Source organism: Roseinatronobacter thiooxidans (assembly GCF_001870675.1).
Classification (GTDB): domain Bacteria; phylum Pseudomonadota; class Alphaproteobacteria; order Rhodobacterales; family Rhodobacteraceae; genus Roseinatronobacter; species Roseinatronobacter thiooxidans.
The window spans coordinates 113,178-226,361 of the sequence record NZ_MEHT01000007.1; the positions used below are offsets into that span (position 1 = coordinate 113,178).

The 113,184-nt window shown below is 61.5% G+C and carries 106 protein-coding genes and 2 tRNA genes (1 of these 108 cut by a window edge); 54 read left to right on the top strand and 54 right to left on the bottom strand.

Annotation, left to right across the window (positions count from 1 at the left end):
* The 9 genes from acs to BG455_RS03755 form a co-directional block, all read left to right on the top strand.
* A protein-coding gene (acs, locus tag BG455_RS03715) for an acetate--CoA ligase (protein WP_071468621.1) crosses the window boundary here: on the top strand, window positions 1–171 show its 3' portion. The gene continues 1,776 nt to the left of window position 1, outside the view; the window shows 171 of its 1,947 coding nt (coding positions 1,777–1,947); the start codon falls outside the window, past its left edge; the stop codon is at window positions 169–171.
* A gap of 5 nt (window positions 172–176) precedes the next feature.
* Window positions 177–857, top strand: a complete 681-nt coding sequence (locus tag BG455_RS03720) for an adenylate kinase (protein ID WP_071468622.1) — start codon at window positions 177–179, stop codon at window positions 855–857.
* A gap of 165 nt (window positions 858–1,022) precedes the next feature.
* The gene (locus BG455_RS03725) at window positions 1,023–1,277 is read left to right on the top strand and encodes a DUF4212 domain-containing protein (RefSeq protein ID WP_071468623.1); all 255 of its coding nucleotides are present in this window, start codon (window positions 1,023–1,025) and stop codon (window positions 1,275–1,277) included.
* A gap of 13 nt (window positions 1,278–1,290) precedes the next feature.
* The gene (locus tag BG455_RS03730; RefSeq protein ID WP_071468624.1) at window positions 1,291–3,057 is read left to right on the top strand and encodes a sodium:solute symporter family protein; all 1,767 of its coding nucleotides are present in this window, start codon (window positions 1,291–1,293) and stop codon (window positions 3,055–3,057) included.
* A gap of 83 nt (window positions 3,058–3,140) precedes the next feature.
* Window positions 3,141–4,970 (top strand): DUF294 nucleotidyltransferase-like domain-containing protein, encoded by a 1,830-nt coding sequence (locus BG455_RS03735; protein WP_071468625.1) that lies wholly within the window; start codon window positions 3,141–3,143, stop codon window positions 4,968–4,970.
* 16 nt (window positions 4,971–4,986) lie between these two features.
* Entirely contained in the window at window positions 4,987–5,535 is a 549-nt protein-coding gene (locus tag BG455_RS03740) for a hypothetical protein (protein ID WP_071468626.1), read from the top strand.
* Entirely contained in the window at window positions 5,510–5,932 is a 423-nt protein-coding gene (locus tag BG455_RS03745; RefSeq protein ID WP_071468627.1) for a response regulator transcription factor, read from the top strand. The genes BG455_RS03740 and BG455_RS03745 overlap by 26 nt, the downstream gene beginning before the upstream one ends.
* The gene (locus BG455_RS03750) at window positions 5,925–8,021 is read left to right on the top strand and encodes a 3'-5' exonuclease (RefSeq protein ID WP_071468758.1); all 2,097 of its coding nucleotides are present in this window, start codon (window positions 5,925–5,927) and stop codon (window positions 8,019–8,021) included. Before BG455_RS03745 ends, BG455_RS03750 begins: the two co-directional genes overlap by 8 nt.
* Window positions 8,022–8,176: 155 nt before the next feature.
* Window positions 8,177–9,853: a PAS-domain containing protein gene (locus tag BG455_RS03755; RefSeq protein WP_071468628.1), complete on the top strand. Its 1,677-nt coding sequence runs from the start codon at window positions 8,177–8,179 to the stop codon at window positions 9,851–9,853.
* A gap of 35 nt (window positions 9,854–9,888) precedes the next feature.
* On the opposite strand, the gene BG455_RS03760 is transcribed toward BG455_RS03755, so the two are convergent.
* A complete protein-coding gene (locus BG455_RS03760) occupies window positions 9,889–11,334 on the bottom strand; it encodes a cobyric acid synthase (RefSeq protein WP_071468629.1) in 1,446 nt (481 codons plus the stop codon).
* 106 nt (window positions 11,335–11,440) lie between these two features.
* Window positions 11,441–11,524: transfer RNA gene (locus tag BG455_RS03765), tRNA-Leu, on the bottom strand.
* A gap of 233 nt (window positions 11,525–11,757) precedes the next feature.
* On the opposite strand from BG455_RS03765, the gene BG455_RS03770 reads away from it, so the two are divergent.
* Window positions 11,758–13,224, top strand: a complete 1,467-nt coding sequence (locus BG455_RS03770) for a DEAD/DEAH box helicase (RefSeq protein ID WP_071468630.1) — start codon at window positions 11,758–11,760, stop codon at window positions 13,222–13,224.
* A gap of 68 nt (window positions 13,225–13,292) precedes the next feature.
* On the opposite strand, the gene BG455_RS03775 is transcribed toward BG455_RS03770, so the two are convergent.
* From BG455_RS03775 to BG455_RS03795, 5 genes are all read right to left on the bottom strand, one after another.
* A complete protein-coding gene (locus BG455_RS03775) occupies window positions 13,293–14,384 on the bottom strand; it encodes an ABC transporter ATP-binding protein (protein ID WP_071468631.1) in 1,092 nt (363 codons plus the stop codon).
* 21 nt (window positions 14,385–14,405) lie between these two features.
* Entirely contained in the window at window positions 14,406–16,058 is a 1,653-nt protein-coding gene (gene bglA, locus BG455_RS03780; RefSeq protein ID WP_425438712.1) for a beta-galactosidase BglA, read from the bottom strand.
* A gap of 11 nt (window positions 16,059–16,069) precedes the next feature.
* Window positions 16,070–17,221: a carbohydrate ABC transporter permease gene (locus tag BG455_RS03785; protein WP_071468632.1), complete on the bottom strand. Its 1,152-nt coding sequence runs from the start codon at window positions 17,219–17,221 to the stop codon at window positions 16,070–16,072.
* A gap of 14 nt (window positions 17,222–17,235) precedes the next feature.
* Window positions 17,236–18,213, bottom strand: a complete 978-nt coding sequence (locus tag BG455_RS03790; RefSeq protein ID WP_071468633.1) for a carbohydrate ABC transporter permease — start codon at window positions 18,211–18,213, stop codon at window positions 17,236–17,238.
* A 129-nt stretch (window positions 18,214–18,342) separates the two neighbouring features.
* Complete coding sequence (locus BG455_RS03795) at window positions 18,343–19,695, bottom strand: ABC transporter substrate-binding protein (RefSeq protein ID WP_071468634.1); 1,353 nt, start codon at window positions 19,693–19,695, stop codon at window positions 18,343–18,345.
* Between the two features lie 270 nt (window positions 19,696–19,965).
* On the opposite strand from BG455_RS03795, the gene BG455_RS03805 reads away from it, so the two are divergent.
* The 3 genes from BG455_RS03805 to BG455_RS03815 are packed head-to-tail and all read left to right on the top strand — an operon-like array spanning window position 19,966 to window position 23,282.
* Window positions 19,966–20,997, top strand: coding sequence for a substrate-binding domain-containing protein (locus BG455_RS03805; protein WP_071468636.1), 1,032 nt, complete (start codon window positions 19,966–19,968; stop codon window positions 20,995–20,997).
* Window positions 20,994–22,319, top strand: a complete 1,326-nt coding sequence (locus BG455_RS03810; protein ID WP_071468637.1) for a GH1 family beta-glucosidase — start codon at window positions 20,994–20,996, stop codon at window positions 22,317–22,319. Before BG455_RS03805 ends, BG455_RS03810 begins: the two co-directional genes overlap by 4 nt.
* Before the next feature lie 12 nt (window positions 22,320–22,331).
* Window positions 22,332–23,282, top strand: coding sequence for a glucokinase (locus BG455_RS03815; RefSeq protein ID WP_071468638.1), 951 nt, complete (start codon window positions 22,332–22,334; stop codon window positions 23,280–23,282).
* Here BG455_RS03815 and BG455_RS03820 read toward each other — a convergent pair.
* Window positions 23,279–23,887 (bottom strand): Pr6Pr family membrane protein, encoded by a 609-nt coding sequence (locus tag BG455_RS03820; RefSeq protein ID WP_071468639.1) that lies wholly within the window; start codon window positions 23,885–23,887, stop codon window positions 23,279–23,281. The genes BG455_RS03815 and BG455_RS03820 overlap by 4 nt on opposite strands.
* 97 nt (window positions 23,888–23,984) lie before the next feature.
* Here BG455_RS03820 and recO point away from each other — a divergent pair, with 97 nt between their 5' ends.
* The gene (gene recO, locus BG455_RS03825) at window positions 23,985–24,695 is read left to right on the top strand and encodes a DNA repair protein RecO (RefSeq protein WP_071468760.1); all 711 of its coding nucleotides are present in this window, start codon (window positions 23,985–23,987) and stop codon (window positions 24,693–24,695) included.
* Window positions 24,696–25,083: 388 nt separating this feature from the next.
* On the opposite strand, the gene BG455_RS03830 is transcribed toward recO, so the two are convergent.
* From BG455_RS03830 to BG455_RS03885, 13 genes are all read right to left on the bottom strand, one after another.
* Window positions 25,084–26,328, bottom strand: coding sequence for a c-type cytochrome (locus BG455_RS03830; protein WP_071468640.1), 1,245 nt, complete (start codon window positions 26,326–26,328; stop codon window positions 25,084–25,086).
* Between the two features lie 8 nt (window positions 26,329–26,336).
* A complete protein-coding gene (locus BG455_RS17245) occupies window positions 26,337–26,492 on the bottom strand; it encodes a hypothetical protein (protein WP_170124712.1) in 156 nt (51 codons plus the stop codon).
* 14 nt (window positions 26,493–26,506) lie between these two features.
* The gene (locus tag BG455_RS03835) at window positions 26,507–27,577 is read right to left on the bottom strand and encodes an Mrp/NBP35 family ATP-binding protein (RefSeq protein ID WP_211307044.1); all 1,071 of its coding nucleotides are present in this window, start codon (window positions 27,575–27,577) and stop codon (window positions 26,507–26,509) included.
* 104 nt (window positions 27,578–27,681) lie between these two features.
* Complete coding sequence (locus tag BG455_RS03840) at window positions 27,682–28,680, bottom strand: formate dehydrogenase subunit gamma (protein WP_071468642.1); 999 nt, start codon at window positions 28,678–28,680, stop codon at window positions 27,682–27,684.
* 13 nt (window positions 28,681–28,693) lie between these two features.
* Window positions 28,694–29,290, bottom strand: a complete 597-nt coding sequence (gene fdh3B, locus BG455_RS03845) for a formate dehydrogenase FDH3 subunit beta (protein ID WP_071468643.1) — start codon at window positions 29,288–29,290, stop codon at window positions 28,694–28,696.
* Between the two features lie 15 nt (window positions 29,291–29,305).
* Window positions 29,306–32,263 (bottom strand): formate dehydrogenase subunit alpha, encoded by a 2,958-nt coding sequence (locus BG455_RS03850; RefSeq protein ID WP_425438714.1) that lies wholly within the window; start codon window positions 32,261–32,263, stop codon window positions 29,306–29,308.
* A 2-nt stretch (window positions 32,264–32,265) separates the two neighbouring features.
* Complete coding sequence (locus BG455_RS03855) at window positions 32,266–32,481, bottom strand: hypothetical protein (protein WP_071468645.1); 216 nt, start codon at window positions 32,479–32,481, stop codon at window positions 32,266–32,268.
* Window positions 32,482–32,551: 70 nt separating this feature from the next.
* Window positions 32,552–33,157: a TorD/DmsD family molecular chaperone gene (locus BG455_RS03860; RefSeq protein ID WP_211307043.1), complete on the bottom strand. Its 606-nt coding sequence runs from the start codon at window positions 33,155–33,157 to the stop codon at window positions 32,552–32,554.
* Between the two features lie 124 nt (window positions 33,158–33,281).
* Entirely contained in the window at window positions 33,282–33,926 is a 645-nt protein-coding gene (locus BG455_RS03865; RefSeq protein WP_071468646.1) for a DUF3306 domain-containing protein, read from the bottom strand.
* Window positions 33,927–33,929: 3 nt separating this feature from the next.
* Window positions 33,930–34,460: a DUF3305 domain-containing protein gene (locus BG455_RS03870; RefSeq protein ID WP_071468647.1), complete on the bottom strand. Its 531-nt coding sequence runs from the start codon at window positions 34,458–34,460 to the stop codon at window positions 33,930–33,932.
* Window positions 34,461–34,473: 13 nt separating this feature from the next.
* Window positions 34,474–35,463, bottom strand: a complete 990-nt coding sequence (locus tag BG455_RS03875; RefSeq protein WP_071468648.1) for a DUF6352 family protein — start codon at window positions 35,461–35,463, stop codon at window positions 34,474–34,476.
* A complete protein-coding gene (locus BG455_RS03880) occupies window positions 35,463–36,008 on the bottom strand; it encodes a DUF6505 family protein (RefSeq protein WP_071468649.1) in 546 nt (181 codons plus the stop codon). The genes BG455_RS03875 and BG455_RS03880 overlap by 1 nt, the downstream gene beginning before the upstream one ends.
* The gene (locus BG455_RS03885) at window positions 36,005–36,739 is read right to left on the bottom strand and encodes a biotin/lipoate--protein ligase family protein (RefSeq protein ID WP_071468650.1); all 735 of its coding nucleotides are present in this window, start codon (window positions 36,737–36,739) and stop codon (window positions 36,005–36,007) included. The genes BG455_RS03880 and BG455_RS03885 overlap by 4 nt, the downstream gene beginning before the upstream one ends.
* A gap of 102 nt (window positions 36,740–36,841) precedes the next feature.
* Here BG455_RS03885 and BG455_RS03890 point away from each other — a divergent pair, with 102 nt between their 5' ends.
* On the top strand, window positions 36,842–38,794 hold the full coding sequence (locus BG455_RS03890; protein WP_071468651.1) for a 4Fe-4S binding protein: 1,953 nt from the start codon (window positions 36,842–36,844) through the stop codon (window positions 38,792–38,794).
* A gap of 8 nt (window positions 38,795–38,802) precedes the next feature.
* Here BG455_RS03890 and BG455_RS03895 read toward each other — a convergent pair whose 3' ends face one another.
* The 12 genes from BG455_RS03895 to BG455_RS03950 form a co-directional block, all read right to left on the bottom strand.
* Entirely contained in the window at window positions 38,803–39,606 is an 804-nt protein-coding gene (locus BG455_RS03895) for an ABC transporter substrate-binding protein (RefSeq protein ID WP_071468652.1), read from the bottom strand.
* Entirely contained in the window at window positions 39,603–40,316 is a 714-nt protein-coding gene (locus BG455_RS03900) for an ATP-binding cassette domain-containing protein (RefSeq protein WP_071468653.1), read from the bottom strand. Before BG455_RS03900 ends, BG455_RS03895 begins: the two co-directional genes overlap by 4 nt.
* Before the next feature lie 2 nt (window positions 40,317–40,318).
* Window positions 40,319–41,023: an ABC transporter permease gene (locus tag BG455_RS03905; protein WP_071468654.1), complete on the bottom strand. Its 705-nt coding sequence runs from the start codon at window positions 41,021–41,023 to the stop codon at window positions 40,319–40,321.
* A 104-nt stretch (window positions 41,024–41,127) separates the two neighbouring features.
* Window positions 41,128–42,699 carry a cisplatin damage response ATP-dependent DNA ligase gene (locus BG455_RS03910; RefSeq protein WP_111361172.1) on the bottom strand — a complete coding sequence of 524 codons (1,572 nt, stop codon included), beginning with the start codon at window positions 42,697–42,699 and terminating at the stop codon, window positions 41,128–41,130.
* Entirely contained in the window at window positions 42,699–43,706 is a 1,008-nt protein-coding gene (locus tag BG455_RS03915; protein ID WP_071468656.1) for a ligase-associated DNA damage response exonuclease, read from the bottom strand. The genes BG455_RS03910 and BG455_RS03915 overlap by 1 nt, the downstream gene beginning before the upstream one ends.
* Window positions 43,707–43,928: 222 nt before the next feature.
* Window positions 43,929–44,891, bottom strand: a complete 963-nt coding sequence (gene cobD / locus BG455_RS03920) for a threonine-phosphate decarboxylase CobD (RefSeq protein ID WP_071468657.1) — start codon at window positions 44,889–44,891, stop codon at window positions 43,929–43,931.
* A 92-nt stretch (window positions 44,892–44,983) separates the two neighbouring features.
* Window positions 44,984–45,421, bottom strand: a complete 438-nt coding sequence (locus BG455_RS03925) for a YidB family protein (protein ID WP_071468658.1) — start codon at window positions 45,419–45,421, stop codon at window positions 44,984–44,986.
* 61 nt (window positions 45,422–45,482) lie between these two features.
* Complete coding sequence (locus BG455_RS03930; RefSeq protein ID WP_071468659.1) at window positions 45,483–46,355, bottom strand: dimethyl sulfoxide reductase anchor subunit family protein; 873 nt, start codon at window positions 46,353–46,355, stop codon at window positions 45,483–45,485.
* 1 nt (window position 46,356) lies between these two features.
* The gene (locus BG455_RS03935; protein WP_071468660.1) at window positions 46,357–47,118 is read right to left on the bottom strand and encodes a 4Fe-4S dicluster domain-containing protein; all 762 of its coding nucleotides are present in this window, start codon (window positions 47,116–47,118) and stop codon (window positions 46,357–46,359) included.
* Window positions 47,119–47,196: 78 nt separating this feature from the next.
* A complete protein-coding gene (locus tag BG455_RS03940; RefSeq protein WP_084386126.1) occupies window positions 47,197–50,019 on the bottom strand; it encodes a molybdopterin-dependent oxidoreductase in 2,823 nt (940 codons plus the stop codon).
* A gap of 169 nt (window positions 50,020–50,188) precedes the next feature.
* A complete protein-coding gene (locus BG455_RS03945) occupies window positions 50,189–50,863 on the bottom strand; it encodes an NUDIX hydrolase (protein WP_071468662.1) in 675 nt (224 codons plus the stop codon).
* Window positions 50,847–51,251, bottom strand: a complete 405-nt coding sequence (locus tag BG455_RS03950) for a DUF983 domain-containing protein (protein WP_071468663.1) — start codon at window positions 51,249–51,251, stop codon at window positions 50,847–50,849. The genes BG455_RS03945 and BG455_RS03950 overlap by 17 nt, the downstream gene beginning before the upstream one ends.
* Window positions 51,252–51,432: 181 nt before the next feature.
* Here BG455_RS03950 and BG455_RS03955 point away from each other — a divergent pair, with 181 nt between their 5' ends.
* The 4 genes from BG455_RS03955 to BG455_RS03970 are packed head-to-tail and all read left to right on the top strand — an operon-like array spanning window position 51,433 to window position 53,353.
* A complete protein-coding gene (locus BG455_RS03955; RefSeq protein WP_170124711.1) occupies window positions 51,433–51,852 on the top strand; it encodes an EF-hand domain-containing protein in 420 nt (139 codons plus the stop codon).
* A gap of 57 nt (window positions 51,853–51,909) precedes the next feature.
* A complete protein-coding gene (locus BG455_RS03960; RefSeq protein ID WP_071468665.1) occupies window positions 51,910–52,488 on the top strand; it encodes an RNA polymerase sigma factor in 579 nt (192 codons plus the stop codon).
* The gene (locus BG455_RS03965; RefSeq protein ID WP_143079872.1) at window positions 52,478–52,876 is read left to right on the top strand and encodes a hypothetical protein; all 399 of its coding nucleotides are present in this window, start codon (window positions 52,478–52,480) and stop codon (window positions 52,874–52,876) included. The genes BG455_RS03960 and BG455_RS03965 overlap by 11 nt, the downstream gene beginning before the upstream one ends.
* 3 nt (window positions 52,877–52,879) lie before the next feature.
* The gene (locus BG455_RS03970; protein WP_071468667.1) at window positions 52,880–53,353 is read left to right on the top strand and encodes a periplasmic heavy metal sensor; all 474 of its coding nucleotides are present in this window, start codon (window positions 52,880–52,882) and stop codon (window positions 53,351–53,353) included.
* On the opposite strand, the gene BG455_RS03975 is transcribed toward BG455_RS03970, so the two are convergent.
* Window positions 53,310–54,782, bottom strand: coding sequence for a diguanylate cyclase (locus BG455_RS03975; protein ID WP_071468668.1), 1,473 nt, complete (start codon window positions 54,780–54,782; stop codon window positions 53,310–53,312). The genes BG455_RS03970 and BG455_RS03975 overlap by 44 nt on opposite strands.
* 88 nt (window positions 54,783–54,870) lie before the next feature.
* Between BG455_RS03975 and BG455_RS03980 the strand changes: the two genes are divergently transcribed.
* Window positions 54,871–55,164, top strand: coding sequence for a DUF3572 family protein (locus BG455_RS03980; protein WP_071468669.1), 294 nt, complete (start codon window positions 54,871–54,873; stop codon window positions 55,162–55,164).
* Window positions 55,165–55,242: 78 nt separating this feature from the next.
* On the top strand, window positions 55,243–57,171 hold the full coding sequence (gene aspS / locus BG455_RS03985) for an aspartate--tRNA ligase (RefSeq protein ID WP_071468670.1): 1,929 nt from the start codon (window positions 55,243–55,245) through the stop codon (window positions 57,169–57,171).
* A gap of 421 nt (window positions 57,172–57,592) precedes the next feature.
* On the opposite strand, the gene BG455_RS03990 is transcribed toward aspS, so the two are convergent.
* Window positions 57,593–58,294 (bottom strand): response regulator, encoded by a 702-nt coding sequence (locus BG455_RS03990; RefSeq protein WP_071468671.1) that lies wholly within the window; start codon window positions 58,292–58,294, stop codon window positions 57,593–57,595.
* 166 nt (window positions 58,295–58,460) lie between these two features.
* Between BG455_RS03990 and mce the strand changes: the two genes are divergently transcribed.
* Together mce and BG455_RS04000 are read left to right on the top strand one after the other, a co-directional pair.
* Entirely contained in the window at window positions 58,461–58,865 is a 405-nt protein-coding gene (gene mce, locus BG455_RS03995) for a methylmalonyl-CoA epimerase (RefSeq protein WP_071468672.1), read from the top strand.
* Entirely contained in the window at window positions 58,865–59,131 is a 267-nt protein-coding gene (locus BG455_RS04000) for a DUF1467 family protein (RefSeq protein ID WP_071468673.1), read from the top strand. The genes mce and BG455_RS04000 overlap by 1 nt, the downstream gene beginning before the upstream one ends.
* Here the strand turns inward: BG455_RS04000 and BG455_RS04005 are convergent.
* Together BG455_RS04005 and BG455_RS04010 are read right to left on the bottom strand one after the other, a co-directional pair.
* The gene (locus BG455_RS04005; protein WP_071468674.1) at window positions 59,115–59,819 is read right to left on the bottom strand and encodes an EI24 domain-containing protein; all 705 of its coding nucleotides are present in this window, start codon (window positions 59,817–59,819) and stop codon (window positions 59,115–59,117) included. The two genes, BG455_RS04000 and BG455_RS04005, sit on opposite strands and share 17 nt — an antisense overlap.
* 85 nt (window positions 59,820–59,904) lie before the next feature.
* Window positions 59,905–60,477, bottom strand: a complete 573-nt coding sequence (locus BG455_RS04010) for a nitroreductase family protein (protein ID WP_071468675.1) — start codon at window positions 60,475–60,477, stop codon at window positions 59,905–59,907.
* A gap of 198 nt (window positions 60,478–60,675) precedes the next feature.
* On the opposite strand from BG455_RS04010, the gene BG455_RS04015 reads away from it, so the two are divergent.
* Complete coding sequence (locus tag BG455_RS04015) at window positions 60,676–62,892, top strand: response regulator (protein ID WP_170124710.1); 2,217 nt, start codon at window positions 60,676–60,678, stop codon at window positions 62,890–62,892.
* Here BG455_RS04015 and yaaA read toward each other — a convergent pair.
* Complete coding sequence (gene yaaA, locus BG455_RS04020) at window positions 62,856–63,668, bottom strand: peroxide stress protein YaaA (protein ID WP_071468676.1); 813 nt, start codon at window positions 63,666–63,668, stop codon at window positions 62,856–62,858. The two genes, BG455_RS04015 and yaaA, sit on opposite strands and share 37 nt — an antisense overlap.
* 142 nt (window positions 63,669–63,810) lie before the next feature.
* On the opposite strand from yaaA, the gene BG455_RS04025 reads away from it, so the two are divergent.
* From BG455_RS04025 to BG455_RS04040, 4 genes are all read left to right on the top strand, one after another.
* Window positions 63,811–64,098 carry a YggT family protein gene (locus BG455_RS04025; protein WP_071468763.1) on the top strand — a complete coding sequence of 96 codons (288 nt, stop codon included), beginning with the start codon at window positions 63,811–63,813 and terminating at the stop codon, window positions 64,096–64,098.
* 4 nt (window positions 64,099–64,102) lie between these two features.
* Entirely contained in the window at window positions 64,103–66,172 is a 2,070-nt protein-coding gene (recQ, locus tag BG455_RS04030) for a DNA helicase RecQ (RefSeq protein WP_071468677.1), read from the top strand.
* Window positions 66,173–66,235: 63 nt separating this feature from the next.
* The gene (locus tag BG455_RS04035; protein WP_071468678.1) at window positions 66,236–66,766 is read left to right on the top strand and encodes an acyl-CoA thioesterase; all 531 of its coding nucleotides are present in this window, start codon (window positions 66,236–66,238) and stop codon (window positions 66,764–66,766) included.
* 175 nt (window positions 66,767–66,941) lie between these two features.
* Entirely contained in the window at window positions 66,942–67,928 is a 987-nt protein-coding gene (locus tag BG455_RS04040) for a cytochrome-c peroxidase (RefSeq protein ID WP_071468679.1), read from the top strand.
* Window positions 67,929–67,979: 51 nt separating this feature from the next.
* Here BG455_RS04040 and BG455_RS04045 read toward each other — a convergent pair whose 3' ends face one another.
* The gene (locus BG455_RS04045; RefSeq protein ID WP_071468680.1) at window positions 67,980–69,173 is read right to left on the bottom strand and encodes an MFS transporter; all 1,194 of its coding nucleotides are present in this window, start codon (window positions 69,171–69,173) and stop codon (window positions 67,980–67,982) included.
* Between the two features lie 202 nt (window positions 69,174–69,375).
* Here BG455_RS04045 and BG455_RS04050 point away from each other — a divergent pair, with 202 nt between their 5' ends.
* Both BG455_RS04050 and BG455_RS04055 read left to right on the top strand, forming a co-directional pair.
* Entirely contained in the window at window positions 69,376–69,804 is a 429-nt protein-coding gene (locus BG455_RS04050) for a c-type cytochrome (protein WP_071468681.1), read from the top strand.
* Window positions 69,805–70,054: 250 nt separating this feature from the next.
* Entirely contained in the window at window positions 70,055–70,585 is a 531-nt protein-coding gene (locus tag BG455_RS04055; RefSeq protein ID WP_071468682.1) for a DUF4760 domain-containing protein, read from the top strand.
* Between the two features lie 9 nt (window positions 70,586–70,594).
* On the opposite strand, the gene BG455_RS04060 is transcribed toward BG455_RS04055, so the two are convergent.
* Genes BG455_RS04060 through BG455_RS04070 form a run of 3 tightly spaced genes read right to left on the bottom strand, consistent with a single transcriptional unit; the run spans window position 70,595 to window position 73,757 of the window.
* On the bottom strand, window positions 70,595–71,866 hold the full coding sequence (locus BG455_RS04060) for a bifunctional folylpolyglutamate synthase/dihydrofolate synthase (RefSeq protein ID WP_071468683.1): 1,272 nt from the start codon (window positions 71,864–71,866) through the stop codon (window positions 70,595–70,597).
* Window positions 71,863–72,807 (bottom strand): acetyl-CoA carboxylase, carboxyltransferase subunit beta, encoded by a 945-nt coding sequence (gene accD / locus BG455_RS04065; protein ID WP_071468764.1) that lies wholly within the window; start codon window positions 72,805–72,807, stop codon window positions 71,863–71,865. Before accD ends, BG455_RS04060 begins: the two co-directional genes overlap by 4 nt.
* 56 nt (window positions 72,808–72,863) lie before the next feature.
* A complete protein-coding gene (locus tag BG455_RS04070; RefSeq protein ID WP_071468765.1) occupies window positions 72,864–73,757 on the bottom strand; it encodes a CPBP family intramembrane glutamic endopeptidase in 894 nt (297 codons plus the stop codon).
* A 137-nt stretch (window positions 73,758–73,894) separates the two neighbouring features.
* Here BG455_RS04070 and cls point away from each other — a divergent pair, with 137 nt between their 5' ends.
* The 6 genes from cls to BG455_RS04100 all read left to right on the top strand — a co-directional run bounded on the left by cls (window position 73,895) and on the right by BG455_RS04100 (window position 80,867).
* On the top strand, window positions 73,895–75,331 hold the full coding sequence (gene cls / locus BG455_RS04075) for a cardiolipin synthase (RefSeq protein WP_071468684.1): 1,437 nt from the start codon (window positions 73,895–73,897) through the stop codon (window positions 75,329–75,331).
* An 85-nt stretch (window positions 75,332–75,416) separates the two neighbouring features.
* Window positions 75,417–76,613, top strand: a complete 1,197-nt coding sequence (locus tag BG455_RS04080; RefSeq protein ID WP_071468685.1) for an MFS transporter — start codon at window positions 75,417–75,419, stop codon at window positions 76,611–76,613.
* A 35-nt stretch (window positions 76,614–76,648) separates the two neighbouring features.
* A tRNA-Gly gene (locus tag BG455_RS04085) sits at window positions 76,649–76,722 on the top strand.
* Window positions 76,723–76,786: 64 nt separating this feature from the next.
* Window positions 76,787–77,686, top strand: coding sequence for a polyphosphate kinase 2 (gene ppk2 / locus BG455_RS04090; protein ID WP_342742037.1), 900 nt, complete (start codon window positions 76,787–76,789; stop codon window positions 77,684–77,686).
* A gap of 128 nt (window positions 77,687–77,814) precedes the next feature.
* On the top strand, window positions 77,815–78,483 hold the full coding sequence (locus tag BG455_RS04095; RefSeq protein WP_071468686.1) for an ABC transporter ATP-binding protein: 669 nt from the start codon (window positions 77,815–77,817) through the stop codon (window positions 78,481–78,483).
* Window positions 78,480–80,867: an FtsX-like permease family protein gene (locus tag BG455_RS04100; RefSeq protein ID WP_071468687.1), complete on the top strand. Its 2,388-nt coding sequence runs from the start codon at window positions 78,480–78,482 to the stop codon at window positions 80,865–80,867. The genes BG455_RS04095 and BG455_RS04100 overlap by 4 nt, the downstream gene beginning before the upstream one ends.
* A 60-nt stretch (window positions 80,868–80,927) precedes the next feature.
* Here the strand turns inward: BG455_RS04100 and BG455_RS04105 are convergent, their stop codons facing one another.
* The 3 genes from BG455_RS04105 to BG455_RS04115 all read right to left on the bottom strand — a co-directional run bounded on the left by BG455_RS04105 (window position 80,928) and on the right by BG455_RS04115 (window position 82,621).
* A complete protein-coding gene (locus BG455_RS04105; protein WP_071468688.1) occupies window positions 80,928–81,434 on the bottom strand; it encodes a DUF2383 domain-containing protein in 507 nt (168 codons plus the stop codon).
* Window positions 81,435–81,499: 65 nt separating this feature from the next.
* On the bottom strand, window positions 81,500–81,673 hold the full coding sequence (locus BG455_RS04110) for a DUF1328 domain-containing protein (protein ID WP_071468689.1): 174 nt from the start codon (window positions 81,671–81,673) through the stop codon (window positions 81,500–81,502).
* 153 nt (window positions 81,674–81,826) lie between these two features.
* Window positions 81,827–82,621, bottom strand: a complete 795-nt coding sequence (locus tag BG455_RS04115) for a response regulator (protein WP_071468767.1) — start codon at window positions 82,619–82,621, stop codon at window positions 81,827–81,829.
* Window positions 82,622–82,760: 139 nt separating this feature from the next.
* Between BG455_RS04115 and BG455_RS04120 the strand changes: the two genes are divergently transcribed.
* From BG455_RS04120 to BG455_RS04140, 5 genes are read left to right on the top strand one after another with little or no spacing between them, the layout of a single operon-like run.
* Complete coding sequence (locus BG455_RS04120) at window positions 82,761–83,015, top strand: NepR family anti-sigma factor (RefSeq protein WP_071468690.1); 255 nt, start codon at window positions 82,761–82,763, stop codon at window positions 83,013–83,015.
* Window positions 83,012–83,590 carry an RNA polymerase sigma factor gene (locus tag BG455_RS04125; RefSeq protein ID WP_071468691.1) on the top strand — a complete coding sequence of 193 codons (579 nt, stop codon included), beginning with the start codon at window positions 83,012–83,014 and terminating at the stop codon, window positions 83,588–83,590. Before BG455_RS04120 ends, BG455_RS04125 begins: the two co-directional genes overlap by 4 nt.
* Before the next feature lie 25 nt (window positions 83,591–83,615).
* Entirely contained in the window at window positions 83,616–85,343 is a 1,728-nt protein-coding gene (locus BG455_RS04130) for a sensor histidine kinase (RefSeq protein ID WP_071468692.1), read from the top strand.
* A gap of 37 nt (window positions 85,344–85,380) precedes the next feature.
* The gene (locus BG455_RS04135; protein WP_071468693.1) at window positions 85,381–85,890 is read left to right on the top strand and encodes a DUF2231 domain-containing protein; all 510 of its coding nucleotides are present in this window, start codon (window positions 85,381–85,383) and stop codon (window positions 85,888–85,890) included.
* Between the two features lie 60 nt (window positions 85,891–85,950).
* Entirely contained in the window at window positions 85,951–87,336 is a 1,386-nt protein-coding gene (locus tag BG455_RS04140) for a ferredoxin reductase family protein (protein ID WP_084386120.1), read from the top strand.
* A 178-nt stretch (window positions 87,337–87,514) separates the two neighbouring features.
* On the opposite strand, the gene BG455_RS04145 is transcribed toward BG455_RS04140, so the two are convergent.
* On the bottom strand, window positions 87,515–87,904 hold the full coding sequence (locus tag BG455_RS04145; protein ID WP_071468694.1) for a hypothetical protein: 390 nt from the start codon (window positions 87,902–87,904) through the stop codon (window positions 87,515–87,517).
* Window positions 87,904–88,305, bottom strand: coding sequence for a DUF883 family protein (locus BG455_RS04150; RefSeq protein ID WP_071468695.1), 402 nt, complete (start codon window positions 88,303–88,305; stop codon window positions 87,904–87,906). Before BG455_RS04150 ends, BG455_RS04145 begins: the two co-directional genes overlap by 1 nt.
* A 389-nt stretch (window positions 88,306–88,694) precedes the next feature.
* On the opposite strand from BG455_RS04150, the gene BG455_RS04155 reads away from it, so the two are divergent.
* Window positions 88,695–89,795: a sensor histidine kinase gene (locus tag BG455_RS04155; RefSeq protein ID WP_143079874.1), complete on the top strand. Its 1,101-nt coding sequence runs from the start codon at window positions 88,695–88,697 to the stop codon at window positions 89,793–89,795.
* Window positions 89,796–89,890: 95 nt separating this feature from the next.
* On the opposite strand, the gene mdoH is transcribed toward BG455_RS04155, so the two are convergent.
* Both mdoH and BG455_RS04165 read right to left on the bottom strand, forming a co-directional pair.
* Window positions 89,891–92,347, bottom strand: coding sequence for a glucans biosynthesis glucosyltransferase MdoH (mdoH, locus tag BG455_RS04160; RefSeq protein ID WP_071468697.1), 2,457 nt, complete (start codon window positions 92,345–92,347; stop codon window positions 89,891–89,893).
* Entirely contained in the window at window positions 92,344–92,901 is a 558-nt protein-coding gene (locus tag BG455_RS04165) for a cytochrome b (RefSeq protein WP_071468698.1), read from the bottom strand. Before BG455_RS04165 ends, mdoH begins: the two co-directional genes overlap by 4 nt.
* A 138-nt stretch (window positions 92,902–93,039) precedes the next feature.
* Here BG455_RS04165 and BG455_RS04170 point away from each other — a divergent pair, with 138 nt between their 5' ends.
* The 3 genes from BG455_RS04170 to BG455_RS04180 are packed head-to-tail and all read left to right on the top strand — an operon-like array spanning window position 93,040 to window position 96,322.
* A complete protein-coding gene (locus tag BG455_RS04170; RefSeq protein ID WP_245735464.1) occupies window positions 93,040–93,813 on the top strand; it encodes a CDP-alcohol phosphatidyltransferase family protein in 774 nt (257 codons plus the stop codon).
* A complete protein-coding gene (locus BG455_RS04175) occupies window positions 93,810–95,429 on the top strand; it encodes a sulfatase-like hydrolase/transferase (protein ID WP_071468699.1) in 1,620 nt (539 codons plus the stop codon). Before BG455_RS04170 ends, BG455_RS04175 begins: the two co-directional genes overlap by 4 nt.
* Window positions 95,426–96,322 (top strand): lysylphosphatidylglycerol synthase transmembrane domain-containing protein, encoded by an 897-nt coding sequence (locus BG455_RS04180; RefSeq protein WP_071468700.1) that lies wholly within the window; start codon window positions 95,426–95,428, stop codon window positions 96,320–96,322. Before BG455_RS04175 ends, BG455_RS04180 begins: the two co-directional genes overlap by 4 nt.
* Window positions 96,323–96,340: 18 nt before the next feature.
* Here the strand turns inward: BG455_RS04180 and BG455_RS04185 are convergent, their stop codons facing one another.
* Together BG455_RS04185 and BG455_RS04190 are read right to left on the bottom strand one after the other, a co-directional pair.
* Window positions 96,341–97,012, bottom strand: coding sequence for a DUF3047 domain-containing protein (locus BG455_RS04185; RefSeq protein ID WP_111361159.1), 672 nt, complete (start codon window positions 97,010–97,012; stop codon window positions 96,341–96,343).
* A 107-nt stretch (window positions 97,013–97,119) separates the two neighbouring features.
* Window positions 97,120–101,100 carry a PAS domain S-box protein gene (locus BG455_RS04190; RefSeq protein WP_071468701.1) on the bottom strand — a complete coding sequence of 1,327 codons (3,981 nt, stop codon included), beginning with the start codon at window positions 101,098–101,100 and terminating at the stop codon, window positions 97,120–97,122.
* Between the two features lie 752 nt (window positions 101,101–101,852).
* Here BG455_RS04190 and BG455_RS04195 point away from each other — a divergent pair.
* From BG455_RS04195 to BG455_RS04220, 6 genes are all read left to right on the top strand, one after another.
* Window positions 101,853–102,863 carry a PRC-barrel domain-containing protein gene (locus tag BG455_RS04195; RefSeq protein WP_071468702.1) on the top strand — a complete coding sequence of 337 codons (1,011 nt, stop codon included), beginning with the start codon at window positions 101,853–101,855 and terminating at the stop codon, window positions 102,861–102,863.
* A 326-nt stretch (window positions 102,864–103,189) separates the two neighbouring features.
* Window positions 103,190–103,909 carry a cytochrome c oxidase assembly protein gene (locus BG455_RS04200; protein WP_084386121.1) on the top strand — a complete coding sequence of 240 codons (720 nt, stop codon included), beginning with the start codon at window positions 103,190–103,192 and terminating at the stop codon, window positions 103,907–103,909.
* On the top strand, window positions 103,906–104,412 hold the full coding sequence (locus tag BG455_RS04205; protein WP_071468703.1) for a CopD family protein: 507 nt from the start codon (window positions 103,906–103,908) through the stop codon (window positions 104,410–104,412). Before BG455_RS04200 ends, BG455_RS04205 begins: the two co-directional genes overlap by 4 nt.
* Complete coding sequence (gene coxB, locus BG455_RS04210; RefSeq protein WP_071468704.1) at window positions 104,409–105,089, top strand: cytochrome c oxidase subunit II; 681 nt, start codon at window positions 104,409–104,411, stop codon at window positions 105,087–105,089. The genes BG455_RS04205 and coxB overlap by 4 nt, the downstream gene beginning before the upstream one ends.
* Window positions 105,090–105,133: 44 nt before the next feature.
* Complete coding sequence (gene ctaD / locus BG455_RS04215; RefSeq protein ID WP_071468772.1) at window positions 105,134–107,620, top strand: cytochrome c oxidase subunit I; 2,487 nt, start codon at window positions 105,134–105,136, stop codon at window positions 107,618–107,620.
* Window positions 107,617–107,916: a hypothetical protein gene (locus tag BG455_RS04220; protein WP_071468705.1), complete on the top strand. Its 300-nt coding sequence runs from the start codon at window positions 107,617–107,619 to the stop codon at window positions 107,914–107,916. The genes ctaD and BG455_RS04220 overlap by 4 nt, the downstream gene beginning before the upstream one ends.
* A 232-nt stretch (window positions 107,917–108,148) precedes the next feature.
* Here BG455_RS04220 and BG455_RS04225 read toward each other — a convergent pair whose 3' ends face one another.
* A complete protein-coding gene (locus BG455_RS04225; RefSeq protein ID WP_071468706.1) occupies window positions 108,149–108,433 on the bottom strand; it encodes a hypothetical protein in 285 nt (94 codons plus the stop codon).
* Window positions 108,434–108,818: 385 nt separating this feature from the next.
* Complete coding sequence (locus BG455_RS04230; RefSeq protein WP_084386122.1) at window positions 108,819–110,111, bottom strand: phospholipase D-like domain-containing protein; 1,293 nt, start codon at window positions 110,109–110,111, stop codon at window positions 108,819–108,821.
* Between the two features lie 131 nt (window positions 110,112–110,242).
* On the opposite strand from BG455_RS04230, the gene BG455_RS04235 reads away from it, so the two are divergent.
* Window positions 110,243–111,451 (top strand): AI-2E family transporter, encoded by a 1,209-nt coding sequence (locus BG455_RS04235; RefSeq protein ID WP_071468708.1) that lies wholly within the window; start codon window positions 110,243–110,245, stop codon window positions 111,449–111,451.
* Window positions 111,452–111,490: 39 nt separating this feature from the next.
* Here BG455_RS04235 and BG455_RS04240 read toward each other — a convergent pair whose 3' ends face one another.
* A complete protein-coding gene (locus BG455_RS04240; RefSeq protein ID WP_071468709.1) occupies window positions 111,491–111,688 on the bottom strand; it encodes a CsbD family protein in 198 nt (65 codons plus the stop codon).
* A 165-nt stretch (window positions 111,689–111,853) separates the two neighbouring features.
* Between BG455_RS04240 and BG455_RS04245 the strand changes: the two genes are divergently transcribed.
* Window positions 111,854–112,759 carry a DMT family transporter gene (locus BG455_RS04245; RefSeq protein ID WP_071468710.1) on the top strand — a complete coding sequence of 302 codons (906 nt, stop codon included), beginning with the start codon at window positions 111,854–111,856 and terminating at the stop codon, window positions 112,757–112,759.
* A gap of 173 nt (window positions 112,760–112,932) precedes the next feature.
* Window positions 112,933–113,139, top strand: coding sequence for a cold-shock protein (locus tag BG455_RS04250; protein ID WP_071468711.1), 207 nt, complete (start codon window positions 112,933–112,935; stop codon window positions 113,137–113,139).
* The last annotated feature ends 45 nt before the right edge of the window (window positions 113,140–113,184 follow it).

A 113,184-nucleotide genomic window follows, 5' to 3' on the forward strand; every position in this document is an offset into this window, starting at 1 on the left:
GACCTGATCCAGTGGTCACCGGGCCTGCCCAAGACGCGCTCGGGCAAGATCATGCGCCGTATTCTGCGCAAGATTGCTGAAAATGATTATGGGGCGTTGGGCGATATCTCGACACTGGCAGAACCTGCGGTGGTCGATGATCTGATCGAAAACCGCATGAATCGGGCGTAAGAAAGATGGCTGACACAATGACACAAACTGCTGTTTTGATCCTGCTTGGCCCTCCGGGGGCAGGCAAGGGCACGCAAGCCCGTATGCTGGAAGAGAAATTCGGTCTGGTGCAACTCTCGACCGGCGATTTGCTGCGGGCGGCTGTGGCTGCGGGCACGGATGCGGGCCAACAGGCCAAAGCCGTGATGGAAGCGGGCGGGCTGGTCAGCGATGAAATCGTGCTGGCAATCCTGAAAGACCGCATGGCCGAGCCGGACACCCGCAAAGGCGCAATCCTCGACGGGTTCCCGCGCACGGCCAAACAGGCCGCCGCGCTGGACGCCTTGCTGGAGGAACAGGGCATGCGCCTTGGTGCCGCCATTTCGCTGGAAGTCGATGATGAAGCGATGGTCGAGCGTGTCTCGGGGCGCTACACCTGCGCAAATTGCGGCGAAGGCTATCATGACAGCTTCAAAAAGCCTGCGGTGGCGGGTGTCTGCGACAAATGCGGCAGTACCGATTTCAAGCGCCGCGCAGATGACAATGCCGAAACTGTTGGCGCGCGGCTGGCGGCCTATCACGAACAGACAGCACCGCTGATCACCTATTACGAGGGCAAAGGCGCGCTGAAACGCGTTGATGCGATGGGCGAGATTGACCGTATCGCGGGCGATCTGGCAGCCATCGTGGCCGAGGTGACCGCGTAAATATCCGGGAAACCGGTTTGGCACCACTTTGGTGCCCCAATGCAAGCGTTTCGAGGAGCGGCGCGTTTGTAGACACTGAAGGAATGCCTGCGGGCATGGGACAGTGAATAAGAGAGGAAGCCGCCCCATGACGGGGCGGCACTGGAGGAAACTGGGAGACGTCACATGTCAGACAAATCGACGGACGACTACTGGAAGGCCAATGTGCGCATCATCACCATCTGCATGGTGATCTGGGCGCTTGTGTCCTTCGGGTTCGGCATCGTTCTACGCCCGCTTTTGGCAGGCATTCCGGTCGGTGGTACCGATCTGGGCTTTTGGTTCGCGCAGCAAGGGTCCATGCTGACCTTCATCGCGCTGGTCTTTTATTACCGCGGCTACATGAACAAACTCGATGCCGAGTTTGGCGTGGAAGAATAAGGGCAGCTACGAGATGGATCAATTTGTAATCAACCTTATCTTCGTTGGCGGCTCTTTCGCGCTATATATTGGTATTGCGATCTGGGCGCGCGCTGGCTCGACGGCGGATTTCTACGCAGCATCGCGTGGCGTCAACCCGATCGTGAACGGCGCTGCCACGGCTGCTGACTGGATGTCGGCGGCAAGCTTTATCTCGATGGCCGGTCTGATTGCGGCTGTTGGCTATGGCAACTCGACCTTCCTTATGGGCTGGACGGGCGGCTATGTGATTTTGGCCCTGCTGCTTGCACCCTATCTGCGCAAGTTTGGCCGCTTTACTGTGCCTGACTTCATCGGCGACCGCTTCTACAGCCAGACCGCGCGCCTTGTGGCCGTGATCTCGCTTCTGGTTATGTCGATCACCTATGTTATCGGCCAGATGACCGGGGCTGCGGTTGCATTCTCGCGCTTTCTGGAAGTTGACAGCACGACAGGTCTGTTCATCGCATCGGCAGTTGTTTTCTGCTACGCGGTTCTGGGCGGCATGAAGGGCATCACCTACACCCAGCTTGCACAATATGTCGTGCTGATCATCGCCTATACCATTCCGGCGGTCTTCATCTCGCTGCAGCTGACAGGCAATGCACTGCCACAGTTGGGTCTGTTCTCTACGCATACAGCGACTGGCCAGCCTTTGCTGCAAACGCTGAACGAAGTGCTGATGGAACTGGGCTTCAACGACTATACGGGCAACCACGGGTCAACCTTCAACATGGTGCTGTTCACCCTGTCGCTGATGATCGGTACTGCCGGTCTGCCCCATGTTATCATCCGCTTCTTCACAGTTCCGAAAGTGGCTGATGCGCGGACATCTGCGGGTTGGGCGCTGGTTTTCATCGCGCTGCTTTACACTGTTGCCCCCGCTGTTGGTGCAATGGCGCGTCTGAACATCATCACCACGCTGTATCCTGATGGGGTGCAGGGCGAACCGCTGGCCTTTGATAACAAGCCTGACTGGATGCTGAACTGGGAACGCACAGGTCTGTTGCGTTTTGAGGACAAAAACGGCGATGGCCTGATCCAGTACTACAACGAAGCGAACCCGCCACAGCGTGCGATCGACGAAGGTTGGGAAGGCAATGAAATGGTGTTGTTCAACAATGACATCCTCGTTCTTGCCAACCCTGAAATTGCCAACCTTCCCGGTTGGGTGATTGGCCTGATCGCGGCAGGTGGTCTGGCGGCAGCGCTGTCCACTGCGGCAGGTCTGTTGCTGGCAATCTCGTCTGCGGTAAGCCATGACTTGATCAAGTCGATGATCAATCCGGGCATTTCGGAAAAGGGCGAATTGCTTGCCGCCCGTATTTCGATGGCCTTTGCGATTGCGCTGGCAACCTATCTGGGCCTCAACCCGCCGGGCTTTGCGGCGCAGGTGGTGGCGCTGGCCTTTGGTCTGGCAGCGGCGTCGCTGTTCCCGGCCATCATGATGGGCATCTTCTCGAAGAAGATGAACTCAGCAGGGGCGATTGCAGGTATGATCGTGGGTCTTGGCTCGACGGTTCTGTATATCTTCACCTATCTGGGCTGGTTCTTCATCCCCGGCACCAACATGCTGCCGAACACACCCGATAACTGGCTGTTCGGTATCTCGCCACTCAGCTTTGGCGCTGTTGGCGCGGCGCTGAACTTCATCGCAGCCTTTATCGTGATGAAGATGTCGGCTCCGGTTCCGGCAGAGATCGAAGCGCTGGTGGAATCGATCCGCGTGCCGAAAGGGTCCGGCGCGGCCGTCGATCACTGATCTGGCGCAAAGACACTGGCCTGCCCCCATGCTATGGGGGCAGGCCGCCCAAGACCGGGACGGTGCAATCAGGACAGCATGACATGAGCGCTGCGACCCTCAAGGTTCTTGAATTTCTGCAAAGCGTACATCCGTATGATTCACTGCCGCAGGACGAGTTGGCGCGTGTCGCCAGTTGCTTCGACCGCAGTGAGGTGCCTGCCGGCACTGTCATCTATACCGAGGGCGACCCTGTCGCAGGTGTCTGGCTGGTCAAATCCGGCACGGTCGAGGTGACAGACACCAATGGCGCGCTGGTCTCGATCCTGAGCCCGCGCAATTCCTTTGGCGAACGCGGGCTGCTGCGCGAGGGCCGCGCTGTGACCACAGCCACCGCCACCACCAATGCGGTACTGCTGTGCCTGCCGGGCGGCGAATTGCGCCACCTGATCGCCAATTTCCCTGCGTTCGAGCGGTTTTTCAGCCGCGGATCGCCCAGCGGCAAGCTGGGGCGGCAAAATGATCTGGCAACGCTGAAAGTGGCCGACCTGATGGCGCGCAAGCCTTTCAGTGCCACCCCCAACACCACGGCGCAGGATGCCGCCAAAATGATGCGCGAGCATCGGATTTCCTGCGTGCCCGTGGTCGAGGGCGAAAAGCTGGTGGGCATTGTCACCACCCGCGATCTGTCGGGCCGTGTGCTGGCCGAAGGCCGCGCCACCGACACCCCTTTATCGCAGGTGATGACCCCCGACCCCTTGTCGCTGTCGCCGCAATCGCTGGGGTCCGATATTCTGCATATGATGCTGGAGCACCGCATCGGGCATTTGCCTGTGGTGCGCGATGGCAAGCTGCTGGGCATGATCACCCAGACCGACCTGACCCGCTTTCAGGCCATCAGCTCTGGCCAGTTGGTGCGCGATGCGGCGGTTTCTGACACTTATGCCGATCTGGCCCATGTGACCGAACGCATCCCGCAACTGCTGGTGCAGCTGGTGGGCGCGCATAATGCCCATGATGTGGTCACGCGCCTGATTACCGATATTGCCGATACTGTCACCCGCCGCCTGTTGAAACTGGGCGAGGAGAAGCTGGGGCCACCACCTGTGCCCTATCTGTGGGCGGCCTGCGGATCGCAAGGGCGGCAGGAACAGACCGGCGTCAGCGACCAAGACAATTGCATCATTATAGATGACAGCGTCACCCCCGATGACATGCCCTATTTTGCCGAACTGGCGCGGTTTGTGTCCGACGGGCTGGATGCGGCGGGCTATTTCTATTGCCCCGGCGACATGATGGCGACCAACCCGCGCTGGTGCCAGCCGGTCAGGGCATGGCGGCGCTATTTCCAGGGCTGGATCAAGACCCCCTCGCCCGAGGCGCAGATGCTGGCCTCTGTCATGTTCGACCTGCGCCCCATTGGCGGGCAAGTCAGCCTGTTTCGGGATTTGCAGGACGAAACCCTTGCCGCCGCTGCCAAAAACTCGATCTTTGTGGCGCATATGATCTCGAACTCTATCAAGCATGCGCCGCCTTTGGGGCTGTTGCGCGGCTTTGCGACCATCCGCTCGGGCGAGCATAAGAACCATGTCGATATGAAACTGGGCGGCGTTGTGCCTGTGACAGATCTGGGCCGCGTCTATGCCCTGCGCGGGCGGATCACGGCGGCCAATACCCGCGCGCGCCTGCTGGCGGCTGAGGAGCAAGGCATCATCTCTGTCTCGGGGGCGCGCGACCTGATCGAGGCTTATGACCTGATCGCCGATCTGCGGCTGGAGAATCAGGCCAGTCTGGTGCGCATGGGCCGCAAGCCTGACAATTTTCTTGCCCCCTCGGACCTGTCGGATTTTGAACGCAGCCATCTGCGCGACGCTTTTGTTGTTGTGCGCACCATGCAATCCGCAATCGGCCAGATGGCCGGAACTCTCGGCTGAAAGGAAAAAACAGCTAATGCTATTGGAATTTCTGGCAGTAATCGTGGCGGGGTTTGGCGGCGGCGGGACTGCCATGATCGTGAACCGATTCAGCGGTCGGCGCCTGCCGGAAGCCTTTACGCCCTTCAGCGTTGCTGCGGGCATGCTGGCTATGGTCGTGTATCTGGAATATTCTTGGGCTGACCGCTTCGAGGCAGGATTGCCCGACGAGGTTGTGATCGTCAGCAAGAACCAGCAGCAATCGTGGTTCCGGCCATGGACCTATGTGGTGCCCCTGACCAACCGCATGATTGCCGTCGATAACCGCATCCGCCAGCGCAATCGGGACAACCCCGATCTGGTGCTGACAGGGGTTATTTTGCAGGAACGCTGGGCGCTGACAATGGGTTTTAAATCCATGTTCGATTGCGCCAATGCCCGGCGCGCCGACCTGACCGAAGGCACGAGACTGGATGAAGGGGGAATTCCAGTCTCGGCAGAGTGGTACTCACTCGCGCCGGATGACCGTTTTCTGACAATCGCTTGTGGAGGAGGAGCGCATGGAGGAGTCGTCGGAGAAAGCTGATATCCTTGTTGTCGAGGATGAGGACAACATCGCCATCGCCCTGAACTATCTGCTGACGCGCGAGGGGTATAACCAGACGCGGCTGGCCACTGGCGCAGGCGCGGTCGAGATGATCCGCACGCAAAAGCCCGATCTGGTGCTGCTGGATGTCATGCTGCCCGAAGTTTCGGGCTATGAAATCTGCCAGACCGTGCGCGCGGACCCGGAATGCGCCGATGTGCGCATTCTGATGATGACCGCGCGCGGATCAGCAATGGAGCGGCGCAAGGGGCTGGCCATGGGGGCGGATGGTTTCATCTCGAAACCGTTCGAGTTGAAGGAATTGCGCGAACAGGTGCGCAAGATTCTGGCTGGTGATCTGGACACAGCGCCGCATGAAGGAATTGCGGATGCTTGAACGCCTGAGCCTGCGCATTCGCATTTTGCTGTTTTTCGTGCTGCTGGCTGTCGGGGCTGTCGCGGCGATGATGGCGGGCGGCTGGCTGGTGCTGTCGCGCAGCGAGGCGCCGGGCCTTGCGGGGCCAATGCTGCAGGCCGGCATATTGGGCGGGTTCCTGATTGTGTTTCTGGTCACCGGCATCTGGTATCTGTTCGACACCCATGTTGCGCGCGCCATTGACAGCCTTGCCAACGCCATCCGCACCCGCGCCCATACCGATGTCAGCGATGATATCGGGCGCGAGAAGGACCGCGCCAGATATCTGGGCGATCTAGCCCCTGCCGCCTCCGAGATGACACGCTCGCTGGCGCAGACCCGCTCGGCGCTGGCGGAATCGGTGGCGCGCGAAACCTCGCGCCTGTCTGCCGAGAAAGCGCGGCTGGAAAAGCTGCTGGCCGATGTGCCTGTGGCGGTGTTGCTGTGCACTGCCGATTACCAGCTGGCCTTTTACAACGGGCAGGCCGTTACCATTCTGGAAGCGGGCGGTGCCCCCGGACTGGACCGCAACCTGCTGGATTACCTGCGCGAAGGCCCTGTGCGCCACGCCTATGAACGCCTTAGCAAACTCAACGACCCCGATGCCGCATCGGACCTGATCTGCGCCACAACCGGCACGGGCCGCCTGTTGTCAGGGCGCATGCGCGTGTTGCGGCGCACTGACAATATCCAGCGTCCGGGCTTTGTGCTGACCCTGCGCGACGTGACCGCAGACCTTGCCACCCATGCCGCGCGCGAGGCGCTGCTGGACGAAGTGTTTGACCGTGTGCGCAGGCCCGCTGCAAATCTGCAAACCGTCATTGGCGTCATCTCGGAAGATGCCGGTATGGCACAGGCCCAAGACCTGATGGCCGCGCTTTTGTCAGAGGTGCAGACCCTGACCGCCGCCATCACCGATCTGGGCAAGCGCTATGACGAAGGGCGCAGCGACTGGCGGCCCATGGGCCAGACCCGTGCCCAAGACCTGATGGACGGGGTCAGCGCCCAATTTGCCGTGCTGGGGCTGGAGATTGAAACAGACGGTCCCGACCTGATGCTGACCTGTGACGGGTTTGAACTGGCCCTGTTCTTCCGCTGGCTGGGCGAGAAGCTGGCCAAAACCGGACATGGCGGCAATTTCCGCCTGTGTCTGGCCGAAGAAGACGGGCCGGGCGCTGTCTTCGATATGATGTGGCAGGGCGAGGCGCTGCCTGTGGGCGTGCTGGATGACTGGCTGGCAGAGCCGCTGGATGCCGACCTGCCCGACCTGACGCCGCGCGCGGTGCTGAATGCGCATGCCACCGAAGCCTGGACAGAAACCCGCGCCGATGGCTGGTTTGCTGTGCGCATGCCCATACCCAATGCCCGCCGCGCCACCCGCAGGCCCGCCCCGATTGACCGCGAAGTGGTCTATGATTTCGACCTGCTGTCCAAGGAACGCAACGCCGAAGTGCTGGAAAGCCGGCTTGAAGACCTGACCTATGTGGTTTTCGACACCGAAACCACGGGCCTGACCCCCTCTAGCGACGAGATCGTGCAAATCGCTGCGGTGCGTCTGGTGAACGGCAGGCGCGTGCGGCGAGAGGTGTTTGACACGCTGGTAGACCCCAAACGCGCCATCCCCCAAAGCTCGACCGAGGTGCATGGCATTACCGAAGATATGGTCAAGGGTGCGCCCACAATGGCCGAAGCGGGGAAGCGCTTTCACGAATTTGCGCGCGGTGCGGTGCTGATTGCGCATAACGCGCCCTTCGACATGGAATTTCTGCGCCGCCATGAAAAAGATATTGGGGCAAGTTTCGATCATCCGGTGCTGGATACGGTTTTGCTGTCGGCTGTCGTCTATGGGCAGTTGGAACAGCATTCCCTGGACGCGCTGACAGCACGGCTGGGCATTACCATTCCAGAGGAAGCGCGCCATACCGCCATCGGCGATACTGTCGCCACAGCCGATGCGTTCCTGAAGCTGATTCCCATGCTGAAGGCGCGCGGGCTGAACACCTTTGGCGATGTCCTGACCGAAGTGCGCCGCCATGGCCGCCTGCTCAAAGACCTCAACACCAGCTCCTAGCGCAAAGCGGCTGGGGCCATTGACCATGCGCTTTGGGCCGGGGCCACGCGCAACAGCACTGAGGTTTTTCAGGCTGCGTCAGGCCCCTTAACCGATACTTAAGAAATATCCCCTATTCTGGTCTGGCCAGTTCCGGTTCACTCAGGGGGTCAAGAATGACGCAGGCCGCATTATTGGGGATCACCATCTGCCTGACTTCGGCGCTGGTCGTGCTGGGCGCACTTGCAATTTTCACAGGGCTGTCGCGCCCCAAACGTGCTGCGGACATCCGGTTTGATGCAACCGATCACGATGTGGTTTTCATTTTCCGCGAAAGTGAACTTGTCGATGGCTCGGATGCCGCGCGCGCGCTTCTGGCCACGCTGCCTGTGCCGGAACACACCCTTGCCAAACCTTCTGATCTGGCGGTTCTGATGCAGTATCTTTGCGCGCGCTTTGCCGGTGTACAGGAAAAACTTGGCACGCTTGCGCATTCGGGCGGGTGGGATTTGCCCTCTCATACCGGCGACGGGCTGATACTCCGCGCGCGGTTTCACAAAGGACTGACACAGTTGCGCCTGACCGATACCTCGGATGACGGGGCGTTGCTGGTGATTGACCGCCTTAGCCATGATGCGCAGCAAAAAGAACTGAAAACCCTGCGCGCTGTGGTGTGCAACCTGCCAACACTGGTTTGGAAAACAGATGAATATGGCAATATCATCTGGGCAAATGCGGCCTATATCGGCGCACTTCGTGGTGTTGAAGGGGCTGATCTGGCACTGGTCTGGCCCCTGCCTGACCTGTTTTCCAACACCACCGCGCAGACCGAAGACCGCCTTGCCTTCGAGAAACAGGGCCGGACCCACTGGTTCGCGCATAGCCAGATCGAAGATGGCGGGCATGTCACCCATTTCGCAACCCCGATAGATGCCGCCGTGCAATCCGAAGCGGCACGGCGCGAAACTGTCCAGACCCTGACACGCACCTTTGCCTGCCTGCCCATCGGGCTGGCGCTGTTCGATGCAGACCGGCGCTTGCAGGTTTTCAACCCTGCGCTGGTCGATCTGACAGGGCTAGAGCCGCTGTTTCTGGCCGCGCGCCCCAGTTTCGAGCAGGTTTTATACGCCATGCGCGAAAACCGCATGCTGCCAGAGCCTAAAAACTTCAATTCATGGCGCGCTGACATTCTGGACATGGAGAAAGCGTCGGAAAATGGCAGCTACGCCGAAGAATGGTGTCTGGAAGGGGGGCGCACCTATCTTGTTACCGGACGCCCGCAACCCAACGGCGCCATTGCCCTGTTCCTTCAGGACATCACGAGTGAGGCGACACTGGCGCGCAGCTTCCGCGCCGAGATTGAAACCGCGCATAAGGTTCTGGACCGGCTGGATGAGGGAATCGCCGTTTTCAGCCTAAGCGGGCAGGCAGTGCTGGCAAATGCAACCTATGTCCGGCTGTGGCAAACAGACCCTTGCGCCGATCTGGCCGATGCGGGCCTGTCACAGGCGCTGGCCCAATGGGCAGCGCGGTGCGAGCCGACACAATTCTGGGCGCGCCTTGCAGAATTCATCTCCACGCAGACGGGTCAGGACCAGATCACCGGCACCATTGCCTTGCGCACGGGTCTGCCCCTGAATGTGACCGCCAGCCGCGTCAGCGGCGGCAGCCTGATGCTGCGCTTTCAAGATGCCAGTGCCGCCGCTGCGCATGCGCATTCTGACAGGCTGCGCCGCCCCGATCTGGCTGGCCCGCCCGCCGATGACATGGACCAAGACGCGCTACCGCCCCCGCCGCTTGCGCCCCGCAAACCCCGCAGCGCGCGCCATACCGGCACCAGATTGCGCGCCTGATGGAAAGGGTAAGGACCACAGCCGCGATTGCACCGTCAGCGCGCCGCCGCCAGCACGCCCGCCACATCGATATGCGCCTCGACATGGTCGGCCAGAGCATCCAGCGCCTGTGCGACCAGCGTGCCATGGTTCAGTCCGCCTGCGGCAATGCCCAGCCCTGCCAGATACTGCGCACGAAACCTGTCGGACGCGAACAGCCCGTGCAGATAGGTGCCGGTGATCCGCCCGTCGGGGGAAATCGCACCTTCCTGCGCGCCGCCCACATGGGCGAAGGGGCGCGCGCGGTCGGGGCCTGTGGTGCGCCCGATATGGATTTCATAGCCCGCCACCTCCAGCCCTGTGGCCGCGTGCTGCGCCTGCACCCGCGTCAGGCGCTTGTCGGGCGTCATGGTCGTCTCGACCTCCAGCAGGCCCAGTCCCGCCATGTCACCGGCTGGCCCCTCGATCCCGTCAGGGTCGCGCACAAGCTGGCCCAGCATCTGATACCCGCCGCAAATGCCCAGAACATGCCCGCCGCGCCGGATATGGGCCTGCAAGTCTATATCCCAGCCCTGAGCGCGCAAAAACGCCAGATCGCCGCGCGTCGATTTCGACCCCGGCAAAATGACCAGCCGCGCATCGCCCGGAATTGCCGCGCCCGCGCGCACGATCACCAGATCGACATTCGGCTCACTTGCAAGCGGGTCCAGATCGTCGAAATTGGCAATCCGCGAAAAGGCCAGACAGGCGACCTTGACGCCGCCGCCTGTGGGCGCAGAGGCCAGATCCTGCGCATCCTCGGCGGGCAGCAGATGGGCGCGGTCAAACCACGGCACCACACCAAAGCCGCGCCAGCCCGTGCGGGCCGCGATATAGTCATATCCGTCATCGAACAGGCGCGGATCGCCCCGAAACTTGTTGATGATGAACCCCGCAACCATGGCGGCATCATCTTGGTCGATCACGGCCTGCGTGCCCACCACCTGCGCAATCACGCCGCCCCGGTCTATGTCGCCCACCAGCACAACCGGCACATCTGCCGCGCGCGCAAAGCCCATATTGGCAATATCACCCGCCCGCAGGTTCACTTCGGCCGGGCTGCCTGCCCCTTCGACAATGACCAGATCATGGGCCGCGCGCAGCCTTTGGAAACTGTCCAGCACCGCCCCCATCAGCTGCGGCTTCAGGCGCGCGTAATCGCGCGCCATTGCGGTGGTCAGGCGCTTGCCTTGCACAACAACCTGTGCGCCACGCTCGCTTTCGGGTTTCAGCAGGACGGGGTTCATATCGGTCACCGGCTCCAGCCCGCAGGCCATGGCCTGCAACGCCTGCGCGCGCCCGATCTCGCCGCCATCGGCGGTGACAGCGGCATTGTTCGACATGTTCTGCGGCTTGAACGGGGCCACACGCAGCCCCCGCCGCACGGCCGCGCGACACAGCCCTGCGACAAGCATGGATTTCCCCACATTCGAGCCGCAACCCTGAATCATTATGGCTGTCATATCCTAACCCACCTGCACCGCTTGCGGCGAAACACTGCCTCGGCGCACCCGAAAAGAGAAGCGGCGAATCTCTCGCCTGCGCCGCGTCCTGCATATCTGGAAAAGTTGGTGCGGGTGGTCGGAGTCGAACCGACACTCCTTGCGGAAAGGGTGTTTGAGACCCTCGCGTCTACCATTCCGCCACACCCGCACAACTTGCGCGTCTTTAGCGCGGAATTTTCCCCTCTGCAACTGGTCAAACGCGGCTTGGCGCAGATTTGCGACAGGTGTCAATCGGTCAAAACCCATGAAGATTGACCTTTTCCAAGAAATAGCTTATGAGCCGTGCCTGTGCTGCCTTTGGGTGGCATATCCGCTCGCGGGGCGTAGTAGCAAAGCGTCCCTGAACCGATCGCGGCCCGATGCCGTATCAAATGGACGCATATGACCCAATTCTCTGATCTGAAGCTGGACCCGAAGGTCCTGAAAGCCATTGCCGAAGCTGGCTATACCACGCCGACCCCGATTCAGGCGCAAGCCATACCCCACGCGCTTGAAGGGCGCGATGTGCTGGGAATCGCGCAGACCGGAACAGGCAAAACTGCCTCTTTCACGCTGCCGCTGATCACGCGTCTGGGCCGTGGGCGCGCGCGCGCGCGTATGCCGCGCAGCCTTGTGCTGGCGCCCACGCGCGAGCTGGCCGCGCAGGTGGCCGAGAATTTCGACACCTATGCCAAACACACCCGCCTGACCAAGGCGCTGCTGATCGGCGGCGTGGCCTTTGGGGAACAGGACAAGCTGATTGACCGCGGTGTGGATGTGCTGATTGCCACACCGGGCCGGTTGCTGGACCATTTCGAGCGCGGCAAACTGTTGCTGACCGGCGTTGAAGTCATGGTTGTGGACGAAGCTGACCGTATGCTGGATATGGGGTTCATCCCCGATATTGAACGCATCTTTGGCCTGACGCCCTTTACCCGCCAAACATTTTTCTATTCGGCCACAATGGCCCCCGAGATCGAGCGGATCACCAACACCTTCCTGTCAAACCCCGCGCGGATCGAGATTGCGCGGCAGGCCACTGCGTCTGAAACCATAACGCAGGAACTGATCGAGCTGCCCGCCACGCGCCGCGATGGGGCCGCCAAGATCAAGCGTGAAGCCTTGCGCGCGATTATCGAAGCCGAAGGCGACAAGCTGGAAAACGCGATCATCTTTTGCAACCGCAAGGTCGAGGTGGATATTCTGGCCAAGTCGCTGACCAAGCACAAACTTGACGCGGCCCCCATTCATGGCGATCTGGACCAATCCTTGCGCACCCGCACGCTAGAGCGGTTTCGCGCAGGCGAATTGCGCCTGCTGATCGCGTCGGATGTGGCGGCGCGGGGGCTGGATGTGCCTTCGGTCAGCCATGTGTTCAATTTCGACCTGCCATCGCACCCTGAAGATTATGTGCACCGCATCGGGCGCACAGGGCGCGCAGGGCGTTCGGGCAAGGCAGTGTCGCTGATGGTGCCTGCCGACAAGAAATATCTGGATGCGATCGAGCAGCTTTTGCAGCGCGAATTGCCGCGCGGCACGGCCCCGCAGCTGGATATCGGCAAACCCGTGGCAGAGCCGGAAGCGGCGAAAGACGCCGCCCCACGGCGCGCGCATTCTGTGTCGAAAGCGAAAGCCGCCGCACCTGCGCCCACACCAGAGCCTGCAGCGGCACCAGCCGAAGTGGCGAGCGACACCAAAGAGACGCAGAACGCCAATCTGTACAATCTGGACACCGCCAAAGCCCCGCGCGGCGGGCGCGGCCAGTCGCGGCAGCGGCAAGACAATCGCGGCAACGACAACCGTGGTGCTGTGGTTGGAATGGGCGACCATGTACCCGATTTCCTGCTGCGCGAATTCCGCATCGCCTAAGCGCTACCAGATCACGCATAGCAAAAGCCGCACCTTTCGGGGTGCGGCTTTTGCATGTTGCAGGGCCGTTACCGATACAGCAGCGACACTTTGTTATGAAACAGGTGTATCTTGGACGGGTCGGCCTTCAGCTTGACCTTGCGGCCCTTGAGGTCGGTGTGAATACCCGCCAGCTTGGCCAGCACAGGGGCTGCGCCTGCGGTATCGGGCTTGAAATACAGCACCGTCAATTCGCCCAAGGCTTCCAGCAATTCCACCTCGCCTGCATAGAGGAAATCTTCCCCTTCGGTGGCGACCATATCTTCGGGGCGCGCACCGACATTGACCTTGATCCCCATATCCGCGTCGGTTGTGGGAATGTCCGCCACCGCAGTGCCACCGCCATCCAGTTGCACATGCGTTTGTGCCCCCGTCCTGACCACCTTGCCCGGCAACAGGTTCATGGCGGGCGAGCCGATGAATTGCGCGACGAATTCGCCATTGGGGCGTTCATACAATTCCAGCGGTGTGCCGACCTGCGCAATCCCGCCGCCCGCCAATACGACAATGCGGCTGGCCAGTGTCATCGCTTCGACCTGGTCATGGGTCACATAGACCATGGTCGAATTGGGCATCGATTCTTTCAGCTTCGCAATCTCGATGCGGGTGGCCACGCGCAACGCCGCGTCAAGGTTCGAGAGCGGTTCATCAAACAGATACACTTTCGGGTCGCGCACGATGGAGCGGCCAATCGCCACCCGCTGGCGCTGCCCGCCCGATAGCGCCTTGGGCAAACGGTCCAGATAGGGGCCAAGTTGCAGGATTTCCGCTGCGCGGTTCACCGCTGCGTCAATCTCGGATTTCGACTTTTTGGCGATTTTCAGCGCGAAGGACATGTTGTCGCGCACCGTCATATGCGGATACAGCGCATAAGATTGAAACACCATGGCGATCCCGCGCTGCGATGGCGGGATGTCATTGACGACCATCCCGTCAATCTGCAACTCGCCTGCCGTGATCTTTTCCAGACCGGCGATCATGCGCAAAAGTGTGGATTTGCCGCAACCCGACGGGCCGACGAACACGATCAATTCGCCCTGTTTGATATCAAGGTTGATATCGGACAAGACCTTAACCTCGCCATATGCCTTTTCGACATCGGTCAGCTTCAGATCGGCCATGATGCCTCCTCCCTTTTCGTGTTATCTTTTAACGACCAGACAGGGCTGCCAAGGCCCAAGATGCACCAGCCCGTCTTCTCCCGGGCCAGAGCTGTTCAGTTCCTGCCCGATCGTGACCCAGTTCCCCTCTGGCAAATACAGGGTGGCTGGCTCGTGGCTGAGGTTGAAGGCGCAGAACAACTCCTCTCCCGCCTCCTCGCGGAAGAAAGACAGCACCTCGCCCGAGACATGCAGGTTGCGCATACTGCCGCGCGCAAGGGCGCGATGCGCCTGACGGAACGCAATGGCGCGGCGGTAATGGTGCAGCAGCGCATCGGGGGCGCGTTCCTGCGCATCCACCGCCAGCCCCAGATGGTCGCGCGCGACAGGCAACCACGGTTTGCCGCCCGAAAAACCGCCATTCTGGTTGTCTGCTGTCCAGACCATTGGCGTGCGGCACCCGTCGCGGCCCTTGTATTCGGGCCAGAACTGAATGCCATAAGGGTCTTGCAAATCGTCAAAGTGCAACTCTGCTTCTTGCAGGCCCAACTCCTCGCCCTGATACAGGCAGACCGACCCGCGCAGGCACATCATCAGCGTGGCATAGGCGCGCGAGGCTGCCGGAGACAGGTTCCAGCGCGAAATGTGGCGCATGACATCATGGTTGGAAAATGCCCAGCACGCCCAGCCGTCAGGGGCGACATGGTCCATATGGCGCAGCACAGCCGCCACCCGTGCCGCTGAAGGGGCATCGGGGGCCAGAAATTCGAACGCGTAGCACATCTGCACCTTGTCGCCGCCAGAGGTGTATTCGCCAAGAATCTCCAGCCCGCGCTGCGCATCGCCCACTTCGCCCACGGCGGCGGCGTCATACATATCCATCACCGCGCGGAAGCGGCGCAGGAATTCCAGATTCTCGGGGCGGTTCTTGTCGTAGAGGTGTTCTTGGTGGTTATACGGGTTCACCGCAGGCGCGATCGAGGCATTACGCCGCTCTGGTGGCAGGGGCGGGTTGTCGCGCAGGTCATAGTCATGGACATAGAAATTGATCGTATCCAGACGGAAGCCATTGACCCCGCGTTCCAGCCAGAAGCGCGCGATGTTCAGCAATTCATCCTGCACGGCGGGTTCGTGAAAGTTCAGGTCCGGCTGTGACGACAGGAAGTTATGCAGGTAATATTGCAGGCGCGTCGCATCCCATGCCCAGGCCGAGCCGCCGAAAATCGACAGCCAGTTATTGGGCGGGGTGCCATCGGGTTTGGCGTCGGCCCAGACATACCAGTTCGATTTCGGGTTATCGCGGCTTGCGCGGCTTTCCTTGAACCACGGGTGCTGGTCCGAGGAATGCGACAATACCAGATCGATCAACACCTTGATGCCCAGTTTATGCGCCGTGGCCACCAGCGCGTCAAAATCCGACAAGGTGCCGAACATCGGGTCTACATCGCAGTAATCCGACACATCATAGCCAAAATCCTTCATCGGAGAGGTGAAGAAAGGGCTGATCCAGATGACATCGACACCAAGGCTGGCGATATAGGGCAAGCGCTCCATGATGCCGCGCAGATCGCCGATACCGTCGCCATTGCTGTCCTGAAAGCTGCGGGGGTAGATCTGATAGATCACCGCGCCACGCCACCAGTCGGGGTAAAGCTCCAGCCCGTGAGAGGGCTGCAACAAGGGTTGTGCAGTCACGTTATTTGTCCTTATTTGACAGAGCCAGCCAGAAGGCCGCGCACCAGATAGCGTTGCATTGTGAAGAAGACGACCAGCGGCACCGCGATAGACACAAAGGCCGCAGTCGCCAGAATGCCCCAATCCCCCCCGCGTGACCCCAGCAGGTCATCCGCGATCTTCACTGTCATGACCTGAGATTCCGCCCCAGAGGGCAAGAAGACTTTTGCCACCAGCAGGTCATTCCATGTCCAGAGGAACTGGAAAATGGCGAAAGAGGCAAGTGCCGGAAAACTGAGCGGCAGAATGATGCGCACGAAAATCTGAAAGTCGGTTGCGCCATCGACCTTGGCCGATTCGATAATGTCGCGCGGCAGCCCGACCATGTAATTTCGCAGCAAATACACCGCCAGCGGCAGGCCAAAGCCCGTATGCGCCAGCCAGATGCCAAGAAAACTCTGCCCGATGCCAATATTGGTATGCAGCGTCAGAAGCGGCACCAGCGCAAGCTGCAAGGGCACAACCAGCAGCCCCACCACAGCCGCGATCAACAGCCCACGGCCCGGAAAATCCATCCATGCCAGCGCATAGGCGGCAAAGGCTGCAATCAGGATCGGGATGATCGTGGCAGGGATGGTCACAGTCAGCGTGTTGATGAAGGCGCGGTCCATGCCATCTGCGCGCAGGACTGTATCGTAATTGGCAAGCGTGAATCGCGGCGGTGTTCGGGCCTCGAAATACAGGGTTGGGCCGCGCGTCACCTCCTCGGGCGATTCGATGCGATAGCTGCCATCGCGGTTGACGACAACAGTACCGCCGCCGCGCAGTTCTGACACCTCGCCCGCTGGAAATTCCGCAGGATCAACCGCGCGCGTGCCATAAGCGGCCACCACCCCTGTCGCATCGGGAAAACGGCCAGACAGGCTGGGGTCGGCAAAGACATTGCCTTCAAGGATGAAAGTGCCGTTTTCTTCGCGCGCACCATCCGCCGCAACGCGGGCGCGGAAATTCAGGTCGACCGCGAAAGGGGCCTGCCACCAGCCGGAATTGGAAATCTGGTCGCGGTCGCGGAAGGACGACACGAACAGCCCGATGGTGGGCAACAGCCACAGCAGCACCAGAATGATAACTGTAATATTGACCGCAAGCTTGCTGCCCTGATTTTGTCCTGCAATATTGTCCATCTCTCGTCCCTTCCTCAGCGCATTTCGTTGCGCGCTTGGCGGATGTTCCAGATCATCACCGGCAGCACCAGCAGCATGATCACGAAAGCCACAGCAGTGGCGCGCCCGTCATCGCGGAACATGTAGGTCATCATGTAGCTGGGCAGGATATGCGTGCCGAAATTGCCCCCTGTCATGGTGTAGACGATGTCGAACACCTTCAGCACCAGAATGGTGATGGTCGTCCAGACCACGACAATCGTGCCCATGATCTGCGGCACCTTGATTTTGAAAAACACCTGAAACGCATTTGCGCCATCGATAATCGCGGCCTCGATTGTTTCTTCGGGGATGCCGCGCAGCGCGGCCGACAGGATGACCATGGCAAAGCCTGTCTGAATCCAGACCAGAATGAACATGAGGAAAAAATTGTTCCAGAACCGCACTTGCAGCGGGTCCAGCACTGTCAGCCCCATGGAATCGCGGATCGAGTTGATGATGCCGATATCGGGGTTGGCGGAATAGACGAATTTCCAGATCAGCGACGCGCCGACAAAGGAAATCGCCATCGGCATGAAGATCAGCGATTTGGCGATATTGCCCCAGCTTAGCCGGTCTGTCAGTTGCGCGACCAGCAGCCCCAGAAACGTGGCCATTGCTGGCACGAACAGCACCCAGAGCAGGTTGTTCATAACAGCGGTGCGAAAAGTGCCTTCGCCAAACAGGTCGATGTAATTGCCCAAACCAATGAAATTCGCGCCCGAGCGGTCAAATAACGAGCGCCAGAATGACCCCACCACCGGATAGGCCAGATACAGCCCCAGCGCGAACATGGCGGGAAACAGAAACAGCCAAGGGCGCACCTGATTGGCGCGGTTAATGTTGCGCCCTGTATTTGGCCCTTTGGCCGGGAAGATCACCTTGTCCAGAAGCATGTTCGAGAAGTAAAAATACCCCACGCAGCCCCCGACACCGATGATGATGGTCAACATCCCCTGAAAAACTGGTGACATCTCTCCCCTCCCTTTGGGTCGATTGCACAGGCGCGGCAGCTTTGACCGCGCGTATTTGGATTGAAAGATTTGGTGCGTTCAAATGGGCAGGGCCGCAGACACGGCCCTGCCCTTTGTGACGGTGTCGCCTTAGCGCATGGCGTCCCAGCGGTCCTGGATCATATTGGCCACGCTTTCCGCATCGCCTTGGGTGGTGAAATCCACCATGCCTGTCCAGAATGCGCCCGCGCCAATTTCGCCCGGCATCAGGTCGGATGCATCAAAGCGGAAGGTTGTTGCAGCCAGCAGGATTTCATTCATCGCGCGCAGGGCGTCGGATGAGAAGACATCCAGATTGACGCCGGAATGCGGTGTCAGGAAGCCCGATTGCGCCATCCAGACTTCATGTGCGATGGGTGTCTTGAAAAACTCGATCAGGCCGCGCGCGGCAGGGCTGTCATTGGTGATGGCGAACAAAGTGCCCGCGCCCAGAACCGGATCACCCAAACCCGCCTCGCTTGATGAGGGGAAATAGAAGAAGTCGTAATCCGCGCCAAATTCAGACCCTTCAGGGAAGAAGGTGGGAATGAAGGACGCCTGCTTGTGCATGTAGCAGCTTGGCGGAATTTGGAACAGGCCAGCGGGGCTGTCGCGGAAATCGGTGGTTGCTGCCGCCTCGGGGCCGCCCTGCGCCCAACCTTCGGTGCGCACAAACTCGCCGTAAGCTTCGATCGCTTGAATCACTTCGGGCGAATTGAAGGGCAATTCATTGGTCACCCACTGGTCATAGATTTCGGGCGCATGCAGGCGCAGCATCATATCCTCGACCCAGTCGGTGGCAGGCCAGCCGGTTGCGGCCCCTGACCCCAGACCAATGCACCACGGCGTGCCGCCATCTTCGACGATCTGCGCTGACAGCGCCTTGAGGTCTTCCAGCGATTGCGGAATCTCGTAGCCCATTTCGTCAAACTGCTCTGGGCTGTACCAGATCAGCGATTTCACATCGACCTTGTAGAAAAAGCCGAACATTTCAGACTCGCCCGCAGCATTGGCGAAGCTGCCAAGGTCCACCCATGACTGGCCGGCGGCGTAGTTTTCAACCATCCAATCCGCGGTTTCCTGCCCCAATGGCGCAAGCGCGCCGCGCGCGGCCATATCTGCCGCAAGGCCCGGCTGGGGGAAAACCGCCAGATTGGGTGCGGAATTGGCCTGAATGGCGATGACGATGTCCTGCTCGAAACTGTCAGAGCCGGAATAGCGGACATCGGCCCCAGTGGCGGCCGCAAAATAGGCCAGCATATTGGTGACCATCTGCCCGTCAGCGCCGGTCCATGGGCCGGTGATGGTCAGTGTTTCGCCCGAAAAATCATGGTCCCCAGAAAATGCCTCAAAACTGTCCCAGTTGAAGCCATCGGTGCCCGGTTCAATAATCAAATCCTGCGCATGCGCCGCTGACGCAAACAGGGCAAGCGTTGCAACGCCTGCATAAAGTTTCGATTTCATGTCATCCTCCCAAGGTTGACTTGTTGTTTTGCACAATTCTTACGCTTGCGCTGATCACCATCCCAGCAGTTTGGAATCGCTTTTCCAAAGCGCTTTGGATTTCGGCACGTTGGCGGAAGCAAATCTCTCTGTCAAATGATTTTCTTGAAAACTGCTGGTATTTGTTGGCCTTTTCGCAGGTGCAGAAAATTGTTCATTCGAGATACCCCCTTTTCAGCAGATGATTTTTCCGTAGAGTGAGGGCAGGATTCAACACGGTTTGGCTAAAACATGGGCGTTACACTAAAGCAGCTTGCGGCATCGCTTGGCTTGTCGCCAACCACGGTCAGCCGCGCGCTGAATGGCTTTCCCGAGGTTAACGCCACCACGCGCGCGCGGGTGCGTGACGCGGCACTCAAGGCCAATTACCACCCCAACACCCGCGCCAAAAGTCTGGCCACAGGGCGCGCGCAGGCGATTGGCCATGTGATTCCCGTCTCGACCAGCCATGAGATTGTGAACCCGATCTTTGCCGATTTCATCGCGGGCGCGGGTGAGGTGTATTCGCGGTCCGGCTATGAGATGATCTTGCGCGTCGTGGCCGATGCCGATGAGGCCAGCGCCTATGGCAATCTGATCGCGCGCGGCGCGGTTGACGGGGTCATGGTGCATGGCCCGCGCGTGCATGACCCGCGTGTGGACCTGCTGGCGGGGCTGAAAATTCCGTTCCTGATTCACGGGCGCACCAGCAATGTGAATGCGCCCTATTCATGGTTGGATATAAACAACCACCGATCTTTCCACCGCGCGACGCAATTTCTGCTGGATTTCGGCCATCGCCGGATTGCGCTGATCAACGGGTTGGAAGACATGGATTTTGCCAGCCGCCGCCGCAACGGCTATCTGGAAGCCTTGGCCAGTGCGGGCATTGCCCCCGACCCGCTGCTGATGCGCCAAGCCGAGATGACCGAACCTTACGGCTACCGCGCGGCGCAGGAAATGATGCAACTGCCCGACCCGCCCACGGCCTATCTTGCCTCCTCCATGATCGTGGCCTACGGGCTGCGGCGCGGGTTTTCCGATCTTGGCCTGAAACTTGGGCGCGATGTGTCGGTTGTTACCCATGATGACGAATTGTCCTATCTGCCCAATGACGGAGATGTGCCCATGTTCACTGCGACGCAATCCTCGGTGCGCGAAGCGGGGCGCCGCGCGGCGAGAATGCTGCTGCAACTGGTGACAGACCCGGATTGCGGCCCTTTAAGCGAGTTGATGGAAACCTCGTTGGTGCTGGGGGCCTCGACCGGGCCAGCGGCACGATGAGCGGGTTTGACTTCTCTCGCGCCGATTTCCCTGCGGATTTCCTGTTCGGTACAGCCACCTCTTCCTACCAGATAGAGGGGCATGGCTTTGGCAATGCAGGGCGCACCCATTGGGATGATTTCGCCGCCACCCCCGGCAATGTGGTGCGCGCCGAAAACGGGGCGCGCGCTTGCGACCACTACACCCAGTGGCCGCAGGATCTGGACCTGATCGCGGATGCGGGGCTTGATATTTACCGCTTTTCCACCTCTTGGGCGCGCGTGCTGCCCGAGGGGCGCGGGGCCGTGAATACCGAAGGGCTGGATTTCTATGACCGGCTGGTGGACGGGATGCTTGCGCGCGGGCTGAAACCTGCGCTGACGCTGTATCATTGGGAACTGCCCTCGGCCCTGGCAGATCTGGGGGGCTGGCGCAACCGCGATATTGCCGGTTGGTTCGCGGATTATACGCAGGTGCTGTGCGACCGCATTGGCGACCGCATCTGGTCTGCCGCCCCGATAAACGAGCCGTGGTGCGTGGGCTGGCTGTCGCATTTTCTGGGCCAGCACGCGCCCGGCCTGCGCGACATTCGCGCCACGGCGCGCGCGATGCACCATATCGGGCTGGCGCATGGCCGTGCCATTCAGGTGATGCGCGGGTTGAACATGCCCAATCTGGGGGCCGTGTGCAATTTTGAATATGCCCTGCCCCTGACAGACAGCGCGCCGGACCGCGCCGCCGCCGCGCTTTATGATGGCATCTATAACCGCTGGTTTCTGGGCGCGATGTTCAAAGGGGAATACCCCAAGGATGTGCTGGAAGGGTTGGGGCCGCATATGCCGCAGGGCTGGCGCGATGATATGGACCTGATCCGCCAGCCGCTGGATTGGCTGGGGCTGAATTACTACACCTGCAAGCGCATCGCCCATGCGCCGGGTGCATGGCCCCACCTGTCGGAACATGTGGGCGATCTGCCGCAAACCCAGATGGGTTGGGAAATCTGCCCCGAAGGGCTGCATCATTTCCTGCGTTTCGCGCGGGACAATTACACAGGCGATCTGCCGCTCTATGTCACCGAAAATGGCATGGCCAATCCCGACACGCCCGATGCACCGGACACCGCGCGCATTGACTATCTGAACCGCCACATGGCCGAGGCACGCCGCGCCATAGCCGAAGGGGTGCCGCTGAAGGGCTACATTATCTGGTCCTTGATGGATAATTACGAATGGGCACTGGGCTATGAGAAGCGCTTTGGCCTTGTCCATGTGGATTTTGAAACCTTGCAGCGCCGTCCGAAAGCGTCGTATCACGCGCTGCGCGCCGCCTTGGCGCGGAATTGAACGAGGTTTCTGATGACAGAGCGTGACAGCCCGGTTCTGGTGGCCGATGTTGGCGGCACGAATACCCGTGTGGCACTGGCGCGGGGGCGGGCATTGGTCGCCGCCTCGACCGAGCGGTTCAGGAATGCCGAATTTTCAGGGCTGGATGCTGTGCTAGAGGCGTTTCTGGAACGCCACCGCACGCGCCCCGCGCGCGCCGCCATCGCCCTTGCAGGCCGCGTGCAGGGCACGCAGGCGGAAATGACCAATCTGGGCTGGCAGGTGGATGCAGCCAGCTTGGCGCAGGCGACAGGGATTGCGCAAATCGCGTTGTTGAATGACTTGCAAGCACAGGGCCATGCGCTGGCCCATCTGCCCCAGTCGCATTTGCGCCGCCTGCGCACGGGCATGCCCGAACAGGGGCCAAAGCTGGTGATCGGGCTGGGTACAGGGGTGAATGCAGCGCCGGTCTATGCGGCGGGCGCGGGCCATATCGTGCCCCCTGCCGAAGCGGGGCATATCCATCTGCCGCTGCGCGGGTCAGTGGATTACCGGCTGGCCGACTGGCTGGTGGCGCGGCGCGGTTTTGCCTCGGTCGAGGATGTGCTGGCAGGCTCGGGGCTGGAGCGGCTTTATGCCTTTCACGCGGCAGAGGCAAAATCCGGCCGCACCCTGAATGCCGAAGAGATTATGGCGGCACTGGCGGCGGGCGATGCGCTGGCGCAAGCCACGGGGCGGCATTATGTGCGGCTGCTGGCGCAGGTCACGGCTGATCTGGCGCTGATCACGCTGCCCTCGGGGGGGATTTATTACATCGGGGGTGTCGCGCGGGCCTTCGCCCCGTGGCTGGAACGGTTCGGGTTCGAGGCGGCCTTTACCGATATGGGCCGCTTCTCGGACCTTGTGGCGCGCTTTCCGGTTGCGATTGTCGAAGATGACTATGCCGCGCTGTCGGGCTGTGCGGCATATCTGGAGGCGCATTAATCGCGCAGCGGCATGCGCTGGCCAATCGCATTCAGCCCAAAGCCCAGCACCGCAAACCCCGCCACCAATCCGGCCATGTTCAGCGCCACAACGCCAAGCCCCAGCTGGCCGATATCCAGAAACGGATAAGGGTACCACCCTGTCACCGCGCCGCGTATCATGGCATAGACCGCATAGCCCGCAGGCCATAGCAACCACCATAGCGGCTGGCCGCCGCGCGGGGTCTGGCGCGTTGTCTCGCGCAGCCAGAACCACAGCATGATGGCCGGAAAGATCGTGTGAAACGCCTGATCTGTCCACCAGCGCAGGCCGGTGAAATGGAACAGATGTGCCAGCAGGGCATGATAGACCACGCCCACCGCGATCATGGACATGGTGACCATCGTCATCCAGCCGAAAGACAGGCGCCGCCCTGTGACGGCGATGGTCAGCATGGTGGCCGCCATCAGCGCATTGGTCAGAATCGTGAAGAACCCCGCCAAGCCCCAGAGCGTCTGGCCCAGCCCCCAGCCGCGCTGGTCAAGGTTCAGCGCCACTTGCGTCAGCAGCGCCAGCACGCCCAGGCCGCCAATCAGGCCAGCCGTTATGCGGTATTTCGGGTCCATGCCCACCCCTATGATGATTCGCTGCCGCCACCCTATTTCAGCGCGGCCCTGTGGGAAAACACTTGCCGCGATGCGGCCAACACGGCACATCACATTTATGGAATGGCGCGATGAAGGCATATTGCTGGCCATGCGGCCGCATGGCGAAGCAACCGCCATAATCGAGGTATTTTCCGCGGTGCATGGGCGGCATGCCGGTGTGGTGCATGGCGGCGCATCGCGCAAGATGGCCCCCATATTGCAGCCCGGTGCGCAGCTGGATCTGGCATGGCGCGCGCGGCTGGAAGAACATATGGGCAGTTTCACCGTGGAATTGATCCGCGCGCGGGCCGCATTGGTCCTGAGTGACAGGCTGGCGCTTGCGGGGTTAAGCGCCATTTGCGCGCTGTGCCGCTATGCGCTGCCGGAACGTCAGGCCTCTGCGACATTATACGCGGCCACGGTCGCGCTGATGGACAGGCTTGGCCAGCCCGGCTGGTTGCGCGACTATGCGCTGTGGGAATTGACCCTGCTGGAGGAAACCGGATTCGGGCTGGATTTGCAGCAATGCGCCGTGACAGGCACGAATGACGGGCTGGCCTATGTCTCGCCGCGTACAGGGCGGGCTGTGACCGCATCGGCGGCAGGAGAGTTTGCGCCGCGCCTGTTGCCCCTGCCAGCGGGGCTGGTGTCTGATGCGGTGCTGGATGCCACATCGGTGCGGCAAGCCTTGCATCTGAGCGGCTATTTCCTGCACCACTGGCTGGCAGATGCGATGGGCCGCCCCCTGCCCGAAGCCCGCGCGCGGCTGGTGTCGCAACTGGGGTAGTGTTTGGCCTTGCGGGCGGGTTCGGGCTGCGTGACGGGTTGCCCGGACGTCACAAGATGCCGCCATGTGTGAGACAGGTCAGTTTTGCGGGATTTTTCAGCCAGAGCGGCACTGGGTGCCAAGCCGCGTAGCGTCGGGCCGCGGTGCGGCGATGCGCGCTGTGGGCTATAGCACTTTATGCTGGCCAAATCCGCGAAAGATCAGAGCTTTGCGCGTAGCCAAGCCAAATCGCCGTGCCGTGGGTGCGGCCCTTTGAGGCGCGGCGGGCCTGCGGCCCTCGATTCCGCGCTTGGTATGCCCTCGAAGCTGTCATAACGGAGCTTTTCTCGCGTGGCGCATATGAGATTGACAGCGATATGTGGCCTGTTTGTGCGCATCAAAGCTGCCGTTATTGCGCCGCGCGGTCCAGAAATTCGACCAGCGCCTGCCGGTCAGCGGAATCGCCAATGCGCTGTTCGGGCATGCGGGATCCGGGCGTATAGGCTTCAGGCCCATATTCAAACAATTCCGCCACTGTGCGCTTGGTCCAGACAATGTCCAAGTCGCGCAGGGCGGACGAATAGTCATAGCCGGTTTGTGACGCAATGGGCGTGCCGAATATGCCATGCAGGCTGGGGCCTGCGCGCCTGTGGTCGTCAGGGCTTAGCGAATGGCACACAGCGCAGGATTGCCAGATTTCGGCACCGCGACTGTCATCGGTATATTCCTGTGCCACTTCGGCAGGCGCGCCCCCGAGCGCGCGGCCATCGGCCAGCGACCAGCGCCGGATTGCGCCGTCATTTCCCGAAGTGAAGACCTGCTGCCCATCCAGCGCCAGCGCCCAGACAGGCCCCTGTGCCGCGGCGAACATCTGGCGCTGCGACAGGTCTGCCCCTGTCAGCAGCCAGACTGTTCCATCTATCGCCCCTGCGGCGACATCGGCATTTGTGGCGGCCAAGGCGACAAGCGGGCGGTCGGTCAGGAAGCGTTCCGGCAGCAAGTCACCCATATCCGAGAACAGACGCAGCGCCCCGTCGGCAAAGATAACCGCAATCCGCCCCTGGGTGATGGCCAGCCCGTTGGGCAGATCAGGCAGGTCGATGCGGGCTTGCAATTCCATGTTGCGGCCCCAGCGCGCAAGGCGCAGATCGCCCCCCACTGTGACCAGATCGCCAGAGGGCAAAAAGCCCAGCCCTGTCACGCGGTCGCTATGGGCGGTCTGCTCTGTCAGCTCAGCGCGGCCAAGCTCCAACACCTGAACACGCCCGTCCCAGAACCCTGCCGCGATGAAGGCCCCATCATCCGACACAGCGAGCGAGGCAACCGCAGAGATGCCTGCATCCGTGGCAAAGACAGGCGCGCGGCCCTCTTCGTTCCAGATGGCGATGCGCCCGTCCTGCCCTGCGGTGGCGAATTGCCCCTGCTCCAGCAGGGCAACTGCGGTGACATTGCCCTCATGAAAGCGGGTGATGTTGCGGGCGGTGGCGTTGTCCCTGTCCCACAGGATGGCGCGTGTATCGAACCCGCCCGAAAGCAGCACATCCGCGCCCAGATCAAGCGCGCCCACTGGCCCGCCATGCCCGATCATGTCCTGCCCTTTGGCGGGCAGGACACAGGCCAGGGCTGCGGCCAATGACAGGGCGGCAAGACGCATTGCGCGGATCAGTTGCCGATCAGGTTAGAGCCGGGCCTGTCCACCCGCGCGCCTTCGGTTGTAAAGGCCGCGTGCGAGGGCTGCTGAAAGCCGCTGTCCAGAAAAGTGGCGGCCCCGAAGGCCATGATTACAGCAAAGATAACGGCAGCAAGAAAAGCTTTCATGGTGGTACTCCAGTTTAGGTGTGCACAGGCCGTTTGGCGCGTGCTTCGGGTTTCAGCCCGTCCATCATGGCGCGGGCAATCTGTTGGTAAATCTGGCCCAGCGGCCCATCAGGGTCGCGGGCGGTGATGGGTTGGCCGGCATCGGACGCGGCGCGCAGCGCCATCGTCAGGGGCACGCCGCCCAGATAGGGCACTTTCAGGCGCGCGGCCTCTGCCGCAGCGCCACCCTGGCCGAAAATGGCGTGGGAATTGCCGCAATCGGGGCAGATGAAATGGGACATATTCTCGATTATGCCAAGGATCGGCACATCAACCTTGCGAAACATCGCAATGCCGCGCCGCGCGTCGATCAGCGACAGGTCTTGCGGCGTCGAGACGATGACGGCCCCCGCCAGTTTCGTGCCCTGCGCCAGCGCAAGCTGCGCATCCCCCGTGCCGGGCGGCATATCGACCAGCAGCACATCCAGCTTGCCCCATTCCACATCGGACATCATCTGGGTGATGGCGGACATGACCATCGGGCCGCGCCAGACCATGGCGGTTTCAGGTTCAACCAGCAGGCCCATGGACATGGCACTTAAGCCATAGGCCTGCATCGGCTTCAACTTGCGCCCGGCCCCCATGGCGGGCTTGCCATGCAGGCCCAGCAATGTGGGCAGCGAGGGGCCGTAAATATCGGCATCCAATATGCCCACAGACAGGCCCTGCGCGCGCAAGGCCAGCGCCAGATTGACAGTGGTGGTTGATTTGCCCACCCCCCCCTTGCCAGAGGCCACCGCGATGACATGCCCAATACCTGCAAGCGGGTCAGCCTTGGCGGGTTTGGCGGGCTTGATCTGTGGCGGGGTGTCGCGTTCCGAGGTTAGCACGGCAAACACCGATGTCACCGATGGCAAAGCGCGCAATTTCGCTTCGGCCGCGTCGCGGATTGGGGCGAAGGCCTGCGCCTCGTCTGCGGTGATCTGGATTGACAGGCTGACGCGCCCCTGCGCCACATTCAGCCCCGACACGCGGCCAGAGGCCGCAAGCCCCGTGCCGTTCGGCAACAGGACAGTGTCAAGGGTGGCGCGAATCTCGTCTTCCATAAGCCCTGTCATTTCCCGTTATCGTCTGTGTTCCGAAGATCAGGGTAAAAAAGCCCGGCCCCATTGCTGGCGCCGGGCGTTAGGTCACAACCCTCCTCCCGGCGTTACTCCGCCGGTGTCGTGACCTGTGTCGTGTTGCGCTTTTGCGTGGCTTTCACCTCTTCCACCCATAGCGAGTGGTGCTCTTTGGCCCAATTCTCGTCCACTTCGCCAGAGCCCATCGCGTCAAACGCGCCTTCCATCCCGACAGAGCCGATATAGATATGGGCGATCACGATGGCCGAAAGTGCAGCCGCGATCAGCGCATGGATGATCTGGTAGAACTGCCAATCCGCAGCGGTGCCTGCTTCGGCAGGGAACAACAGCATGATGCCCGTATAAGACAGCCCTGCCCCACCGATCACCACAGTCCAGAAGATAACCTTCTGGCCCGCGTTGAACTTGCGCGCGGGGGGGTGAACACCTTTTTTCAACAAGCCGCCGCCCTGCTTGATCCACTCCATATCCACCTTGTCGGGGATGTTGTGGATGATCCATAGCAGCACGATCATGACCAGCGCCGCCATGAACGGCCATGCCAGATAGTTATGCGCAATCTTGCCCCATGCGGACAGGGTGCCAAAGGCGCTTTCCCCAAAGAGGGGCAGGATCACCGATTTGCCGATGATCAGGTTCAGACCTGTCAGCGCCAGAATGATGAAGGTTGAAGCCAGTGTCCAATGCGCGAAGCGTTCGATCGAGTTGAACCGCAGGATGGTGCGGCCAGACAGGCCACTATCAACCCGGATTTTGCCACGGATCACATAGAACAGCGTCAAAAGCGCGATCATGCCCACCACGGCCACAATCGACAATGTGTGCAGCGTGCTGCCCTGCAACACGGCCCAGGCCTTGTTGTCGGGTTTGATCAGCACACCGGCTTCGCGGTCTGGAATGGTGGTCCGGCCAGAGAGAACGGTATTCTCTCCGCCCAATGCCTGAAACATGGCATCTTCATTGACCGAGCTTTGTGTCGGGTTCACTTGCGCCTGTGCCACAGGTGCCACCAGCCCGAAGGCCAGCACCACTGACAGGGCCGCAAGCAGTTTTGAGAGATAGGTCATCTTGCGCCCCTTCTTATACTGTTACCGTGTCGCCATAGGCCGTGCGCCAACCCCAGGCACCCGAGCCGTAGCCGCGTGTAACCACGCGTTCACGGTAGATATCGGCGATGATATCGCCATCACCGGCCAACAGCGCCTTGGTCGAACACATTTCGGCACATAGCGGCAGTTTGCCTTCGGCCAGACGGTTCGCGCCATATTTGACGTATTCCGCCTGAGACATGTCCGGCTCTGGCCCGCCAGAACAATAGGTGCATTTGTCCATTTTGCCGCGCGTGCCGAAGTTGGCGGTTTGCGGATATTGGGGGGCACCAAAGGGGCAGGCATAGCTGCAATAGCCGCAGCCGATGCAGGTGTCCTTGTTGTGCAGAACCACACCGTCATCGGTGGTGTAGAAGCACGACACAGGACACACACTGGCGCAAGGCGCGTCAGTGCAATGCATGCAGGCCATGGAGACCGAACGTTCACCCGGCAGACCATCATTGATGGTTACCACGCGACGACGGTTAATGCCCCAAGGCACTTCATGTTCGTTTTTACAGGCCGTTACACAGGCTTGGCATTCAATGCAGCGGTCTGCGTCACACAGGAATTTCATCCGTGCCATTTTCTTAATCCTCCCTTACGCCGCTGCGATCTGGCAAAGCGTAACCTTGCCTTCATGCATGCCCGTTACCGGGTCATAGCCATATGTGGTGATGACGTTGACAGATTCGCCCAGAACAATCGGGTCCGTGCCTGCGGGGTAGTTGCCCCGCTGGTCTTCGCCCTGGAACCACCCTGCAAAGTGGAATGGCATGAAGGCCAGACCCTTGTTCACACGTTCGGTGACCAGCGCCTTGACGCGCGCTTTCGATCCGCCCTCTGGCCCTGTCACCCAGACCCAGCCACCATCGACGATGCCGCGTGTGCGGGCGTCTTCGGGGTTGATCTCGACAAACATGTCCTGCTTGAGTTCGGCCAGCCACGGGTTCGAGCGGGTTTCTTCGCCGCCGCCCTCATACTCGACCAACCGGCCAGAGGTGAGGATGATCGGGAAATCCGTCGCAACGCCACGATCCACGACGTCTTGCTGCACCACTTTGCCGATATTGGGCATGCGCTGCTGTCTGCGGTCATCGTTGGTCGGGTGGGCTGCCACCAGATCAGGACGCGAGGAATAGATCGGTTCGCGGTGTACCGGAATCGGGTCTGGCAGGTTCCACGCAACTGCGCGGGCCTTGCCGTTGCCGTAAGGCACACAGCCATGCTGCAACGCAACGCGCTGAATTCCGCCCGACAGGTCTAGTGACCAGCTGACAGACCCCATATTCTCGCCACCGATCGACGCGATGACAGAGCGTTCCCGCGCTGTCAGGTCCGCATCCCAGCCCAGTTCTTCAAGCAAGGCATAGGTGAATTCGGGGTAGCCGTCCTGAATTTCCGAGCCTCTGGGCCAGCTGCCTTCGGCCAGCAGGGTTTCGCCATCCCGCTCCAGCCCGAAGCGCGGACGGAACGCGCCGCCCCCTTCCATCGGATGAAGGTTGGTGTTGTAGAGGATATGCGTGCCGGGATGGCGCAGCTCTGGTGTGCCCCAGCAGGGCCAAGGCAGACCGTAGTAATCGCCCTGAATCTCTTCAGGTGCATCGGGTTTGGCGCGCAGCGTGATCAGATCGAAATGCTGCTGGTTCGCCATATGCGCTTTCAGGCGCTCTGGCGACTGCCCAGTATAGCCAGTGGACCAGCCCCCGCGATTGATCTCGCGCAGGATGGATTCGGGCGTGGGTTCCATGCCGAACTTGCCCTGCACCATCTCATAGGGTTTGAACATTTCATCGGCAAAGCCCAGACGCTGCGACAGCGCATAGATTACCGCATAGTCATTGTCCGATTCAAAGATCGGATCGACGACCTTCTCGCCCCACTGGATCGAGCGGTTGGACGATGTGCGCGAGCCGGAACATTCAAACTGCGTGCAGATTGGCAGCAGATAGGTGTTGTCGGTACGCGAATGCAGTGCTGCAAAGGTTGTCGGGTGCGGGTCGGCTACAACCAGCAGGTCCAGTGCGTTCATGCCGCGCTGTGCGTCCTGCATCCGTGGTACAGTGTTGCCGCCATGGCCGAACACGATCATCGCTTTGATGTTGTCGCGCTGGTCCACTTCCTCGGCATCGATTGTCACCGCATCGAACCAGCGGGTCGAGGTGATCCCCGGCACTTCCATGTTCTGCTCTGCCGTGCGGCCATCGCGGCCACCTTTTGCAGGAACAACGTCAAACCGGCTGACGAAATATTCGTAAGGCACATCCCAAACGCGGCTCCAGTGCCGCCAAGCGCCTGCGCCCAAGCCGTAGTAACAAGGCAGGTTGCCCACATCGAGGCCGAAATCTGTTGCACCCTGCACGTTGCAATGGCCCCGGAAGATATTGGCGCCATTGCCTTCGCCGCCCACATTGCCTGTGGCCAGCAGCAGAATGTTATAGGCCCGCACATTGGCTGTGCCGACAGTGTGCTGCGTGCCGCCCATACACCAGATAAAGGTCGAGGGACGTTCTTTGGCGAATTGCTCGGCCACGCGCTTGAGGGTTTCACCATCAACCCCTGTGATGTTTTCCACCACATCCGGCGTGTAATCTTTCACGACCTCGCGCACCTGATCCATTCCATAGACGCGCTGCGACAGGTATTCGGTATCTTCCCAGCCATTCTCGAAGATATGGTACAGCATTCCGTGAATGACAGCGATATCGGTGCCGGGGCGGAAGCGGACATATTCTGTTGCATGCGCTGCGGTGCGGGTGAAACGCGGGTCCAGCACGATAACATTTGCGCGCTGCGTTTCCTTGCCTTCAAGGACATGCTGCAACGAGACGGGATGCGCCTCTGCCGCGTTGGAGCCCATGAAGATCACGGTTTTGGCGTTGCGAATATCGTTATAGCTGTTGGTCTGCGCGCCATAGCCCCAAGTATTCGCCACACCGGCCACAGTGGTCGAGTGGCAGATACGCGCCTGATGGTCCACGTTGTTGGTGCCCCAGAAGGCCGCGAATTTGCGGAACAGATATGCCCCTTCATTCGAGAATTTGGCCGACCCCAGCAGATAGACCGAATCCGCGCCCGAATTGGTGCGAATCTCGCCCATTTTCTCGGCAATCTCGTCCAGCGCCTGATCCCAGGAGATGCGCTGCCATTCGCCGCCCACCTTCTTCATCGGGTATTTGATGCGACGGTCGCCATGCACCAATTCGCGCACCGATGCGCCCTTTGCGCAATGCGTGCCGCGGTTGATCGGGCTGTGATAAGCAGGTTCCTGACCCACCCACACACCATTTTGCACTTCGGCAATAACCGAGCAGCCCACCGAACAATGGGTGCACATGTTTTTCTTGATCTCGATGGGCTGGCTGTTGTCGGTAAAGCCAGCAGCCTCTACCCGGCGGGTCATGCCTGCGCCAAGGGTCGAGAGTGCGGCCAAGCCGCCCACTGTCAGACCGGATGCGCGCAGAAAGCTGCGGCGATCCAGTGGTTTTGCGGCCATGCCAGCGGCCATTTGCGACAGGCGGCCACTCGATGCCGCCTCACGGGTTCTGCGTTTGACCAGCATCAGTTGTCCCCCCGAGGATAGTAGCGGTTGGTGCGGTAGAAGTTTTCAACTTGTTCCGTCACATGATAGCGCGCGCGGGTGCGCTCATCCCCGGTTTGTTGGGCAAAACTGGGGCGCGCGCCGCCAACAGTCAGCGCCGCAGCAGACGCGGCCCCTGTTGCCGCAACACCGAAAAAGGCGCGGCGGCTGATCGGATTTCTTTTATCCTGTGCCATGGAACCCTCCCATCTGGCTGGATTTGGCAGCGTGACACCACCTTATCCCGGCTGAAGTTCTTGCTTTTGATCAAGCCGCGAGCGTGAAGGCCCGCGACTCGATATCGGTAAGTAGACGGCCAATCTCGGCCAAGGGACGATAGAAGCGCGCACTGGGCGCAACTGCGAGATCGTCAAAGAATTGCCCCGCCCAAGGGGCGATATGGCGGGCGAAAAACGCGCCCTGCCCTGCAACATCACTCTCTATCTGACCGGCAGCCATGTCGGCCATGACCTCCAGCAACAGTGCGATGTGATCTTCAGGCTCGAACCGGCCTTCGGCACGCGCCACACCGATTTGCGCCAGATCGGCGCGCAACACGGCCAAGGGACGCTCGTTCAGAAAGCCTGTCAGGTAGAAACTGGCATAAGGCAGCAACTCGCCCCGCCCGACACCGACAAACAGCTCGAAATACTCGCGCTCGACCACCGCCGCGTCTGCATTCGCAGCCGCAGCCGCAAGCGCCGCAAAGGCCTGACCCAGCGCGGTCTGGTCGCCTTCCAGTTGTGCAATCGCGTCCAGCAGGGCCTGATCGGGCGCGGACATCAGCAAACGCGCCAAGAAGCGATATTGCTCGCTTCTGGCTGCATCAACCGCAGTGATTGCTGACCCACGGGTGGGCTGGCTATCTGTCATGTGCTTTAGTTCCTGTTCGCGCTTGTCGCAGTGATATACAACAGTATGCAAAGTGTAACCCCAGCAAGCCACCCTGTCCAGACAGGATAACAGTTTTTTGGTGCAGCGCGGTTACTTCTTTAGTTTAATCCGGCAGGGCAGAGCCGTGCCGCCTGCGCAGGGGCGCTTCCTCGATATCTGACTGATTTACTTGACTTATATCTGTCGCGGCAGAGGGTGGCTCTTTGCCCTCTGGCAGGTCATTTTCGGGGGGGTTTGCATGCTCTGGCGGGGTCTGCTGCGCTGCAATATCGCCAGGTGGCTGTGGCGGTAGCGGCGCCGATTCCGCGTCTTCTTTCGGGGCCATACCAGATGCTGCATCGCCGCGTGGCTGTGTCAGCTCGCGCAGCATTTGCGCCGCTTTCTCGACGCTTGGTCCCACCCCGTCACCGGGCACGCCGCCGGGTGTGTTCCAGTCCCACGCATAGTCCACCGCCGGGTCGGCATGGTCGCGGATAGACGGGGTCAGCAACCATTTCTTGCGCAATGCTGCATTTCGCATAGCGTGTGGGACGCCTTTTTGCAAAAAAGGGCGAATGTCTGTCTCGATTGAGAACATGTCGAGAGTGGGCAATTTGGCAAGCTCTTCATCGCTGAGCGATTCGACCGCGTCTGGCGCGGCATCCGGCGGGGCGGGTTCCGGCGCTGGCCCCTCCGGCTCTGCCGTGCTGACGCGCTTGCGCTTGGACCAGCGGCTGAAAAAGCTGTCATCTTCGGGGGGCTGTGCCATGGCTTACCTCTTGCGGGGGGTGTTAACCCATTTGTCTTCGGTCTGGAGAATGCGCGGCGCGCGTGCGGTCATGGCATTGGGGTCCGCAGGCAGGCGCTTGCGCTTTTTGAACGGCATCTCGACATGATGCGCATCAATGAAATCGGCCACGCGCGCGCGGATCACCTCGGGCATGGGCACGGCTTCGACCAACAGATCAAGGTCCGAGGCGTAGCCTTCCCCCTCATACGGGTCGGCGGTGACATTCACAATCTCGGCGCTTTTCGGGTCCTGGCCGCGCAGGGCGACCCAGATTGACGGGTGCTGCGCATGCAGGTTGTCGCGGTGATGGCTGGTATCGCCCGAATACAAAACCAGATCGCGGCCACCCAGATACCAAGTCTCGACCCCGTCTTCGCTGCGCAGCAAAGTATGTGCCGCTGCATCGGGTTCTTGCGGCAACACGGCTATGGGCCGCAATTCACCACTGCCCCAGCGCGTGACAGGCGGGCGGCGAATCGCAAGAACCGAAATGCGCAAGGTTTCCTGTGGCATGGTTTTATGTCCTTCAGTTCAGCGCAGGTTCTGCCAAGGGCAGGCCCGTCAGCAGGTTTTGCGGCTTCATGCGGATCGCGCCATCGGCCCCAAGGCCAAGGATCAGCCAGATGGGCTGGCCGCGCAGCTCTGGCCGGATTCGGCTGGTGTCGGCGACCTCCATCCGGAACAGCCCCACCAGTGTAGCGGGCATGGGCTTGCCATGCCACAGCGCATTGCCGATGGCCGTGCCTGCAGGGTCCAGCCCGACAAACCAGCGCAGATCGACATCATCCGCGCGGCTCTGGGGGGTGATCGTCACCTCCAGCCCCAGCATATGGCGAATGAACGCTTCCAATGCCTGCGCCATGCCGCGCCGCGCTTGCGGGTCGCCGCCGAAATTCAGCACCATTGTATGCGCATCGGATCGGGACCAATAGGTCCATTCATTGCCACCGCCCAGCACATCCAGACTGTCCAGCCCGCCCGAAAACATGGCCGTCAGCGGCGAGGCGTGCATTTCCTGCTCATAGAGCTGCACCAGTTCCTCATCCGCCATCAGCAGTTTGTCATCCTTGATATGGCTGCGCTGGGGGCGGAAAAAACACTCTGCCGCGCGCAAGACCTGCGGATCATCGCAGCCATCCAGCGCGTTGCGCAAGATCAGTTGCACAAGCTGCGCCATGAACACCGCAGGCAGTGTGACGCCATCGCGGATGATCTGCGCATAGCCTTCTTCAATGGACCCTGCCGCCAGCAACCTGTCGCGCAGCCCCAGAAGAAAGCGCCAGTTTTCCTGTGCATCGCGGTCTTTCAGCGCGGTCAGTTCCATTTCCGACACTTTGGCGCGGGGGCTGGACATCAGGCGCTTGTGCAAGGCCCGTTCGGCCATGCAGGCGTCAATCGGGGGCAGCACTTCGGGGCGGGCCAGCCAAGCAAGGATCAATTCTTCGGTGACCAGCATCCTCCCTGCGCGGTCCAGCCGTGTCAGATGGTGGCCAGAGGCAACCCAGAATTCAGGCATCAGTCATCCCCTCTCAGCGCAAACAGATCGACATGATCCTCGACCTCTTCGACAAAATGAAACGCGCGGTCATGGCCTTGCAAGTGACTGCCGGAAAAGGCCGTCTCGTCGCGGGGCTTGAGCGTGCGGAACTGTTCGACAATGGCGCCATCCTCGTGGCGGCGGTGCAGCGCGATCAGCGTATTCAGCGGGTGCGCGGCACACAGGCTTTCCGCAAGCGCCACTTCTTCCTCGGCGGCGGGCAATGCTGCGTCCAGTGACGGTGCGCCCAGATGCGTGACAAGGCCTTGCGCCAGCATCCCGACCATATCGGCGCGCTCGTCTGCGCTGGCCTCTTGCACGGTCACCAGCGTGGAATGCCCGAAACCGGCCACCCCCAGAAAGCCAGACCGAAAGGCAATCGCGTCTTTGCGCGACAGCGTGTCGGGCGCGCGGCCCCAGAACAGGAATGTTCCCGGCACCGCCCATTCGCCCGGCTCTGCCGCTTGCGCGAACACCACCTTATCCGACGCATCCAGCCGGATGGTGCGCGGCAGGCGGGTCACAGCTTTGGCCCCGTTGCGTCACGCCAGCCGGTGCTGCCCAACCCTTCCAGCAAGGGCGTAGAGCGTTTGCCACCGCTGGACGGCGTCACCTCAACCAGCCGGTCCCCCTCGATCCGGCGCACACCGCGCAGCAGGGGCGGGTCGATGCGCATCAGGTAACGGTTGGTCACAGCGTCAACCCCGTCATGCGCCCAGCGGTCGAAATACAGCATCATGTAACTGGCAAAGGTCGAGATGATATCCTCGGCCGGATCAAAGGCTTCTTCCTTGAGCGAGGTCGAGTCGGGATATGCGCCGGGCTCGGCAAGATGGTCGCGGTCGGCGATCAATTCGGCGGCGAATACCAACCAGTCGGGCACATCCTGCGGGCCTGTATTCGGGGCCACTTCAAACCGGCCACCGCCGATTCGCGCCTTGTCATAGCGCAATTCATCAGGCCAGTTCAGCCGGACAGAGCGTTCGGGCGGGCAATGGGCGGCCAGCGCATCGGCCACCGCCACCATGCCCAGCAAAAACGCCATTTGCGCCTGTTCCAAGGGCTGTTCCGGTTCCAGCACCACAGCAAAGGCCAGATGCCCCGCCGATTGGTGCACCACCAGCGTGCCGGCCCCGTCTGTGGGGGCCAGTCGCACGGCTTCGCGCAGGACATCTTTTTGGTCCGTGCGGTGCAGTGTATAGGGCGGCGGCAGCGCGATTGCCCCTGCCTGTTCGGTTTCAAACGCGGTTTGCATGCATGCTCCCTGTCGTCTTATCGCGTAAGGGTGCTACCCTTCGCGCCAGATGCGGTCTATATGCCTGTCAGATAGTCCAGCCAAAGGCCAGAGAAAAGCCCGATGCAAGATCACCAGAAAACCCGACTTGTCTGCACCTGCGAAGGAACCATGACGCTGGAGCCTGTGCGGCTTGGCGCACAGGGCCGCGCCGCCAGCCAGTTGTGCCGCGCCCAGCTTGAGCATTTTCGCACAGCCCTTGGCGAGTTTGCCGATGTAACCGTGGCCTGCACACAAGAAGCGCCCCTTTTTGCCGAAGTGGCCGAGGATGCGGGCTTTGAGGGCAGCTTGCGTTTCGTCAATATCCGCGAGGCGGCGGGCTGGTCGGAAGATGGCGCGCGTGCCACCCCGAAAATGGCCGCGCTGCTGGCCATGGCCGAACTGGATGCCACGCCTTTTGACGTGGTCAGCCTTGAAAGCAATGGTGTCGCGCTGGTTCTAGGGCGCGATTCTGTGGCGCTGGATGCGGCGCGCGATCTGGCCGACAGCCTTGATATTACAGTGCTGCTGACCCCCGGTGCGGATGTCATGCCTCCGCGCCAGACAACATGGCCGGTGCTGCAAGGGCGCATTCGCCGCGCGCAGGGCCATCTGGGCGCGTTCGAGTTGACAGTGGATGATTACGCCGCCCCCGCGCCTTCATCGCGCGCACGGCTGGAATTTGAAGGCGCGCGCAACGGTGCGGTGTCGCGCTGTGATCTGGTGATCGACCTGACAGGCGGGCAGGCTTTGTTCCATGAAACCCGCCCCGGCTATTTCCGCGCCGACCCGCGCGATGCGCGCGCTGTGGCTGCGCTGGTCAAACAGGCCGCCGCGATGGTGGGCACGTTCGACAAGCCCAAATATATCGATTTCACGCCCAGCCTGTGCGCGCATTCGCGCAACACCCTGACAGGCTGCACCCGCTGTCTGGACCTGTGCCCGACAGGGGCGATCACCTCGGCGGGCGATACAGTGGCGATTGACCCCAATATCTGCGCGGGATGCGGGCAATGTGCCGCCGCCTGCCCCACCGGCGCTGCCGCCTATGCGCTGCCGGTAGTGGACAATATCGCCGCCCGCCTGCGTGTGGGGCTGGCCGCGTATTTTGACGCGGGCGCGAAAGATGCGCCCATTGTCCTGTTCCTCGACGAGGGGCATGGCGCGCCGCTGGTGGATGCCAGCGCGCGCTTCGGGCGCGGCCTGCCTGCGCATGTGATCCCGGTGCAGGTGAATGAACCCAGCCAGATCGGGCCGGAACTGATGGCGGCCGCGCTGGCATATGGCGCGTCCGGCGTGCATGTGCTGGCCAAGGAACGCCCCGCCCACCCGCTGGACGGGCTGGCAGACAGCCTTGCCCTGATGGAGGTGATCTGCGCGGAAACTGGCCATGGCACAAACCTGTGCACCCTGATCCAGACCGATGACCCCGATGCGCTGGAGGCCGCCTTGTGGCACCCGGCCGCGCCCGCCCGCGCCAAACGCTCGCGGTTTTTGCCCCCCCATGACAAGCGCGGCTTGCTGGTGCTGGCGATGGAGGAGTTGAACCAGACCGCCCCAACCCCTGCCGAAGTGATCGCGCTGCCGCAGGGCGCGCCCTTTGGCAGGGTTGATCTGGACCTTGACGCCTGCACCCTGTGTCTGGCCTGTGTGGGGGCCTGCCCCGCAGGCGCGCTGTCGGACAACCCCGATATGCCCATGCTGCGCTTTACCGAAAGTGCCTGTGTGCAATGTGGCATCTGTGCGGCAACCTGCCCCGAGCAGGCCATCACACTGGCCCCGCAGATGGATTTCACCGCATGGGCCGCGCCCAAGCGCATCCTGAAAGAAGAAGAACCCTTCGCCTGCACATGCTGCGGCAAGCCCTTCGGCACCCGCGCCAGCATTGACCGCGTGTTGCAAAAGCTTGACGGGCACTGGATGTTCTCGGGCGACGCAGGCGAAGACCGCAAGCGCTTGTTGACCATGTGCGATGATTGCCGCACCCGCGAAGTGGTGATCGCAGGCTTTGACCCGCATGAGAAGGCGGACAGCTGACGCGCGGCCTAGTCACCAGTTGCGTTGAAGGTGAAAAGCTGTGTGCCTGCAATGGTGAAGCCGTCAATCAGATCGCGCGCGCGATCCGAGGTCAACCACCCCTCTAGCCGGTGGGCGGCGGCGGCATTCACATGCGGGTGGCGGTCGGGGTTGACAGGCAGATAGGCGTATTGGTTGAACAAGGCCGCGTCCCCCGAAAACAGGATCGCCAGATCGCCTTTGTTGCCGAAACTCAGCCATGTGGCGCGGTCTGACAGAATATAGCCCCCAGTGGCGACCGCGAAATTCAGCGCAGCCCCCATGCCAGACCCTGTGGCGCGGTACCACCGCCCCTGCGGCTCTATGCCTGCGGCCTGCCACAGGGCCAGTTCCTGCACATGCGTGCCGCTATTGTCGCCCCTGCTGACAAATGGCTGCGCCGCGCCTGCGATGCGCGCCAATGCGCCAGCGGCCGTGTCGGCCTGCGCAATTTCTGCCGGATCATCGGCGGGGCCGATCAGGACGAAATCATTATACATGATCTCGCGCCGGTGGGTGGCATGCCCGTCGGCCACAAGCTGGTCTTCTGCTGCGCGGGCATGGGCCAGCACGGCATCGACATCGCCCGCAGCCGCCAGCCGCAGCGCCTGCCCTGTGCCAACGACCAGCAATTGCACCTCTAGCCCTGTATCCGCACGGATCGCGGGCAACAGAATGTCTGACAGGCCGGAATTGGCAAAAGAGGTGGTGACGGCCATGCGCAAAGTCTCGGCCTGAACAGACGGGGCGGCCCATGCCATCAGCAGGGCGCAAATTCCAATTACACGTATCATAGCAGCAAATCCCCCTTCAGAAACGCCGCCCCCTCTGGCGTGGCGGGGCGGGTGAAGAACTGGTCTTTTGGGGCCGTCTCCAGCAGGCGGCCATCATGCAAGAACAGCACATCATCGGCCAGCCGGCGGGCCTGCCCGATATCATGCGTGGACATCACAACCCGCGTGCCCGCCTTGCAGGCATCTTGCAGGATGTGTTCGATATCATGCGTCGCGCGGCCATCAAGATTGGCGCAAGGTTCATCCAGAAACAACAGTTGTGGTGCTGTGACAAGGGCGCGGGCCAGCGCGAGTTTCTGCTTCTCGCCGCCCGAAAGCACCATGGCCGGACGGGCCAGCGCCGCACCAAGGCCAACGCGCGCGGCCCATTCCTCGGCGGCGCTGCGCGCCTGCGCACGGCTGACGCCGCGCAGGCGCAGCGGATAGGCGATGGAATCGCGCACTGTGCGGCGCATCATGATCGGGGCCTGAAAGACGAAGGCTTGCGCCTGCTGCACCTCTGGTGCCTGCGCCGCCCAGCGGATACGCCCGCCAGAGATGCGTTCGATCCCGTGCATGGCGCGCAGGAATGTTGTTTTGCCGCTGCCATTCGGCCCCATCAGAATGCTGATCCCCGCCCCATCCAACACCCATGACACCGGCCCCAACAGGCGCTTGCCGTTGCGCCGGATCTCGATATCTTCAAGGGTCAAGGGCAGGATGGACTGCATGCTCACCACAAGCTTCCCTGTTCTGTGCGTGAAAGCATGTGAATGCCCAGATTGACCGCAACCGCCAAGCCAATCAGGATAAAGCCCAAGGCCAGCGCCAATGCGAAATCGCCCTTGCCGGTTTCCAGCGCAATGGCCGTGGTCAGAACGCGGGTGGCATTGTCGATATTGCCCCCGACGATCATGATCGCGCCCACCTCGCCAATGCCGCGCCCGAAGCCTGCCAGCTTGGCCGTCAGCAAGGTGCGCCGCCCGTCCCAGACCAATGTGGCAATGCGCTGCATGCGTGTCGCGTTCAACGAGATCAGAAGATCGCGGTAATCGGCCCAAAGTTCGCGCATCGCCTGATGCGCGATAGACGCAATCAGCGGCGTGATGATGATGACCTGCGCAATGACCATCGCAGTTGGCGTGAACAACAGCCCCAGCACCCCGAACGGCCCCGCCCGCGACAGCAGGATATAGACAATCAGCCCAACCACCACAGGCGGCAGGCCCATCAGCGCGTTCAGAAGTGCGATGATATAGCGCCGTGCCGGAAAGCGGCTGACCGCCAGCCACGCCCCCAGCGGCAGGCCGATCAGCGCCGCAATCAGGGTGGCGGTTATCGTCACCTGCAATGACCGGATGGTGATTTCCACCAATTCGCCATCCAGTGACACGGCCAGCTTTGCGGCCATCACAAGGCCTTGCCAGATATCATCCATTGCGGGGGGCACCATTCCAGCTAGGTTCGGGGCACAAGCCCGAGATTGCGAGCAAACTAATCGCAGTTCGCAGCAGGATCAACGCCCCAAAAGACTGTGTCCCCTTAGCGCGCAGTGTCGGGCAGCAGGCGCATCAGCGCATCCAGCGTGTCGGCCTCGGATGCGGGTTTGTCATCGCGGATGCGCGCAATGCGCGGAAAGCGCATGGCCACGCCGGATTTGTGGCGGGGCGAGCGGTTCAGCCCTTCAAACGCCACTTCAACCACCTTTTCCGGCTTCACCGCGCGCACAGGGCCGAAGCGGTCCACCGTGTTGTCGCGCACAAAGCGGTCCAGCGCCTTCAACTCTGCATCTGTAAAGCCGAAATAGGCCTTGCCCACGGGCACCAGCGTGGGACCATCCCACACCCCGAAGGTGAAATCCGAATAATAGCCCGAGCGTTTGCCATGCCCGCGCTGCGCATACAGAAGCACTGCATCGACCAGCATGGGGTCGCGTTTCCATTTGAACCAATGCCCCTTGATGCGTCCTGCCAGATAGGGGCTGTCGCGGTGCTTGATCATCACCCCCTCGATCACCGGCTCTGGCGGGGCGGCGCGCAGGGTGGCAAGGGCGTGCCAATCGTCAAAGGGCAACAGCGCGGACAGGTCTATACGCGCGGGGTCAAGGGTTTGCACCGCCGCTTCCAGCGCGGCGCGGCGCGCGCTGAATGGCAGGGCGCGCAGATCGCGGCCCTGCCAGAGCATCACATCATAGACCCGCAGCGCCGCCGGATGCGAGGCCAGCATGCGGCCACTGACCTGCTTGCGCCCCAGACGGGTTTGCAAATCGTTAAAAGGCGCGACCTGATCGCCACGCCGGACCAGCAATTCACCATCCAAAGCGCCCTCAAAATCCATCGCGGCAATCACATCGGGGAAGGCGGCCGAAATGTCGTCGCCCGTGCGCGAATAGAGCCGCTTTGTGCCCCCTTCGGACACGGCCTGCACGCGGATGCCGTCCCATTTCCATTCTGCGACGTATTCGGCAGTGTCCAGCATGGCCAAGGCTTCGGCGTCTGTGGCGGTGGATAGCATGACGGGCCGGAACGGCGCAAATGCGGCGCTGACGGGTTTGGGGCCATTCTCTGCCCAGTGGAAAAGGCTTTCATAGGGCGGTGACAGGCCATGCCAGACCTCTTCCACCTCGGCCAGATCAAGGCCGCCGTAATCGGCCACCGCCTGCCGCGCAAGCCGCGCCGAGACGCCCACGCGCAAGCCCCCTGTCGCAAGTTTCAGGTACGCATAGCGGCGCGAGGGGGTCAGCGCATCCAGCCGTGCGGCGATGACCTGCGCCAGCTGCGCCTTTGGCGTGCGCTGCAATTCCTCTACCACCTTATGCAAGGGAATATCCTTCCCCTCTGCCCCGTCCGGCCAGATCAGCGCGATGGTTTCGGCCAGATCGCCCACGAAGTCATAAGACAGCGCGAATAAGTCCGCATCCACCCGCTCTGCCACCAGCGCCCGCAACAGCGACGGCGTGACCGCGCGCAGGTCCAGCCCCCCCGTCAGGGCGGCCAGCGCCAACCCGCGATCGGGGTCAGGGGTGGCGGCGAAATAGGCCTCAAGATGCGCCAGTTTCAGCGTGCGGCGGGGGGTGAAGGCCAACCGCTCCAACAACTCTGCGAAACCACCGATCATTCCGGTTCATCCTCATAGCCCACCAGCCGCAAGGGGCGTGCCTTGCGCTGGTGCATCTCGCACCAGCGCAGGATTGCATCCTCGCGCCCATGGGTGACCCATGTTTCTGCCGGATCAAGCTCGGCTATGGTTTGGGTCAGTTGCGGCCAGTCCACATGGTCGGAAATCACCAGCGGCAATTCAACCCCGCGCTGGCGGGCGCGGGCGCGGACCATCATCCAGCCAGAGGCGAAACAGATCACAGGGTCGGGAAACCGCTGTGCCCATGTTGCGGCAAAGGCCGAAGGCGGGGCCAGAATAATCGCGCCTGCAAAATCGCCCTTCTTGCCCCGCGCCACTGTCGCGGGCCGCAATTCGCCCAGCGGGATGCCTTGGGCGATGTGATAGTCACACAGCTTTTGCAGCGCGCCGTGAATATAGATGGGCGCATCATATCCCGCCTGCCGCAACAGCATGATAACGCGTTGCGCTTTGCCCAAAGCATAGGCCCCCACCAGATGCGCGCGATCCGGAAAAGCCGCGACCGAGGCGAGAAGTTTGGCAATCTCATCGCGCGGGTCGGGGTGGCGGAAAACAGGCAAGGCAAAGGTGGCCTCGGTCACCAGAATGTCGCAAGGCACCGGCTCCCACGGGGCGCAGGCGGCGTTGGGGGTGCGGGTGTAATCGCCCGTGACCACCACTGTGCCCCCTGCCCCCGCAATGCGAATCTGGGCCGAGCCAAGCACATGGCCCGCAGGGTGAAAGCTGACCTGAACACCGCCGATCTGGCTAATGCCTTCGGCCACCTGCCGCGACTGCGTGAAATCCGCGCCATAGCGCAGCGCCATAATGTCGAGGGTCTGGCGCGTGGCCATCACTGCGCCATGGCCCGCGCGTGCGTGGTCTGCATGGCCATGCGTGATCAGCGCGCGGGCCACAGGGCGGACAGGGTCCACGAAAAACCCGCCTTCGGGGCAATACAACCCCTCCGGGCAGGGGATCAGCGGGGGCGGCGTGGCGGGCATGGCGGGGGCTATTGCGTTTGGGGGGTCTGGTGGCAGAGCATAGCACGCAGCCGTATCAGGCCAAGCGCGCAGGCGAAAAAGGAATGGCGGTCAGGTGCCTGCCGGTTGTCTTGAATTGGGCGCTGCGTGTCCTGCCATGCGCTTGCGTGAAGGGTCGGGTTACGGGAATGGGGCGCGCAAACCTGCTCAGGTACTCCCCGAAAAGGCGCAAGACACAGCCCTTCAGGGCTTGCCGTTAAAGGCGCTTTCCAGCCGCGCCCATTCCGCCGGGTTTCCCGGCAGGCCAAGGCGCAGCCAATGCGCGGAATAGGGGAAAATGCGGCTCCAGATATGGGCGCGGGCCAGTGCCGATTGCGCGCCCACCGCATCTGGCGTGGCATAGGTGCGAAACAGTGCGGTGCCGCCCACAAGCGCCCATCCGGCGCGCAGCGCCATGTCATCCAGCCGCGCGCCCTCTTGCGCCAGCCGCGCGCAGGTCTGGTCGTGCCAGCCGCGATCGGCCAGCGCGATGCGCCCCAGCTCCAGCGCGGCCCCGCTGACAGGCCAGGGGCCTGCCATTTCAGACAATTGCGCCACGCGCTCTGGCCCTGCAAAGGCGAACCCCAGACGCACCCCTGCCAGCCCCCAGAATTTGCCAAAGGACCGCAGCACGATCAGCCGATCACAGGCATGGGCGGCCAGTGACAGGTCTGGCACAGGGTCGGCGAAGCTTTCATCAACCACAAGGCAGCCCACCTGCTGCGACAGGGCGCGCAACAGTTTGGGGTCATGGTGCCGCCCGTCGGGGTTGTTGGGGTTCACGACGATGGCCAGATCGGCCCCTGCCAAGGCGCTGATCTCCTCCAGCTCGGCCACATGCCAGCCTGCGGCGCGCAGGCAGGCGGCGTGTTCGTTATATGTGGGGGCAAGAACCTTGGCCCGCCCGGCAGGAAACAGGCGCGGAATCATCTGGATGGCCGCTTGTGCGCCTGCAAGCGCAACGCCCAGCGCATTGGTGCCAAAGGCGTGCCGCGCGGCCTGCATCAGGGCATTTTGTGCCGCGCGGGTGGGCAGATCGGTCCAGACATGGGCAGGCATATCGGGCACAGGATAGGGCTGGCGGTTGATGCCTGTGGACAGGTCAATCCAGTCCTGCCCGCCAAAGCGGGCCTGTGCCTGATCTATATTTCCGCCGTGATCGCGCATGCATGGCTCTGTCTGGCTGCTCGGTCCTGCTGTGCCTTTAGCAGAAGACCAGCGCAAGAGGGAACCGGATGATCTGACACAGGCCGCCTGTGTCAGAGGCGCCCTTTCAAAAAGCCCCCCAGCATGGATTGGACCTGCCCCATATCCAGCGCGCCTGCGGCACCTTTTGGCGTCAGTTTGTCGATCATTGCGGGCAGGGCTTTTGAGAGCGCGGCAGAAGCCTCGGCCGGGGTCATCCGCGCCTGTGCGGCCAATTGGTCGATCACGCTGGCCCCAAGTGCGGTCTGCACCTCCTCGCCTGAAACCGGCTGGTTCGGCCCTGCCCCCAGCCAGCTGGCCACTGCCTCGCCCAGACCTGCGCTTTGGAAATTGGAGACGAGTCCGGGCAGGCCACCAATCGGGCTGTCCTTGGACAACAGGCCCATTGTGGCCTGCATCAGTTTCGGGTTCTGCATGACAATCGCGGCAAGACCCGCCTGCCCACCGGCCCCCGACAGAACAGCACCCGCAAGTGTTTTCAACAAACTCATGTTAATCGTTCCTGAAATAGTTACCTGAATGACAGCCCCATACCATTGGTCAGGCCATCTGTCACCGTTTGCCGTAATACAGGCCCACGACATGTTCGGCTTCGGCAAAAAACAGCCAGCGTTGGGCCAGCATGCCTGCGATATGGGCAAGCAATGCAAGGCCGACCACCGCATAGCCCGCAGGCAGCAGCAAAGCCAGCGCAGGCAGAACCGCGCCCAGCACCAGCGCGATGACACGCAGCTTGCGGGCATGTTTGCGCCCCACGACATGCACCATCTCGCGCAGCAGATAGTTGCGCCCTGAATGCGGCGGCTCCAGCAAGCGGACGCGCCCGAAGCGGCCCAGCCCCGTAGCGGTGCCCGTGTCGCTGCGCGCGAGGGCGAATTGCTGATCCCCCAAGACCCAATGCACGGCCATGGCAAGGCCAAGCGCCAGCATCAGCCAAAGCGCAAGGGTCAGTTGCGCGGCCAGAAGCGCGCCGCCTGCAAGCGCTGCCAGCACGAAAACCGGCGGGGTGGACCAGTGATGCCAGCGCGGAACCGCGCGGATTTGCGCATAGATCATGGCGGTGGCGACAATTGTGGCAAGCGCAAGTGCAGCCCCCAACCAGCCCAGCAGCGGCAATGGCCTGTCCCAGAACACCGATGCCGCCGCATGCGGCGCCATAAGCGCGAGCGTGGCCGCAGAGAACACCGCCTCGCGCGACAACCAGCTGGAACGCCATTGCGAGAACGCCTTGAGCGCGCGTTCAGGGTGGCCCAGATGAAAGGCCGCCGCAATCAGCCCCGCCCCGGCAAGCGCATAGCCCAGCCCGAACAGGATGAAGGCCGCCAGCCCCGTGGGTGCGCGCAGCCCAAGGCCCAGCCAGACCAGCAGGCCAAACCCCATGCCCGACAGAACAGTGAACAGAATAAGCGAAGGGGCAGGATGCATGTCAGAGCTTCTCCAGCGCGCGGTCAAGCCAGCCCAAAAACCCCTGCGCCGGTCGGGCGGGGGTTGGCGCGCTTGTGTCGGGCGCGCACAGGCTGGCCAGAGCGGGCATCTGCAATGTGTCGCGCCCGCGCGGGGGCAGGTATTTGTTGACAGGCCGCGTGCCTTGTTCGGGCATCAGATCAAACCCGCCGCGTTCCGCGACAAGCTGGCTGACGGCACTTTCAGGATTGCCCAGATCGCCGAAATGGCGCGCGCCTGCAGGGCAGCTGCGCACACAGGCGGGTTCGCGGTCCTGTTCGGGCAGGTTCTCGTTATAGATGCGGTCCACACACAGGGTGCATTTCTTCATCACCTTCTCGGCCCCGTCCATTTCGCGCGCGCCATATGGGCAGGCCCACGCGCATAGCCCACAGCCGATGCAGTCGGTTTCATTGACAAGAACAATGCCATCCTCGGCGCGTTTGTAGCTGGCCCCTGTCGGGCAGACAGTGACACAAGGCGCATCGTCGCAATGCAGGCAGGATTTGGGGAAATGCACCACCATCGGCGGGGCCGCATCGCGCGTGACTTCAAAACTATGCACGCGGTTGAGGAATGTGCCTTCGGGGCTTTCGCCGTAAGCATCCATATCCGAAAGCGGCGCGCCGTAGTTTTCGGTATTCCAGCCCTTGCAGGAAATCACACAGGCATGGCAGCCCACACAGGTGTCCAGATCAATCACAAGGCCCAGTTTGCGGGCGGGGGTGGGCGGCAGGGTCGTCATGTGGCGCGCCCCTTTGGTGTGGCCGCTACCTTCGGCGGTGCGATGTGAGTATTTAAGGCAAGAAAATGTGCCATGGGGCTATTCCTTGACCTGATGGGCGAGATTGCGGGGCGGTTTTGGCACAGGCGAGGATTGCGCGCTATGGGCAGGGTAGCTGACGGTTTGCCCTGCGGGGGCCTTTTCGATTTTCACCCTCAGGTCATACCATGCGGCCTGTCCGGTGACGGGGTCGGAATTGGCCCAGCGCAGCCCGTCGCCCCTGGGCGGCAGAAGTTCATGGATCAGGTGGTTGAGAAGGGTGGATTTTGTGGCCTCTGGCGCGTTGGGGTCCAGCGCCCATGCGCCGCGCCGTTTGGCAACTGCGTTCCATGTCCAGACAGTGTGGGGGTTGAGCGCGTCCATGCGCACCACAGGCAGGGTGATGCGCCCATGGGGCGAGGTGAGCGTCGCCCAGTCGCCTGCCTCAAAGCCATGCTGCGCCCAGAGATAGCCCGAGATATAAAGCGGCGTGTGGCCGTGGATCTGGCGCAGCCATGCGTTCTGGCTGCCCCATGAATGGTAATGCGCCATGGGGCGCTGGGTGAGCGCGTGAAGCGGGTAGTCTTTGGCGGCTGCATCGGCGTCGGTGAAGGTGGGATACCAGATTGGCAGCGGGTCCAGTGTTTCCATAAGGCGCGCGCGCAGATGGTCGGGAGGCTGGCGGCTTCCATGCCCTTCGGCGGCCAACTGGAACTTGCGCAGGGGTTCGACATAGAGGTTGAAGACATAGGGTTGCGGGCTGTCATAAAGGCCGCGTGCCACGGCCCAATCCTGATAGGCCGCGTTCCACGGCTTGAAGAACTGCGCATCCTCGGGGATATGGCAGGTCCAGAAGCCGCCGTTTTCGATATAGCGGTTGATCTGGTCGGGGTTGGGCGCGCCGCGCCCCTGCCCTGTGCCATCTGGCCCGCGAAACCCTGCCAGCGGGCCGATACCGGGGCGGCGTTCGTGGTGGGTGATGTAATCGGCATAATCCCTGAATTTGGGCGTGCCATCGTCGCGCACCATGCCCGGCAAGCCAAGCCGCGCGCCAAGGTCCAGCAGCACGGACTGGAAGGGGCGCACATTGCGGTCAGGGGCGACGACAGGCCAGCGGATGCTGTCTGCCAGCGCATCTGCCTCGCAGATGGGGCGGTCGAGCAGCGAGATGCAGTCGTGGCGTTCCAGATAGGTGGTGTCAGGCAGGACCAGATCGGCAAAACCCACCATTTCGGAAGCGTAGGCGTCGGAATAGATGATGCGGGGTATTTTATAGCTGCCATCGGGGGTCTTGTCGGTCAGCATCTCCATGACCGCGCTGGTATTCATGGAAGAGTTCCACGCCATATTCGCCATATAGAGAAACAGCGTGTCGATCTGGTAAGGATCGCCCGCATGGGCGTTCGAGATGACCATATGCATCAGCCCATGCGCTGAAAGCGGCGCATCCCATGAGAAGGCCTTGTCGATGCGTTTGGGCTGCCCGTCATCATGGATCAGCAAATGTTCCGGCCCCAGCGGATAGCCCAGATGCGGGCCATCCAGTGGCTGGCCGGGGCTGTGGCCCGCATGGGGGCGGGGATGGGCCTCTGGCGGTTTGGGGTATGGCGGCTTGAAGCGGAAACCGCCCGGTGTTTCGACACTGCCGATCAGGATTTGCAGCATATGCAGCGCGCGCGCGGTCTGGAAACCGTTGGAATGGGCAGACACACCGCGCATGGCATGCATGGCGACAGGGCGGCCCACCATTGTGTCATGCTTGACCCCGCGAAAATCGGTCCAGGGCTGGTGAAGGGTGATTTCTTCCTCGAATGCCACGCGCGCAATCTCGGCGGCGATGGCGCGGATGCGGGCGGGGGCGATGCCGCAGCGTTGCGCCACAGCCTCGGGGGCGTAATCGGGCGAAAGGTAGCGGTCGGCCAGATGGCGGAAGACCGGCAGATGCGTGACGCCGCCAATGTCCACCCCTGCGGCCAGATCGGGGGCGATATCTGGCGCGTCCCATGCGACCGCGCGGCCTGTGCGGCGGTCGCGCACCAGCGGTTTGCCATCGTCCCCGCGCAGGAACAGCCCCTTTTCGGGGCCGTCATGCGCGTTTACCAGATAGGGCGCATTGGTGTAGCGGATGAGGTAGCCCAAGTCGATCTTGCCTGCGCGCAAGAGTTCATGGACCAGCGACAGGATGAACAGACCGTCTGTACCCGGAGTAATGCCCACCCAGTCATCGGCGATGGCATTGTAGCCAGAGCGGATGGGGTTCACCCCGATGACCCGCGCACCGCGCGCTTTCAGCTTGCCAAGGCCCATTTTGATGGGGTTTGAATCGTGGTCTTCGGCCACGCCAAACAGCAGAAAAAGCTTGGTACGGTCCCAGTCGGGCTGGCCGAATTCCCAGAATGACCCGCCCATCGTATAGATACCCGCCGCCGCCATATTGACGGAACAAAAACCGCCATGCGCGGCCCAGTTCGGCGTGCCGAAAGCCTGCGCCCACCAGCCGGTGAAACTCTGGCTTTGGTCGCGGCCTGTGAAGAAAGCCAGCTTTTCGGGTGCTGTCTCGCGCAGGGGTTTCAACCAGTCGGTGGCCAGTTGCAGCGCTTCATCCCACGAGATTTCCTGAAATTCGCCCGACCCGCGCGGGCCAACACGCTTGAGCGGTGCACGCAGGCGGGCGGGCGAGAGGTGCTGCATAATGCCCGCGCTGCCTTTGGCGCATAGAACACCCTTGTTTACCGGATGGTCCCGATTGCCTTCGATGTAAGCAACCTTGCCCTGCTTCATATGCACATCAATCCCGCAGCGGCAGGCGCACATGTAACAGGTGGTCTTGCGGACCTCGTCCGAGACCTGTGGCGACAGGTTCAGCGCGGGTTGGCGGGGCATTGCCATGCTCTCTCCGATTCTGATCCTCTGCGGCATGCAGGCGCGGAACGTCGTTGCGCATATCAGACCAGAAACGGGACGCAATTGTCCAGATAATATAATCTTTCCAGCCAAATGCAGGCAGGTGGCAATGCCCGCGCAGCAGGTTTTCAGACCGGCGGCACCCGTGTTACGCGATCCGGCGGAAGGTCGAAACCTCGGTCGAATTGTCGAAAAACGGCACCGAATCGGCCATCTCCTCGCCCTCGATCCGGGCTTGCGCCTCGGCCAGAACGACTTCGGTGATGAAGGGCAGGTTCAGGCGGCGCGCCTCTCGCAGAGAGACCCAGTGCAGATGGCTGAGTTCGTCGCAGGCGGCAGAGAAATCGTCCAGATCGCCCAAGACCGCATCGGCATTGGCCAGAAAGAAGCGCGCATCAAAGCGGCGGGGGCGGCCGGGGGGCGTGATCGCGCGGAAGATGTAGCGCAGGCCATGCGCATCGGGCACCAGCCCGCGCGCCGCGAACCCCTGCCAATCGGCAGGCGGGTCGCGCCAGTCGCCCGGACATCCCAGCATCAGGCCGGTTTCTTCCCACAACTCTCGGATTGCGGCGACAGCAAGCGCATCGGGGGCGGCATGCCCTTGTGACAGGCGCAACCGGCAGGACTTGGCCAAAGGCCGCGCCAATACGATGTCGCGGTCTGTTGCATCGACCGCGCCGCCGGGAAAGACGAATTTTTCAGGCATGAAGGCGGCTTTGCTGCCGCGCTGGCCCATCAGAACATGCGCCTGTGCACCGCTGCCGCGGATCAGCAGAACAGATGCGGCATCGCGCAATGCGGTTTTGTCAGCGTTGGCGTCCATCCGTCCCCTCGAACCCGTGCATGCGGCGTGACCATTGTATGGCCACGATCATGCCCTTGAATCGCGGGAGAAGAAACAGCGAAAGTGCAACCAGCAGCGTTGCAAACACCCCGAACATGACAGCGGGATGCCAGTCCCATGCGAACATGGCCGCAACCATCAGCGGTGTGACCACTTTCAGCGTGACCAGCATGGTCAGATAGGCAGGCCCGTCATCGGCGCGCTGATGGCTGAGATCCTCGCCGCAGCTGGGGCATTCGTCGCGCACCCGCAGATACCGTTCTAACAACGCGCCGTCCCCGCAGGCAGGGCATTTGCATTGAATGCCGCGCAGGATGGCGGGGGCCATCGGACGGTCATCAGTCAGCTTGGGTTCTGCCAGTGTCATGCGCGCGCTCCTTTAGATCAAGCCGGACAGATACAGGTGCCGGGCCGGAAAAAACAGCCCCCCCACCGTGTTTGCGACGCGATGCCGCAAGGCATGGCAATTTTTTGCGACGGAATTGGGCAAAGGCTGCGTTTGACACTGTATCAAGGGGCGAATGTCCGCCCGGACAGGAGAGATGACCATGGAAAAACTTAGCCTAGCCGCCGTGATTGGTGCAATGATGCTGCTTGCAGCCCCTGCCACTGCGCAAATGCGCATGTCGATGCCAAGTTTTGAGCAGTTGGATACAGACAGCACCGGCAGCCTGTCGCTGGACGCATTTCAGGCAGGCTTGCAGCAGCACCGCGAGGCCGCGCGCGAGGACAGGATCGCGCAGATGATGGAACACGCCAATGAGGATGGCACGCTGGATGAGGCAGGCTTGCGCGCCGGTTTTGCGCAGATGCGCGGCCAAGGGCGCGCGGATATGGCAAGCCGCCTGTTTTCGCGGATTGACAGGAATGAGGATGGTGTCATCGATGCTGCCGAATATGCGCGCTTTGCCGAGATGATGGACAAGCGCGGGCACCAGGGCCGCAACCAGATGCGCGGTCGGAACTGAACAGAGGCGTGGGTCGGGTGCGCAGTGCCGCGCCTGACCTGTGATTAGGGCGCATATATGCCGCTGGAAGAGCGATCAGATATGGATCAGGCGGCGTTGCTGGCCCGCTTTGCTGCGGGTGACAGGCGCGCAGCCGAAGCGCTGACCGATCTGATTGCGCCGCGCATTCTGCGGTTTGCAGCGCGCATGCTGGGCGACAGGGCCGAAGCCGAGGATGTGACCCAAGAGGCCATGTTGCGGCTGTGGCGGGTGGCCCCTGACTGGCAGGACGGGGCCGCGCAGCCCGCCACTTGGGTGTACCGCGTTGCCTCCAACCTGTGCACGGACAGGCTGCGGCGGCGCAGGAAAACGCTGGACGAAATGCCGGACCTGCCCGACATGTCCCTGAGCCAGCACGCACAGATGATGCAGGCCGCCCGCGCGCAAGCCTTGGAAGCGGCCCTTGCCCGCCTGCCAGAGCGCCAGCGTCAGGCCGTGATTCTGCGCCATCTTGAAGGGCTGTCCAACCCCGAGATTGCCGCGATCATGATGCTGGGGGTCGAAGCTGTCGAAAGCCTGACGGCACGGGGAAAACGAAACCTGTCGGCCATTCTGGCCGGCACGCGCGATGCATTGGGGTATGATGATGACCAGTGACAAGACCGAAACCTCTGCGCAGGGCGCAGACCAGCCGCCGGAAAACGCGCTGTTGGCGCAGCTTTTTGCGGATGCACAGGCCAGCCCGCCAGAGCTTGGCGCGGGTCTGCGTGCCCGCATTCTGGCCGATGCAGATGCCTGCCTGATGCCTGCCCCGCGCAGGAAACAGGGCTTTGCGCCTTGGCGCAACTGGTTTTCAGGCTGGGCCGCACCCGGGCTTGCAGGCGGGGCCGCTGTGGCGGTTGCCGGTTTCTGGATCGGGGTAAGCCTGCCGATGCCGGGCCTTGCGCTGGACGCGCCCGAATGGATGCAGGGCGCGCTTGGCACGATGGACCTGATTGCCATACAGCTGATCGGGCTGGATGACCCCCTTTTGTTGGAGTTCTGAGATATGGACGAAACCCGGACGAAACGCCGCTTTCCGTGGCTTAAACTGGTGCTTGTGATCTCGGTTATGTTGAATCTGGCAGCCGCGGGCATGATCTGGGGCATGGCGTCGCGTGCGGGAACCTCCGGTTCGCTGTTGCGGGCATCGGTCGCGGCATTGCCCGCAGAGGACCGCCGCGCGCTGCGCCGCGACACCGGCGCGATATGGCGCGAAGCCCGCAGCGCCGAGCGCGGCGCGCGCACGGCCCCCAGAGAGATGATAGCAGCCCTGGAGGCCGAGGATTTCGACGCCGACGCCTTTTCCGCCGCGCTGCGACAGGCGCAAGAACGGCTGTTGCGCATAAGCAACCAGATGCATGACCAGCTTCTTGCCAAGGTCAGCGCCATGTCACCGCAAGAGCGCCGCGCCTATGCCGCATCCCTGCAAGAGCGCGTCACGTCGCGCCCTTGGCGCAGTGGGGGGCGCGCCCGCGACTAAGGGGGTCGGCGGCACCCGGCCCCTCAATCGCGGCGCAGCGGCCCAGAGTGACACGGTTGCGCCCCGAGGATTTCGCCTTGCGCAACGCCTGATCGGCATACTCCACCACGCGCCTGATCCGTTCCAGCCGGCTCATGGGGGGGTCGGATGCTTCGCATTGCTGCACTGTCACCCCGATAGAGGCCGTCACCCGCAGACTGTAGCCGCCTGTCGTCAGCGTATAGCTGCGCCCCTCGATCCTGCGGCGGATCGTTTCGGCCATGTCGCGCGCATGCGCCATGTCTGCCCCCGGCAGGACCAGCAAAAATTCCTCGCCCCCATAGCGCGCCAGCACATCTTGCGGGCCGATGGCAGCGCGCATCCGCGTTGCGGCTTCGACCAGCACCTCATCCCCTGCGCCATGGCCGAAACTGTCATTCACGCGTTTGAAATTATCCAGATCGATCAGCAATATGGCATAGGTTCCCGGTGCCGTTTTGGGCCGTTCCGCAACCAGATCGGACAGGCGCGACATTGCATGCCGCCGGTTGAACAGCCCTGTCAAAGGGTCGCGGGACGCAAGGTCCAGCTCTGCCCCCAGCGCCAGACGCAAAGCATCCATCTTGTGCTTGCGCTTGATCATCGCGCGCAAGCGCAAATGCGCCTCTTGCGTCTCCAGCGGCAGGCGAAGCGCTTCTTCCGCGCCCAGATCCAGCACGATTGCACGCGGGGTGGCCGCATTCTCGCGCAGCAGCACCGCAATGGGAATGCGGCAGGTCGCAGGGCGCGCGCGCAGCTCGGCGATAATGTGAAGCCCCTGTTCTTCCAGAACTTCGGGGGCAAGCACCAGAACATCCGCATCGCGCGCCGGATTTTTTTCTGCCAGAACATCTGACACGCTACAGCTATGGGTAAACAGGCTGGGATCAGCCCCCTCCAGCCTGTTGGCCGCGACAGGGGCAAAGCCCCCCCCACCGCGCACCAGCGTAACCTGTGCAGTGGGTTGGAAAACTGCCGCAGCTTCTGCCAGCCCGTAGCGCAACCCCGGCGTGGCCCGTGCCTGAAATTCCTTCTCGACCGCGCTGGAGCGCAGCAAGGCACGAATGCGCGACATCAGATAGCCGTCATCCAGCGGTTTGCTCAGGTAATCATCGGCCCCTGCCTCCAGCGCGCGCAGACATGTGGCGCGCGATGTATCCGCAGAAAACAGGATGACGGGGACATTGCGGGTCTTGGGGTTACGGCGCAGCTGCGTGCAAATTTCCAGCCCTGTCGCATCGGGCAGGTTGAAATCCAGCAACACCAGATCGGGCACATTGTCACAGACAAGGCGCAGCGCCTCTGCCCCTGTTCCCGCAAGGCGTATGTCATAACAGGCCGCTGTCAGCTTCGCGCGCAGAATCATGCGGCTGAGAAGCAGATCATCCACCACGAGAATCTGAGCAGGCATTGTGACCACCCTATGGATTGCTTAATCATGTCTGAAGATTTACCGCAGAGTGGTTAACAAACCCTTTCTATCTGCACAGGTGGACCGAATGAATCACACGCGCGCTGAAGAGATTGCGCTGGCCGCGCTGGACTGGCTGTGTGCGCAAGACACGCATTTGCCCGTCTTTCTGGCCGCCAGCGGCGCAGATGCGCAGGATTTGCGCGCGCAACTGGTGGCCCCGACCGGGCCGGATGAGTCGCTTTTGCTGGCGGTTCTGGATTTCATCCTGATGCGCGACGACACTGTGGTGGCGTGTTGCAGCGCGCAGGATCTGGGCTTTGACCAGCTGGCCATCGCCCAAGCCGTGCTGTCTGGCGCGGCACAGATGCACTGGACATAGGCCAACGGCCCTTGACTTCTGGCCCGTCAGATTGTGTATCGCCACAGCCGGACGACTTGCAGCCAAAAGGGGCATATCATGCACGCCTATCGCAGCCATACCTGCGCCGATCTGACCGCCGCCCATGTGGGTGAAACTGTGCGCCTGTCGGGCTGGGTGCATCGCATCCGCGATCACGGGGGGGTTTTGTTCATCGACCTGCGCGACCATTTTGGCATCACGCAAGTGCTGGCAGACAGCGACTCGGCCGCGTTCAAGGATATTGAAAAACTGCGCGCCGAATATTGTATCCGCATTGAAGGCACTGTGAAGGCGCGCGATGCAAGCCTAGTGAACGCCAAGCTGAAAACCGGCGAGATTGAAGTCTATGCCCGCGCAATGGATATTCTGGGTGCCGCCGACGACCTGCCTTTGCCGGTTTTTGGCGAGCCGGACTACCCCGAGGAAACGCGGCTGGCCTACCGCTTTCTGGACCTGCGCCGCGACGGGCTGCATGCGAATATGATGCTGCGCTCGAATGTGGTGCGCTCCATGCGCAACCGCATGTGGGACCAGCAGTTTACCGAATTCCAGACGCCCATCATCACGGCCTCCAGCCCCGAGGGCGCGCGCGATTTTCTGGTGCCCTCGCGCCTGCATCCGGGCAAGTTCTATGCCCTGCCCCAAGCCCCGCAGCAATTCAAGCAGCTGATCATGGTGTCGGGCTTTGACAAGTATTTTCAGATAGCACCCTGTTTCCGCGACGAAGACCCCCGCGCCGACCGCTCGCCCACCGATTTCTACCAGCTTGATGTGGAAATGAGCTTTGTCGAGCAGGAAGATGTGTTTGGCACGGTTGGCCCTGTGCTGCAAGGCGTGTTCGAGGAATTCGCAGGCGGCAAAAAGGTTGATCCCTGTGCCGACTGGCCGCGCATCCCTTACGCCGAGTCGCTGTTGAAATACGGCAGCGACAAGCCTGATTTGCGCAACCCGATTGAAATGCAGGTCGTGTCCGAGCATTTCCGCGGATCGGGTTTTGCGATTTTTGCGAAATTGCTGGAAAATGAAGGCACCGAGATTCGTGCCATCCCCGCGCCCACAGGCGGGTCGCGCAAGTTCTGTGACCGGATGAACGCCTTTGCCCAAGCGCAAGGGTTGCCGGGCATGGGGTATATTGTTTGGCAAGCAGAAGGATATCCGAACAATATCGTTTTGGATGTCAATCATCCTGATACAAAGAGATTAAAGAATCTCCAAAACATTGAACGAGACTACAACGAGGCGCTTCGGCTTGGCAAAGATCCAGAAGCTCCGAAACCTATTGGAGAATACGAGTTTTCGACCAATACCGTTGCTAAAGGTCCGATCGCAAACAACATTGGCCAAGATCGGTGTGAGGCAATTCGCGACCAACTCAATTTAAAGCAAGGCGACGCCGCCTTCTTCCTTGGCGGCAAGCCCGCGCAATTCGAGGGCGTGGCGGCGAAAGCCCGCGACGAGATTGGCCGCGAGTTGAAGCTGGTCGATGAAAACCGCTTTGCTTTCGCATGGATCGTCGATTTCCCGATGTATGAGGCCGACGGGGAAACCGGCAAGATCGATTTCAGCCATAACCCGTTTTCCATGCCACAAGGCGGTATGGCCGCGCTGGATGGCGACCCGCTGGCGGTCAAGGGTTATCAATATGATCTGGCCTGCAACGGCTATGAAATCCTCTCGGGGGCGATCCGGAACCACAAGCCGGAAATCATGTATCGCGCGTTCGAGATTGCGGGCTATCCGAATTCCGAAGTGGACAAGCGCTTTGGCGGCATGGTCAAGGCGTTCAAATTCGGCGCCCCGCCCCATGGCGGCTGTGCGGCAGGGATTGACCGGATCGTGATGCTCTTGGCGGATGAGGCGAATATCCGGCAGGTGATCATGTTCCCCATGACCCAGCGCGCCGAAGACCTGCTGCTGGTGGCCCCCTCTGCGCCAACCAATGAGCAGTTGCGCGACCTTGGCCTGCGGATCGCGCCGAAGGACTGAAACAAAGCCGCGCGGGCACGCCCCGCGCGCCCTGACGCTTTTGCGCGCGTGGGGTGCCAATGGGCAACCGCATCGGCACTGCATCTGGTGTGCATATAGCGCCCGTTTTGGCGCGGCTTGCAGGTATCTGAAGCGGTTTTCTATGGGGGCTGTGCAGGACGCGACCGCCGTTCGCGCGCAGCTCGCGCGGAACAAAGGCGCGAAGCGCCGCCGCGCATCGCCGGGCCGTACCCCGGTACGGCGATTTGGCTTGGCTACGCGCAAAGCCTTGATCTTACGGGGATTTGGCTGGCATAAGGTGCTATAGCACGGGTCGAGGATCGCCACACCACAGCCCGACGCTGCATGGCTTGGGTTGCTTCTCCAGTGTCTCCTAAGGTCTCTCAGCCGCAATCACACCTCTTCCATCAACACGCGCGCGCTAAATCAACGGCTGCGCGCGCAGGCGGTGGCGCAAAACCCCGACAAGCGGGCCAGTCCCTGCCCCGTTTTGCGCAGCGCCAAGCGCATCCAGCATGGCCGTATCGTGCAAGCTGCGGGCAAGCCCTTCGATGAATTGCAGCGCATAGGCGCGGCGGTTGCCCTTGTCTGGCCCCTGCAACAAATCCAGCGCCAGATAGAAATCATCGCGCATCGCCCCCATATCCGGCACCGCTTTGGGCAAACCAAGGCCATTCGGGGGAGTTGCGAAACAGGACGGGGCCAGGGCTGCGCGAAATTGTGCCAGACTGGCAATCGGTTTTGCCATGAACCTGTCGGCCCCTGCGGCACAAGCGGCGGCTTCCAGTTCCGGCTGGCCCGAGATGGCGATGATCAGCGGCACCCGCAAGGGCCTGCGCGCACAGTCCGCGATCAGGTCCAACCCGCATCCGTCGGGCAGGCCAAGGTCGATGATCACCGCATCGGGCGTATACAGCGCCAGATGCCGCCTTGCGCGGCATAAAGTATCGGCGCGGCGCAAGCGCCCGCCTGTTCCCCGAAACATGATGCGGATCGCGTCACTGAACAGGCGGCTGTCTTCCACCAGCAACAGGGTTCCGCCCTGCTGGTACCTGTGCGACACCCCCGCCACAGCGGGTCGTTCACCAGCCCTGCGGCCGGAATATGCGGAATGCGTGTTCATTCTTCCCTCCGTCTTTGCTGACCCCAGTTCACCCCAATTTGACTAAGAAGCCGTTAAACCCATGCGCAGTTGCGCAGCTTTGGTCCGATGCGCGCTACTGGCATCTTGCCACATCGCCGCCAGCCCCGCATAAGCAGATGCAGTATGTATATCTTGGAGGGACAGGATGATCGGACGTTTGAACCATGTTGCTATCGCCGTGCCGGATCTGGAAGCGGCCGCCGCACAATATCGCATGACACTCGGGGCCGATGTCGGCGCGCCCCAGGATGAACCCGACCATGGCGTGACAGTGGTGTTCATCACCTTGCCCAACACCAAGATCGAGTTACTTTACCCGCTGGGAGAGAACAGCCCGATTCAGGGCTTTCTGGACAAAAACCCCGCAGGCGGCATTCACCACATTTGTTATGAGGTGGAGGATATTCTGGCCGCACGCGACAAACTGAAATCCGAGGGCGCGCGCGTTCTGGGCACCGGAGAGCCGAAAATCGGCGCGCATGGCAAGCCTGTTCTGTTCCTGCACCCCAAAGATTTCAACGGCTGTCTGGTGGAGTTGGAGCAAGTCTGATGTCAATCATGTCTGCAATCGCGCTATATGGCGTTATCTGGTTCATGACCATGTTTCTGGTACTGCCCTTTCGCCTGCAAACGCAGGGCGAGGCAGGCGAGGTGGTGCCCGGCACCCCCTCTTCCGCGCCGTCGGATGCGCAGATGCTGCGCAAGGTCAAGCTGGTGACAGTCATCGCCACACCCGCGTTTCTGGTGATCGCAGGCATCATCATTTCCGAGGTGATCACCTTTGCGATGCTGGAACGGCTTACAGGTCGGGGCTAGGTGCTGGCTGGTGCAGGCGGTGATACATATGCGTGAACACCGCCGCCCCCACCAGTGGCATGACAAGGTTCAGCACCGGCACGCTTAGGCCAGCGGCCAGCACAGTGCCCGGCACCCACAGGCGGAACATATGGCGCTTTTGCAACGCGCGCGCGGCGTCACCGTCATGGCGGCGGCGCGCCACCATGGTGAAATATTCGCGCGACAGCAGAAAACCGTTCACCAGCCACAGCAACACCAGCCCCCACCCGTTGGACACGGCAAAAACACCCATCCCCAGCACATTCAGCGCCACCAGCAGCCCGAAATAACGCATGGCGTCATTGGCCTGTTCGCGGAACGGCACGGATTGGCGCGGATCAAGGCCGCGGTAATGCTCTGCCTCGACCGCGTCTGCGACATCGTTCAGATACAGCCCTGTGAAAACCGACGCGACAGGCACCATCAGAAACACCGACAGCCCCAGCAGATACAGGATAGAGCCGAAGGAAAACAACGATCCGATGCCCTGCACCTGCCCCGTGATTGGCAAAAACAGCGCCCCCGGTATAAGCAGCTGCACCAACAGCAGCACAAAGGCATAGATCACGAATAACAGCGCCACAGACAGCGCAATCCCGATCCATAATGGAACGCGAAAGCGGGGGTCACGCAACTGGGCGATGGCTTTGGCAAAGGCGTCGATCATGCTGCGGTTCCTTCAGGGTCTTGCACGGCGCGGGCGCCGGATGGCGGGTTGTGGATGGTGGTTTGGCCTGCCGCCTGCGGGCGGATCATTCCCGTATCCATGTTGTCAGCGCGGCAATATCGGGGCGCGGGCGGTCAGGCGGCGTGGCCTGCGCCGTGCCGATATGGACAAAGCCCGCGACCCATTCCTGCGGGGCAAGGCCCATCTCTTGCAAAATGGCCCTGTCCGAGGCGACCCAGCCTGTCAGCCAGTTCGCGCCCCAGCCTGATGCAAGTGCGGCATTGACCAGCCCAAGGCATACTGCGCCCACAGACAGGGTCTGTTCGATTTCGGGTATCTTGTCAGAGGGTTTCGGGCTGGCCACGACCGCCACAACCAGCGGTGTCTGTGCAAATGTGGCCGCCGCCTTGAGGGCTTTTTCTTCCGCGATTCCTTGTTCTGCACCGCGTGCCGCGATCATCGGGGCCAGTCGGGCGCAGGCGGCGCGTTCCAGAACCACAAAGCGCCACGGTTCCAGCTTGCCATGGTCTGGCACACGGGCGGCGGCCTGCAGCAAGGGCAAAAGCTGCGCACCGTCAGGTGCCGGTGCTTGCAGCATCTTGGCCGGACGCGAGCGGCGCGTCAGCAGGAAATCCATCGCAGCGGGGTTTGCAGTCATATGACACCTGAAGCAGGGGAAGCGTTGCCCGAAGCCTAGCCTGTCTGCCCCAGCTAGGAAAGGGGGCGCGGGCCAGTTGCGTCAGTTGCGCGCGCAATGCACCGCCTGAAAGCACAACGCGCGCCCCCCATCTTAACCCGGTGTTCAAGAATTGGCCCGATACTGCCCCCGATCGCCCCCTGCATGCGCTGTTGTACCATGAATTGTGACATCTCTTTTCCGGAACGACTGGCGCGCGAACGGCGCGCGCGGCTACGGGCGGAACGGCTGTATGAACAGGCGCAGCGCGATTTGCGCGCCATGAACGAACATCTGCGCGACCATGCGTTCAAACTGTCCGATCAGGTGATCGCCCAACGCGAGGAACTGGGCGCAATCCGGCGCCATGCCCATAGTCTGGAAGGGGTGAATACACAGGTCAGCCAGGATTTGCAGGTCGCCCATTCCGAGATTGACCTTGCCAACCTGCGCCTGCGCGAGGCGGTTGAAACCCTGCAAGACGGGTTTGCCGTCTTTGACGGGGATCAGGCGCTGATTCTGGCCAATCAAGCCTATCTCAGCGTGTTTCGCCCCTTTGCAGAGGTGCAGCCCGGCATTCGCTATACCCGCATTCTGGAAATCTGCGCGCATGAAAATCTGGTGGAATTGGGAGAGTTTAGCGCCGATGAATGGGTGTTCAGCATGTTGCGCCGCTGGCGCCAGCCGCATATCCCGCCGATAGAGTTGCATTTTCTGACCGGCATGTCGGTCCGACTGACAGACCGCCGCGTTGCGAATGGCGATTATGTGTCTCTGGTGCATAACATCACCGATGCCTTGCGCTATCAGGCCGAATTGCGCGACGCACAGACCCGCGCCGAAGCCGCGGTAGAGGCGAAATCGGCCTTTCTGGCCAATATGAGCCATGAAATCCGCACGCCGATGAATGGCGTTGTCGGCATGGCCGAATTGCTGGCAGAAACCGCGCTGGATGAAGAACAGCGCAGCTATGCCCAAACCATTTCCAGCAGCGGGCAGGCGCTGGTGTCCATCATCAATGACATTCTCGATTTCTCGAAAATGGATGCAGGCCGCTTGCACCTGAACCCGACCAGCTTTGATCTGGAAAAAACCATCCATGAAGTGCTGAGCTTGCTTGCGCCAGTGGCACGCAGCAAGCGGATTGAATTGATACTGGATTATGACATGTTCCTGCCCGCCCATCTGGTGGCGGATTACGGGCGCATGCGCCAGATTCTGACCAATCTGGTGGGCAATGCCATCAAATTCACCGAAACCGGCTATATTCTGGTGCGCGCAGTGGGGCTTGGCACCTCTGAGACAGGGCAGATCGTGACGATCACGGTGGAAGATACCGGTATCGGCATCGCGCCCAAGGATCAGGGGCATATCTTTACCGAATTCAGTCAGGTGGAACAAACCGCCAGACGCCGCTATGAAGGCACAGGTCTGGGCCTTGCCATTACCAAACGCATTGTCGCGCAGATGGGGGGCAAGATATGGGTGGAATCCGAACAAGGTGTGGGGTCATGCTTCGGGGTGACACTGGATTTTCCCGTAGCAAACGACCTGCCCGCCCCTGTACCGCAGGATTTGCCGGAAGGTCTGCGCTCGGCCCTGCTTGTCAGTGACCACCTGATCAGCCGCGAGATTGTCGCGCGCCGCCTCAAGGCGCTGTCTGTCGCAGTGATGACCGCCACCCAGAAAGATACAGTGCAGCGCCAGATTGCCCGCTCGCCCCCAGATTTTGCCCTGATTGATCAGGATCTGATCGAAGGCGGGATCGGCGGCCTGCTGGCCGAACTGGCCCAACACAGCCCTGCCACAAAAGTTGTGGTGCTGTGTTCCAACCCTGCCGAAATCAAATCCGAACTTGCGCAGCACAGCGTTTTTGCAACATTGCATAAACCCCTGATCTGGCGCAATTTGCTGGCCGCCCTGCATGGCCCTGCGCGCGCTGCCGCGCCCCCGTCTGATGGGGGCGATCGCGCAAAACCGGCCCTACCCGCCCGCCAAGGGACAGCGCGCAAGCTGCGGATACTCTATGCCGAAGATAACAAGGTCAACCGGCTGGTCTTTACCAAGATGTTGAAAAACATGGAGATCGACTTGCACATGGCGGAAAACGGACGGCTTGCGGTAGAGATGTTCAGCCAGATTGCCCCCGATATCGTGTTTATGGATGTCTCGATGCCCGAAATGGACGGGCGCGAGGCGACGCGGCGTATTCGCGCCACTGCTTTGGGCAAATCGGTGCCGATCATCGCGCTGACCGCCCATGCCTTGCAAGAAGAGATCACGCGCATGCTGGATGCAGGCATGAATGCCATGCTAAGCAAACCCTTGAAAAAGGCAGAACTTTTGGCCGCTTTGCGCGATCATGCCCCGACAGAATTTTCCATGTCGGAGGGGTGAATTTGAACAGCGCGCAAAAATACTGGCTGGTCCGCCTGCGACAGGTCTGGCGCGTAGCGGTAGCCGCCAGTGTCGAAATCCAGCAGCGCCGCAGGGTCTGTCAGGCGGTTTTCCACAATAAACCGCGCCATCGCGCCACGGGCTTTCTTGGCGTAAAAGCTGATGATCTTCGGCTCTTCGCCTTCGGCCTGTTCTTTGAATACAGGCGTGACAATGCGCAGCCTGAGTGCCGCAGGGGCCACCGCGCCGAAATATTCCTGCGACGCGCAATTCACCAGAACCTGCGATCCGGTCTGCGCGGCGGTGGCATTCAGCGCCTCGGAAATCCGGGTGCCCCAATAGTCGTACAAGGATTTGCCCTGCGCCGTGTGCAACCGGCTGCCCATTTCCAACCGGTAGGGCTGCATCGCGTCAAAGGGTCGCAGCAGGCCATACAGCCCCGACAGAATGCGCAAATGCCCCTCGGCCCAAGCCAGCGCATCAGCATCGAGCGAGGCAGCGTTCAACCCTGTATAGGTATCGCCCGCGAAAGCATGGATCGCAGGGCGCGTTGCATTCGGGTCGGGCTGGGGGGCGAAACTCTCGAAGCGTTCAAGGTTCAGCGCCGCCAGCTTGTCGCTGATTTTCATCAGGCGTTTCAACCCGTCCGCACCGATCTTGCGCGCCTCTTGCGCCAGCACCACTGCATCGTCCTGAAATGCAGGCCGCGAAAGCGCGCGCGGGGCACCCTTTGGGGTCCAGTCAAGCTTCTTGGCAGGCGAAAGGACAACAAGCATGGCACACCATCGTTGAAGGTCAATGCGTGGCTACCTATCGGAACCCGCGCAAATGTCCAGTGCAGCGCAGCAAACAGCCCGCACGCGCTTGCCCTTTGGGCGCGGCCCGCTTAGGTTTGCCCGAACCTATACGGAGTGTCCCATGCTGTCCATCATCCAGATCCTGCTGCTTATCCTGAATGTCGCGCAATTCATCATCATCGCGCATATCATCCTGAGTTGGCTGATAAATTTTCAGGTGCTCAGCCTGCGTTCGCCTTTGGTTGCGTCAATCTGGGACGGGTTGAACCGTTTGCTGGAACCGGCCTATCAGCGCATTCGCCAGTTCATGCCCGATCTGGGCGGGATCGACCTTGCGCCGCTGATCGCGCTTATCGCGATTTACGCCATTCGCGTTATCCTGATTAACAACGCGGCGGCGTTTATCTAGGCCCATGTCATTGCCCCTTAGCCTTGCCCCTGCCGAGCCGCCCGAAGCGGTGCTGTCGCGCGTTTTCGGCTTTCCTGCCTTCCGGCCCGGACAGGCGGAAATTGTCGAGGCGGTGATGGCCGGGCAAGACACTTTGGCCATCATGCCCACGGGCGGGGGTAAATCGCTGTGCTTCCAACTGCCCGCCCTGTGCCGAGAGGGGCTAACTGTGGTGATCTCGCCCTTGATTGCGCTGATGCGCGATCAGGTGCGCGCGTTGCAGGAATTGGGGGTTGCGGCAGGTGCGCTGACCTCTGGCAATACCGAGGAAGAAACAGACGCTGTTTTTGACGCCATCTCGCGCAACGCGCTGAAATTGCTGTATATCGCGCCCGAACGGCTGGCATCGGGGGGTACGATCGACATGCTGCGCCGCGCGCGCTGCGGTTTGATTGCCGTGGACGAGGCGCATTGCGTCAGCCAGTGGGGCCATGACTTTCGCCCCGATTACCTGCGATTGGGCGATCTGCGCCGCACCCTGAATGTGCCGCTGGCCGCATTTACCGCCACCGCAGATGCAGAAACCCGCGCCGAGATCATCAAGCGGCTGTTCGACGGGGCCGCGCCGCAAATCTTCCTGCGCGGGTTCGACCGGCCCAATATCCGGCTGAACTTTGCCGTCAAGAACAAGCCGCGCGAGCAGATTCTGGCCTATGCCCGCGCGCAAAAGGGGCAGTCCGGCATTGTCTATTGCGGCACCCGCGCGCGCACCGAAGCCCTTGCGCAAGGGCTGTGCGAAGCAGGCCACAATGCGCGCGCCTATCATGGCGGCATGGAGGCACACGCACGCCGCATGGTGGAAGAACTGTTCCAGCGCGAAGATGACCTGATCGTGGTGGCGACTGTGGCCTTTGGCATGGGGGTGGACAAGCCCGATATCCGCTGGGTCGCCCATGCCGACCTGCCCAAGTCGATTGAAGGGTATTATCAGGAAATCGGACGCGCGGGCCGCGATGGCGCGCCCGCTGACACGCTGACGCTGTTTGGCCCCGATGACATTCGCCTGCGCCGCTCTCAAATCGATGAAAGCCCGGCACCTTTGGAACGCAAACAGGCCGATCACGCGCGTCTGAATGCGCTTCTGGGTCTGGCCGAGGCGACGGGCTGCCGCCGTCAGGTGCTGCTGTCCTATTTCGGCGATGCGTCAGAGCCATGCGGGAATTGCGACATCTGCGCCAACCCCGCCAAGCTGTTCAATGCCACAACGCCTGTGCGCAAAGCGCTGTCGGCCATTCTTCGCACTGGCGAAAGTTTCGGCGCGGGCCATCTGATCGACATACTGACCGGCAATTCCACCCCCAAAGTGGTGCAGCGCGGGCATGATGCGCTGCCGACCTTTGCTGCGGGCAAAGACCTGAGCCGCGCAAAATGGCAGGTGGTGTTTCGCCAGATGATGGGCCGCGATCTGGTCCGCCCCGACCCAGAACGCCACGGCGCGCTGCGCATGACCGAAGCCGCGCGCCCGATTCTGCGGGGCGAAGCGGAAATCCACTTGCGCGAAGATACTGTCACAGGCGCGCAAGACCGCCCTGCGGTGAAATCGCTGGTCTCTGACGAAGATGCGCCGCTATTGTCGGCGCTGAAGGCCAAGCGCCGCGCGCTGGCCGAAGAGGCGCGCGTGCCCGCCTATGTTATTTTCACCGACCGCACCCTGATCGAGATGGCCGAGACACGGCCCGCCAACATGGACGAAATGGCGCGCATCTCGGGCGTGGGGGCCACCAAGCTGGACCGCCATGGCGCCAGTTTTCTGGCGATCATCACAGGCGCAACCCCTGCGCCGCAGCACCCGCAACGCCGCAAACTGGCGGGCCGCGATGCGGGCGATCTATATGATGCGCTGTTTACGCTTGCCCGCGATCTGGAACGCGGGCCAGATGGCACTGACAAGCTTTTGACCCTGTCGCCCGCCATCCTGCGCGCCATCGCCACCGCCCACCCCGTGACCGAGGCTGAACTGGCGCGGATCAAGGGTATGGACACCGCACGCCTGGAACGTTTCGGCGCGGCAGTGCTGGAAAAGCTGGCAACATAACCCCACGGCCAGTCTTGACGCGGCGCGCGCCGTCCCCCACCGCTGCCCCAAAGGAGCGCGCCCATGTATCCCTTCATCCGCTTTGCCAAAGAAATGCTGAAATACCGCAACGCCCCCCGCCTTGGGGTGTGTGATCTGCATGTCTCGCACCACCGCTGCTGGCCATGGGACTTGGACCCGTGGGTGGAATTGAACAATGGCCGCACGCTGACATTGTATGATCTGGGGCGCATTCCGATGGCCATGCGCACTGGGCTGATGGATGTGCTGCGCGCGAATCGCTGGGGCATTACTGTGGCAGGTAATACCACGCGCTACCGCCGCCGCATCCGCGCCTTCGAGCGGTTTGAATTGCGCAGCCGCTGCATCGGCTGGGATGACAAATTCCTGTATATGGAACAGGCCATGTGGAAAGGCACGGAATGCGCCAACCATATTCTGATCCGCTCTGCCTTTACATCGGCGCAGGGAATCGTTCCGCCCGCACAGGTTTTGCGCGCCTTGGGCAAGGAGGCGGACAGCCCCGAATTGCCGCCTTGGGTGCAGGCATGGATCACTGCCGAAGCACAGCGGCCATGGCCGCCAAACATCTGAGTGTAAACACTAATAATTCGAGTTGAAGGTACAACTTTAGAAACAATCCAAGGTTTGATCTGCATCAAGGCACAGGCTCACGACTCTGTTATTCTGTTCATCAGACGCGCGCGAAAACTGCACGGCTCTGGCCTTGCACTGGTTGATGATAAAGTAACACGAACAGGAGGCCCACATGACCCCCAGACAACTGCACCGCCTTGGCGCAACAGCCATGGCCCTGGTGTTGAGTGTCACGGCAGTTCATGCCGAAGACATCGCAGAATACATGGATTTCTTCGAACCGCTGCCATATCTGCCGCCCATTCCTGCGGCAAACTCGCTCACTCCCGAAAAAGTGGAACTGGGCAAAATGCTGTTCTTTGAACCCCGCATTTCCGGTTCGGGCGTGATCAGCTGCGCAACCTGCCACAACCCTGCACTGGGCTGGTCTGACCGTATTCCCACAGCCGTGGGCCATGACGGGCAAGTGGGCAACCGCAACACGCCAACCGTGCTGAACTCTGGCTTCCTTGGGTCGCAATTCTGGGACGGGCGCGAACCTGATCTGGAAGGCCAGGCCCTTGGCCCGATCGAGGCCGAGATCGAGATGAACATGGATCTGGAAGCCGCCATCCGGCGCCTGAAGGAATTTGACATCTATCACGAACATTTCGCCGCCGCCTTCCCCGGTGACGAAGACCCGATCCGCGCGGAAAACATTGCCGATGCGATTGCCAGCTTTGAACGGACGCTGAACACGCCCAATTCGCCGCTGGACCGTTTCCTTGCAGGCGATGTGCAGGCAATGAGCGAGTCGCAGGTTGAAGGAATGAAACTGTTTGTCGATGCAGGCTGCGTGGCGTGCCACAATGGCCCGGCACTAACCGATAGCGGCTTCCACCGGTTCGAGCTGCCAGGCTCTACCGATGAGGGGCGCTTTATCGTGACCGGCGACGAAGCTGACATGTTCGCCTTCCGCACACCCACTTTGCGCAACGTCGCAGTGACTTATCCGTATTTCAACAACGGTTCGGTCGCGGACCTGCGCGATGCAGTCCAGCTGATGGGCCAGCAGATGCTGGGTCAGGACTTCGCGGATGAAGAACTGGATAATCTGGTGGCCTTCATGCATGCGCTGACAGGTGAAATGCCGGATCTGGTTATTCCTGCGCTGCCATAATCGCGCTTGAATGCAACATCTTTGCGCCGCCCCCTTGTGGGGGCGGCGTTTTCATGCGCGCAGCGGGTGGCGCGTGCTGCGCCACATGGCCCATGTCAGCGCCATATTGGTCAGGCCCAATGCGGCCAGCAGATACAGGGTGACACCCGCGCCCGCCGCACTGATGATGAACGCGCCCGCCATGGGCGCAACTGCCTGTGCCATCAGCGCCGGACGCGCAAGCCGCCCCATCAGCACCGGAAACCGCGCAGGCCCGAACAGCGCCAGGGGCAGCGCACCGCGCGCGATGGAAAACAACCCGTTGCCCGCCCCGTAGAGGATCAGCGCCAAGGCTGGCAGTTGCGCACCAGAGGCCAGCAGCACCAGCCCCGCCCCGATCGCCCCGGTCGAGGCGATCATCGTCCAGATCGGATGATGCCGCCCGCGCCCTGCCATCTCGATCAGCCGCGCGCCAACCTGTGCAGGCCCGATCAAGGCCCCAAGCGCGACAGCCTGCCCCAGAGTGATGCCTTGCGCCTGCAACAGCTTGAACAGCCAGATCGAGACATTCACCACCACCAACCCGTTCAACACCAGCAAACCGGCCATCATCGCAAGCTGGCGCGCCTCGGTCTGTGATAGGGGCTGGGGCGGGGCAATCTGGTCGGGCGCGGGCGGCGGGGCCTCCACCTCTCGGGGCAGAACCAGCCAGACAAGCGGCAAGGTCAGGCACAGATGCAGCCCCGCATAGGCCAGCGCGACCCCGCGCCAGCCCCACATCTCTAGCATCAGGGCGGAAAGCGGCCAGCACACAGTGCTTGCAAAGCCGCCCCATAGCGTCAGCGTGGTGATGGCGCTGCGCGCATCTGCGCCATACAGGCGGCCCAGCGTGGCAAAAGCGGGGTCATATAGCGTGGCCGCCATGCCCAGCCCCAAGACCAGCCAGCCCAGCCAGAACACCCACAGGGCCTGCGCCACAGCCAGCAGCACCAACCCCAAGGCCAGCGCGACCACGCCCGCGGCCAGAACAGGCCGCCCGCCATAGCGCGCGATCATCCGCCCCACCCGAGGCGAGATCAGCGCCGCAGTCAGCAGCCCTGCGGATAAGGCGCCGGTAATCGCATTCAGCCCCCAGCCTGTCGCCGCCGCAACAGGTGCTGCAAGCACGGTCATAAGGTAATAGCTGCTGCCCCATGTCAGAATCATCACGACCCCCAGCGCCGAAATCACCTGCCAGCGTGGGCGCGCGCGCTTCAGATCAGGCATGTCTTGCGGACTTGTGCTGTTGGGGGGGGGCCATCTTACTTTCATCCAAAATCTGCGTTTCCATAACGTTTGCGCAACTGTCCGTCATCGCGCCCAGATTGCGAAGCGCTTGCCACTTGCCGCCGAAACGCTTATTGCTAGGCAGTACTTGAAAGCGCGCGGCAGCTTGCTCATGCCTTACCCAAGCAATAGGAAACGATCCATGACAAAACTGAAATCTCTTGTTGTCGCTGCACTGGTGGCAACCCCGTTCGTCGCCCAGGCAGAACCCACCGGCAACGCGGCTGCCGGCGAATCTGAATTCCGCCAATGCGCAAGCTGCCACGGCGTTGTAGACCCTGATGGCACTGTCATCCAGCGTCTGGCCCCCACTGGCCCCAACCTTTGGGGTGTTGCAGGGCGTCAGGCAGGTGCATATGACGGCTATGCCCGTTTCTCTGGTGCGATTGTTGCGGCGGGTGCGGAACATGGCGTTGTCTGGGACGAAGCAAGCTTCGTCGCCTTTGTAACCGACCCAAGCGGCTATCTGCGCGAGGTCACAGGCGATTCGCGTGCGCGCTCGAACATGAACCACCGCCTGCGCGGCTCTGCTGAAGATATCTATGCCTATCTGGCACAGTTCGGCGAGTAAGCGGCAGCTATCAGAAAATGTACCGCAGAAGCTGGAAAACTGCCCCTGACTGCCATAGGTGTTAGTAGACAGTGAAGGAATTTGTGGTACTTTCAGCACGTGTTTGCAAGGAGTGGAAATGTCAAAAAGACTTCATCATTGGCCGAACGGACCTCGTGAAGGGTATGGCGGCTAGCTTGTAAGACGAACGAATTAAAGGCCCGCCGAATTTTGGCGGGTCTTCTGCTTTTTCAGGGTTTGAATGTGAATAATGGATTTTGAGCTGTTACTTGCCCCCGCTGCGATACTGATCTCTGCATTTGGCGCGTGGTATTTCGCACAAAAGGCAATCCACAACGCGCAGGACATCTCAAGAAAGAAAAATACGTTCGACTATCTGAGCAAGCTGAGTTGGGACAGGGACTACATTCAGGCCAAAAACGTCTTTCTTGAAATCAAGATCGGCCCCAAAAAGCTGAGAGCGGTCGCGGAAGAATATGAACGGCTGAAAAGCAACGGTCATGGCCACAACGCCCCTGATGACGATGAAACCGCAAGAAAGACCATCGTGGAACATGCGGCGATCAAGAACATCCTGAATGAATATGAAGCGCTTGCGATTGCGATCAAGTCCGCCACACTTGATGAACAGATTGTCCGAGAGAATATTCAACAGCAATTTGTAGACCATGTGGACGCGTGCAAGGATTTCATCGAACACACGCGCCGCACCAGCGGGTTCCGGCGACCGGAAAGGATTTGGTGCGAAGTCCAGCTACTGGCTGAAAAATGGCGTCTGTGACGCCTCAAATCAGCCATTCTCGCGCAGAATATGCCCCGCCAGATAGAGCGAGCCACAGATCAGCACATGGGCGCTTGGGTCTTGTGCGGCAATGGATTGCAGCGCTGACAGAACATCTGTCGCCTCGCTGGCCTCAATCCCGGCGCTGCGCGCGGCTTGTGCAGTGGCCTCTGCCGGTAGGGTTGCGGCCTCGCCGGGGATCGAGACTGCGTAGAGATGCTGCGCCACATCCTTTAGAGGGTGCATGAATCCCACCACATCCTTGGTGTTCAGCATGCCGCAGATCAGCCACAACCGCCCGACATTCATCTGCGCCAGCGTGGCTGCAATCGCGCTGCCTGCTGCCGGATTATGCCCGCCATCCAGCCATAACGTGCCCTGCGGCAACGCATCGACCAATGGGCCTGTGCGCAGGCGTTGCATACGCGCAGGCCAATGCGCCTGCGTCATTGCGGCTTCCGCCCCTGCACTATGGTTCAGCGCGCGCAAAGCGGCCAGCGCCATGCCTGCATTCTGCACCTGATGCGGGCCGGGCAGGTTGGGCAAGGGCAGGTCCAGCAGCCCCGTTTCATCCTGATAGACCAGCCGTCCGCCCTCGACACTGACATGCCAATGCTGGCCATAAACCAGCAGCGGCGCGCCAAGGCGCGCGGCGCGCGCCTCGATCACATCCAGCGCGGCCTCATCTTGCGGGCCGACAACACAGGGCACCCCGCGTTTGAGGATGCCCGCCTTCTCGGCCGCAATTTCGGGCAGGGTGGTGCCCAGATATTGCTGGTGGTCCAGACTAACCGGCGTGATGACTGTCAGCGCGGGGCGGTCAACCACATTCGTGGCATCCAGCCGCCCGCCAAGCCCCACTTCCAGCAGCGTGTAATCCGAAGGCATGCGCGCGAAAGCCAGCAGCGCGGCGCAGGTCGTAATCTCGAAATAGGTGATCGCGTCCGTGCCATTGGCGGCAAGGCATTCGTCCAGCAGTGCCGACAACGCCTCTTCGGAGATTAGCGCGCCTGCCAGCCGGATACGTTCATGAAACCGCGCCAGATGCGGCGAAGTATAGGCATGCACGCGCGCGCCGTCCCCTTCCAGCCCCGCGCGAATCATCGCCTGCGTTGACCCTTTGCCATTGGTGCCCGCAATGTGAATGACAGGCGACAAGCGGCGTTCGGGGTGGTCGAGCGCGGCCAGCAGACGCCAGACACGGTCCAGCGTCAGGTCAATGATCTTGGGGTGGAACTGCATCATCCGCGCCAGCAGCGCGTCAGAGTTGGCCGTGCTCATTTTTCCTCGGGCGTTTGGGCGGCGGCTTCGGCCTGTGCCGCCTCGATTACTGCGGCAGGGTCGGGGCGCGGCAGATCGCCATGCACCACAGGGCCAAGGCCCCCCAGCATGCGCAGAATTGTCGCAATCTCGGCGCGCAGTTTCGGGCGCGGGGTCACACGGTCCAGCATGCCATGTTCCAGCAGATATTCGGCGCGCTGGAACCCCTCGGGCAGTTTCTCGCGGATGGTTTGTTCAATGACGCGCGGCCCTGCGAAACAGATCAGCGCGCCCGGTTCGGCAATCTGGACATCGCCCAACATGGCATAGCTGGCGGTAACGCCGCCGGTGGTGGGATGGGTCAGCACCACGATATAGGGCAGGCCCGCTTCGCGCAGCATATCCACGGCAACAGTCGTGCGCGGCATCTGCATCAGCGACAAAATTCCTTCCTGCATCCGCGCGCCACCTGCGGCGGAAAACAGAACCAAGGGCAGCTTGCGCTTGATGGCATGTTCGCAGCCCGCAATGATGGCATTACCCACATGCATGCCCATGGACCCTGCCATAAAGCCGAAATCCTGCGCCACAGCAACCAGCCGCGTGCGAAACACCTCGCCCTCGGCCACCAGCATGGCTTCTTTCTCGCCGGTCTGTTTTTGCGCGGCTTTCATGCGGTCGGGGTATTTCTTCTGGTCCCGAAACTGCAACGGGTCCGCAATCGGCTGGGGCACCGCGATTTCGGTATACAGACCGCCATCAAAGAACGCGGCAAAGCGTTCGCGCGGGCTGACCGTCATGTGATGGCCGCAGGAATTGCACACGCGCTGATTATCCGTCAATTCACGGTGAAACAGCATCGTGCCGCAACTGGGGCATTTTTCCCACAGGTTTTCCGGCATCTCGCGGCGTGAAAACAGCGAGTTGATCGTGGGGCGAACGTAATTGGTGATCCAGTTCATCGGGCAGTCCCTGCACAAGATGGCAGTCAGATAATGGGCTGGCGCGGGAATTGCAATCAGCGCCCGCGCAATGCCCGCCTGCAAATCGCCCAGACCAGCAGCATGCCCAGCAGATCAAGCCCCAGAAGCGGCAGGATTGTCTCTGTATCACTGGCCGAGAATGGCAGCCGGTACAGCGCCAGCCCGTCCAGCGCCTCGCCGGTGGTGAACAGCAAGATCGCAAACAAGTTATTGGCGAAATGCAGCCCCCACGCCATGCCGATGGACCCAGAGCGCGCGGTCAGATCCGCCATCAACAGGCCAAACGCCCCTGTCAGGAACACAATCATCCAGACAGACCCGCCCATCTCCTCGGGTGCGTAATGCACCAGCCCGAAGATAACCGAAGGCAGCACCATCCAGACCCAGCGCGAGGCAAAGCGCGCCGCCAGTTGTTGCTGCATATAGCCGCGAAACACCAGCTCTTCCGCCCCTGTCTGGATCAACAACCCCACAAGCGCGAGGGGCAGGAACATCAGCCACACATTCCACGCAACGCCGCGTGTCAGATCCAGCGTTGCCAGAAACCAGATGATGCCGGGCAGCGCCACAAGCGCGAAAATCCCGAACCCCACAGCAAAATCGCGCAACACGATGTCGCGCGGGCCAAACAGCGTGGCAACAGGGCGTTTATGCACCCAGCGCGCAGCCGCAAAAGCCCCCAGGGCCATGCCCACAAATGTCAGCAGCAACAGGATCAGCGATGCAGGCGTGCTGCCAGTGCCAATCGCGCCCAGCGCCTCTTCCAGCCGGCTGGCCCCAAGCGCCAGACCGATGACACCCGCCATCGCGCCCATCCACAGAATGTAGATGACGAAAAGCAGCACCAGCCCCAAAACCAGCCGCCACAGCTGCGGGCGCAGCCGCGCAGGGGCCACATAACGATCAAAAACAAGCGGCTTGAGCAACATGACACACCCCAAGGCATAAATGAATGACACTTGCCTTAAATAGCCTATGTCGCGGGGCTTCAAGCATTTCTGATCTGCGTGCATGCGTGACTCTGCCCGCGCAACGTGACAGTTTGGCGCAAAGGCCATGACAAGGTATGTCAACGATGGCAGGCGCAACGCTGGCTCTGGTAATTATATTGCAGGTGAGTTTCATCATCCGCGCGTTGCTGCGCGCGGGGTTGACCCCTTCTGCGCGGCTGGCTTGGGTGACGGTCATCTCGGCCCTGCCGGGTGTGGGGATCGCGGCCTATTTCCTGTTTGGCGAAATCCGGCTGGAACGGGCCAAGCGCGAACGCATGCGCGAGGTGCGCAACCAGTTGCTGGCCGCACAGGCCAGCAGCCCCGACCAGCCCCTGACCCTGCAAGGCCCCGCCATTCCCAGTTTCGCGGCGGGCCACGCCACCAGCGGGTTCATTCCCGTTGCAGGCAACCGCCTGACCCTTCTGCCCGAAGGGGATGCGATGATGGAGGATATGTTCACCGCCATCGACGCGGCGCAAGACCATGTGCATGTGCTGTTCTACATCTGGCTGCCTGACATAACAGGCACCCGCATGGCCGACAGCCTGTGCCGCGCCGCACGGCGCGGCGTGGCCTGCCGCGTGCTGGTCGATGATCACGGCGCGCGGCGCCTGATCCGCTCGCCCCTATGGCGGCAGATGCAGGGCGCGGGTGTTGCGCTGGAACGTGCCGCACCTGTGGGCAACCCGCTGGTCAGCCTGCTGTTCCGGCGTCTGGACCTGCGCAATCACCGCAAGATCGTGGTGGTCGATAACCGCATCAGCTGGGTTGGCAGCCGCAATTGCGCCGATGCCGCCTTTGCCATCAAGCCCCGTTTCGCGCCTTGGGTGGATATCCTGATGCGGCTGGAAGGGCCGATTGTGCGCCAGCAACAGGCGGTGTTCCTGCATGACTGGATGACGCATCACGCCGAAGACCTGAGCGCGCTGTTGAGCACCGACGCGCCAGATCCGAATGCAGGGCCGGTGATTGCGCAAGTCATCGCCTCCGGGCCGGATGACGTCTATACCACCCCGTCCGACGCGATGCGCGCCATGATCTATGCGGCCACCGACCATCTGTTCCTGACCACCCCCTATTATGTGCCCGACCAAGCCTTGCACACAGCGCTATGTTCCGCAGCCGAACGCGGGGTGCGGGTGGACCTGATCCTGCCTGCGCGCAATGACAGCCTGATTGTGGGCGCAGCCAGCGAAAGCCTGTATCCTGACCTGCTGCGCGCAGGGGTGCGCATTCACTTGTTCAAGGAAGGCTTGATCCATTCCAAGATCGTCACGGTTGACGGGCTGTTCGGCATGATCGGCACCGCCAATCTGGACCACCGCAGCTTTGACCTGAACTACGAAAATTCGCTGATGTTCCAATCCACCCAGGTCATCGCCGCGCTGGATGCCCGCCAGCACAGCTATATCGCGCGCGCCCGCACCCTTGAAGGGGATGAGGTGCAGCGCTGGTCCGCCCTGCGCCGGTTGCGCAACAACACAGTGGCGCTGGCCTCGCCGCTTTTATAAGCGCGCCCCTCTACCGTTGTGCCATCTTGTCATTGCAAAAGTGCTGGGCTATGCGTCAATCCTGAACATGTGAAGGTTATACCACATGAGCCTGACCGCCCAGACGCCGACTGCCGAACGCACCACATGGCTTGTGTTGCTGGCAATCAGCCTGTGTCACATGATCAATGACATCATGCAAAGCCTGCTGGCCGCGATCTATCCGCTGCTGGCGTTGGAATTTGACCTGAGTTTCTGGCAGATCGGGATGATGACCTTTGCCTTTCAGGTCACCGCATCCTTGTTGCAACCGCTGGTTGGCCTTGTCACCGACCGCCGCCCCATGCCGCAATCGCTGCCCATTGGCATGGGGTCCACGCTGTGCGGGCTGATCCTGCTGGCCTATGCCGACAGCTATGGCGGGCTGCTGACAGGGGCCATGCTGATCGGCATCGGCTCGGCGGTGTTTCACCCGGAATCAAGCCGCATCGCGCGGCTTGCCTCTGGCGGCAAATTCGGCACCGCGCAATCGCTGTTTCAGGTGGGCGGCAATTTCGGCGCGGCCCTTGGCCCTTTGCTGGCCGCGTTCATTGTTGTGCCCTTGGGGCGGCCAAGTGTGGCGGCGTTTGCCATTATGGCGCTGGTGGGCATGGTCATCCTGAACCGCGTGGGGCTGTGGTATGGCACGCTGACCCGCGCCAGCGCAGGCAAGGGCCGGCTCACCCAGACACATGGACTGGCGCGCAACCGCGTGATCTGGGCGATTGTGGTGCTGGCCATCCTGACCTTCAGCAAGAACGCCTATACGGCCAGCATTTCCAGCTATTACACGTTTTTCCTGATCGAGCGGTTCGATCTGGGCATCGTGCCTGCGCAGCAGATGCTGTTCCTGTTTCTTGCCGCCTCTGCGGCAGGGGTCATGCTGGGCGGACTGATTGGCGACCGCTTCGGCCCGCTGGTGGTGATCTGGGCCTCGATTCTGGGCGTGCTGCCCTTCACACTGATGCTGCCTTATGTGGGGCTTGGGGCAACGGCGGTGCTGTCGGTCATCATCGGGGTCATCATCGCCTCGGCCTTTCCGGCCATTGTGGTCTATGCCCAAACCCTGCTGCCCGGGCGCGTGGGGCTGGTGGCGGGCATCTTTTTCGGCTTTGCCTTTGGCATGGGCGGAATCGCGGCAGCGGTCTTGGGGGTATTGGCCGATTCCCGTGGCATTGCATGGGTCTATCAGGCCTGCGCCTTTCTGCCGCTTCTGGGGCTGTTTACCATTTTCCTGCCGCGCCAATCCGCCCTCGGGTCTTGACCCGCGCGCAGGCGGCTGCTACGTCCTGCAGAAGCGCGGGCGTTGTGTAATGGTAAGACCTCAGCCTTCCAAGCTGATGACGCGGGTTCGATTCCCGCCGCCCGCTCCAGAATCTCTTGCATCCTGCTCTATTTGCCTTTCTGCTGCATGGGTCAGCATGAGAGGGTCCGCGTATGAGTTCAATTCCAATGCCACTCAACGGGAAGGTAACAGCCTTCCTCAACCAGCACGCCCCCGAAGAAATACGCCGCACGGTCGAGCAGGCGCGCAAACGCGACACGCTGGCCGGCAGCTACCCCTATGACCGCTGGATGAACAAATCCGACTATCAAGACGCCCTCACCCCGCTGCAATTCGAACTGGCCAAACTTCAGCACTGGCTGGCCGAGACGCAGCAACGCGTCATCGTCATCTTCGAGGGGCGCGACACGGCCGGTAAATCCGGCGCGATCAACCGCATCACCGAAGTCACCAATCCCCGCACTGTCCGGGTGGAAGCCTTGCCAAAACCCACCGACCGCCAGCTGCGCGAATGGTTTTTCCAGCGCTATGTCGAACGCCTGCCTGCGGGGGGCGAAATGGTGCTGTTTGACCGCTCGTGGTACAACCGCGCCGTGATTGAACATGTCTTCGGCTTCTGCACCCCCGAGCAGCGCGCGCGATTCTTTCAGCAAGTGCCGGAATTTGAACGCATGCTGGTGGGCGACGGTGTGCATCTGGTCAAGATCTGGCTGAATGTCTCGCGCGCCGAACAATTGCGCCGCCTGCTGGCGCGCGAAGGCAACCCGATGCGCCATTGGAAACTCTCGCGCATCGATATCGAGGGGTTGGGCAAATGGGACAGCTACACCCATGCCATCGCCCAGACATTCGAGCGCACCCATACCACGCATGCCCCCTGGACAGTCATCCGCGCGGAAGACAAGTATCGCGCGCGGCTGGCTGTCTTGCTGCACCTGCTGGGCACCCTGCCCTATGCGCTGAAAGAGCCCGCCAACATCCCCGCGCCCGACCCGAACATCTGCGGCACGCCCGCCATCTGGGACGCCGAGTTATGGGATGATGGCACCTGACGGCCCCATTTTCTTGCGCCAAATACTCTCGGGGGGGGCCATGCCATGCATGGCGGGGGGCAGACAGCCCCCCAACACCGCTGGAAATCGCACCGCGCACGCCTAAACTGTGCAACACAGGAGGCTTCATGAAAGCGCTGACCCTTTACGATATTACCAAAAGCTTTGAAACCGCCGAAGGGCGGGTCGAAGTGCTGAACGCTGTCTCTCTGGGGCTGGAGGCAGGCCAGTCGCTGGCCCTGACCGGCGAGAGCGGCAGTGGCAAATCCACCCTTTTGCATATTGCTGCGGGGTTGGAGCAGCCCGATGCGGGCCGCATCTTTGTAGGGCCAGAGGATCTGACCGCCATGGGCGATGCGGGGCGCGCGCGTTTGCGCCGTGGGCAGGTCGGGTTGATCTTTCAGCAGTTCAACCTGATCCCCTCGCTAAGTGTCGCGGCCAATCTGGGGTTTCAGGCGCGGCTGGCGGGCAAGGCAGATGACGGGTTCGTCACCGATCTGGCGCAGCGGCTGGGGTTGGGGGGGCTGATGCAGCGCTACCCCGAACAGCTTTCGGGCGGGCAGCAGCAGCGCGTGGCCATAGGGCGCTGCCTTGCCGCGCGCCCTGCCCTTGTGCTGGCGGATGAACCCACCGGCAATCTGGACGAGGCGACAGGCGATCAGGTGCTGGACCTGATGTTGCAGCTGACCGCTGAGGCGGGGGCGGCCCTTTTGCTGGTCACCCATTCGCCCCGCCTTGCTGCGCGGTGCGATGCCCGCGCGCATCTGCGGGCGGGCCAGCTTGCAGAGGCACCATGACGCGCGCGGCCCTTCTCGCGCTCATCTCACATTGGTGGCGCAATCCCTTGCAACTGGTCATGTTGCTGGTGGGGCTGGCGCTGGCAACCGCGCTGTGGTCCGGTGTGCAGGCCCTGAATGCCGAGGCCCGCGCGGCCTATAGCACCGCCGAGGGGCTGTTGTCGGATGGCGGCACCGCGCGTCTGGAACACGCCTCTGGCCAGATGGATCAGGCCGAATTCGCCCGCCTGCGCCGCGCGGGCTGGCATGTCTCGCCTGTGATCGAGGGGCGCGCGGCTTTGGGCACAGGCCGCGTCACGGTTCTGGGGATCGACCCGCTCAGCACCGAGGCAGGCATGGGCGCGGCCCTTGCCGCGTCTGATCTGGAGGGGTTTTTCAACGGGCTTGGCTATGCCCACCCCCAGACGCTTGCAGAAATCGGCCCCACAGACCAGCCCTTGCGCGCCACGCAGGCCGTGCCGGTCGGCACAGTCCTGTTCGACATCGCAACTGCGCAAACCCTGTTGGGCGCTGATGGCTGGATCACCCGCCTTAGCCTTGCGGCCAGCCAACCCGACGGGCTGCAACCGCTGGAAACGCTTGCCCCCGGGCTGCGCCTGATTGCCCCTGATGACGGGGCAGAGCTTGCGGGCCTGACCGACAGTTTCCATCTGAACCTGACAGCCTTTGGCCTGCTGGCCTTTGCAGTGGGGCTGTTCATTGTGCATTCTGCGGTTGGGCTGGCCTTCGAGCAGCGCCGCGCCATGTTTCGCACCCTGCGCGCCCTTGGCCTGCCGCTGCGCCATCTGACCGCCTGCCTTGCAGGCGAAATGGTGCTGTTCGCGCTGGTCGCAGGGGCTGCGGGGCTTGCCATGGGCTATCTGCTGGCCGCCGCCCTGCTGCCCGACGTCGCGCTGACGTTGCGCGGGCTTTACGGCGCGCCGGTTCCCGGCCGCCTGCAATTCGACCCGCTCTGGGCGCTGGCGGGCCTGGGTATGACGCTGGCAGGCACCGCGCTGGCAGGCGCACAGGCGCTGTGGCGGCTGTGGCATATGCCTGTGCTTGCCCCCGCGCAGCCCCGCGCATGGGCGCATGCCAGCGCGCGCATGATGCGCCTGCAAGGCGCGGCGGCGCTGGCGCTGGCAGGGCTGGCGGGTGTCCTTGCCCTGACCGGCAGCGGGCTTGTCGCCGGATTTTCCCTGCTGGCCGCAACTCTGCTTGCAGCCGCGCTGGCCGTGCCGCTGGTGCTGTCTGCCCTGCTGGCCGTGGCTGAACGCATGGCCCGCGGGCCTGTGGCGCAATGGTTCTGGGCCGACAGCCGCCAGAACCTGCCACGCCTGTCGCTGGCACTTATGGCGCTGATGCTGGCTCTTTCGGCCAATATCGGGGTGGGCACAATGGTCGCAAGTTTCCGCGCGACCTTTATCGACTGGCTGGACCTGCGCCTTGTGGCCGAGGTGAATGTCCTGCCCCGCAGCCCGTCCGAGGCCGAAGCCCTGCATGCTTTCCTCACCCCGCGCGCCGATGCCATCCTGCCCATGCAGCGCATTGACGCAACACTTGGCGGCCAGCCCGCACAGGTCTACGCGATGAAAGACCACGCCACCTTCCGCGACAACTGGCCCCTGATCGCCCCTGTGGCCAATGTCTGGGACAGGCTGGCGGCAGGCGATGGTGTGCTGGTCAATGAGCAACTCTACCGCCGTGCCGGGCTACGACCCGGCACCTCGACGCTGGACTTGCCGGGCATTGGTCCCCTGCCGGTTCTGGGGGCCTACCCCGATTACGGCAACCCGCTGGCGCAGGCTGTGCTGTCGCAAGAGCGCTTTATCGCGGCCTACCCCGACACCCCCATCCGCCAATTCGCCCTCCGCACCTCGGACGCCCCTGCCCTGATCGCCGCCCTTCAGGATGATTTCGGCCTGCCAGCCACCCAGATCACCGATCAGGCGCAGGCCAAGGCGCTGTCGCTCAGCATATTCGAGCGGACCTTCCTGATCACCCGCGCGCTGAATGTCCTGACGCTGTCGGTTGCGGCGCTGGCACTGTTTGCAGCCCTTGTCACCCTGTCGGGCATGCGGCTGGCGCAGCTGGCCCCGCTTTGGGCGCTGGGGCTGACGCCGCGGCATCTGGCCGCGCTGGAACTGGCGCGCGCGCTGGTGCTTGGCCTGCTGACGATGGTCTTTGCCCTGCCTGTGGGGGTGTTGCTGGCACAAGTGCTGCTGTCGGTCATCAATGTGCAGGCTTTTGGCTGGCGCTTGCCCATGCAGGTCTTTCCCGCCGATTGGGCGCGGCTGGGCCTATGGGCCAGTGTGGCCGTACTGGCCGCAGCCGCTGTGCCCGCGCTGCGGCTGTGGCGTAAGGGGGCTGCGCAATTGCTGCGCGTCTTTGCGTATGAACGCTAGCTGTGCCATCCCGCGCGCGCTGGTGCGCGGCTTGCCGCTCGGCACGCATTCCCCCTATCATCACGTTCCATGTGCCCGCATCATGGCGTTGATCTCTTTGATATGAAACGCCAGCATTGCATTTGCCTCGATGGACTGGCTGGCATTGCGGGCCTGTTCATAGCCTTCAAGCACATGTCTTTCGCCCTCTGCGACGCGGTCCATCACATCGTCATCCACATCTTCAAACCATGACCGGATTTCGATGAGAGAGCTGTTGACCGTTCCGAAAAATGACCCGTCCTTGTCGGGGTTGCGCCCTGATTTGCGCAAATACTCGGCCAGTTCGCGTTCATGCTTTTTATGGGTTGCAAGAAACGTGTCGGACACAGGTTTGAACTCCGGCTCTGCTTTTTGCGAGAATTTCTCAAATCCCGCGATGGTATCAAGCACGCGGGTATGCACCTCTGCGATCTTGTCCAGCGGGTCATCGCCCGGGCCTTCCTGTGTGGCAGGCACCGTTTCGATGGGGTCACCGGCAGTCGGGGCCACTTTCGGGTTCAGATGTTTAATGTCTTTGGGGTCCATGAGTTGGCCTTTCGCTGTAGAAACGTGAAAAAGCCGGTCCCGCAGAACCGGCTTTTTGGGTTATGTCACATCGGCGGTTGCCCTCGGACTGCGCGCGCGATCATTGCGACCACGAACAGCACAAGGAACACAACGAACAGAATTTGCGCAATCGATGATGCCGCACCCGCGATACCGGAGAATCCAAGTGCCGCAGCAACCAGAGCAACGATCAGAAAAGTAAGAGCCCAGCCTAGCATGGTGTTTCCTTTCAATGTGCGTCGCATCTGCGACCATTGAAAGAAGAACGACTTGCCCGCCCCCTCGGTTCCGTCCGCGCACAAACGGGTGTAGTGCAGCGCCCATAAAAAAGGCCCGGCATTGCCGGGCCTTCTTCGTGCGGGGGTTAAAATTCAGGCATTCAGCGTCTGGGTGGAGGCAAAGAACATCGCTTGCGACACAGCAGAGCGCACCTGCTCTTCCTCGAAGGGTTTGGTGATCAGGAATGCCGGTTCCGGCTTGTCGCCAGTCAACAGGCGTTCGGGATAGGCGGTGATGAAGATCACAGGAATATCAGGGTATTGCGCCAACAGCTCGGTCACGGCTTCAACCCCGGAAGAGCTGTCCGCCAGATGGATATCTGCCAATATCAGATCAGGGCGTTCGCGTTTGCCCAAAGCAACCGCTTCTGTATGGGTGCGCGCGATGCCTGTCACATTATGGCCCATTTCGGCAACAATGCTTTTGATGTCCAGCGCGATCAGCGGCTCATCCTCGATGATCTGGATATGCCCTTGCACGGATTTCGACATTTCGTGATAGGCGATGGCGATCAGTTCCTGCGCCTCGGCCACGGGCACCTGAATAATCTGGGCAATCTGGTCATAGGACAAATCTTCAAGCGAGCGCAGCAGCAACGCCTCGCGCGTGTTTGGGGTCAGTTCGGCCAGCAATGATTGCGCGCGCGCCTCGATCCCCTCGACAGGGTCAAGGCCGACGGGCGCGCCTGTGGTCTGCCAGACTGTATGAAATGCCTGAAACAGCGCCAGTTTGGGGGATAACGCATCATCCAGCAGACTGCGATCTTGCAAGATTGCTTCCAGCGTTGCGGCTGCGTAACTGTCACCCGATTGCTGTGATCCGGTCAGGGCGCGCGCATACCGGCGCAGATAGGGCAGTTGTTTTGCAATCTGCAAAGATGTTGACATGTTCTCTCCCAAGGGTGTGTGCATGAAGTAGTACCATCTTTTCATGTGACAATCAGGGAATTCTGACGTCTTCGGGTAACCATTTAATGTTTCAAGGAACCAAAACACATAACTCTGCGTTTGGTTCCCTGATGCAGCCATGAGCGCTGCCTTGCGCATCCGGCAGGATCATGTCAGGTTTAGAGAAGTTGGAGCCTTTGGCGAAATGATGATAATGAGTGGTAAGGACGACCCCGATTCCAATGCGATTTCGCCATCGGTGGCGCAACAAATCGATGAGAACCTGAAACGGCTTTACTCCGACACCACGTCCGAAGCCCTGCCCCCTAGCCTGACTTCCCTTCTGAATGCGCTGCGAGAGAAAGACGCTCAGAAAAAGTCAGGTGACGAATGACCACGGAAAAAAAGGCGCCCGCGCCTGCTGCCGATCCGCGTAATGAGATTGTCACGCACTTGCCCGCCTTGCGCGCCTTCGCGCGCGGGCTGACAGGAAATGTGTCCAGCGCGGATGATCTTGTGCAGGATACAGTGCTGAAAGCCTGGAGCAAGTTTGACCAGTTCAAGCAAGGCACCAATCTGCGCGCGTGGCTGTTTACCATTTTGCGCAATGCGTTTTTGTCACAGCAGCGCAAACGCGCCAAGGAAGTGTCTGACAGCACAGGTAGCTTTGCCGCCAAGCTGGCCTCCAAGCCCGACCATGACGGCCGTCTGGCCCTGCAAGAATTGAATGATGCAATGCGCACCCTGCCTGTCGAGCAGCGCGAAGCGTTGCTTCTTGTGGGGGCTTTGGGCTTCTCGGTCGAGGAAGCTGCCGAAACCTGTGGCTGCGCCCCCGGAACAATCAAAAGCCGCGCCAATCGCGGGCGCAAAGCTTTGGCCGAAATTCTGCATCTCGATCAGGCAGAACAGATTGATCCGACCGACAGTTCTGTTGCAGCCGTCATGGCCGCGGCCCCGACAATATTCTGAGGGTGTAGCCATCAAGCGGCGCTATTTGACATTGCCTGAAATCAGCAACCGTCTGGCGACACGCCTTGCGATCTTGCTGACTCTCGCGCTTGCGCCACTGGGCTCTATTGCCATCTATTCAGAGTTGGAGACATGGCAGGCGCGAAAGGCCGCATCTGAATCGCGCCTGATTACCCGCACCGTCGAGACAGTGACCGGCCAGCGCGCCTTGCTTGAAAGTGCCATGCTGGCGTCAGATACTCTATCGCAGCTGGTTGTTGACAGGTTGGAAAACACAGCCGCCTGTTCTGCCTTTCTGGCAAATTTTATCGCAGATTCAGCGTTTTATGCTTTTGCAGGCTTTATCGGGGTCGATGGGCTGATGACCTGCATCTCAGAGGGGGAGCCTGTCGATTTCAGCGCAAGCCCGACTTTTGCCGAATCCGTCCAAAACCCAAGGGCGTCATTCAGTTTTCAGCCCTCGGGGGCGATTACCGGCCGCCCTGTTGTGCTGATCAACCGCCCTGTATTCGAGGAGGACACCTTGCTTGGCTTCCTCTCGATCTCGATCTCTCGCAGAAGTTTCGATATGATCGCAACGGCACCGGATAACGAAAACTCGCCGCGCATCTCTTACCTTGTCAACAACCGTGGCCAGACGCTGACCAGTTCCGACACCCCGGATGCTGACGATTTCCTGCCGGAACCAGAGATGCTGGAACGGATCATCAACCAGCGCGAGGGTGTCTTTACGGCCCCCAGCTATGGCGGGGACAAGCGGCTGTTCACCATAGCAGAACTGATGCCGGGGCAATTATACGTCCTTGGCAGCTGGAATGCCGCGCAATCCAGCAATCTGCGCGAGTTCAATTACTGGCGCGTCGGTTTTCCATTGCTGATGTGGCTGGCCTCGGTCGCGGTGGTGATGTTTGCTGTGCATTATATGGTCGTGCGGCATCTGCGCCAGATCAACAGGCAGTTGCGGCGCTTCGCCCTTGGCAATCGCGCCGAATTCCAGCGCCTGCCCGAAGAAGCCCCGACCGAACTGCGCGAGATTGACTCGACCTTCACCAAAATGGCGCGTCTGATCCGGCGCGACGAAGACGAGCGCGAAGATGCCTTGCGCGAGAAGACAGTCTTGCTGAAAGAGGTTCACCATCGGGTTAAGAATAATCTGCAACTCATCGGCTCGATCCTGAACCTGCAATTACGCCGAGTGACCGACACAGAGGCGCGCTGCATTTTGCAAGGGGTTCAGGCGCGCGTCCGCTCGCTGGCCTCGATCCATCGCAAGCTGTATGAACAAGACCGCCTCTCTTACACGAATGCGACAGATTTCCTTGAAACGATCTTGCGCGAGACACTGGCCCTTGCGCGGTCCGAACAGGCCGAAATTGATGTGAAGACAGAGTTTGAACCTGTTATCCTGCCGCCTGACAAAATCATCCCGACCGCGCTTTTATTCGCCGAGGCGCTGACAAACGCGTTGAAACATGCCCAAGCCCCGCAGCCCGATACGCCCCCGCGCCTGACCATCAGTTTCCGCGCACGCGACGGATATGCAGATTTGCAGGTGCGCAATTCGCTTGCCGATGCGGGAACCGGAAGCGTGGCCTACGGGTTGGGACAAGAGTTGATGACGGCGTTTGCCCTACAGATGCATGCCGAATTTGAAAGCGGCAGGGTGCAGGATGACCAAGGCCATGGCTGGGAATTGCGCCTGCGTCTGGGCGATTCCGGTTTGAATGACACCGCACCGCACGCACAGGCATAACCCGTGCCCCAATACGTTTGGCCGAAAGGCACAGCCCATGTCAGACCCGCAGATCAAGTTGGACGACCCGGTTGACGAACACCGCGCCCTGCATGCGACCGAGTCGCGCATCGCATTGGCGGGGCATCCGCTGCATGCCATGCTGGTGGCCTTTCCCATTGCGCTGACAATGTCGGTCTTTGGCGCAGACCTTTTGTATTGGTGGACAGGAGATGCGTTCTGGGCGCGCGCCGCAGGGTGGGCGGCCTTCGGCGCATTTCTGCTGGGCGTGGTTGCAGGGGTTACAGGGACAGTTGAATTGCTGTTGGTGCGGGGCATTCGCAACCGCTCTGCCAGTTGGACGCATTTCATTCTGGCGGTCATGTTGCTGTCGATACTGGGAACCAACTGGGCCTATCGCATCGGGGATTATGAAGGCGCGGTTTTGCCCTTGGGGCTGATCTTGTCCGCAGTGGCAGCGGGGCTGACGGCGGCCACGGGCTGGCATGGGGGGAAACTGGTCTTTGACTATCAGATCGGCACCAAAATGCCACAAACCAAGCCCTGACACTCCGGCGCCGTGTCAGGTTTTGTGGAACCGATCCGTCCCCCCGCCCGTTAAAAAACGATGAAGGCACCGTCCAAACCCACAACCCGCGTGGCCCGCGCCCACCAGCCCGCCGCAGATCGCCCGTTTGACGTGGTGATCCATGCAACAGCCCTTTTGGTGCTGGGCGCGGGCGCGGTGGTCGCGCCTTTTGCGGTGTTGCATTATGCAGGGCCTGCCCCCACTGGCGGGGGAATATGGAATTTCAGCATGGGTCTGGGGTTTGGCGCAATGGCGCTGGCGGCGCTGCAATTCGCGCTGACAGGGCGCTTGCGCTGGATCACGCATCCGTTCGGGGCCGATATTGTCTATCTGGCGCATCGCTATCTCAGCTGGGGCGCAGTGGCGCTGATGCTGGGGCATTTTGGCCTGCTTTATGTGTTCCACCAACCCGCGCTTGGTGTCCTCAACCCGCTGGAGGCGCGCTGGGAATTAACCGCAGGGCGCGTGGGTTTGGGCTGTTTTCTGGCACTGATTGTCACATCGGAATTTCGCAAACGCCTGCATCTGCGCCATGAATGGTGGCGCAGGCTGCATCTGGGGCTGGCGATATCTGGCATGATTGCCGCCACTGCCCATGTGCTGGGCGTGGGCAATCTGACCGACACGCCCGCCAAGCGCGCGCTATGGCTGGGGGTGACATTCGGGTTTGTGGCGGTGCTGGTCTATACACATCTGATCCGGCCGTGGTTCTCGGCGCGCAACCCGTGGCGCGTGGTGTCCAACACTGCAGAGCGCGGCGGCGTGCATACGCTGGAATTGGAACCCGAAGGCCGCGCGCTGCATCGCTGGAAGCCGGGACAATTTGCTTGGCTGAAGATAGACCGCTCGCCCTATTCGCTGGTCGAGCATCCTTTCACCATTTCCACCGCCCCCGAGAAAGGCCCGAATCTGGCCTTCTCGATCAAGCCGCTGGGCGATCATTCCGCAGAACTGGCGCAAACGCCTGTGGGCGCGCGGGCTTATGTGGATGGGCCTTATGGGGCCTTCTCGATCGACCGTATGGCGAAAGCCCCCGGTCTGGTGATGATTGCAGGCGGTGTGGGGATCACGCCCATTCTGGCCAACCTGCATGCGCTGGACGCGCGCGGCGACACGCGCCCTGTTATATTGATCTATGCCAACCCGACATGGGAAGAGGCCAGCTTCCGCGAGGAACTGGACGCGATGAAAAGACGCCTGAACCTGACGCTTGTGCATGTCATCGAAACCCCGCCAGAGGGGTGGCAGGGCGCGCAAGGCCGCGTCAACCGCGAGACGCTGATCCAGCATCTGCCCGCCGATACGCGCAGATGGCCGCATCTGCTATGCGGGCCGGGGCCGATGGTGCAGGCCCTGCGCCACGAGTTGCATGATCTTGGTGTCAAACCCCGCCATATCGATTACGAAATCTTCGAGCTGGTCTGAGATGCGCCCGAAACTCGCCCTGTTTTTCGCAATTTTCCTGACTGTGCTGGCCATAGCTTTGGCCGCGCTGCTGGCGCTTTCCGCAGTGTGAGTGGTGCAAGATTTGGCGAAAGACTGGCGGCGCATCGCTGACCGCAACAAAGCAGGGCTGCATCGCGCGGCGACGCAGCCCTTGCCGCTATTTGCGCGGGCGCTCGCGCTTGCGGTTCCTGACTTGGGTATAGACACTGACCCCGAACAGGAACGCTTCCATCAATGCGGGAAACTCTCCTTTCGGTTGGTAATGCTCACCCCGCGCCGCATTCGCGCGCAACTGCTGGTCGATGGTGGGGATTTCCGGCGCGCCCCGCCCGCGCGCGGCCAGCACAATCAGGCCCACGCCACTTAGGATCGCGCCGCAGGCCAGATTTGCGACAAGTGGCGAAAACTCTTGCGCAATAACCATCCAGCCCGCCGCAACAAGGAAGCCGCCCCCTGCCAGCAGAAAGGCCGCCCCCAGTGCTGCCATGACAATCTGGCGCATCTGCCAATGCAGCTTGCGCCTGATCTGTTGGTATGGGACCAGCATCAGCGGCGCTGCATGACCAGTGCCAGCAAGAACCCCGCACCCGCCGCAAGGCCCAAGGCAAGGGCCGGGCGCTCCTTGGCGAAATCTTCGGCGGTTCCAAGGACATCTTCCACCTGATCGGCGGCATAGTCATAGCCTTCGCCCGCTGTCTCGACCGCCCTGCGTCCGCTGCGGCGCGCTGTTCTTGCGGCGTGGCGGGCGGTTTGCTGCCCTGCCCGTTTCACCGCCGATGTCAGTTCGGCAAGGTCGTTTTTCACAAGCTCAAGCTGCTCGCGCAGCTCGTCATAGGTCAGTTCCGCCAGCTCCTCGACATCTTGGGCGGTGCGCGCGGCATTATCCTTGGCCTGCGCGGCTTTTGCGCTGATATCCGTGTCCGAATTCTGAGGTGATTGTCGCGCCATGATAACTCCTGTTCGCGCACCTGTCCGGCGCGCTGTATGTGATGATGTGTGGGGCGTCTGGCGGGTCAGCTTACTTGGCCAACAGGCCGCTTTGAAAGGATGCCGCGCAAACGCCTTTGTGCCGAATACATCTAGAAGTTATGTAACTCTTCAAATGCGCGGCGGTTCCAAAGCCTGCAATTTCTTGCCGGAACCCAAGCTGCCGTAACGGCGCGGGGACAAACCTCTTGCCTCTTACCGGAATATGCGGCACGCTTTGGGCAGTTGTGGATAAAAAAGGCACATTTCACACCCTTTCGGGGGGAGTGCGCCCCTTCAAGACAGGAAGTCGCTTGCGTCCCGACACAGATACGACCGTTTTTCAATCGCGCGGGTATTTTGGAAAGTTCATGAATGGACTGAGCGCCGCCTTGATGGCGCAGCGCAGCTTGAAATATCAGGTGATCTTCGGCCTTTGGGCCATTACGATCGCAACCTCGCTGCGGTTCGCGCTGGATGACGTGTTGCCACCGGGCTTTCCCTTTCTGACCTTTTTTCCTGCGGTCATGTTGTCGCTGGTCTTTGCCTCGGTGCGGTGTGGCATTGTCGTGGCGCTGGTCTGCGGGATGATTGCGTGGTTCTGGTTCATTGCCCCTGTGGGGCAATTCGGCCTGACACTCGGGGCGGTTCTTGCGATCGGCTTTTATGTCCTGATCACCACAACCGATGTGCTGTTCATCACTGCTGCAATCTGGGCGCTGCGCGAATTGAACCTTGCGCGGCTCAAGGCAAATGACGTGGCGCAATCGCGCAGCCTGATGTTCTCGGAGTTGCAGCATCGGGTGTCCAACAATCTGGCCACCATCGTGGCGCTGCTGCGGTTGCAAACGGCCAAAACCAAGGATGAGGGCGCGCGGCGCGCATTGTCCGCCTCTCAGGCGCGGATCAAGTCGATCTCGCGGTTGCAACGCCGCCTGCATTCGGTGGACATGCAACATGTCGATGCCGCCGAATATCTGCGCGAAGTGTTGCAGGACACGCTGGATGTCGCAAAACTGGGCAAGCCGGTGGATCTGTCGATCAAGGCCGCCTCGCTGGTCGTGCCCAATGATGTGGCAGTGCCGCTTGGCCTGATTGCCAGCGAGTTGATGATGAATTCGATTGAACATGGCGCGCAGCTGGACCGCAGGATTGCCATTGACGTGCTGCTGGGCTGTGAAGAGGCAGATGGACAGATTTTTGCCACGCTGGAGCTGCGCGACAATGGCCCCGGCCTGCCAGAGGGGTTTGATCTGGCGCAGACCGACAGTCTTGGCCTGTCTGTGGCAAGCCAGTTCGCCACATCGCTTGACGGGGATTTGACATTGCGCACCGGCGCTGCTGGCGGCACGGTCGCGCATCTGCGCTTTTGCATCTCCTCAACTGCCGGATCGGGGGCGGCGCAAGCAGAGGCGGCAGAGACAGGGCGGCAGCCAAACGCACAGACGGGCACTTTGCAGCAAACCGGCTAGCGCAGTGACACTGCGGGCTGTGACCTGTCGGCCCTTGCGCGAGGGGCAAATGTGTCACGGGTTGGCGCTGCGCCCCAGCCACACGCGACACAGGATCATGCCGAGATTTCGGAACTCGCCTGTGGCAATGTGCAACTGGCAGATTGGCCGGTTTCACGCCGCTGCAAAACCATCAATGTATAGCGCATCACACCGGCACGGTAGCCTTCCGTCAGGGCGTTGCCGCCGATCATATTGCCAAATAGCGGCATCTGCGCCAGCCCCAGCCTGTCCGCAGCAGGCCCGACAACACGCAGCGCATGGTCGCGCAGACGGTTCAGTTTCAACAGCGGGGTCAGATCGCGGCTCTGCACCGCTTCAAAACCCGTCTCTGCCGCCACGCTGACAAGGTCGCTGCGGGCAGGCACATGGCCCAGACGCCAGCCCCTGCGAAAGGCTTTCACGCGCGCGGCATCAAGAGGGGGTAGGGCGTGCTCTGGCCGGGCCAGCATGTCATCGACCACCACCAACACGCCACCGGGCAGCACATGCCGCCGCGCCGCGGCAAGAAATTGCGCCGCGCTGCGCGCATGTACATGGCTTTCCACCGCAATGACCAACTCTGCTGCGGGCAGGGTCATGGGCAGGGTGAAATCAGACCGGATGAAGGTGCAGCGCGGCGCAAGCCCGCGCGCAGCCGCCACCTGTTGGGCGATCCTGACCTGTTCATCGCTGATGGTAATGCCGCAAAGTTCCGCCTCGGGCCAGCGCTGTGCCAGGTGGAACAGCGTGCCGCCCACGCCGCAGCCCATATCGCGCACGCTCACAGGCGCGCGGCCCAGCGTGGTTTCTGCCGCCTCGGCGATCAGGTCGTTCACATGCCCAGAGGCCTGTTCGACACTGCTGACCCCATCAGCCCAAAGCGGGCGATGGATGGCAAGCGCGGCCCCGCTGCCGCCCATATTCAGAAACCGGCGGGTGCTGGCGTCATAATAGGCGGCAACAGAATGTCGCGGCGCGGCATGGTCGAACCACCGATACAGAAACGGCGCAAACAGAAGCGGCAACGCCACCGGCATGACCAGCAGCCCCGACATTTGCGCCGCCTGATAAGAGCTGATCAGCGCTTGCGGCAAGGTGACAATCGCCACAATGACCAGCCCGACCCCCACTTCGGCCAGCCCTTGCAGGCGCGGGGCTTTGGCCGCCAGACCAGAGGGCACCCAGCCTTGCGCCCGCCCCGACAGCACGGACAGCACAAACCCCGTGCGCCGCACCATGCTGATGGGGGCAAACAGGGTGGTCAAGGCAAGCTCGCGCCACAGCGCGCGCAGCACAATGCGGCGGCGCCAGTGATGGCGCCGCAAATCGCGGCGCGCCAGCAGCGCGGCCAGTTTCGGCACCAGCAAGGCCGCCAGCACACCCAGAAGCGGCACAATCACCGCCGCCGTTGCATGCACCGCGCCAGAGCCGGTCAGCACCACCAGCAACAGCCAGATCGGGGCCGAAAGATAGGATTGAATGCCCGCCATCAGGTGCAGGCGGCTGGACGGGTGCAAGCCTGCCACGCCAAGCAGACGCAGATGTTGCAGATTGCCTTGCGACCAACGCCGGTCGCGGCGCAGATGGGCGGCAAGGGTTTCGGGCGCATCCTCGAAACTGCCGCGCGCATCGGGATCGATAACCACTTTCCAGCCTGCGCGGCGCAAATAGGCCGCTTCGATGAAGTCATGGCTTAGCACAGGCCCGCCAAAAGGCGGCGGCCCCGACAGATGCGGCAAGGCCGCGACTTGCCGGAAGGCGCGCACGCGCAGCAGCGCGTTATGCCCCCAGTAATTGCCCGCATCCCCGCTCAGGCGTGCCAGCCCCGTGGCAAAAACCGGCCCCGACAGCCGCGAGGACAAGCGCTGCATATGCCCAAAGCGCGTATTCGCAGGCCGCAGGCTGATGGCCGACTGGATCAGCCCCAGTTCCGGGTCTGCCGCCATGCGATGGCGCAAATCTGTCAGGCGCGCCAGAGTGAAGCTGCTATCGGCGTCCAGCACCAGCATTGTGTCAAACCCTGCGCCATACCGGGTCAACCAGTCATGCAAATTGCCCGGCTTGCGCCCGACAGGTGCTGTGCGTGCGCGGTAGGTGATCCGCGCGTCCAAAGGCCGAAACGCTGCCTGTTCCCGCGCCAAAGCCTGCGGGTCGGTTGTGTCGGACAACACGAAAACCTGCGTATTGGCCCCCTGCCCTGCATGATCCAGCGCATCGCAGAATGCGGCAATCCTGCTGGACACGGCCTCTGGCGGCTCTGCGCAAAGCAGCCACAAGACCGCGCAGCGATCTGCGGGCGGCAGGGTCTGCGGCGCGCGCGCAGGCGCGCGTGCGACACCTGCAAGCGCCACTCCGGCGGCAGAAATCAGCATATAGCTGTTGATCAGGAACAAAACCGTCACCAACGCCGACAGCGCCGGATGCGTGGCCCCAAGGTCAAGCCCCAGAACCAGCAACCCGCCAAGGCCCGCTGTCAGGGCCGAAGTCACAAAAATGTGTCTTCGGCGTTGGGGGGTCAGCGCATGGGTCATCCGCGCCCCACAGGCGGCCAGATGCGGCTGAACACCCCGTCGCGCGCAACTGCGTGGCGCAGCGCCGCGCCCACATGCACCAGTATCAGCGCCACCAGAACAAAGCGCGCATTGGAATGGATGGTCTGCGCCGTTTCGGCCAGCGCGTCAGAGCGTGGCACCATTGCCGGCACATTCAGCGCATCCAGCATCTCGACCGGAAACCCGCCCGCGCGCACACGGATATACCCGCTAAGCGCCATCACGATCAGCATGCCATACAGGCCCCATTGCACGCCGGACGCGGCTTTTACCTGCCATTTGGGCATATGCGCAGGCAGGGGCGGTGCCGGATAGGCCGCGCGCCATATCAGCCGCAAGACCACCAAAAGCAACACAATCACCCCGCCATTCTTGTGCAGGATGAACATCAGGTCTTGGGTGGGGCGCGCCAAACCTTCTTGCTGCATGATCACCCCGATCGGGATCATCGCCACAATCAGAACCGCACTGACCCAATGCAGCAGGCGCGTGGTGCCTGAAAGTTTCTTATATTCAATCGTCCGAGCGTCCATGGCTATATCCTGTCACGAAAGCCTATGCGCTAGACAATAGTGCATATCCGCGCAAGGCAAGTTCGCTTGTCTATCATCAAACCGTGTGTTTTGAGCGATATGGATTGACCTTTGGGCATGTGCACTAAGATGACGGGGATGACACATATTCCAACCCAAACCAAACTTGCCCCAAGCAGCCCGTCGCGCGCTGTGATGGTGCAGGCGCTAGGCACATTGGCGGTGCTTGGCCCGATGGCAATTTGGCTAAGCTATAATCTGGCAGAGTTTGGCGGCGCGCCCATGCCGCGCGATGCCGCCGTGGCGACCGCGTTGATGCTGGCTTTGGGCGGGGCGGCCATGGTGGCGGCGCTGTGGCGAGGTGCCTATCCGCATGACCGGCTGGGATGGTGCAATGTGGTGACCGCCACGCGCGGGGCAGGAATATGCATTCTGGCGGGGCTGGTCTTTGTGCCCAATGCGCTTGGCACACTGGGCTGGGCCTTGGTCGGGCTTGCGGCCCTGACGCTTGCGCTGGACGGGCTGGACGGGTGGCTTGCGCGGCGCAGCGGGCTGCGGTCGGAATTCGGCGCGCGGTTCGATGTGGAATCGGATGTGGCCTTTGCCACGGTGCTGGCACTGCTGGCATGGCAGGCCGACAAGGCGGGGCTGTGGTTTGTCGCGCTGGGGGTGCTGCGCCCTGCCTATCTTGGCGCCAGCCTGTTCTGGGCTGCCTTGCGCATCCCCTTGCCCGACGCCTATTGGCGCAAATGCATGGCCGCGATGCAAATGATTGTGCAAGTCGCCCTGCTGGCCCCGATTGTCGTGCCGCCGCTGTCAACAGGGATCGCGGGCGTGCTGCTATCGGTGATGATTTTGTCTTTCGCGGTCGATATCCGGTGGCAGTTCCAGCAGCATGGGCGCGTGCAATGACGCTTGTGCGGGTGGTGCTGGCGAGCGTCGTCTTGTTTCTGGTGCTGATCCAGCCCAACCACCCGCAAGCAATGACATGGGGCGCGCTGCGGCTGTTCCCGCTGGAACTGCCCGTTATCCTTGCGGCACTTGTGCTGCTGGGGCGGGGTGCGCTTGGCTACGGGTTTCGCGCAGCACTGGTGGGCACACTCGGTGTGATCGTGCTGCTGAAACTGGCCGATTTCGGCACGTTCATCGCGTTCAATCGCGGGTTCAACCTGCTGGTGGACCTTGGCCTTGTGCATGCGGGCTGGACATTGCTGCAAGGCAGTATTGGCCTGCCACTGGCCACGCTGGCGGCAGGGGGCGCGCTGGTGGCCTTCGCGGCGCTGATCGCTGCGCTGTGGTGGGCAACAGGGGTCTGGGCCGCCCTGCCTGTGCCCCGCTTGGCGCGCGTGGGGGCGGCCATTCTGCTGGTGCCCGCTGCGGCAGCGGCCATCGCGGAAATCGGGCAGGCCAGACGCGCATGGAGCTTGCCAGAAACCGTGCGCGCAGCCCTTCCGGGCGCAGCCTTTACCGCGCGGGTGGGCATTGAACGGGTAGAGCAGTTCCGCGACACCCGCGCCGACATCGCGGCCTTCCGCAAAGCGGCCCTGCAAGACCCGATGCGCGGCGCTGGCCCCTTGCTGGACCGGCTGGAGGGGCGCGATCTGATCCTGCTTTATGTCGAAAGCTATGGCCGGTCGAGTTTCGAGAATCCGTTATATGTGCCAACCCATACTGCCACCCTGCACGCGATTGAGGATGATCTGCGCGCGCGCGGCCTGTCCATGCGGTCAGGCTGGGCGAGCGCGCCGATGGTGGGGGGGCAAAGCTGGTTGACGCACGGATCAGTCGCGTCGGGCATGTGGCTGAACACGCAAGGCCGCTACCGCGCCCTGCTGGCCAGCCCGCGCCAGACCCTGTTCCATTTCGCGCAAGAGGCAGGCTTGCGCACAGTGGCGATAAAACCCGCGCATATCTTCCCTTGGCCGGAAGGCGATTATTTCGGCTTTGACGCGGTCTATAATGCTGCCGATCTGGGGTATGAGGGGGAACCCTTTAACTGGGTGACCATGCCTGACCAGTTTACCCTGCATGCGCTGGACAGGCTGGAGCGCGACCACCCCGCGCGCGGCGCGCAGGTGGTGCAGGTGGCGCTTGTGTCGTCGCACGCGCCTTGGGTGCCGATCCCTGAACTGGTGGACTGGGACCAGATTGGCGATGGCACCATCTTTAACCAATGGGCGCTGTCCGGTGATCCGCCCGAAGTGGTCTGGCGCGACCATGACCGTGTGCGCGACCAGTTCCGGCTGGCGGTGGATTACAGCCTTCAGACTGTGGGCGCATGGGCGGCACGCCATGCCGATAACCCGCCGCTGATCGTCATGCTGGGCGACCATGAACCCGCGCGTTTTGTCTCTGGTGTGCAGGGGTTTGATGTGCCGGTTCACATTATCGGCCCCGAAGATCTGGTCAGCCGCTTTGCCGAGATTGGCTGGACCGAAGGCATGCTGCCCGCCCCTGATCTGCCTGCGCTGCGCATAGACCGCTTGCGCGATCTGCTGCTGGACCGGCTGAGCACCGGCGCGCCATGAGTGCGCGCATCAAGGTTTTGGCGCGCGCGCTGGCGTCGATGGGTTTGCTTGCAGCCGTGCTGTGGCAGTTCGGGGCGGGCGATATTGTTGCAGATTTGCAGGCCGCATCGGGGCTGTGGTTCGCGCTTGCCTGCCTTGCGCTTAGTGTGCAAATTCCGCTTTCGGCGCTGCGCTGGCGCGTCACGGCGCGGGCCTTGGGCCTGCCCCTGACGCGCGGCCATGCGCTTAGCGAATACGGGCTGTCGGTTTTGGTAAACACCTTTCTGCCCGGTGGCGTGCTGGGCGATCTGGGGCGCGTGTTGCGCATGCGCCATGTGCGCGGCTGGCAGATGGCGGCGGCAACTGTGGTGATTGAACGGCTGGCGGGGCAGATTGCCTTGGCGTTGACGGCCATTCTCGGGGTGGGCCTGTGGTATGGCGCGGCGGTGGGGCTGGCGCTGGCGGGGGGCATGCTGGCGCTAGGTGCTGCGGCCTATGCGCTGGGGCGGATTGTGCCAAAGCTGGTGAAGGCGCTGCGCCTTGCGTGGTTCGCGCGCCAAGTCTGGCCTGCGCAACTGGGGCTGAGCATTGCGATTTTGGCCTGCAACCTGTTTGGCTTCTGGGCAGCGGCACGCGCGGTCGGCATAAGCGTGCCGTTCGAGGTGGCGATTTTCATTCTGCCCCTGACGCTGATGGTCATGCTTGTACCTGTTACGCTGAATGGCTGGGGCCTGCGCGAAGGGGCGGCGGCGCTGCTATGGCCCCTTGTGGGCATCGCTGCGCAGTCCGCTGTTGCGGCCAGTGTGGTCTTTGGGGCGGCGGTTGCTGGCGCGGCACTGCTTGGGGCCGTGCCTTGGGCACTTTACGCCTGGCGCACGCGCCACGCCTCTGCGCCCGAAGTGCAGGGCAAGTAAGCCGCCCAAATGACAACGCTACCCCAGTGTCAGGTTGCGCACATGGGCCACCACGCGGGTGGGCGTATTCTCGCTGTTGGACGAGACGGCCACTGCCACCAACCGTTCTAGCGGGGTGTTGAACACGCGCGGGAAATCGCGCGTCAGATCCACCGTTTCCGAGAAGCGCCCCGTTTCGGGCCGCCGCGTGATCAGATTGCGCAGCCTGTCAGGCGCATGCGGGCTGGGCACAACCGTGCCCGGCGGCTGGTTGCCGCCCCAAGTATACATCAGCACCCGCGCCGAGCGGTTGCGCAACAGGCGCGAAATACTGGTCCCCTCGCGCACGCCCGCTGCATCCTGTTCGGGCATGCTGACAAAGAACACCCCAAGATTCCTGTCATCATTGCCGATCTGCGACAAATCCGAGGGCGGGGCCGAGCTTTCCACCTCCCATGTCCAGGATGCGCTGGTCTGGCCGCGCAAGGCAGGGGGCAGAATGCGGTAGAGGATGGAAGATGTCCCTTCCGAGATGACGGTCAGAGTGCTCTGGCGCAGCTCGAAACGGTTGGGCGACAGCCTGCGGAATGTCAGGTGGTCCCATTGCGTATCGAAAGCCACGGTATTGGCATGCGCCACACCGGGCAACACCGCATATGCACCAAATGCGGTTGCGGAACCTGTCAGGAATACTCTGCGTGAAACGGCCATGTTACCTCCAACTGTGGTGATCCTATCATGGATACGGGGGGCGGGGATGCGAAGTTTCAAACGCGGCCTTCACAAGGCCGCGACATTGCCGCCGCGCATCGGCGCTGTCAGACACGCGCGGCAATAACCGCCGACAGCGCGGCTTGCAGATCGGCGCGTTTGAAGGGCTTTGCCACATGCGCACTGAACCCCGCCGCGATATATTCGGCCACCTGATGCGTCATGGCATTGGCAGAGATTGCCAGCGCCGGTGTCATGGGGCCGCCTTGGGCGGCGGCACGCGCGCGGATGCGCGCCAAGGCGCTGATCCCGTCCAGTTCCGGCATCGAGATGTCCAGCAAGACCGCGTCAAAGCGCTGTGGCTCCCACGCCTCGACGGCGGCGCGGCCATCGCTGACCGAAACCGCCTCTACCCCAAGGCTGGACAGCATTGATTTCAGGATCAGCATATTCGTGGCATTGTCATCGGCCACCAGCACACGCATCCCCTGAAGCGAGGTTTCGGCCCCTGCCTGTTCCTGTTCGGCGCAGTGGGTTGTGCGCGGCAGTGGCAGACGGACATGCACAGTGGTCCCCTGCCCCAAGGCACTTTCGACCGAAATCTGCCCGCCCATCAGCCCGATCAGCCGCCGCACAATCGACATGCCAAGGCCGGTGCCACCAAAGCGGCGGGTGACTGTGCCATCTGCCTGTTCGAAATCCTCGAACATGCGGGCCTGTTGCTCAAGGCTCATCCCGATGCCTGTGTCACGCACGCTGATGTCAAGCTGGCCATCGGTCGAGATGGCCAGCGCAACTTTGACAGACCCTTTTTCGGTAAATTTCACCGCATTCCCCACCAGATTATGCAGGATCTGGCTAAGGCGGTTAGGGTCGCCACTGCGCAACAGATGCGTGTCCGGCCCCAGGCAAAGGTCAAACTCCAGCCCTTTGCCCACAGCAACCAGCTTGTGCATAGTCTCGATGCGGGTGGCGATATCTGACGGGGCGAAGGCCACCTTCTCCAATGTCAGCTTGCCTGCCTCGATCTTGGACATGTCCAGCAGATCATTCAGGATGCTAAGCAGCGTTTCGCCGGAATCGCGGATGATGCCCAGCATGCGCTTGTGCATCGGGTCTGACAATTCATCTTCCAGAATTTGCACCATGCCCAGCACCCCATTCAACGGCGTGCGGATTTCATGGCTCATATTCGCAAGAAAGCGCGATTTTGCCTGATTGGCGGCCTCTGCCTGTTGGGCGGTGACGCGCAACTCATCCTCGGTGGCGGCTTGCGCGGTGATGTCGCTGATCGACACGACGACGCGCACCTGCAATTCTTCGGCGGTGATGGGCGCGGCATTGACCGACAGCGCGCGGCGCGTACCGTCCGGCCGGATGATAGCAAAGCGGACATCGCGCACGATCTGCTTTTCGGCGATGGCCCGCGCGAACGGAAGCGCTGCAAGGTCGAACGGGCCACCATCCAGCGCCTGAATTTGCAAGTCGGGCAGGTTCCATGGCATGTCCTGCATGCTGTCCACCCCGCGGCCCAGAATGCATTCTGCCTCTCGATTGGCAAAGATGATGCGGCCCTTGTCATCCAGTGCCGCGATCCCTGATGCGGACGTGTCCATCAGGCGGGCCAGATAATCCCGCTCGACCACCAGCTGCGATTCCAGTCGCTTGCGTTCGGTGATATCAAGATGGATGCCCGCCACTTTCAGCGCTTGTCCTGCCTCATCGCGGGCGACAACCCGCCCGCGCGACAAGATCCATACCCAATGCCCGTCACGGTGGCGCATGCGGATTTCATGTCCGAATGTTTCGCATCCCATGGACAGGGACTGGTCGCGCTGCGCTTCCATCAGCGCGAAATCGTCAGGATGCATCAGGGATTGGAACCCGAAATTGGGCTGGACCGACAGTTCGGCGCGGGTATAGCCCAGCATCTCTGCCCAACGGTCATTCACATCTTGTGTGCCGGTCAGCACATCAAATTCCCATATCCCCGCCGAGGCGGCGTCAATAATCTGTTCCAGACGCTCTTCCGCGCGCTTCAGCGCGGTTATGTCGATATGCACACCCGCCATAAGTTCGGGCGTCCCTTCCGGCGTCCAGCGGGCGACACGGCCACGCGACAAAACCCAGACCCAATGGCCTGCCTTGTGACGCATGCGCTTTTCATATTCAAAGCGGTCAATCTCTCTGGAGAATACTTTGGCAAGCTCGCGTTCGGCGGCGGCAAGATCGTCAGGGTGAACCAGCCTGCGCCAGACGTGAATATCTGCCGGTGCAATTTCCTCTGGTGTGTAGCCGATAATTTCGGCCCAGCGCGGATTGATAAGATTTGTGTCGGTCAGAAGGTTCCATTCCCATGTTCCGGCCTGCGCCCCATGGATGATGTCGGCCTGTCGGCGCTCTGCCTCTTTCAACTCGGTAATGTCGAGTTCCATGGCAACACGGCCCCCATCGGGGGTGGCGTGTTCGATCACCCGCAACCACCGCCCCCCCGCCATCCGCGTATGTGTGGTGGCCTGCGCATCCGTTGGCTGTGGCCCCGCGCCATCGGGTATCAGCGCGACAGGGGCCTTGGTGCAGGTGCCCGCTTCGGCTGCGGGATACAGATCGCGGTGGCGTTGATTGCACAAAACCAGCCGGTTATCGGCATCGTAATAGGCAAATGCATCGGGCAGCGCCTCGACCGCCATTTCCAGCCTTGCGCGGGCCTCATTGGCGTCATGCGCAAGCCGCTGAAGTGCTGTTTCCTGCCTTTTCCTGTCGGTAATATCGGTTTCGATCGAGACGAAGCCCACATGCTGCCCGTCACACGCGTGCAGCGGGTAAAGCTGCACATCTACCCAATAAGGCACACCATCGCGGGTGTAATTCAGAATTTCTTCGCGCACGGGCTGCAAGGCGGCAATGGCGCGGTCAATCCGCTCTGATGTCAGTGCATCCGTATGCCTGCCGCGCGAGACGTCTTGGGGGCGTCTGCCGCGCAGATCCGCCAGTTTCCAGCCGGTGCGCGCCTCGAATGCGGGGTTGATCCATTCGATGCGTTGCTTGGTATCGGCAATAAGCACCAGATTGGTCATGTGCTGCGCGATCAGGCTCATCCGCTCCCGCTCGCGTTGAAGGCGCCATTCATCTGTCACGTCACGCGAAATGAACACAAAACCCGGTGCCTCTCCGGGCTTGTCGGATTTGCGCGTGGCAACAGTAAGGGCATATCGACGCCGCCCACGCGGCGTTTCTATGTCGAACGGGTGGGGGCCAGACACGCCATTCGCCAATGCCTCGGACATTGCGCGCCGGTTCAGGGCCACGATTTCGGGGGGCATCAGGTCTTCATCCTTGCGGCCCAACAACGCGTCTTCGGGCAGCATCATCTGGCCGGGATCGCTGGTATGAACACTGCGATAGCGGCCCTGCGAATCCACTTCCAAAATCAGGTCCGGCACTGCGTCCAAGGTGGCCTGCAACCTGTTGCGCGCAGCCGCAAGCGAGTCGCGCGTCTGCGCGATTTCGGTTTCCGCATCGACCCGCGCCAGCAAATTGCCCACGGCATCGGCCACGGTTTTGAACATCTGCACAGTGTCACTGTGGAAGGCCGCGCGCGGGCAGGCGGAATCGAACCCGATAAAGCCCGCGCATCGGCCACCGGCCTGCATTGGCAAAGCCAGCATCGCCTGTATGCCCTGCGCCGCAAGATGCCGCTTTTCGGGCGCAGACGGCGGCAGGGCACCGACATCGGGTATCTCGACAGGGGTATCTGTGTCGAACCGCGCGCGCAAAAGGGGGATGACGGCAGGCAGCAGCCTATCGGGCGAGGCGCGCGCCCCGTCCGCGCCACTGTTCTGGTGCCATATATGTGTGGTGTCGATCCGCTCCCCCTCGGGGGTGCGGCGCAGGCGCACCAGATACGCGCGGTCCATATCGCTAAGGCGGGCGAGTTGTGACAAAACCCGCTCTATCGCGGCATCTGTCTGGGACAGCGGCGTGCGGATCAGATCGCTGAGCATGTCGATCACACGCGCATGAAGCTGGATAATCTGCGGGCCCACAGCAGATAGGGCGGCGGTGTCCAGATTGGTCGGGCCTACCATGTCCCCCCCGCGCAAATATGTTTTGTGCCGCCCACAACACCCCCCTTTCGGCGCGATTTCCCAAAGCCCAGACCGAAAGTTACCTGCACAATCCTATATCTCACAATCCCTAAAACATTGTAAACTGCCCGAGGCGTTGCGTGGCAGTGCTGCAATCGGTGCCATAGCCCGTGGCGCATGGCATCTGACAGCATCAGCAAAGGTATGGGATGAGGCGTTGTCTCGAAACATCGGATAAGTACCAAAATGTGATTTTCACAAGTAACGGAATATTATTTTAATAAGACGGGAACGCATATGCTGCGCAAACGTTAGTGTCAGTTGCGCTTTTAAAAAATTCCAAGTCACAGGTTCTGCCGCTATTAAAAAGGCAGCATGGCGCCGAATTGTCGGCGGCTGTTTTAATTACCCGCTTTGCACCAGACAACTGCGCCTGTTTTCACAGGGTTTTCGAGTGTGCCGCAGGCTGCGCGGTAGGGACGGCCGCTTTTGAATTTCTGCCCATCGGGCCGTTTCGGCCCTGATTTCAGGCGAAAAATCTCTGCCCCTTGAATTTGCAATCGGGCCTTTTCTGTCAGCCCCTACATGAGAAACCAAAACCCCGCCCGCATCTTCCGGGAGAAAACAGCAGATATAACCTCATGTTTTCAAATACCCCGATCAAACACACAAGTTTTCAGGAACCCAATTAATTCTCGTTGGTTTATTTGTCAGAGCCTTCATGGGGCCAAACGGACTATAGGAGTAGTGTGATGAACAAGTTTATGCTTACAACCGCAATTGTCGCTGTAACCTCGATGGGGGCAGTTGCGCAGACAACAGATACCGGAATGGACCAGCAGGCAACTGGCGCCGGCATGGACCAGATGACAGGCAATGTACCTGCGTTTCTGGCAACCGATTTCACCGGCATGAATCTGTATACGCTTGATACAGAGGAAACGCGCGCCCTGTCCGAAGATCGCATGGCACAAGGGCAAGCGGCGGACCGTTCGCGCATGCGGTGGGAAAGTGGCGATGTGTTCGCATCCAGCCGCGACTCGTGGGAGAATGTCGGCAATATTGACGACATCATCATCACGATGGATGGCGAAATCCGTGGTATCCTGATCGATGTGGGCGGCTTCCTTGGTCTTGGGGCGCGCAGTGTGATGGTTGATATTGACGATCTGTATTTCGTCAGTGACGACAGCACACCAGAAGATATTGACGATTTCTTCGTTGTCGCCTCGATGACGCAAGAGCAACTGGAAGCGTTGCCGGAATGGAGCGAAGACCAGCTGGCCATGGGGTTTGAACAGCGCAGCTATCATGATGCGCAGGCAGAACCCGGCGGGACAATGGGCCATGACGGCGATGTAGCCGAACGCGAGGGCCGCACCGACACCATGGACATGCAGGCCGGTGACGGCATGCAAGCGCAAGATGACATGACAACCCAGTCACAAGCGCGCACAGAAGTGCCGCAAGGGTATCAGGTCATGAGTGCGCAAGACCGCACCGCAGACCGCCTGATGGGGGCTGATGTCTATGGCCGCGAAGGCGAGTCAATCGCCACAGTGGACGATCTTGTCATCGGCGATGATGGCACTGTGACACATGCCATCATGGATGTTGGCGGTTTCCTTGGAATGGGCGAACACACTGTCGCACTGGAGATCGATGACATCGACATCTTGTGGAATGACACGGATGGAAATGTGCGCGTTCAGTTGCCAATGACACAGGAAGAGATGGAAAGCCTGCCCGAATATCAGGGCTGACATCCTCTCGCCTGTAACCCGTGTTGCGTAACGAGTGCCAAGGCCCGCCAACTGGCGGGCCTTTTTTCGGGGCCTGCGCCACAGCCGCAGGCAGCATTCGGAACCAACCCGCGCATGTAACGTTATGTTGGCAGGTTTGTGTTTTTTCGGGCAGCAAGGAAAGGTCAGATCATGCGCGGCATTTTGCTTTGGTTCGTCGGTATTCCCGTCCCTGTCATCATCTTGTTGTTCGTGTTCGGGGTGCTGTGACGGGTGCCCCTTCGTGCATGCAACCCCAACACCCAGCCTTATCAGGACGATATGACACCCAATCCATTTAACCAGACATGACACAAGCCCACCCATATTGCGGCCCCGCGCCTGACCAAAGCACTTGGCTTTGGGCATGGAACCTTGACCCGTATCTGATTTTTGCGCTGCTGGCCCTTGGTGGCGCGGGGGCTTGGGCCTTGCGCGGCACAGACAGGGGCAGGCAAGGGGCATCGGGTGTGGCCTTTGGCGCGGCGGTGCTCGCCTTTGTCTCGCCGCTTTGCGCGCTGACAGTGGCGCTGTTTGCCGCGCGCACGCTGCATCATCTGGTGGTTTTCGGCATTCTGGCCCCTGCGCTTGCGCTGGCCTTTCCGCTGCGCAAAATCCCTGTCACTGCCAGTTTTGCCACGCTGTCTGGCGCATTGTGGTTATGGCACATCCCGCAAGCCTATAGTGCGGCATGGGACAGCGCGCTTGTCTATTGGGGCATGCAGGCGGCGCTGATCGTGCCTGCATGGGCGTTCTGGTCCACTGTCCTTGGCCGCGCGGCCAAGCTGGAACATGTGATCTGGCTGGTGCCAATGGTCGGGCAGATGGGCCTGCTTGGCGCGCTGCTGACCTTTGCGCAGCGCCCCTTTTATCTGGAACATCTGGCCCAGGCCGAGCGCTTCGGGCTGTCCGCGCTACAAGACCAACAGCTTGCAGGGCTGATCATGTGGGTGCCGGGAATGATTCCGGTGGCCGTGCTGGCAGGCGTGATGGCGCAGCGGCTGTTGCACAGGGATATGCGCATATGATCGCAGCATTGAAGGCGGCACATATCATTGCCTTGTCGATCTGGTGCGCAGGGCTGATCGTGCTGCCGATTATCCTGCATGTCTATGGCCGCAGGCCAGAGAACCGCACACAGGCAGGTTTTGCCGAATTCCGCTGGCTGACACATTACAGCTATACAGGCGTCATCACCCCTGCCGCTGTGATTGCCGTGACTTTCGGCACAATCCTGATCTTCGCATTAGAGGTGCTGGAGGCGTGGATGCTGGCCAAGCTGGTTGCGGTTTCGGGTATGGTGCTGCTGCATGCGTGGATGGGCCATGTGATCGTAGAGGCGGGCGAGGGGCAAGGGGCATATCGCACCCCCATGGCGGGCCTGTCGCTTCTGGCGCTGGTGCCGCTGATGGGGCTGGTTCTGTGGCTGGTGCTGGCAAAACCCGCGCTAGAGGATTTCATCGCCCTGATGCCCGCAATCTTGCAAGAACCGCGCGGCAACCAGATACCGGCAAGGTTTGACCCGCTATGACCCGCCCTGCCCTTGCCCTTTGCGCGCTTTGCCTGCTGGCGGCCTGCGATGGCCCGCTATCGACCTTGCAGCCCTCTGGGCCGATTGCCACGGAAATTGCGTGGCTGTGGTGGGCCATGCTGGCGGGTGCTGCGCTGATCACGGTTTTTGTGCTGGGTCTGCTGGCGATGGGCTTTGGCGCACCGCGCAAGACCCAAGCGCGGGTCTGGACGCATGGTCTTGGCCTGTGGTTTTCAATGGCGATCCTTGGCAGTGTCTTGGGCGCAGGGCTGTGGGTGGGCGAGCGGATCTTGCCGCGCGATGACGGTGCCGTGACAGTGCAGGCCCATGCCTTTCAATGGGGGTGGGAATTCACCCATGAAGACGCAAATGGCGCCGCGATGCGCAGCACAGACCTGCTGCATATTCCCGCAGGCCAGCCCGTGGATGTTCTGATCACATCCGAGGATGTGATCCATTCCTTCTGGGTGCCGCAACTGGCCGGCAAGATGGATGCCATCCCCGGCCGGACCAACCGCGCCCGGCTGAAGGCAGATACTCCCGGCATCTATGACGGGATTTGCGCTGAATTCTGCGGCGTGGGCCATGCCCATATGCGCTTTACAGTGCAGGCGCATGCGGATTGGCCGCCGGATTTGTCCGATGAAGGCACAGAGCAGCAGGAGGGTGCGCCGTGACCGATATCCCCACACCCGCCGCCGCATCCGCGCGCGCGGACAGCGTGCATGTTGCCCCTGCCCCCGCCCAGCGCGCCTTGGCGTTGCACCGCGACTTGACGCGGGTCTGGCGCAATGATCGCGGCCTTTGGGGCCAGATTACGGCTGTCAACCACACCACGCTTGGCCTGCGCTTCATGGGCACGGCGCTGGTATTCTTTGCCATTGGCGGCATTCTCTCCATGCTGATCCGTGCGCAGCTGGCCACCCATCAGGGCGCGTTTCTGGACACGGCCCTGTATAACCAGATTTTCACGATGCATGGCAGCATCATGATGTTCCTGTTCGCCATTCCCATGTTGGAGGGGTTGGGCATCTGGCTTTTGCCCAAGCTTCTGGGCACGCGCGACATGGCCTTTCCGCGCCTGACAGCGCTTGGCTATTGGTGCTATCTGTTTGGCGGGCTGATCATGCTGACCGCGCTTTTATTCGGCGTGGCCCCGCATGACGGCTGGTTCATGTACACACCGCTGTCGGATGCCACCCATTCCCCCGGCATCAATGCCGATGTCTGGCTGCTGGGGGTGACATTCGTGGAAATCTCTGCCGTGGCGGCGGCGGTGGAGATTACCGTCACCATCCTGCGCCAGCGCGCCCCCGGCATGAAGCTGACCGAAATGCCGCTATTTGCATGGTATATGCTGGGCACGAGTGCGATGATGCTGGTGGGGTTTCCGCCGTTGATTGCAGGGTCAGTGCTGCTGGAGTTGGAGCGCGCCTTTGGCTGGCCCTTCTTCGACCCCACGCGCGGGGGTGATCCGCTGCTGTGGCAGCACCTGTTCTGGCTGTTTGGCCACCCGGAGGTGTATATCATCTTCCTGCCTGCAGCAGGCGTTATGTCGATGATCATTCCTGTCATGTGCCGCACGACGATTCTGGGCTACGGGGCTATTGTTGCGGCCATTCTGGCGCTGGTGTTCCTGTCTTTCGGGCTGTGGGTGCATCATATGTTCACAGTGGGCATTCCGCATATGGCGCTGGCGTTTTTCTCGGCGGCCTCGGTGTTGGTGGCGGTGCCGACAGCGGTGCAGGTTTTCGCGTGGATCGGCACCATGTGGAAGGGCCATCCGCAGCTGCATCTGCCGATGTATCATATCTGCGGCTTTTTCCTGACATTCGTCATGGGCGGGCTGACAGGCGTGATGCTGGCCATTGTGCCGTTCAACTGGCAGGCGCATGACACGGCCTTTGTCACCGCGCATCTGCATTATGTGCTGATCGGGGGGTTTGTCTTCCCGATGATGGCAGCGGCCACCTACTGGCTGCCGCTGATCACAGGCAAGGCCCGCATCAGGGGCGTGGGAGAAGCTGCCTTCTGGGTCATTCTGCTGGGCTTTCACGGCACGTTTTTCATCATGCATCTGACGGGCCTTATGGGCATGCCGCGCCGGATAGATGTCTATCCCGACAATCCCGAATGGGTCTGGCTGAACCTGACCTCGTCCATCTTCAGCTTCGTGCTGACAATCGGCTTTGCGATGTTTGTGCTGGACCTGATCTTGCAGGCCACACTGGGCCAGCGCACGCGGCGCGATCCATGGGATGCGCCAACGCTGGATTGGGCCATGCCGGTCCCCTCGCCCAGTTATAACTTCGCCTCGCTGCCCATATCGCGGCATCTGGGGCAAAGCGCGCGCGATGCGGTGTTGTCACTGGCGCGGGGCGAAGGGGCCTTGGCGGGGGCGGCACGGGGGCGACGGGAATTGCTGGTCACATCCGTCGGGGTGGCGCGCCCGCATCATGTGGCCATTCTGCCGGGCAATACGGCGCTGCCCTTGTATCTGTCGGCCAGTATCGGGGTGTTTGTGCTGATGATGCTGGCGGGCCAGTATAGGCTGGCCGCGCTGGCGCTGGTGCCAGTGGGCGCGCTGATCTGGGTCTGGGCGCGCGGCATGGCGCCCGCGGGCGATCTGCGCGCGGTCGAGGTTGCGCCCAACCTGAACCTGCCTGTCCACCACTGTGCGCAGCATAGCTTGGCGCGCACGGGGCTTGCGGCTGTGCTGGTGGCGGATGGCACGCTGTTCGTCTCGCTGTTGTTCGGGGTGGCGTTTTTGTCTGTGGTCACCCCCGCCACACCGCCACCCGCCGCAGGGGCCGACACTGTGACAAGTCTGGTCGGGCTGGGGGTGATCGGCATCGCGCTGGTTCTTGCGGCTTTGGTCGGGCGGTTGAACACGCGCAGCGCGGCCGCCCTTGGGCTGGGCGCGAACCTGCTGGCGCTGGCAGCCCTGCTATGGCTTGCATTCAGCCAGATGGATGACCCCACCGCCCATGCCCGCGACGCGCTGCGCGCAGCAGTTGCAGGCTATGTCGGGCTGCATATGCTGGTGGCAGCGGCAATGGCGGCCTTCGTGCTGGACCAGTTCCGGCGCGGCGAGATTACCCCGCAGACGCAGGGTGCCTTGGGGGCATGGCAGATGTGGCAGCACTTTACCACAGCGGTTGCACTGCTCGCGGCGCTGGTTCTTATTGCGCAGGTGGGGGTGTCATGAGGTGGCTTGCGCTTCTTATCAGCGGCCCGATGCTATGGGCGTTCCTGTTCAGCCTGATCTATGCGCTGCATGGTTGGGCCTGCGCAGGCGGAAGCGGCCCGGAAGGTTTGGATGGGGGCGCACGGATGCTGTTGATCGGCGTCTGGGTTTTGGGGCTGATCGCCTTTATCCCCCTGCTGCGACTGGCCCCATCAGGGCAAGAGCGGCACCAAAGATTGCCCCGCATGGCCGTATGGATCGGGCTGGCGGCCACGATTGTGACCTTGTTCCCCGTCACTGTAATTACAAGCTGCTGACAAAAATGCCCGCCTTGCCACGAGGGACCGGACAAGGCGGGCAAAGACCCGAGCGGGACCGGGAGGGATGAGAGACCCGACACCCGAGCAGGGACATCCAACCAAACGCGGATCACGGATATCGGTTCCAGCGGGTGGCACAGAAAATATCCGTCCTTGCAGGCCCCCTCGCGCAGGCCAAAGCCCCCTGCCAGCACCGGCAAGGGGCCAAAGACCCAAAGGGGTCACACTGTCACTCGCCGGGCAAAGGCTCTGGTTCCGGCGCTTGCTCTGGCTCGAAACTTTGTGGGGCACCCGTGTCCCCTGGCCCTGAAACGCTGCCCGAAGCGGGCGGGCCAACAGTTTCTTCATCTTGCGCGGGTGCTGCCTGATCTTCGTCTGTCACCTCTGTGCCCAGATTGTTCGACAGCATCCATAGCAGGAATACCACCGCCACTGTCACAGCAACCGCCATACCGATCAGCGGGCCTTTGTGGCGCTTTTTCTGCTTTTTCAGATTTGTATCGGGGGCTGTCATAACTTTTCCTTTCCAGACTGCTTGGGACACATGCCCAAACAGCTGTGTCTTGCGCGCGTCGCGCCGCGCGCCTTGCGCTCGACCATCACTGACAAAACGCGCGCACAGCCATCAGGTTCCATGCCCCGCTCTGTCACACGATTGTCGCAAAGGCACAAAACCGGCGTGATTTGACGGAACCGATTGAAGGCACAGACATTACACTTGCTGACAACGCATGCGTAAAATCACACAAAACCGAGAGAGCCGATGACCCCCGCCGCCCATCAGACACAACAGATCAATGAGAACCTGCGCCGCTCTTATCCGCTTGGTGCATCGCAGGCGCTGCCGGACCATCTGGCACAGCTTCTTGGCCGTTTCGGGGAACCTGTGGGCAAGCCCCCTACAGATGGGGCCGAAGCAACCCCAAAGCCGCAGCCTGAACATGGTCAAGCCAGCCAATCTTGTCCAGATCGTCCCCGCGCACCAATCGGGCGCGTTCGCAATCTGCTTCAAAAATGCGGATTTGTTCAGCCACGAAAGCGGTGTCATAGACGTTAAGATTGGCCTCGTCGTTCAAGCGGAAAGAGCGTTCATCGAAATTTGCCGACCCGACAGAGGCCCAGCATTCATCGACAATCACCAGCTTGGCATGCAGGAATGTCGGCGCGTATTCGTGGATGCGAATGCCCGCGTCCAGCAGCTTGCGCCATGATGTGCGCGAGACGCGCCGCACCAGCCACGAATCCGTATGTTTGCCTGCGATCAGCAGATCAACCTTCACGCCGCGCGCGCGCGCTTCCAGCAATTGCGCAATGGCCACCTTGTCCGGCACGAAATACGGCGTCGAGATGCGGATATGGTCTTGCGCGGCGGCCAGCGCTGTCATGAACATCAGATGAATTTCGTTGCGGCTGCCGGTATTGCTTTTGACCATCTGGATTTCGGTTGTGCCCACGGGCGAAAGCGGCGGGTAAAATGCCTGCCCGCGCAAAACCTCGCCGCTGGCTTCCACCCAGTTATGGGCGAAGGCATTTTGCATCAGCGCCACAACTGGCCCTGTGACGCAATAATGCGTGTCGCGCCATTCATCGGGGGTGCGCGCATTGCCCATCCAGACATCGGCCACGCCAACCCCGCCAATGAAGCCGGTCTTGCCGTCAACCACCAGCACCTTGCGATGTGTCCTGTTGTTCAGGCGCGAGAGCGTGCGCGGGCGCATGGGGCGGAACATGCGCAACTCTACCCCGCCTGTGTGCATACGCTCGATCAGGTCATCATCCATTGGCAAACCGCCAAACCAGTCGATCAGCACCTTTACGGCAATTCCGGCCTGCGCCTTCTCGATCAGCAGGTCACAAAAGCGCGTGCCGATCTGGCCGCTCCAATAGATATAGGTTTCAAAGGTGATCGAATGCTGCGCGGCGCGGATCGCAGAGAGCATGGCCGCGAATATGGCATCCCCGTTCAGCAAAGTGTCGATCCGGTTACCCCCCATGATGGGGCTGCCACTCAGCCCGCCCATGTCGCGCGGAAATTGCGGATCACAGGCCGCGGCACCGGGGGGCACGGCGTGGCGCAACTCGCGCCGGTAGGGCATCAGGGCAATCAATAAAAACCAGAACAGAACCAGCCCCAGAACAGCGGCCACAGCCGCGCGGATTTTTCGACGGAACCGGTGCGGCAGTCGCGGCATGTTCAAGGCTCGCTTCTTTGGGAAAGGGCAAATCTGTAACGCTGCCCGCCTGCCTTCGGTTCCCGAAATTCGCCGCACTTGGAACCATTTACCAAGATCACGCGTTCTGTAGTGTGACGCCTTCCCCGTAATTGCTGGATATCCCCTTGCCCCTGCCTGCGCCCGACCTCAAACGCTCCGATGATGCTGGCGCAGAGCGCCGCGCCGCTGTGCCCTCGACAGCGGTGGTGGGGATTTTCATCATCCTGTTGCTTGCCGCTATTCAATATGCGCGCGAATTCCTGCTGCCTGTGGTGGTGGCGTTGTTGCTGTTCTTTGTCTTTGTGCCCTTGCAGCGGCGCGCGCAGCGCATTGGCCTGCCGGGCTCGGGCGTTGCTGCGGTATTGGTGCTTAGCCTGTTGATGGGAATTGCGGCAATATTTTTCCTGCTTAGCGGGCCGATCATGGAAGTGGCCAATAACCTGCCCGATATCGTGCGCGACATCACTGCCAGAATTGAAGCGGCGCGCGATGTCTTTCTGGCTGTCATTCAGAATTTCCGCGCCGGGGCCGAGAATGACATCCCCGATCTGCGCCCTGCGCGTATCGCCGAAGACGGGGAAAATGGCGATGAGGAAGATGATCTGTTAATGAGCACAGTAAGCGGCGCGCTGCTGTACCTGACCGAGACACCCGCGATGGTTGCGCAGGTCATCTTTGCATTGGTGCTGTTGTTCTTCTTGCTGTCTTCCAGCGACCTGATCTATCTGAAAATCATCCAGAGTTTTGACGGCTTTGGCGAAAAGCGCGCAGCCCTGACTGCCCTGCGCGAGGTCGAGCGCAACCTTGGCGGTTATCTGGGCACTGTCAGCTTGATCAATGCAGGGCTGGGGGTCAGCATTGGCCTTGCCATGTGGGCGCTGGGTATGCCGGTGCCGCTGTTATTTGCGGTGCTGGCATTCTTGTTGAATTTCATTCCCTATCTGGGCGCGGTCATGGGGGTTGTGCTGGCGTCAGTTGTGGCGCTGCTATGGTTCAACACATTGTCCAGTGTGCTGTTGGTGGGCGGGGTGTATCTGCTGCTGACATCGCTGGAAGGGCAGTTGATTACCCCTGCCTTTCTGGCAAAACGCCTGCGCATGAACACTGTGCTGGTGTTCCTGTCGGTCGCGTTCTGGGCATGGATGTGGTCGTTTCTGGGCATGCTGATTGCTGTGCCCATTCTGGTGGCGCTGCGCGTCATCGCAGAGCAGGTGCCCCGCTGGCATGTGTTTGCAAACCTGCTGTCGGGTTCGGCGGCGCAGCTTCCCGCCACATCAGAGCTTGAGATGCCACCATCCCGCCCCTCAGACGCCGATTGAAAGTCCCGGTGCCACCAAAGGTGGCACCGGGTCGGGCGATTACCGGCCGGAAGACCAGCTATCGACCTGCTTTTCGGCCTCGTCCTTGGCGATCCCGTATCTTTCCTGAACCTTGCCAACAAGCTTGTCACGCTTGCCTGCGGCCTGATCAAGATCGTCATCGGTCAGCTTGCCCCATTGGTCCTTTGCTGACCCTTTCATCTGTTTCCATTTGCCTTCGATCTGGTCCCAGTTCATGACACTCTCCTTTTACTGAACACATGTCCCCCTATAACCCGCAGGATTGGGCAAGGTTCCGTGCCCATGCATGCGGGGCACACCAACAGGCCCTTGCACGCCGCGCTCGTATCTGGCGGGAAACTCTGTTAGCGGTAAATCGCCCGATGCCAGACGAGAGGACGCATGCGCCATATCGCAACATTGAACGCACGCGAAACACCGCTTGCCATTCTGGCCATCTGTGCGGGCGTGGCGTTTCTTGTGGGCAATGACGCTTTGGCCAAAGTGCTGACCGACCGATACCCGCCCATTCAGATCGTGTTTTTGCGCAATGCGATTGCTGTGCCGATCATTGCGGCGCTGGTTTTCGGCCTGTTCGGCCCGCAGGCACTGCGCAGCGCGCATATGGGTCTGCATGCGCTGCGCGGGCTGCTGATGGTGACGGGGGCATGGCTGTATTTCACAGGGCTGATGTATCTGCCCCTTGCCGAAGCCACTGCGCTGGTCTTCTCTGCGCCCATTTTCATCACTGCGCTGTCAGTGCCGCTGCTGGGCGAGCATGTCGGCTGGCGGCGCTGGTCTGCGGTGCTTTTGGGCTTTGCTGGCGTGCTGGTGATTGTGCAGCCGGGCGGGGCCACTTTTCAGATGGCCTCTCTTCTGCCCGTAGGCACGGCGCTGTGCTATGCGATCTTCATGATCAGCGCGCGCTGGATCGGGCGGGGCGAACGGCTGTGGACAATGATGCTCTTCGCCATGTTCTTTCCAATGATCTATGCAGCCCCCATGGCCGCCGCCTATTGGCAACCCGTCCAGCCTGCGGATATGGGCCTGTTCCTTGCGATTGCCGCATGTGGCAGCCTTGGGCTGGCGCTGATCGGGCAGGCGTTCCGGCTGGCCCCTGCGGCATTGGTGGCCCCGTTCGATTATACCGCGCTGATCTGGGCAACAGGGCTGGGCTGGCTGATCTGGCGCGACATTCCCGGCCTAAGCACGATCACCGGCGCCGCGATCATTGTCCTAAGCGGGGGCGTTATCCTGCTGCGCGAAGCCCAGCACAAACCCGCCCCACACGCGCCCAAACCCAAATAAAGACAGGTATATGTGCCGTCCCCCTTGCAATCTGTCTGGATAACGGGCATATGGGTCAGGCAAAGCTTCTTCATTCGATCTTCTGTCTCCTTCCGGCTTCAGTTGCGACTCTGACGACACTGAGCCAAGTCATCGCAATACTGCGGATGGCACTATAATAAGGAGATATCACGATGGCTAAAGGCACCGTGAAATGGTTTAACGCAACTAAAGGTTTTGGCTTTATCGCGCCCGAGCATGGCTCCAAGGACGTTTTCGTTCATGTGTCCGCTCTTGAGCGCGCTGGCATCCGCCAGCTGGATGACGGCCAAGCCGTACAGTTCGATCTGGAAAGCGACCGTAACGGCCGTGAATCCGCAACGAACCTCGTTCTGGCCTGAACGAAAGTTCAGTCCGTGTGACGCGAAAAGCGGGGGTGACGCAAG

Bases quoted from the DNA above. Each gene is read 5' to 3' on its own strand.
- recQ (WP_071468677.1), top strand. From the start codon at position 64,103: ATGTCATTGCCCCTTAGCCTTGCCCCTGCCGAGCCGCCCGAAGCGGTG.
- BG455_RS03945 (WP_071468662.1), bottom strand. From the start codon at position 50,863: ATGGACGCCAACGCTGACAAAACCGCATTGCGCGATGCCGCATCTGTT.
- BG455_RS03840 (WP_071468642.1), bottom strand. From the start codon at position 28,680: ATGACCTATCTCTCAAAACTGCTTGCGGCCCTGTCAGTGGTGCTGGCC.
- ppk2 (WP_342742037.1), top strand. From the start codon at position 76,787: ATGAGTTCAATTCCAATGCCACTCAACGGGAAGGTAACAGCCTTCCTC.
- BG455_RS04045 (WP_071468680.1), bottom strand. From the start codon at position 69,173: ATGCCTGATCTGAAGCGCGCGCGCCCACGCTGGCAGGTGATTTCGGCG.
- BG455_RS04245 (WP_071468710.1), top strand. From the start codon at position 111,854: ATGCGCCATATCGCAACATTGAACGCACGCGAAACACCGCTTGCCATT.
- recO (WP_071468760.1), top strand. From the start codon at position 23,985: ATGGAATGGCGCGATGAAGGCATATTGCTGGCCATGCGGCCGCATGGC.
- BG455_RS04135 (WP_071468693.1), top strand. From the start codon at position 85,381: ATGTCAGACCCGCAGATCAAGTTGGACGACCCGGTTGACGAACACCGC.
- BG455_RS03915 (WP_071468656.1), bottom strand. From the start codon at position 43,706: ATGCCCGCCACGCCGCCCCCGCTGATCCCCTGCCCGGAGGGGTTGTAT.
- BG455_RS17245 (WP_170124712.1), bottom strand. From the start codon at position 26,492: ATGAAAGCTTTTCTTGCTGCCGTTATCTTTGCTGTAATCATGGCCTTC.
- BG455_RS04190 (WP_071468701.1), bottom strand. From the start codon at position 101,100: ATGGTAGGCCCGACCAATCTGGACACCGCCGCCCTATCTGCTGTGGGC.
- BG455_RS03975 (WP_071468668.1), bottom strand. From the start codon at position 54,782: ATGCCTGCTCAGATTCTCGTGGTGGATGATCTGCTTCTCAGCCGCATG.
- BG455_RS03950 (WP_071468663.1), bottom strand. From the start codon at position 51,251: ATGACACTGGCAGAACCCAAGCTGACTGATGACCGTCCGATGGCCCCC.
- BG455_RS03770 (WP_071468630.1), top strand. From the start codon at position 11,758: ATGACCCAATTCTCTGATCTGAAGCTGGACCCGAAGGTCCTGAAAGCC.
- BG455_RS04070 (WP_071468765.1), bottom strand. From the start codon at position 73,757: ATGTTGCTCAAGCCGCTTGTTTTTGATCGTTATGTGGCCCCTGCGCGG.
- BG455_RS04195 (WP_071468702.1), top strand. From the start codon at position 101,853: ATGAACAAGTTTATGCTTACAACCGCAATTGTCGCTGTAACCTCGATG.
- BG455_RS03940 (WP_084386126.1), bottom strand. From the start codon at position 50,019: ATGCCCCGCCAACCCGCGCTGAACCTGTCGCCACAGGTCTCGGACGAG.
- BG455_RS03795 (WP_071468634.1), bottom strand. From the start codon at position 19,695: ATGAAATCGAAACTTTATGCAGGCGTTGCAACGCTTGCCCTGTTTGCG.
- cobD (WP_071468657.1), bottom strand. From the start codon at position 44,891: ATGCGCGATCACGGCGGAAATATAGATCAGGCACAGGCCCGCTTTGGC.
- accD (WP_071468764.1), bottom strand. From the start codon at position 72,807: ATGAACTGGATCACCAATTACGTTCGCCCCACGATCAACTCGCTGTTT.
- BG455_RS04145 (WP_071468694.1), bottom strand. From the start codon at position 87,904: ATGCTGGTCCCATACCAACAGATCAGGCGCAAGCTGCATTGGCAGATG.
- BG455_RS04080 (WP_071468685.1), top strand. From the start codon at position 75,417: ATGAGCCTGACCGCCCAGACGCCGACTGCCGAACGCACCACATGGCTT.
- BG455_RS04180 (WP_071468700.1), top strand. From the start codon at position 95,426: ATGAGTGCGCGCATCAAGGTTTTGGCGCGCGCGCTGGCGTCGATGGGT.
- BG455_RS04155 (WP_143079874.1), top strand. From the start codon at position 88,695: ATGAATGGACTGAGCGCCGCCTTGATGGCGCAGCGCAGCTTGAAATAT.
- BG455_RS04140 (WP_084386120.1), top strand. From the start codon at position 85,951: ATGAAGGCACCGTCCAAACCCACAACCCGCGTGGCCCGCGCCCACCAG.
- BG455_RS04220 (WP_071468705.1), top strand. From the start codon at position 107,617: ATGAGGTGGCTTGCGCTTCTTATCAGCGGCCCGATGCTATGGGCGTTC.
- BG455_RS03935 (WP_071468660.1), bottom strand. From the start codon at position 47,118: ATGACGACCCTGCCGCCCACCCCCGCCCGCAAACTGGGCCTTGTGATT.
- BG455_RS04150 (WP_071468695.1), bottom strand. From the start codon at position 88,305: ATGGCGCGACAATCACCTCAGAATTCGGACACGGATATCAGCGCAAAA.
- BG455_RS04110 (WP_071468689.1), bottom strand. From the start codon at position 81,673: ATGCTAGGCTGGGCTCTTACTTTTCTGATCGTTGCTCTGGTTGCTGCG.
- BG455_RS04025 (WP_071468763.1), top strand. From the start codon at position 63,811: ATGCTGTCCATCATCCAGATCCTGCTGCTTATCCTGAATGTCGCGCAA.
- aspS (WP_071468670.1), top strand. From the start codon at position 55,243: ATGCACGCCTATCGCAGCCATACCTGCGCCGATCTGACCGCCGCCCAT.
- BG455_RS03865 (WP_071468646.1), bottom strand. From the start codon at position 33,926: ATGGCACAGCCCCCCGAAGATGACAGCTTTTTCAGCCGCTGGTCCAAG.
- BG455_RS03805 (WP_071468636.1), top strand. From the start codon at position 19,966: ATGGGCGTTACACTAAAGCAGCTTGCGGCATCGCTTGGCTTGTCGCCA.
- BG455_RS03930 (WP_071468659.1), bottom strand. From the start codon at position 46,355: ATGCATCCTGCCCCTTCGCTTATTCTGTTCACTGTTCTGTCGGGCATG.
- BG455_RS03775 (WP_071468631.1), bottom strand. From the start codon at position 14,384: ATGGCCGATCTGAAGCTGACCGATGTCGAAAAGGCATATGGCGAGGTT.
- BG455_RS04015 (WP_170124710.1), top strand. From the start codon at position 60,676: ATGAATTGTGACATCTCTTTTCCGGAACGACTGGCGCGCGAACGGCGC.
- BG455_RS04055 (WP_071468682.1), top strand. From the start codon at position 70,055: ATGGATTTTGAGCTGTTACTTGCCCCCGCTGCGATACTGATCTCTGCA.
- BG455_RS03830 (WP_071468640.1), bottom strand. From the start codon at position 26,328: ATGCGTCTTGCCGCCCTGTCATTGGCCGCAGCCCTGGCCTGTGTCCTG.
- BG455_RS04105 (WP_071468688.1), bottom strand. From the start codon at position 81,434: ATGGACCCCAAAGACATTAAACATCTGAACCCGAAAGTGGCCCCGACT.
- BG455_RS04205 (WP_071468703.1), top strand. From the start codon at position 103,906: ATGATCGCAGCATTGAAGGCGGCACATATCATTGCCTTGTCGATCTGG.
- BG455_RS03810 (WP_071468637.1), top strand. From the start codon at position 20,994: ATGAGCGGGTTTGACTTCTCTCGCGCCGATTTCCCTGCGGATTTCCTG.
- BG455_RS04165 (WP_071468698.1), bottom strand. From the start codon at position 92,901: ATGGACGCTCGGACGATTGAATATAAGAAACTTTCAGGCACCACGCGC.
- BG455_RS03955 (WP_170124711.1), top strand. From the start codon at position 51,433: ATGGAAAAACTTAGCCTAGCCGCCGTGATTGGTGCAATGATGCTGCTT.
- BG455_RS03785 (WP_071468632.1), bottom strand. From the start codon at position 17,221: ATGGACAATATTGCAGGACAAAATCAGGGCAGCAAGCTTGCGGTCAAT.
- BG455_RS04010 (WP_071468675.1), bottom strand. From the start codon at position 60,477: ATGACTGCAAACCCCGCTGCGATGGATTTCCTGCTGACGCGCCGCTCG.
- BG455_RS04115 (WP_071468767.1), bottom strand. From the start codon at position 82,621: ATGTCAACATCTTTGCAGATTGCAAAACAACTGCCCTATCTGCGCCGG.
- BG455_RS03740 (WP_071468626.1), top strand. From the start codon at position 4,987: ATGCTATTGGAATTTCTGGCAGTAATCGTGGCGGGGTTTGGCGGCGGC.
- BG455_RS03835 (WP_211307044.1), bottom strand. From the start codon at position 27,577: ATGGAAGACGAGATTCGCGCCACCCTTGACACTGTCCTGTTGCCGAAC.
- BG455_RS03990 (WP_071468671.1), bottom strand. From the start codon at position 58,294: ATGAACACGCATTCCGCATATTCCGGCCGCAGGGCTGGTGAACGACCC.
- BG455_RS04000 (WP_071468673.1), top strand. From the start codon at position 58,865: ATGTCAATCATGTCTGCAATCGCGCTATATGGCGTTATCTGGTTCATG.
- yaaA (WP_071468676.1), bottom strand. From the start codon at position 63,668: ATGCTTGTTGTCCTTTCGCCTGCCAAGAAGCTTGACTGGACCCCAAAG.
- BG455_RS03905 (WP_071468654.1), bottom strand. From the start codon at position 41,023: ATGGATGATATCTGGCAAGGCCTTGTGATGGCCGCAAAGCTGGCCGTG.
- BG455_RS03725 (WP_071468623.1), top strand. From the start codon at position 1,023: ATGTCAGACAAATCGACGGACGACTACTGGAAGGCCAATGTGCGCATC.
- BG455_RS03900 (WP_071468653.1), bottom strand. From the start codon at position 40,316: ATGCAGTCCATCCTGCCCTTGACCCTTGAAGATATCGAGATCCGGCGC.
- BG455_RS04100 (WP_071468687.1), top strand. From the start codon at position 78,480: ATGACGCGCGCGGCCCTTCTCGCGCTCATCTCACATTGGTGGCGCAAT.
- BG455_RS03860 (WP_211307043.1), bottom strand. From the start codon at position 33,157: ATGACAGATAGCCAGCCCACCCGTGGGTCAGCAATCACTGCGGTTGAT.
- BG455_RS03870 (WP_071468647.1), bottom strand. From the start codon at position 34,460: ATGCCACAGGAAACCTTGCGCATTTCGGTTCTTGCGATTCGCCGCCCG.
- BG455_RS03745 (WP_071468627.1), top strand. From the start codon at position 5,510: ATGGAGGAGTCGTCGGAGAAAGCTGATATCCTTGTTGTCGAGGATGAG.
- BG455_RS03815 (WP_071468638.1), top strand. From the start codon at position 22,332: ATGACAGAGCGTGACAGCCCGGTTCTGGTGGCCGATGTTGGCGGCACG.
- BG455_RS03750 (WP_071468758.1), top strand. From the start codon at position 5,925: ATGCTTGAACGCCTGAGCCTGCGCATTCGCATTTTGCTGTTTTTCGTG.
- BG455_RS04200 (WP_084386121.1), top strand. From the start codon at position 103,190: ATGACACAAGCCCACCCATATTGCGGCCCCGCGCCTGACCAAAGCACT.
- BG455_RS04170 (WP_245735464.1), top strand. From the start codon at position 93,040: ATGACACATATTCCAACCCAAACCAAACTTGCCCCAAGCAGCCCGTCG.
- BG455_RS03720 (WP_071468622.1), top strand. From the start codon at position 177: ATGGCTGACACAATGACACAAACTGCTGTTTTGATCCTGCTTGGCCCT.
- BG455_RS04005 (WP_071468674.1), bottom strand. From the start codon at position 59,819: ATGATCGACGCCTTTGCCAAAGCCATCGCCCAGTTGCGTGACCCCCGC.
- BG455_RS04040 (WP_071468679.1), top strand. From the start codon at position 66,942: ATGACCCCCAGACAACTGCACCGCCTTGGCGCAACAGCCATGGCCCTG.
- BG455_RS03980 (WP_071468669.1), top strand. From the start codon at position 54,871: ATGAATCACACGCGCGCTGAAGAGATTGCGCTGGCCGCGCTGGACTGG.
- BG455_RS04230 (WP_084386122.1), bottom strand. From the start codon at position 110,111: ATGCCGCGACTGCCGCACCGGTTCCGTCGAAAAATCCGCGCGGCTGTG.
- BG455_RS04035 (WP_071468678.1), top strand. From the start codon at position 66,236: ATGTATCCCTTCATCCGCTTTGCCAAAGAAATGCTGAAATACCGCAAC.
- BG455_RS03790 (WP_071468633.1), bottom strand. From the start codon at position 18,213: ATGTCACCAGTTTTTCAGGGGATGTTGACCATCATCATCGGTGTCGGG.
- BG455_RS03735 (WP_071468625.1), top strand. From the start codon at position 3,141: ATGAGCGCTGCGACCCTCAAGGTTCTTGAATTTCTGCAAAGCGTACAT.
- BG455_RS04095 (WP_071468686.1), top strand. From the start codon at position 77,815: ATGAAAGCGCTGACCCTTTACGATATTACCAAAAGCTTTGAAACCGCC.
- BG455_RS03875 (WP_071468648.1), bottom strand. From the start codon at position 35,463: ATGCCTGAATTCTGGGTTGCCTCTGGCCACCATCTGACACGGCTGGAC.
- BG455_RS03965 (WP_143079872.1), top strand. From the start codon at position 52,478: ATGACCAGTGACAAGACCGAAACCTCTGCGCAGGGCGCAGACCAGCCG.
- BG455_RS04125 (WP_071468691.1), top strand. From the start codon at position 83,012: ATGACCACGGAAAAAAAGGCGCCCGCGCCTGCTGCCGATCCGCGTAAT.
- BG455_RS03730 (WP_071468624.1), top strand. From the start codon at position 1,291: ATGGATCAATTTGTAATCAACCTTATCTTCGTTGGCGGCTCTTTCGCG.
- BG455_RS04060 (WP_071468683.1), bottom strand. From the start codon at position 71,866: ATGAGCACGGCCAACTCTGACGCGCTGCTGGCGCGGATGATGCAGTTC.
- mdoH (WP_071468697.1), bottom strand. From the start codon at position 92,347: ATGACCCATGCGCTGACCCCCCAACGCCGAAGACACATTTTTGTGACT.
- BG455_RS04050 (WP_071468681.1), top strand. From the start codon at position 69,376: ATGACAAAACTGAAATCTCTTGTTGTCGCTGCACTGGTGGCAACCCCG.
- BG455_RS04175 (WP_071468699.1), top strand. From the start codon at position 93,810: ATGACGCTTGTGCGGGTGGTGCTGGCGAGCGTCGTCTTGTTTCTGGTG.
- BG455_RS03885 (WP_071468650.1), bottom strand. From the start codon at position 36,739: ATGCAAACCGCGTTTGAAACCGAACAGGCAGGGGCAATCGCGCTGCCG.
- BG455_RS03855 (WP_071468645.1), bottom strand. From the start codon at position 32,481: ATGGCACAGGATAAAAGAAATCCGATCAGCCGCCGCGCCTTTTTCGGT.
- BG455_RS03925 (WP_071468658.1), bottom strand. From the start codon at position 45,421: ATGAGTTTGTTGAAAACACTTGCGGGTGCTGTTCTGTCGGGGGCCGGT.
- BG455_RS04120 (WP_071468690.1), top strand. From the start codon at position 82,761: ATGAGCGCTGCCTTGCGCATCCGGCAGGATCATGTCAGGTTTAGAGAA.
- BG455_RS04185 (WP_111361159.1), bottom strand. From the start codon at position 97,012: ATGGCCGTTTCACGCAGAGTATTCCTGACAGGTTCCGCAACCGCATTT.
- BG455_RS04225 (WP_071468706.1), bottom strand. From the start codon at position 108,433: ATGACAGCCCCCGATACAAATCTGAAAAAGCAGAAAAAGCGCCACAAA.
- BG455_RS03890 (WP_071468651.1), top strand. From the start codon at position 36,842: ATGCAAGATCACCAGAAAACCCGACTTGTCTGCACCTGCGAAGGAACC.
- BG455_RS04250 (WP_071468711.1), top strand. From the start codon at position 112,933: ATGGCTAAAGGCACCGTGAAATGGTTTAACGCAACTAAAGGTTTTGGC.
- BG455_RS03960 (WP_071468665.1), top strand. From the start codon at position 51,910: ATGCCGCTGGAAGAGCGATCAGATATGGATCAGGCGGCGTTGCTGGCC.
- BG455_RS03760 (WP_071468629.1), bottom strand. From the start codon at position 11,334: ATGACAGCCATAATGATTCAGGGTTGCGGCTCGAATGTGGGGAAATCC.
- BG455_RS03970 (WP_071468667.1), top strand. From the start codon at position 52,880: ATGGACGAAACCCGGACGAAACGCCGCTTTCCGTGGCTTAAACTGGTG.
- BG455_RS03895 (WP_071468652.1), bottom strand. From the start codon at position 39,606: ATGATACGTGTAATTGGAATTTGCGCCCTGCTGATGGCATGGGCCGCC.
- mce (WP_071468672.1), top strand. From the start codon at position 58,461: ATGATCGGACGTTTGAACCATGTTGCTATCGCCGTGCCGGATCTGGAA.
- cls (WP_071468684.1), top strand. From the start codon at position 73,895: ATGTCAACGATGGCAGGCGCAACGCTGGCTCTGGTAATTATATTGCAG.
- BG455_RS04240 (WP_071468709.1), bottom strand. From the start codon at position 111,688: ATGAACTGGGACCAGATCGAAGGCAAATGGAAACAGATGAAAGGGTCA.
- fdh3B (WP_071468643.1), bottom strand. From the start codon at position 29,290: ATGGCACGGATGAAATTCCTGTGTGACGCAGACCGCTGCATTGAATGC.
- BG455_RS03755 (WP_071468628.1), top strand. From the start codon at position 8,177: ATGACGCAGGCCGCATTATTGGGGATCACCATCTGCCTGACTTCGGCG.
- coxB (WP_071468704.1), top strand. From the start codon at position 104,409: ATGACCCGCCCTGCCCTTGCCCTTTGCGCGCTTTGCCTGCTGGCGGCC.
- BG455_RS03820 (WP_071468639.1), bottom strand. From the start codon at position 23,887: ATGGACCCGAAATACCGCATAACGGCTGGCCTGATTGGCGGCCTGGGC.